This window comes from Reichenbachiella agarivorans (genome assembly GCF_025502585.1).
Lineage (GTDB): Bacteria > Bacteroidota > Bacteroidia > Cytophagales > Cyclobacteriaceae > Reichenbachiella > Reichenbachiella agarivorans.
The window spans coordinates 2,171,201-2,286,543 of the sequence record NZ_CP106679.1; the positions used below are offsets into that span (position 1 = coordinate 2,171,201).

Annotated in this window: 95 protein-coding genes and 1 tRNA gene (1 of these 96 cut by a window edge); 38 read left to right on the forward strand and 58 right to left on the reverse strand. The window is 41.4% G+C overall.

What is annotated here, in order from left to right:
• Window positions 1-122 precede the first annotated feature (122 nt).
• Window positions 123-677 carry a hypothetical protein gene (locus N6H18_RS09020; protein WP_262311510.1) on the forward strand — a complete coding sequence of 185 codons (555 nt, stop codon included), beginning with the start codon at window positions 123-125 and terminating at the stop codon, window positions 675-677.
• Here N6H18_RS09020 and N6H18_RS09025 read toward each other — a convergent pair.
• From N6H18_RS09025 to N6H18_RS09040, 4 genes are all read right to left on the reverse strand, one after another.
• On the reverse strand, window positions 674-1,828 hold the full coding sequence (locus N6H18_RS09025; protein ID WP_262311511.1) for a formimidoylglutamase: 1,155 nt from the start codon (window positions 1,826-1,828) through the stop codon (window positions 674-676). The genes N6H18_RS09020 and N6H18_RS09025 overlap by 4 nt on opposite strands.
• A 93-nt stretch (window positions 1,829-1,921) precedes the next feature.
• On the reverse strand, window positions 1,922-3,229 hold the full coding sequence (gene nqrF / locus N6H18_RS09030) for an NADH:ubiquinone reductase (Na(+)-transporting) subunit F (protein WP_262311512.1): 1,308 nt from the start codon (window positions 3,227-3,229) through the stop codon (window positions 1,922-1,924).
• Window positions 3,230-3,541: 312 nt separating this feature from the next.
• Window positions 3,542-4,609 (reverse strand): Ldh family oxidoreductase, encoded by a 1,068-nt coding sequence (locus N6H18_RS09035; RefSeq protein ID WP_262311513.1) that lies wholly within the window; start codon window positions 4,607-4,609, stop codon window positions 3,542-3,544.
• Between the two features lies 1 nt (window position 4,610).
• Window positions 4,611-5,528 (reverse strand): Ppx/GppA phosphatase family protein, encoded by a 918-nt coding sequence (locus N6H18_RS09040; RefSeq protein ID WP_262311598.1) that lies wholly within the window; start codon window positions 5,526-5,528, stop codon window positions 4,611-4,613.
• Window positions 5,529-5,713: 185 nt separating this feature from the next.
• On the opposite strand from N6H18_RS09040, the gene N6H18_RS09045 reads away from it, so the two are divergent.
• The 3 genes from N6H18_RS09045 to N6H18_RS09055 all read left to right on the forward strand — a co-directional run bounded on the left by N6H18_RS09045 (window position 5,714) and on the right by N6H18_RS09055 (window position 9,027).
• Complete coding sequence (locus N6H18_RS09045; protein WP_262311514.1) at window positions 5,714-7,270, forward strand: acyl-CoA carboxylase subunit beta; 1,557 nt, start codon at window positions 5,714-5,716, stop codon at window positions 7,268-7,270.
• A 3-nt stretch (window positions 7,271-7,273) separates the two neighbouring features.
• Window positions 7,274-8,344, forward strand: coding sequence for a M42 family metallopeptidase (locus N6H18_RS09050; protein ID WP_262311515.1), 1,071 nt, complete (start codon window positions 7,274-7,276; stop codon window positions 8,342-8,344).
• A gap of 344 nt (window positions 8,345-8,688) precedes the next feature.
• The gene (locus tag N6H18_RS09055) at window positions 8,689-9,027 is read left to right on the forward strand and encodes a hypothetical protein (RefSeq protein ID WP_262311516.1); all 339 of its coding nucleotides are present in this window, start codon (window positions 8,689-8,691) and stop codon (window positions 9,025-9,027) included.
• 158 nt (window positions 9,028-9,185) lie between these two features.
• On the opposite strand, the gene lpdA is transcribed toward N6H18_RS09055, so the two are convergent.
• Complete coding sequence (gene lpdA, locus N6H18_RS09060; RefSeq protein ID WP_262311517.1) at window positions 9,186-10,577, reverse strand: dihydrolipoyl dehydrogenase; 1,392 nt, start codon at window positions 10,575-10,577, stop codon at window positions 9,186-9,188.
• Between the two features lie 448 nt (window positions 10,578-11,025).
• Between lpdA and fabG the strand changes: the two genes are divergently transcribed.
• Together fabG and N6H18_RS09070 are read left to right on the forward strand one after the other, a co-directional pair.
• On the forward strand, window positions 11,026-11,772 hold the full coding sequence (fabG, locus tag N6H18_RS09065; RefSeq protein ID WP_262311518.1) for a 3-oxoacyl-[acyl-carrier-protein] reductase: 747 nt from the start codon (window positions 11,026-11,028) through the stop codon (window positions 11,770-11,772).
• Window positions 11,773-11,875: 103 nt separating this feature from the next.
• Window positions 11,876-13,948: a hypothetical protein gene (locus N6H18_RS09070; protein WP_262311519.1), complete on the forward strand. Its 2,073-nt coding sequence runs from the start codon at window positions 11,876-11,878 to the stop codon at window positions 13,946-13,948.
• A gap of 19 nt (window positions 13,949-13,967) precedes the next feature.
• On the opposite strand, the gene N6H18_RS09075 is transcribed toward N6H18_RS09070, so the two are convergent.
• From N6H18_RS09075 to N6H18_RS09085, 3 genes are all read right to left on the reverse strand, one after another.
• Entirely contained in the window at window positions 13,968-16,511 is a 2,544-nt protein-coding gene (locus tag N6H18_RS09075; RefSeq protein WP_262311520.1) for an ATP-dependent Clp protease ATP-binding subunit, read from the reverse strand.
• A 101-nt stretch (window positions 16,512-16,612) separates the two neighbouring features.
• Complete coding sequence (locus N6H18_RS09080; protein WP_262311521.1) at window positions 16,613-17,218, reverse strand: WbqC family protein; 606 nt, start codon at window positions 17,216-17,218, stop codon at window positions 16,613-16,615.
• Window positions 17,215-17,844, reverse strand: a complete 630-nt coding sequence (locus N6H18_RS09085; protein ID WP_262311522.1) for an L-threonylcarbamoyladenylate synthase — start codon at window positions 17,842-17,844, stop codon at window positions 17,215-17,217. The genes N6H18_RS09080 and N6H18_RS09085 overlap by 4 nt, the downstream gene beginning before the upstream one ends.
• A 99-nt stretch (window positions 17,845-17,943) precedes the next feature.
• On the opposite strand from N6H18_RS09085, the gene mltG reads away from it, so the two are divergent.
• Together mltG and N6H18_RS09095 are read left to right on the forward strand one after the other, a co-directional pair.
• A complete protein-coding gene (mltG, locus tag N6H18_RS09090; RefSeq protein WP_262311523.1) occupies window positions 17,944-18,981 on the forward strand; it encodes an endolytic transglycosylase MltG in 1,038 nt (345 codons plus the stop codon).
• On the forward strand, window positions 18,978-19,313 hold the full coding sequence (locus tag N6H18_RS09095; protein WP_262311524.1) for an MGMT family protein: 336 nt from the start codon (window positions 18,978-18,980) through the stop codon (window positions 19,311-19,313). The genes mltG and N6H18_RS09095 overlap by 4 nt, the downstream gene beginning before the upstream one ends.
• A 67-nt stretch (window positions 19,314-19,380) precedes the next feature.
• Here the strand turns inward: N6H18_RS09095 and N6H18_RS09100 are convergent, their stop codons facing one another.
• Complete coding sequence (locus tag N6H18_RS09100; RefSeq protein ID WP_262311525.1) at window positions 19,381-20,811, reverse strand: sodium:solute symporter; 1,431 nt, start codon at window positions 20,809-20,811, stop codon at window positions 19,381-19,383.
• Window positions 20,812-20,931: 120 nt separating this feature from the next.
• Here N6H18_RS09100 and N6H18_RS09105 point away from each other — a divergent pair, with 120 nt between their 5' ends.
• On the forward strand, window positions 20,932-22,053 hold the full coding sequence (locus tag N6H18_RS09105; protein WP_262311526.1) for a fatty acid desaturase family protein: 1,122 nt from the start codon (window positions 20,932-20,934) through the stop codon (window positions 22,051-22,053).
• A 614-nt stretch (window positions 22,054-22,667) separates the two neighbouring features.
• Here N6H18_RS09105 and N6H18_RS09110 read toward each other — a convergent pair.
• The gene (locus N6H18_RS09110) at window positions 22,668-23,852 is read right to left on the reverse strand and encodes an O-succinylhomoserine sulfhydrylase (protein WP_262311527.1); all 1,185 of its coding nucleotides are present in this window, start codon (window positions 23,850-23,852) and stop codon (window positions 22,668-22,670) included.
• Window positions 23,853-23,983: 131 nt separating this feature from the next.
• Between N6H18_RS09110 and N6H18_RS09115 the strand changes: the two genes are divergently transcribed.
• Window positions 23,984-25,003: a homoserine O-acetyltransferase family protein gene (locus N6H18_RS09115; RefSeq protein WP_262311528.1), complete on the forward strand. Its 1,020-nt coding sequence runs from the start codon at window positions 23,984-23,986 to the stop codon at window positions 25,001-25,003.
• A 4-nt stretch (window positions 25,004-25,007) separates the two neighbouring features.
• Here N6H18_RS09115 and N6H18_RS09120 read toward each other — a convergent pair whose 3' ends face one another.
• Window positions 25,008-26,111 carry a hypothetical protein gene (locus tag N6H18_RS09120; RefSeq protein ID WP_262311529.1) on the reverse strand — a complete coding sequence of 368 codons (1,104 nt, stop codon included), beginning with the start codon at window positions 26,109-26,111 and terminating at the stop codon, window positions 25,008-25,010.
• A 268-nt stretch (window positions 26,112-26,379) separates the two neighbouring features.
• On the opposite strand from N6H18_RS09120, the gene N6H18_RS09125 reads away from it, so the two are divergent.
• The 5 genes from N6H18_RS09125 (at window position 26,380) to N6H18_RS09145 (ending at window position 29,705) form a co-directional block, all read left to right on the forward strand.
• Window positions 26,380-27,789 carry an MBL fold metallo-hydrolase gene (locus N6H18_RS09125; protein WP_262311530.1) on the forward strand — a complete coding sequence of 470 codons (1,410 nt, stop codon included), beginning with the start codon at window positions 26,380-26,382 and terminating at the stop codon, window positions 27,787-27,789.
• A gap of 21 nt (window positions 27,790-27,810) precedes the next feature.
• The gene (locus N6H18_RS09130) at window positions 27,811-28,125 is read left to right on the forward strand and encodes a rhodanese-like domain-containing protein (protein WP_262311531.1); all 315 of its coding nucleotides are present in this window, start codon (window positions 27,811-27,813) and stop codon (window positions 28,123-28,125) included.
• A gap of 171 nt (window positions 28,126-28,296) precedes the next feature.
• A complete protein-coding gene (locus N6H18_RS09135; protein ID WP_262311532.1) occupies window positions 28,297-28,617 on the forward strand; it encodes a rhodanese-like domain-containing protein in 321 nt (106 codons plus the stop codon).
• A 95-nt stretch (window positions 28,618-28,712) separates the two neighbouring features.
• Entirely contained in the window at window positions 28,713-29,279 is a 567-nt protein-coding gene (locus N6H18_RS09140; RefSeq protein ID WP_262311533.1) for a YeeE/YedE family protein, read from the forward strand.
• A 12-nt stretch (window positions 29,280-29,291) separates the two neighbouring features.
• Entirely contained in the window at window positions 29,292-29,705 is a 414-nt protein-coding gene (locus tag N6H18_RS09145; RefSeq protein ID WP_262311534.1) for a YeeE/YedE family protein, read from the forward strand.
• Window positions 29,706-29,799: 94 nt separating this feature from the next.
• Here the strand turns inward: N6H18_RS09145 and N6H18_RS09150 are convergent, their stop codons facing one another.
• The 3 genes from N6H18_RS09150 to N6H18_RS09160 all read right to left on the reverse strand — a co-directional run bounded on the left by N6H18_RS09150 (window position 29,800) and on the right by N6H18_RS09160 (window position 34,375).
• Complete coding sequence (locus N6H18_RS09150) at window positions 29,800-31,170, reverse strand: PorP/SprF family type IX secretion system membrane protein (RefSeq protein ID WP_262311535.1); 1,371 nt, start codon at window positions 31,168-31,170, stop codon at window positions 29,800-29,802.
• A 4-nt stretch (window positions 31,171-31,174) separates the two neighbouring features.
• Window positions 31,175-33,724, reverse strand: coding sequence for an HYR domain-containing protein (locus N6H18_RS09155; RefSeq protein WP_262311536.1), 2,550 nt, complete (start codon window positions 33,722-33,724; stop codon window positions 31,175-31,177).
• Window positions 33,725-34,120: 396 nt separating this feature from the next.
• The gene (locus N6H18_RS09160) at window positions 34,121-34,375 is read right to left on the reverse strand and encodes a hypothetical protein (RefSeq protein ID WP_262311537.1); all 255 of its coding nucleotides are present in this window, start codon (window positions 34,373-34,375) and stop codon (window positions 34,121-34,123) included.
• Window positions 34,376-34,504: 129 nt separating this feature from the next.
• On the opposite strand from N6H18_RS09160, the gene N6H18_RS09165 reads away from it, so the two are divergent.
• Window positions 34,505-36,493 carry a tetratricopeptide repeat-containing sensor histidine kinase gene (locus N6H18_RS09165; RefSeq protein WP_262311538.1) on the forward strand — a complete coding sequence of 663 codons (1,989 nt, stop codon included), beginning with the start codon at window positions 34,505-34,507 and terminating at the stop codon, window positions 36,491-36,493.
• A gap of 117 nt (window positions 36,494-36,610) precedes the next feature.
• Here the strand turns inward: N6H18_RS09165 and N6H18_RS09170 are convergent, their stop codons facing one another.
• From N6H18_RS09170 to N6H18_RS09190, 5 genes are all read right to left on the reverse strand, one after another.
• Window positions 36,611-37,585: a sensor histidine kinase gene (locus N6H18_RS09170; RefSeq protein WP_262311539.1), complete on the reverse strand. Its 975-nt coding sequence runs from the start codon at window positions 37,583-37,585 to the stop codon at window positions 36,611-36,613.
• Window positions 37,586-37,731: 146 nt separating this feature from the next.
• Entirely contained in the window at window positions 37,732-38,271 is a 540-nt protein-coding gene (locus N6H18_RS09175; protein WP_262311540.1) for a tellurite resistance TerB family protein, read from the reverse strand.
• A gap of 44 nt (window positions 38,272-38,315) precedes the next feature.
• On the reverse strand, window positions 38,316-41,225 hold the full coding sequence (locus N6H18_RS09180; protein WP_262311541.1) for a caspase family protein: 2,910 nt from the start codon (window positions 41,223-41,225) through the stop codon (window positions 38,316-38,318).
• A 24-nt stretch (window positions 41,226-41,249) separates the two neighbouring features.
• Complete coding sequence (locus N6H18_RS09185) at window positions 41,250-42,776, reverse strand: DUF4384 domain-containing protein (RefSeq protein ID WP_262311542.1); 1,527 nt, start codon at window positions 42,774-42,776, stop codon at window positions 41,250-41,252.
• A 62-nt stretch (window positions 42,777-42,838) separates the two neighbouring features.
• Window positions 42,839-43,495 (reverse strand): hypothetical protein, encoded by a 657-nt coding sequence (locus tag N6H18_RS09190; protein WP_262311543.1) that lies wholly within the window; start codon window positions 43,493-43,495, stop codon window positions 42,839-42,841.
• 174 nt (window positions 43,496-43,669) lie between these two features.
• Between N6H18_RS09190 and N6H18_RS09195 the strand changes: the two genes are divergently transcribed.
• Both N6H18_RS09195 and N6H18_RS09200 read left to right on the forward strand, forming a co-directional pair.
• Window positions 43,670-44,692 (forward strand): RluA family pseudouridine synthase, encoded by a 1,023-nt coding sequence (locus tag N6H18_RS09195; RefSeq protein ID WP_262311544.1) that lies wholly within the window; start codon window positions 43,670-43,672, stop codon window positions 44,690-44,692.
• Complete coding sequence (locus N6H18_RS09200) at window positions 44,692-45,936, forward strand: lysophospholipid acyltransferase family protein (RefSeq protein ID WP_262311545.1); 1,245 nt, start codon at window positions 44,692-44,694, stop codon at window positions 45,934-45,936. Before N6H18_RS09195 ends, N6H18_RS09200 begins: the two co-directional genes overlap by 1 nt.
• Here N6H18_RS09200 and prmC read toward each other — a convergent pair.
• A complete protein-coding gene (gene prmC / locus N6H18_RS09205) occupies window positions 45,929-46,783 on the reverse strand; it encodes a peptide chain release factor N(5)-glutamine methyltransferase (protein ID WP_262311546.1) in 855 nt (284 codons plus the stop codon). The genes N6H18_RS09200 and prmC overlap by 8 nt on opposite strands.
• Window positions 46,784-46,828: 45 nt before the next feature.
• Between prmC and ribD the strand changes: the two genes are divergently transcribed.
• Together ribD and N6H18_RS09215 are read left to right on the forward strand one after the other, a co-directional pair.
• Window positions 46,829-47,851: a bifunctional diaminohydroxyphosphoribosylaminopyrimidine deaminase/5-amino-6-(5-phosphoribosylamino)uracil reductase RibD gene (gene ribD, locus N6H18_RS09210; RefSeq protein WP_262311547.1), complete on the forward strand. Its 1,023-nt coding sequence runs from the start codon at window positions 46,829-46,831 to the stop codon at window positions 47,849-47,851.
• Window positions 47,852-47,956: 105 nt separating this feature from the next.
• Window positions 47,957-48,862, forward strand: coding sequence for a class I SAM-dependent methyltransferase (locus tag N6H18_RS09215; RefSeq protein ID WP_262311548.1), 906 nt, complete (start codon window positions 47,957-47,959; stop codon window positions 48,860-48,862).
• A gap of 333 nt (window positions 48,863-49,195) precedes the next feature.
• Here the strand turns inward: N6H18_RS09215 and N6H18_RS09220 are convergent, their stop codons facing one another.
• The 5 genes from N6H18_RS09220 to N6H18_RS09240 all read right to left on the reverse strand — a co-directional run bounded on the left by N6H18_RS09220 (window position 49,196) and on the right by N6H18_RS09240 (window position 55,479).
• Entirely contained in the window at window positions 49,196-51,280 is a 2,085-nt protein-coding gene (locus tag N6H18_RS09220; protein WP_262311549.1) for a RagB/SusD family nutrient uptake outer membrane protein, read from the reverse strand.
• Between the two features lie 130 nt (window positions 51,281-51,410).
• Window positions 51,411-51,743: a type II toxin-antitoxin system PemK/MazF family toxin gene (locus N6H18_RS09225; RefSeq protein WP_262311550.1), complete on the reverse strand. Its 333-nt coding sequence runs from the start codon at window positions 51,741-51,743 to the stop codon at window positions 51,411-51,413.
• Window positions 51,730-51,978 carry a ribbon-helix-helix domain-containing protein gene (locus N6H18_RS09230; protein WP_262311551.1) on the reverse strand — a complete coding sequence of 83 codons (249 nt, stop codon included), beginning with the start codon at window positions 51,976-51,978 and terminating at the stop codon, window positions 51,730-51,732. The genes N6H18_RS09225 and N6H18_RS09230 overlap by 14 nt, the downstream gene beginning before the upstream one ends.
• A 129-nt stretch (window positions 51,979-52,107) precedes the next feature.
• Entirely contained in the window at window positions 52,108-54,453 is a 2,346-nt protein-coding gene (locus tag N6H18_RS09235; RefSeq protein ID WP_262311552.1) for a ribonucleoside-diphosphate reductase subunit alpha, read from the reverse strand.
• Window positions 54,454-54,486: 33 nt separating this feature from the next.
• A complete protein-coding gene (locus N6H18_RS09240; protein ID WP_262311553.1) occupies window positions 54,487-55,479 on the reverse strand; it encodes a ribonucleoside-diphosphate reductase small subunit in 993 nt (330 codons plus the stop codon).
• Window positions 55,480-55,939: 460 nt separating this feature from the next.
• Between N6H18_RS09240 and rplU the strand changes: the two genes are divergently transcribed.
• Together rplU and rpmA are read left to right on the forward strand one after the other, a co-directional pair.
• Window positions 55,940-56,248: a 50S ribosomal protein L21 gene (gene rplU / locus N6H18_RS09245; RefSeq protein WP_262311554.1), complete on the forward strand. Its 309-nt coding sequence runs from the start codon at window positions 55,940-55,942 to the stop codon at window positions 56,246-56,248.
• Between the two features lie 9 nt (window positions 56,249-56,257).
• Window positions 56,258-56,512 (forward strand): 50S ribosomal protein L27, encoded by a 255-nt coding sequence (gene rpmA, locus N6H18_RS09250; protein WP_262311555.1) that lies wholly within the window; start codon window positions 56,258-56,260, stop codon window positions 56,510-56,512.
• A gap of 85 nt (window positions 56,513-56,597) precedes the next feature.
• On the opposite strand, the gene N6H18_RS09255 is transcribed toward rpmA, so the two are convergent.
• The gene (locus N6H18_RS09255; protein ID WP_262311556.1) at window positions 56,598-57,509 is read right to left on the reverse strand and encodes a hypothetical protein; all 912 of its coding nucleotides are present in this window, start codon (window positions 57,507-57,509) and stop codon (window positions 56,598-56,600) included.
• A 285-nt stretch (window positions 57,510-57,794) separates the two neighbouring features.
• On the opposite strand from N6H18_RS09255, the gene N6H18_RS09260 reads away from it, so the two are divergent.
• Window positions 57,795-58,796 carry a tetratricopeptide repeat protein gene (locus tag N6H18_RS09260; protein WP_262311557.1) on the forward strand — a complete coding sequence of 334 codons (1,002 nt, stop codon included), beginning with the start codon at window positions 57,795-57,797 and terminating at the stop codon, window positions 58,794-58,796.
• 4 nt (window positions 58,797-58,800) lie between these two features.
• Here the strand turns inward: N6H18_RS09260 and N6H18_RS09265 are convergent, their stop codons facing one another.
• The 9 genes from N6H18_RS09265 to rbfA form a co-directional block, all read right to left on the reverse strand.
• On the reverse strand, window positions 58,801-59,892 hold the full coding sequence (locus N6H18_RS09265) for a ferredoxin--NADP reductase (RefSeq protein WP_262311558.1): 1,092 nt from the start codon (window positions 59,890-59,892) through the stop codon (window positions 58,801-58,803).
• Window positions 59,893-60,190: 298 nt separating this feature from the next.
• Entirely contained in the window at window positions 60,191-60,976 is a 786-nt protein-coding gene (locus tag N6H18_RS09270; protein WP_262311559.1) for an inositol monophosphatase family protein, read from the reverse strand.
• On the reverse strand, window positions 60,973-61,650 hold the full coding sequence (gene rsmI / locus N6H18_RS09275) for a 16S rRNA (cytidine(1402)-2'-O)-methyltransferase (protein WP_262311560.1): 678 nt from the start codon (window positions 61,648-61,650) through the stop codon (window positions 60,973-60,975). Before rsmI ends, N6H18_RS09270 begins: the two co-directional genes overlap by 4 nt.
• Window positions 61,651-61,884: a 4a-hydroxytetrahydrobiopterin dehydratase gene (locus N6H18_RS09280; RefSeq protein WP_262311561.1), complete on the reverse strand. Its 234-nt coding sequence runs from the start codon at window positions 61,882-61,884 to the stop codon at window positions 61,651-61,653.
• Window positions 61,885-61,891: 7 nt separating this feature from the next.
• On the reverse strand, window positions 61,892-63,214 hold the full coding sequence (locus N6H18_RS09285) for a TRAP transporter large permease (RefSeq protein WP_262311562.1): 1,323 nt from the start codon (window positions 63,212-63,214) through the stop codon (window positions 61,892-61,894).
• Complete coding sequence (locus N6H18_RS09290; RefSeq protein WP_262311563.1) at window positions 63,211-63,717, reverse strand: TRAP transporter small permease subunit; 507 nt, start codon at window positions 63,715-63,717, stop codon at window positions 63,211-63,213. The genes N6H18_RS09285 and N6H18_RS09290 overlap by 4 nt, the downstream gene beginning before the upstream one ends.
• Before the next feature lie 76 nt (window positions 63,718-63,793).
• A complete protein-coding gene (locus tag N6H18_RS09295) occupies window positions 63,794-64,105 on the reverse strand; it encodes a hypothetical protein (RefSeq protein WP_262311564.1) in 312 nt (103 codons plus the stop codon).
• Window positions 64,106-64,137: 32 nt separating this feature from the next.
• Window positions 64,138-65,364 (reverse strand): ABC transporter permease, encoded by a 1,227-nt coding sequence (locus N6H18_RS09300; RefSeq protein ID WP_262311565.1) that lies wholly within the window; start codon window positions 65,362-65,364, stop codon window positions 64,138-64,140.
• Window positions 65,365-65,742, reverse strand: a complete 378-nt coding sequence (rbfA, locus tag N6H18_RS09305) for a 30S ribosome-binding factor RbfA (RefSeq protein WP_262311566.1) — start codon at window positions 65,740-65,742, stop codon at window positions 65,365-65,367.
• A 93-nt stretch (window positions 65,743-65,835) separates the two neighbouring features.
• Here rbfA and N6H18_RS09310 point away from each other — a divergent pair, with 93 nt between their 5' ends.
• Window positions 65,836-67,251, forward strand: coding sequence for a hypothetical protein (locus tag N6H18_RS09310; protein WP_262311567.1), 1,416 nt, complete (start codon window positions 65,836-65,838; stop codon window positions 67,249-67,251).
• Between the two features lie 609 nt (window positions 67,252-67,860).
• On the opposite strand, the gene rpiB is transcribed toward N6H18_RS09310, so the two are convergent.
• Genes rpiB through glyA form a run of 3 tightly spaced genes read right to left on the reverse strand, consistent with a single transcriptional unit; the run spans window position 67,861 to window position 70,438 of the window.
• Window positions 67,861-68,292 carry a ribose 5-phosphate isomerase B gene (gene rpiB, locus N6H18_RS09315; RefSeq protein WP_262307999.1) on the reverse strand — a complete coding sequence of 144 codons (432 nt, stop codon included), beginning with the start codon at window positions 68,290-68,292 and terminating at the stop codon, window positions 67,861-67,863.
• 10 nt (window positions 68,293-68,302) lie between these two features.
• Window positions 68,303-69,145: a twin-arginine translocase subunit TatC gene (tatC, locus tag N6H18_RS09320; protein ID WP_262308000.1), complete on the reverse strand. Its 843-nt coding sequence runs from the start codon at window positions 69,143-69,145 to the stop codon at window positions 68,303-68,305.
• A gap of 3 nt (window positions 69,146-69,148) precedes the next feature.
• The gene (gene glyA, locus N6H18_RS09325; protein WP_262308001.1) at window positions 69,149-70,438 is read right to left on the reverse strand and encodes a serine hydroxymethyltransferase; all 1,290 of its coding nucleotides are present in this window, start codon (window positions 70,436-70,438) and stop codon (window positions 69,149-69,151) included.
• A gap of 301 nt (window positions 70,439-70,739) precedes the next feature.
• On the opposite strand from glyA, the gene N6H18_RS09330 reads away from it, so the two are divergent.
• Window positions 70,740-73,064 carry a PAS domain-containing sensor histidine kinase gene (locus N6H18_RS09330; RefSeq protein ID WP_262308002.1) on the forward strand — a complete coding sequence of 775 codons (2,325 nt, stop codon included), beginning with the start codon at window positions 70,740-70,742 and terminating at the stop codon, window positions 73,062-73,064.
• Between the two features lie 19 nt (window positions 73,065-73,083).
• Window positions 73,084-73,476 carry a response regulator gene (locus tag N6H18_RS09335; RefSeq protein WP_262308003.1) on the forward strand — a complete coding sequence of 131 codons (393 nt, stop codon included), beginning with the start codon at window positions 73,084-73,086 and terminating at the stop codon, window positions 73,474-73,476.
• A 5-nt stretch (window positions 73,477-73,481) separates the two neighbouring features.
• On the opposite strand, the gene N6H18_RS09340 is transcribed toward N6H18_RS09335, so the two are convergent.
• From N6H18_RS09340 to N6H18_RS09355, 4 genes are read right to left on the reverse strand one after another with little or no spacing between them, the layout of a single operon-like run.
• Window positions 73,482-74,507 carry a nucleoid-associated protein gene (locus N6H18_RS09340; RefSeq protein WP_262308004.1) on the reverse strand — a complete coding sequence of 342 codons (1,026 nt, stop codon included), beginning with the start codon at window positions 74,505-74,507 and terminating at the stop codon, window positions 73,482-73,484.
• A 38-nt stretch (window positions 74,508-74,545) separates the two neighbouring features.
• Entirely contained in the window at window positions 74,546-75,577 is a 1,032-nt protein-coding gene (gene rfbB / locus N6H18_RS09345; RefSeq protein WP_262308005.1) for a dTDP-glucose 4,6-dehydratase, read from the reverse strand.
• On the reverse strand, window positions 75,574-76,587 hold the full coding sequence (gene galE / locus N6H18_RS09350) for a UDP-glucose 4-epimerase GalE (RefSeq protein ID WP_262308006.1): 1,014 nt from the start codon (window positions 76,585-76,587) through the stop codon (window positions 75,574-75,576). Before galE ends, rfbB begins: the two co-directional genes overlap by 4 nt.
• Window positions 76,588-76,589: 2 nt before the next feature.
• Window positions 76,590-77,903: a UDP-glucose dehydrogenase family protein gene (locus tag N6H18_RS09355; RefSeq protein WP_262308007.1), complete on the reverse strand. Its 1,314-nt coding sequence runs from the start codon at window positions 77,901-77,903 to the stop codon at window positions 76,590-76,592.
• A 265-nt stretch (window positions 77,904-78,168) separates the two neighbouring features.
• Here N6H18_RS09355 and N6H18_RS09360 point away from each other — a divergent pair, with 265 nt between their 5' ends.
• The 4 genes from N6H18_RS09360 (at window position 78,169) to hpf (ending at window position 80,828) form a co-directional block, all read left to right on the forward strand.
• Window positions 78,169-79,284 carry an acyl-CoA dehydrogenase family protein gene (locus N6H18_RS09360; protein WP_316044790.1) on the forward strand — a complete coding sequence of 372 codons (1,116 nt, stop codon included), beginning with the start codon at window positions 78,169-78,171 and terminating at the stop codon, window positions 79,282-79,284.
• 82 nt (window positions 79,285-79,366) lie between these two features.
• Window positions 79,367-79,561 carry a 30S ribosomal protein S21 gene (rpsU, locus tag N6H18_RS09365; RefSeq protein WP_262308009.1) on the forward strand — a complete coding sequence of 65 codons (195 nt, stop codon included), beginning with the start codon at window positions 79,367-79,369 and terminating at the stop codon, window positions 79,559-79,561.
• Window positions 79,562-79,625: 64 nt separating this feature from the next.
• Window positions 79,626-80,495, forward strand: a complete 870-nt coding sequence (locus N6H18_RS09370) for a tyrosine-type recombinase/integrase (RefSeq protein WP_262308010.1) — start codon at window positions 79,626-79,628, stop codon at window positions 80,493-80,495.
• 30 nt (window positions 80,496-80,525) lie between these two features.
• Window positions 80,526-80,828, forward strand: a complete 303-nt coding sequence (hpf, locus tag N6H18_RS09375) for a ribosome hibernation-promoting factor, HPF/YfiA family (protein ID WP_262308011.1) — start codon at window positions 80,526-80,528, stop codon at window positions 80,826-80,828.
• Between the two features lie 69 nt (window positions 80,829-80,897).
• Here the strand turns inward: hpf and N6H18_RS09380 are convergent, their stop codons facing one another.
• From N6H18_RS09380 to N6H18_RS09415, 8 genes are all read right to left on the reverse strand, one after another.
• Window positions 80,898-81,710, reverse strand: a complete 813-nt coding sequence (locus N6H18_RS09380; RefSeq protein WP_262308012.1) for a hypothetical protein — start codon at window positions 81,708-81,710, stop codon at window positions 80,898-80,900.
• 7 nt (window positions 81,711-81,717) lie between these two features.
• Window positions 81,718-82,497 carry a hypothetical protein gene (locus N6H18_RS09385; RefSeq protein WP_262308013.1) on the reverse strand — a complete coding sequence of 260 codons (780 nt, stop codon included), beginning with the start codon at window positions 82,495-82,497 and terminating at the stop codon, window positions 81,718-81,720.
• 28 nt (window positions 82,498-82,525) lie between these two features.
• Window positions 82,526-83,566: a hypothetical protein gene (locus N6H18_RS09390; RefSeq protein WP_262308014.1), complete on the reverse strand. Its 1,041-nt coding sequence runs from the start codon at window positions 83,564-83,566 to the stop codon at window positions 82,526-82,528.
• Window positions 83,567-83,659: 93 nt separating this feature from the next.
• The gene (locus N6H18_RS09395) at window positions 83,660-85,036 is read right to left on the reverse strand and encodes a sensor histidine kinase (protein ID WP_262308015.1); all 1,377 of its coding nucleotides are present in this window, start codon (window positions 85,034-85,036) and stop codon (window positions 83,660-83,662) included.
• The gene (locus tag N6H18_RS09400; protein ID WP_262308016.1) at window positions 85,026-86,405 is read right to left on the reverse strand and encodes a sigma-54-dependent transcriptional regulator; all 1,380 of its coding nucleotides are present in this window, start codon (window positions 86,403-86,405) and stop codon (window positions 85,026-85,028) included. The genes N6H18_RS09395 and N6H18_RS09400 overlap by 11 nt, the downstream gene beginning before the upstream one ends.
• A 204-nt stretch (window positions 86,406-86,609) precedes the next feature.
• The gene (locus tag N6H18_RS09405) at window positions 86,610-87,005 is read right to left on the reverse strand and encodes a T9SS type A sorting domain-containing protein (protein ID WP_262308017.1); all 396 of its coding nucleotides are present in this window, start codon (window positions 87,003-87,005) and stop codon (window positions 86,610-86,612) included.
• Between the two features lie 89 nt (window positions 87,006-87,094).
• Entirely contained in the window at window positions 87,095-89,995 is a 2,901-nt protein-coding gene (gene gcvP / locus N6H18_RS09410) for an aminomethyl-transferring glycine dehydrogenase (protein WP_262308018.1), read from the reverse strand.
• A gap of 333 nt (window positions 89,996-90,328) precedes the next feature.
• Window positions 90,329-91,618 carry a DEAD/DEAH box helicase gene (locus N6H18_RS09415; RefSeq protein ID WP_262308019.1) on the reverse strand — a complete coding sequence of 430 codons (1,290 nt, stop codon included), beginning with the start codon at window positions 91,616-91,618 and terminating at the stop codon, window positions 90,329-90,331.
• A 69-nt stretch (window positions 91,619-91,687) separates the two neighbouring features.
• On the opposite strand from N6H18_RS09415, the gene N6H18_RS09420 reads away from it, so the two are divergent.
• Window positions 91,688-93,028, forward strand: coding sequence for a dihydroorotase (locus tag N6H18_RS09420; RefSeq protein WP_262308020.1), 1,341 nt, complete (start codon window positions 91,688-91,690; stop codon window positions 93,026-93,028).
• An 81-nt stretch (window positions 93,029-93,109) separates the two neighbouring features.
• A tRNA-His gene (locus N6H18_RS09425) sits at window positions 93,110-93,183 on the forward strand.
• Window positions 93,184-93,543: 360 nt separating this feature from the next.
• Here the strand turns inward: N6H18_RS09425 and N6H18_RS09430 are convergent.
• From N6H18_RS09430 to N6H18_RS09445, 4 genes are all read right to left on the reverse strand, one after another.
• Window positions 93,544-93,948 (reverse strand): hypothetical protein, encoded by a 405-nt coding sequence (locus tag N6H18_RS09430; protein WP_262308021.1) that lies wholly within the window; start codon window positions 93,946-93,948, stop codon window positions 93,544-93,546.
• Window positions 93,949-94,066: 118 nt separating this feature from the next.
• Window positions 94,067-95,211, reverse strand: a protein-coding gene (locus N6H18_RS09435) for an IS3 family transposase (protein WP_262308022.1) whose coding sequence is annotated in 2 segments (ribosomal slippage) — window positions 94,067-94,950 and window positions 94,950-95,211 — 1,146 coding nt in all. Because the reading frame shifts where the segments join, the coding sequence is not laid out codon by codon here.
• Between the two features lie 326 nt (window positions 95,212-95,537).
• On the reverse strand, window positions 95,538-99,917 hold the full coding sequence (locus N6H18_RS09440; RefSeq protein ID WP_262308023.1) for an AAA domain-containing protein: 4,380 nt from the start codon (window positions 99,915-99,917) through the stop codon (window positions 95,538-95,540).
• 513 nt (window positions 99,918-100,430) lie between these two features.
• Window positions 100,431-102,377, reverse strand: a complete 1,947-nt coding sequence (locus N6H18_RS09445; RefSeq protein WP_262308024.1) for a tetratricopeptide repeat-containing sensor histidine kinase — start codon at window positions 102,375-102,377, stop codon at window positions 100,431-100,433.
• 270 nt (window positions 102,378-102,647) lie between these two features.
• Here N6H18_RS09445 and N6H18_RS09450 point away from each other — a divergent pair, with 270 nt between their 5' ends.
• The 4 genes from N6H18_RS09450 (at window position 102,648) to N6H18_RS09465 (ending at window position 106,679) form a co-directional block, all read left to right on the forward strand.
• On the forward strand, window positions 102,648-103,964 hold the full coding sequence (locus N6H18_RS09450) for a gluconate:H+ symporter (RefSeq protein WP_262308025.1): 1,317 nt from the start codon (window positions 102,648-102,650) through the stop codon (window positions 103,962-103,964).
• Entirely contained in the window at window positions 103,965-104,423 is a 459-nt protein-coding gene (locus N6H18_RS09455; RefSeq protein WP_262308026.1) for a RidA family protein, read from the forward strand.
• A 65-nt stretch (window positions 104,424-104,488) separates the two neighbouring features.
• On the forward strand, window positions 104,489-105,592 hold the full coding sequence (locus tag N6H18_RS09460; protein ID WP_262308027.1) for a D-TA family PLP-dependent enzyme: 1,104 nt from the start codon (window positions 104,489-104,491) through the stop codon (window positions 105,590-105,592).
• 4 nt (window positions 105,593-105,596) lie between these two features.
• Complete coding sequence (locus tag N6H18_RS09465; protein ID WP_262308028.1) at window positions 105,597-106,679, forward strand: dipeptidase; 1,083 nt, start codon at window positions 105,597-105,599, stop codon at window positions 106,677-106,679.
• On the opposite strand, the gene N6H18_RS09470 is transcribed toward N6H18_RS09465, so the two are convergent.
• The 4 genes from N6H18_RS09470 to N6H18_RS09485 form a co-directional block, all read right to left on the reverse strand.
• Entirely contained in the window at window positions 106,676-107,725 is a 1,050-nt protein-coding gene (locus N6H18_RS09470; protein WP_262308029.1) for a polysaccharide deacetylase family protein, read from the reverse strand. The two genes, N6H18_RS09465 and N6H18_RS09470, sit on opposite strands and share 4 nt — an antisense overlap.
• Window positions 107,722-108,936 (reverse strand): glycosyltransferase family 4 protein, encoded by a 1,215-nt coding sequence (locus N6H18_RS09475; RefSeq protein ID WP_262308030.1) that lies wholly within the window; start codon window positions 108,934-108,936, stop codon window positions 107,722-107,724. Before N6H18_RS09475 ends, N6H18_RS09470 begins: the two co-directional genes overlap by 4 nt.
• Before the next feature lie 89 nt (window positions 108,937-109,025).
• Window positions 109,026-109,334: an isoamylase early set domain-containing protein gene (locus N6H18_RS09480; RefSeq protein WP_262308031.1), complete on the reverse strand. Its 309-nt coding sequence runs from the start codon at window positions 109,332-109,334 to the stop codon at window positions 109,026-109,028.
• 12 nt (window positions 109,335-109,346) lie between these two features.
• A complete protein-coding gene (locus N6H18_RS09485) occupies window positions 109,347-111,788 on the reverse strand; it encodes a glycoside hydrolase family 31 protein (protein WP_262308032.1) in 2,442 nt (813 codons plus the stop codon).
• Window positions 111,789-112,142: 354 nt separating this feature from the next.
• On the opposite strand from N6H18_RS09485, the gene N6H18_RS09490 reads away from it, so the two are divergent.
• Both N6H18_RS09490 and N6H18_RS09495 read left to right on the forward strand, forming a co-directional pair.
• Complete coding sequence (locus tag N6H18_RS09490) at window positions 112,143-113,978, forward strand: glycosyltransferase (RefSeq protein ID WP_262308033.1); 1,836 nt, start codon at window positions 112,143-112,145, stop codon at window positions 113,976-113,978.
• A 26-nt stretch (window positions 113,979-114,004) separates the two neighbouring features.
• Window positions 114,005-115,343, forward strand: partial view of a DUF4301 family protein gene (locus N6H18_RS09495; RefSeq protein WP_262308034.1) — the 5' portion only. The gene runs 134 nt beyond the window's last position; only the first 1,339 of its 1,473 coding nucleotides appear in the window; the start codon lies at window positions 114,005-114,007; the stop codon falls past the right edge of the window.

A 115,343-nucleotide genomic window follows, 5' to 3' on the forward strand; every position in this document is an offset into this window, starting at 1 on the left:
TGGGTGTTTTTACCCAGGTAGGGGTAATCCGTAAAGTTTTAATTAAGAAGTAACCTGATTTCTGGGTAATCATTCGTCTTATACCTTTGGTAAAAGTTGAGAATTGCTAATAGCAGAATAAGATGAACCAAAGAACAGAACCATATCAGGAAGAGGAATTAGGAGGGATTGCCTGTAGAATAGCAATGGAGTTTATTGAGCAAGTACTAGAAAGAAGGAGTATAAAACCTGAATTGATACACAAGGCTCAAATTGAGCTAGCCATATTTTTTGACAGAGTGATCATAGAGAGAATGAGTGGTCACTTTTGTGTATCCACTATTCAAAGGGTGTCCAAGCAATATTTGAAACAGCTCAGTCATGAGATGGTCGACAAGAGCATCACCTACCATGATGTCATTAGATTATGCTCGATACGACATGGATTTTATTGCCAAGGTCTCAATGAATCACCCGAAGAAGACTTTTTAAGAACAGTCTCTATGCAGTGGTTTCAATTTCCGATGCAACAGACGGATGGATCAATCAGACCCTTGGAATTTGACTTCACGTATTACTTTTCAGACATTCCGTTGACCTCCGAGGTTTTGTTTGACCTAGGGCCAAAATATGCTGATCGAATAGTTCAAGAATTGAAAGTTATGAAGCCCTCAATGGTGTCTAATGGGCCGTTTTAGATCAATTTAGTAAAAGTCTGAATCCAACGCTCAGGGACATCTCCTTTGGTTGCTTGCTGATAGTCTGCGTGATCACATGGGACAATGTAGCTCCTGTCGTAGACTCCCTTGTGGTTGATATTGGGCACTTCCATCCACCATTTATCGGATAGCCTACTTTTGTAAAATACGATGGTCTCTGGATTGACATCCATGGCTACTACATACTTGACATAGTCATTGGTCTGAAACCCTTTTTCACCTTTTCTGTTTTTGAAACCTTCGATAAAGTACCAAATCATAGTAGCTACTACCATTGCGGTCTGATGGTCATAGCTGTCTTTCTCAGGATTGTACTCATAGATACCAACAGAACTCAGCTTGTCATTCATACCAGCGTACCACATGATTTGACAAGCTTCTTCTCCCGTTAGTCCAAATACTTCAGAGCGATCTCCCCCAGGACAGTATATTTTTTGAATGGCAGACAGGTCGAAAGTGAGCATGTCTGCTTCCCTGATCAGAGGTTCCACTCGTTTGAAATCATCTCTCATCGCACCTAGCCTCAAGCTATGAAAACCCAGCTGTGCCAATACTTTTTCTGCGGTAGGATTGACTAAGTACGACTGATGACCTAATTGAGTATAGTTGAATAGGTAATTGGGTTCGTGGGTGAATATTTGATGGAAATGGTTGAGGTTAGCATCATTGTTCTCCTTTTTGGAGATATCAAATCGAGAATCTACATTGAGGACACTGACCATTTTTTCCTCTTCTTCATAGGAGAGGAATTGCCCAATATCTAGGTCATGTGAACCTCCTATGAGTAGAGGTAGGATTCCTTTAGAGATCAATTTTTGACATACTACTTGAATTCTTTTGTACGTTTCATCCAGTTCTGTTCCATTTCTGAGATTACCTAGATCTATGATGTTGCAGAGCCCTTCCCCTTTTTTTAGTCCGTAGAGTTTTTTGCGGATGAATCTCAATCCTGGATCATTGATCTGCGAACTCCCGCCTGTTTCGTTGATCCCAATGATCGCAATGTCGATCGCATCCAAACTTGGCATTTTGGTTTCGTTGATATATATGGATTGTATGAGGGAGTCACTATCGAAGCTCTCTGGTTTGAGACTCTCGTCGATGGGATTGAAAAACAGTTTTAAATCCATTCAATATCAGGTTAAAAATGATCAGATCAAATCTACAAAAAAAAAGCCCAGACGAGGGTCGTCTGGGCTTTGAAAATATTGTCTGATTTTGGATTATCCTCCGAAATCATCAAATGATACGTTTTCGTCAGGAACACCCCAATCGTCACACATCTTTAATACCGCCTGATTCATCATAGGAGGACCGCAGAAGTAAAACTCGATGTCTTCAGGAGATTCGTGTTTCTTCAATTGCTGCTCAATCACCGCATTATGAACGAATCCTAAGAAACCATCTCCTTCTTTGTCATCCATGTCTTTTTTCTCAATCCAGTTGTCTTCTGGCAATGGATCAGAGAGTACAATTTCGAATTGGAAATTAGGGAATTCTCTCTCTATTTTTCTGAAATCTTCTTCGTAGAATAACTCTCTTTTTGATCTTCCACCGTACCAGTAAGTTACTTTTCTTCCTGTTTTCAAAGTGTGGAATAAGTGGAACAAGTGAGATCTCATGGGAGCCATACCAGCACCACCACCGACATAGATCATCTCAGCTTGTGTTTCCTTGATGAAGAATTCACCATACGGTCCTGAGATAGTTACTTTATCACCTGGTTTTCTAGAGAATACATAAGAAGAACAAATACCAGGATTCACATCCATCCATGCATTTTTTGCTCTGTCCCACGGTGGAGTTGCAATTCTAATTGTCAACATGACGATGTTGCCTTCAGCTGGGTGGTTGGCCATTGAATATGCTCTGAAGATTTCTTCATCATTCTTCATCTTCAAATCCCAAATCCCAAATTTGTCCCAATCTTCTTTGAATTTTTCTGGACCAGCAGGATCGCTTGGATCTGGACTGATATCAATGTCCTTACTGAAATCTACTTCGCATTTTGGAACGTCTACTTGGATATAGCCTCCAGCTTCGAAGTGCAAGGTTTCTCCTGGGGGGAGCCTTACGATGAATGCCTTGATAAAAGTAGCCACGTTGTAGTTGGACACAACTTCACATTCCCATTTTTTGATTCCAAAGATTTCTTCAGGAATTTCGATGGTCATGTCGTTCTTTACTTTCACTTGACAAGCCAATCTTACATGCTCTTTTTGCTCAGTACGGCTCAGGTGACCTACCTCTGTTGGGAGTACGTCTCCACCGCCTTCGATCACTTTGCACTTGCACATGGCGCAAGTACCACCACCGCCGCAGGCAGATGGCAAGAATATTTTTTGACCAGAAAGAGTTGACAAAAGTGTAGAACCCGCTGAGGTAACTACTGGGTTAGACGTGTCACCATTGATGGTGATGTTTACATCGCCCGATTGCACGAGTTTGGACTGTGCAAAAAGTAGAACGAAAACCAATAGTAAAATCACTAATGTGAAGGCTACTATCGAAGTAAATATGATAAAGGACATTTTGTATTAATTAAATTTTCTGTCTCAATTTTTATTGCACAAATATAAATGAATTAATGACGAATAATTGTCAGTTAAAACCTAAAAGTCAGTAGTGAGAAGAGATTATTGGAGGAATATTTTTTGATTGAAACACAAATCATTATGTGTAGATTGTAAAATGTTGAATAGTACTGTTTTTTTGTCACAAAAAGTGATTTCTCCAGTTGTCCGACAGAACCTTGCATCTGGCGACTTACTCGATGAGGTCAAAGCATTTGATGGTAGCTATTAGTCGTGACTGGACTGAAGTAAAAGGATCTCAAATCTACTTTATAATGTCACTCCAAATTTCTCTCCCAATTCCTTCAAATCAGCAATGACTGGTGCTAATAAGGGTATGCCGTTGATTCTGCGATCTGCTTCCATTTCGCGCTCATAGTCACCAGGAATCTGTACCGGGTTATCAGTATCTATAGGTGCCGTTTTTCGGAACCGCTCTACCCAAGTATCCATGTTGCGGAGGAAGTCCTCCTTGGGTCTGAAGGCATCCACTCTCATCGCCCCAAAGAAATGCCCGAGTCCTTCACCAACAGGATCAGCTACTGGATCCATAAAACTCACAAACGGAGGTGCCCAAGGGCCGTAATTCGCTCCTGACAGCACTGCTGAAAATATATCTACGATTGAGCCGAGTATGTAGCCCTTGTGCGAGGCATGCTCTCTGTCTCCGCCTAGTGGGAGCAAAGCACCACCTTCTTTTACACCGTGAGCATTGGTGGTCGGATTTCCGTCTGCATCCTGTACCCAACCTAGTGGTGTGTCCAGATTCTTGCGCTGGAGAATTTCCAGTTTGCCATTGGCAGCTGTAGTAGTTGCCATATCTGCCACGAAGGGCGTTTGATGCAGGGTAGGGATGGCTACTGAGATCGGGTTGGTTCCCAACATTCTTTCCTTCCCAAAAGTCGGTGCGACCAGCGGACTGGCGTTGGTCATGGAGATGCCGATCATGTCTTCTTCCAGAGCCATCATCGAGTGATAGCCCGCTATTCCGTAGTGGTTGGAGTTTTTGACGCTGACCCAGCCGCTGCCTACTTGCTTGGCCTTGTCGATCGCGATCTTCATCGCAATGGGTGCTGAGATCAGACCCAAGGCAGCATCCGCATCTACTGTCGCGGTGGACGGTGTCTCATGCACGATCCGGATGTTGGGCTTGGCGTTGATTCGGTTGACTTCCCACAAGCGTACGTACCCTTTGAGTCTGGCGATTCCGTGAGAATCGACCCCTCTCAGGTCTGCGCTGATAAGTACGTCTGAGGCTTTTTTTGCCAAGTCTTCCTCATGTCCGATGGCGATAAATATCTGAGTAGCGAACTGGTGTAATTGCTCGTAAGTGTACATGTTATGCTTTGTTTTTGTCTGGCAGACCGTGGTACAATACGCCTTCTTTCAAGGCAAAAGGAGAGATTTTTACTTCGTCGAAGTGGCAACTGTTCATGACGTATTGGGTGACAATCGATGCACCTACGATCATGTCCACTCGCATACTAATCATACCTGGGATAGCCAATCTTTCATCTCTTGTTTTGGAGACCAGTGCTTTATTGATGGTCTGTAATTCTGATTTTAGCAGGATAGGGTCATCCATGATGTTTTCAGGATGAATGGCTGTGTGCATATCCCAAAAGGTATCAAACGAACCCGAAGAACCAATCAGGTATTTGGCACCATACTCTTTCGTTTTGGCGACCATCTCTACCAGAGTTTCATCCAAAAAGGATTGCAAAGCCGTGATTTCTGAATTTTGAATTGGGTCTGATTGATGAAACTGGTCGATGATGCGTTGTCCTCCGATCTCATAGCTCTGGAGCCATTTGATTTCGTCGGCATCCGCCAAAATAAATTCAATGCTGCCACCACCTATGTCCATGATCAGGGCAGTTTCTTGGATGTCAATGAATTCCTTCACTCCCTGATAGATGAGAAAGGCCTCTTCTTCTCCTGTCAATACGTTGACATTGATTCCCGTTGTTTCTTTGATTGCCTCGATGAATTCTTGTTTGTTTTCTGCATTTCGTACTGCAGAGGTGGCAGTGGCGATGGTTTCATCTACTTGATACTGGATCAATTTTGACCTGAAATTACTGAGTGTTTCGATGGCTCTATCAATCGCATCATCTGATATGTAGCCTTTGCTGATTCCGTTTTTACCTATCCTGACCGCTACCTTTTCCTTGTGGAGGATTTGATTTTCATCGTTTCGATCCACAATCAATAAATGGAACGTATTCGTCCCGATATCAATGATCCCTACTCTCATATTCTTCAAAATTGCGGCTAATTTATATAGGCTATGCTGAAAAATTCTTGTAGCAGAAAGAAATATACGTTCTGCCTTATATTTTAGCCCGTGGCGTCTGGCTTTAAACCTATAAGGTTTTTAAAGCCTTATAGGTTTTCGGATACTCTACTGCTTATATTTGATTACGCATCAATGCCGATTACATGAGATTAAAGACTGAAAAAGAAAAAATAGCCCTGCTAAAAAAATTCAATCAAGAGGCAGAACAAGGAGGTGGGGAGAGAAGAATTGCCTCACAGCACGACAAAGGAAAACTAACCGCCCGAGAGCGAGTCGAATTGTTATTGGACGAAGGGACCTTTCAGGAAATCGGCAAATTGGTGGTGCATCGTGCGACCAATTTTGGTTTGGACAAGCAGCAGTTTTTGGGTGATGGTGTGGTGACGGGCTATGGCAATGTCAATGGTCGCTTGGTCTATGTGTATAGTCAGGATTTTACCGTCTTTGGTGGATCACTGTCTGAGACACATGCCGAGAAAATCGTCAAAATCATGGATCTGGCGCTGCAAAACGGTGCGCCCATCATCGGGCTCAATGATTCTGGTGGGGCTAGAATCCAGGAAGGAGTCGTGTCACTCGGAGGCTATGCAGATATCTTTTATCGCAATACCCTGGCATCTGGTGTGATCCCTCAGATCTCTGCGATCATGGGACCTTGTGCGGGTGGTGCGGTCTATTCTCCCGCTATTACAGACTTTGTCTTCATGGTAGAGAACACCTCCTACATGTTCGTGACGGGACCCAATGTAGTGAAAACGGTGACGCAGGAACAGGTGACAGCCGAGGAATTGGGTGGTGCATCAGCGCACAGCGTCAAAAGTGGCGTGACACATTTTGCCAGTAGGAATGAGGTCGAATGTATCCGAGACATCAAGAAGATCCTCAGCTACATGCCTCAGAATTGCGAAGACGCACCTGCAGAGGTTAACTATACACCGTCCAACGAGCTGCGTCCCAAACTAGACGAGATCATTCCCGAAAATCCCAACCATCCCTATGACATCAAAGAGGTGATCCGAGAAGTGGTAGATCAAAATGACTTCTTTGAGGTGCATGAGAACTATGCGGACAATATCGTGGTAGGCTTTGCCAGAGTCGCAGGGCGCAGCATCGGGATAGTCGCCAACCAACCTCAGAGTATGGCGGGAGTATTGGACATAGATGCGAGCAAGAAGGCTGCACGTTTTGTCCGTTTTTGCGATTGCTTCAACATTCCTTTGGTGGTGTTTGAGGATGTGCCAGGGTTCTTGCCGGGTACAGATCAAGAGTGGAATGGCATCATCAGCAACGGCGCAAAGCTGCTTTTTGCATTTTGTGAAGCGACTGTGCCACGGATCACGGTGATTACGCGCAAGGCTTATGGTGGTGCCTATGATGTCATGAACTCCAAGCATATCGGCGCAGATTTGAACTTTGCTTGGCCGACTGCTGAGATCGCGGTGATGGGAGCCAAAGGTGCTGCCGAGATTATTTTCAAAGCGGAGATACAAGCGGCAGATGATCCAGAAGCCAAACTCGCGGAGAAAGTAGATGAGTACACAGAGATGTTTGCTCACCCTTATGCTGCTGCTAATCGTGGCTTTATCGATGAGGTGATTTTGCCTAGGAATACACGATTAAAATTGATTGCGGGTCTGCGTATGTTAGAAAATAAAGTGGCTAATTTGCCTAAGAAAAAACACGGAAATATTCCTTTATAAAGTATGAATAAGAGTAGTAAAGAGTTTTTATATAAGTATTTGGACAACCCATCACCTACAGGATTTGAATCCTCTGGACAAAAGATTTGGCTGGATTATGTCAAGGCATACACGGATGAATACATCACGGATACCTATGGTTCTGTGGCTGCCATTATCAATCCAAAGGCTGACTACAAAGTGGTCATCGAGGCACACGCAGATGAGATTTCTTGGTTTGTCAACTATATCACGGACGATGGTTACATCTATGTGATTAGAAATGGTGGCTCGGATCACCAAATCGCTCCATCCATGCGTGTCAACATCTTTACCGACAAGGGAATCGTCAAGGGCGTATTTGGCTGGCCTGCAATCCATGTGCGCAAAGACAAGAATGAAAAGAATCCTGCTTTGGACAACATTTTCATAGATGTGGGCTGTAGTACCAAGGACGAAGTGTTGGAGTTGGGCATCAAAGTGGGTAACGTGATTACCTTCCAAGACGAACTCATGGAGCTGAACGGTAAGTACCTATGTGGGAGAGCCCTAGACAACAGGATAGGCGGATTCATGATTGCTGAGGTGGCTCGCAAACTGCATGAAAACAAAGTTGAGCTGCCTTTTGGACTATATATAGTCAATGCAGTGCAAGAAGAAATCGGATTGAGAGGAGCAGAAATGATGGCTGCAAGGATACAACCCAATGTAGCAGTGATCACCGATGTATGTCACGATACCAACTCACCCATGTATGAGAAGAAACTGGACGGAGATCAAAAAGCAGGAAAAGGCCCTGTGTTGACCTTCGGTCCAGCGGTACAAAACAACCTGCTCAAGATGATCATGGAAGTAGCAGATGGGAAGAAGATTCCCTATCAACGTGCCGCTAGCTCTAGATCGACTGGGACAGATACAGATGCCTTTGCCTACAGTGGTGTCGGCATTGCTTCTGCGCTTATTTCTTTACCGATCAAATACATGCATACGACCGTCGAAACTGCACATTTGGATGATGTCGCCAATGTCATAGAACTGATGTATGAATTTATCATACAACTCAAAGAGGGACATGATTTCAGTTATTTGAAGTAGTATCTTACTATCTGGATGGAAAAAAATGGAAAAAGCCCCGAGTTTCGGGGCTTTTTCTGAATAAGTAGAATCCTCATACTGCGACTCAAACAATTGCTGTTTTGTAACAGTGGGGGCAAACTAATAGATTTTCTAATTATTACTGCTAATCCAAGAAGAATATTTGGATTATCGCAATGATTATTAGTGATTTTTTAATTCTATTCAATATTGTCTGTGTGTACTGATAATGAATGTTGGGTTTTGTTAGAGGATATTCAACGTTCGAGGTAGATTCTTAAAAAAGTCATGGTTTATTAATTTTTTGCCTTTCTTTGTCTGAAATAAAACCAAGGAAACTGAGTATGCCAACGATCAAAATAACCAAAGTTCAGTGTAGTGTCCCCGATGAGATAGACAAGGACGAAATGTATCTCAAACACAGAGGAAAGAAGGTTTGGCCTGTTGGGAATCGCTATTTTAGAATGGATACAGGAGATAAAGTACTGGTAGATCTCTTGCTGGACGTTGAATCAGGATGGGTAGAGGTTGAGCTATGGGATTTTGATTACTTGAGTTTCAATGACCACTTAGGCACTTTCAGATTTAATGTCGATGCTCCCAAAGGAGAATATTCTACGACTATGGATTTGCTAGAGAAGGGTAGTACAGCCAGCTATATCATGCATTGGGAGGTGGTTTGATCTGAGAGTTGAAAAATTGAAAGTTTTAAAGTGATAAAGTTGCGTTTGTAACGTGACAGAAGTAATTGCGAAAACTGGTTAGCGTTGGTGTGTTTATCAACAAAAAAGCCGATCCACATACTGTGCGAATCGGCTTTCTGATTTCTAAGTGCTAGTGATTACAAGTGAATTGCTTCACCGTAAGCGTCTTCTACTGCATCTTTGATGGCTTCTGACATAGTAGGGTGAGGGTGAATTGCTTTCATGATTTCATGCCCCGTTGTTTCCAGTTTTCTAGCGACGACTGCTTCTGCAATCATATCCGTCACACCAGCACCGATCAAGTGACAGCCCAACCATTCGCCATATTTGGCGTCAAAGATCACTTTGACAAACCCTTCTGAGTTTCCTCCTGCTTGTGCTTTTCCTGATGCAGAGAATGGGAATTTACCTACTTTGATTTCGTATCCTGCTTCTTTGGCAGCTTTTTCGGTCATACCGACAGATGCGATCTCTGGTGTACAGTAGGTACACCCAGGGATGTTGCCATAGTCAAGAGGTTCTGGGCTTTCGCCACACATTTTTTCCACACAGATGATCGCTTCGGCCGACGATACGTGAGCCAATGCAGGTCCATGTACAATGTCACCGATGGCATAGATGCCAGGGATGTTAGTTTTGTAGTAATCATCTACGACGATTTTGCCTCTGTCGGTCATTACTCCTACATCTTCCAGCCCGATGCCTTCGATGTTGGTAGATACACCAACTGCTGACAATACAATATCACATTCGATTTGCTCTTCGCCTTTTTTTGTTTTGACAGTTACTTTGCAGCCAGTTCCTTTGGTGTCCACCGAGGTGACTTCTGCTTCTGTCATGATATTCATGCCTTGTTTTTTAAACGATCTCAACAGTTGCTTAGAGATGTCTTCGTCCTCTACAGGTACGATGTTTGGCATGTATTCTACGATTGTTACTTCTGTACCGATTGAGTTGTAGAAATAAGCAAACTCCACGCCAATGGCGCCAGAACCTACGATGACCATTTTCTTAGGCTGCTTTGGTAGAGACATAGCTTCTCTGTAACCAATGATTTTTTTGCCATCGATAGGCAGGTTAGGAAGTTCTCTAGATCGACCTCCCGTCGCTATGATGATATTGTCAGCTGCATAACTTTCAGTTTTCCCATCAGCAGTGACTGTGACGGTTTTGTTGGCTGCAACCTTGCCAAAACCGAGCAATTGATCGATTTTGTTCTTTTTGAGTAGGAACTGAACTCCTTTGCTCATAGTGTCAGCCACTCCACGGCTTCTTTTGATCATTCCACCAAAATCTGCTTTGGAGTCTTTTACAGTGATTCCGTAGTTTTCAGCATGCGAGATGTATTCGAATACGCTTGCGCTTTTCAACAGAGCCTTGGTTGGGATACAACCCCAGTTGAGACAAATGCCTCCGATTTCTGCTTTTTCTACAACTGCTACTTTTTTCCCCAATTGGGAAGCTCTGATAGCCGCAACGTATCCACCAGGACCGCTACCTATCACTATTAAATCATATTTATTTGCCATAATACTTTGTACTGAATAAAGAGTGACCCTGTTTCGTTCAGGCTCTAAAGAGCTGCAAATTTAATCCCTTTGATTGGAGAAAAAAACATTATTGCCATCCATAAAACCTAATGTCTGAGCATTATTACACATCCTTTAATCAAACTGGTATTTTTTAGGTAAAAATCTAATGGATATAGTTAAAGGGTGTATTTTTGAGACAAAATTAGCAACGGAAAACTGTTGCTTAAACAATCAATACAATACACATGGATTTGTGATTGGACTCGATGAGAGATAAAATCATAGAGAGGTATGTGAATTGCGAACAAAAAATACTTGTATATACATGACATGTCCGTCATGACCACTATTCGGATTCACGCATGAATCAAATCATGAACCCGAGTCTGGAATGGATGAAACTTTAGGACATTCCATGTGACCCTTTAAAATTAGTTATACACACATGAAATTATTGGAAGGAAAGACTGCATTAGTGACAGGTGCTTCAAAAGGAATCGGTAGAGCCATCGCGTTGAAATACGCCGAGCAAGGTGCCAACGTAGCATTTACTTATCTATCAAGTGTAGAAAGAGGTGAAGCACTGGTCAAAGAATTGGAAGCATTTGGTGTCAAAGCCAAAGGATACAGATCAGATGCATCTCAGTTTGCAGCGGCAGACGAATTGGTATCTGCTGTCGTAGCAGACTTTGGTCAGTTGGACGTGTTGATCAACAATGCTGGAATAACCAAGGACAACTTGCTGATGAGAATGACCGAGGAAGCTTGGGATGAGGTCATCAATGTCAATTTGAAGTCATGCTTCAACACAGTGAAAGCTGCAACACGAACCTTTATGAAACAAAAGTCAGGTTCAATCATCAATGTTTCATCGGTAGTGGGAGTGAAAGGAAATGCAGGTCAAGCTAATTATTCTGCATCTAAGGCTGGTATCATCGGGTTTACCAAGTCTATAGCACTCGAATTGGGATCAAGAAATATCCGTAGCAACGCCATCGCCCCAGGATTCATCGAAACGGAAATGACCGAAGTGTTAGACGAAAAGGTTGTCCAAGGATGGAGAGACGGTATCCCAATGAAACGTGGCGGACAAGCCTCCGAAGTAGCTGATGCCTGTGTGTTTTTAGGATCTGATATGTCAACTTACATCTCTGGACAGGTATTGAATGTCTGCGGAGCGATGTTGACCTAATATACAATCTGTCAAAGTCTGTCTTGAACTAAAACTATAAGTTGGAGACAGACTTTTTGTCTAACTTCCGATCTCTTCCTACATTGACGAAACCCAAATAACATTGCCCATTATTCAATTCGAATATTCGCTTTGGCTCTTGCCACTTTATTTTTTGGTCTCCTGCGCCATCAGTTATTTGTTGTACTCCAAAAAGGCCCCTTGGAGTCCTATCATCAATAGATCTCTTTTAGTTTCTAGAGTCATCGTACTCACACTAATGTTTGTATTGCTGCTCAATCCCCTGATCAATCAGTATGTGGAACAAGTAGAGAAACCCAAGGTGATCCTTGCGCTCGATAATTCTACTTCGATCTTGAATAATTTAGATTCTACAGAGGTGGATGCAATAGGCCAATCTATCCTTGATCTGGAATCAATTTTGGATAAAAGAGGATACGAAGTAGTCAAAATTGATTTGCAAAAGGAATGGGGATCATGGGATGAAGTGAATTTTGATCAGGTAACTACTGATTTAAATGGTATGTTAAGAGAAGTAGACTCAGATTATGAAAATACAAATCTGGCTGCAGTCTATCTGGTGAGTGATGGGAAATTTAACTTAGGAAGTTCACCACTCTACCAGCCCCATGCATACGTGGTTAATACAATAGGTGTGGGTGATACGATTCAGAAACAGGATCTAGAGATTCGCAATGCTCTTCACAACAAGATAGCTTATCAAGGCAATCGTTTTCCAGTGGTTGTGGAGGTATTCAATTATGGTTTTGCAGGTAAGACCGCCACCGTGCGAATCAAGAAAAACACAAAGACTTTAGTTTCGCATACAGTAGAGTTCAAAGCTAATGAATCGCTCAGTAAAGTGGAGTTCGAATTGGAGGCTACAGAGAATGGTCTGCAAAAGTTTGATATACAGATTGATGCTTTTGAGCAGGAGGTCATTACCGAAAACAACTATCAAAGTATCTATATTGATGTGATTGATGGCAGGCAAAACATCTTGCTACTCGCAGCTGCTCCGCACCCTGATCTCAAAGCGCTGAAATCAGTCATCGAAAGGAATCAGAATTTTGAAGTCAAGGTATTTGTGCCTGGTGTGGCGGAATACCCAGATGAAAAATACGATTTGGTGATTGTTCACAATGCGTATGATCGTTTCAATCTAGTCCAGAAATATGTAGATCAACTCGTGTCGAAGAAGGTGCCAATGTTTTATATTTTGGGTGCTCAGACCAATTTGAGGAACCTAGCACAAAGGACACAACAGGTTTCAATTTCGCAGCTGCGAAATCAAAGAGATCAAGTGGGAGGTCAATTCAATATGGATGCTGAATTGTTTACCATCAATTCAGATTTGAATGAGCGATGGAAAGAATTTTCACCTTTGTCTGTACCCTATGGTGAAGTGACTATTCCACAAAGTGCACGAGTATTGCTCTATCAGCGGGTAGGCTCAGTCATGACTAATAAACCCTTGCTGTTCACGGATGAGGCTGGAGACATGCGAACCGCATATTTACTAGCCGACGGGATTTGGCAATGGAGGCTGCAAGAATATGGGCTGTATGAGAATACCGAGAGTTTTGATGAGTTTTTTTTGAAGCTAGTTCAATACCTCAGTACCAAGATCGACAAAAGGAAATTTAAGTTTTACCCGCTAAGTAATGAGTTTGGGACTAACGAAATAGCACAGTTCCAAGCAGAGCTGTATGACGAAATTTATGATCGGGTCTATGGGGAAGAAATCTCTGTCAAGATCATCGCAGAGGACAAATCTATCAAGCAATATTCATTCACTCCATCCTCACAGTATTCAAGGTTAGAAATCGCCAATCTCACTGCAGGGAAGTACTTCTATGAAGCACAAGTGACTTTGGATAGCAAAACCCTGAAAGCTTCGGGTTCATTTGTGGTCAAGGAGCAACAATTGGAGCAACTCGATCAGGTAGCTGACTTTACCTTGCTGCGTCAACTGGCAGCCAACAACCAAGGTGCATTTTTTACTTTTGACAAGGATGATGAGATTACTCAAAATGTATCAGCATCCTCCTACAAAAGCCTCGTGCATTTCGAGGAAAACATCTATCCCGCCATCAATCTGCTATGGATAATGTTACTTGTCCTGCTGTTGGCTTCTTTGGAATGGGGAATTAGAAAGTATTCAGGAGGGTACTAAAAAAAAGAGTAGGCTTAGCCTACTCTTTTTTCTCTTTCTTAATGTTCTTCTTTTTTTTGACCGATATACTCAGCTGTTCTTCTTTTTCGATATGATCTGCTAGCAAGGTGTCACCTTCTTGCACATCACCAGTGAGAATAAACTCAGCGATTTGATCTTCCAGATATTTCTGGATGGCTCGATTGAGAGGCCTAGCTCCATACGCAGGGTCATAACCTTTGTCTGCAAGGAAATCCTTGGCAGCATCAGTCAATTCTACATTGTAACCTAGATCAATTACTCTGGTGAGTAATTTGTCCAAGGAAATATCTATGATCTTGTGTACATCTTTTCTCTCCAGTGAGTTGAATACGATGACATCATCCAATCTATTCAAGAATTCTGGGGAAAATGCCTTCTTTAATGCACTCTGGATAGTGGTCTTCATGATGTCATCCAAGTTGTCTTGCTTGTTTTTGTTCATGAATCCGATACCCGCACCAAAATCTTTGAGGTCTCTAGCTCCGATGTTAGAAGTCATGATGATGACCGTGTTTCTAAAATCAACTTTACGACCCAGTCCGTCTGTTAAGATACCATCGTCTAGTACCTGAAGGAGAATGTTGAACACATCTGGGTGTGCTTTTTCGATCTCATCCAGCAATACTACGCTGTATGGTTTTCTTCTAACCTTTTCGGTGAGTTGTCCACCTTCTTCGTATCCTACATATCCTGGAGGTGCTCCTACCAATCGTGATACAGAGAATTTCTCCATGTATTCACTCATGTCTATTCTGATCAAGGCATCGTCCTTGTCGAATAGGTATTTAGAAAGCACTTTAGCCAATTCCGTTTTACCAACTCCAGTAGGTCCAAGGAATACAAACGAACCGATAGGTTTGTTTGGGTCTTTGAGTCCTACTCTCGTTCTTTGAATTGCTTTGGTCAACTTGGCAATTACTTCGTCTTGACCAATGACCTGCTCTTGCAAATCACTCTTCATGGTGAGTAATTTTTTGCTTTCCTTCTGAGCAATTCGCTTGACAGGCACTCCTGTCATCATGGCAATTACTTCAGCTACGCTGTCTTCATTGACTGTATAGCGCTGAGATTTTGTTTCCTCATCCCATTTCGCTTTGGCCAATTCAAGTTGCTCGATCAGTTTCTTTTCTTTGTCTCTGAGTTGAGCAGCTTCTTCATATTTTTGACTCTTGACAACTTGGTTTTTTTCAACCTTGATTGCCTCTATAGACTCTTCCAAACTGACGATTTCATCTGGTACATATATGTTATTGATATGTACTCTTGAGCCAGCTTCGTCCATCACATCGATGGCTTTGTCTGGTAGGAATCGGTCACTGATGTATCTATCAGATAGATTTACACATGCCTGAATCGCTTCTTCGGTATAGTTCACATTGTGGTGATCCTCGTACTTGTCTTTGATGTTGTTCAAAATTTGTACAGTCTCACTTTTTGTAGTGGCATCTACCATCACCATTTGGAATCTTCTCGCCAATGCACCGTCTTTTTCGATGTACTGTCTGTATTCGTCCAAGGTGGTTGCCCCGATGCATTGAATTTCTCCTCTGGCAAGGGCTGGTTTGAACATGTTGGACGCATCTAGCGAACCAGAAGCTCCTCCTGCACCTACGATGGTGTGCAACTCGTCAATGAACAGAATCACTTCTGGAGATTTTTCAATCTCGTTCATGACTGCTTTCATTCGTTCTTCGAACTGACCTCTGTATTTTGTACCCGCCACTAGAGAAGCAAGATCCAAGGTTACTACTCGTTTGCCGAACAGCACTCTTGATACTTTCTTCTGAATGATTCTAAGCGCAAGTCCTTCAGCGATCGCTGTTTTACCTACACCCGGCTCACCGATGAGTATTGGGTTGTTTTTCTTTCTTCTACTCAGAATCTGCGCGACTCTTTCGATTTCTTTGTCTCTACCGACGATAGGGTCTAGTTTGTCATTCTCAGCCATTTTGGTCAAATCTCTTCCGAAATTGTCCAAAACAGGAGTTCGTGATTTTTCTCCCCCTTTTCCTGATGGATCTTTGCTAGATGAACCGCTTCCTCCAGCACCAAACAATCTAAAGTCATCCTCTGGTTCGTCCGTATCGGATGATGCCATGGGGTGCTCTGTTTGGTATTCGAGCAATTCTTTGACTACATCATAGGCTACATCGAACTTGTCGAGTATCTGCGTACCTATGTTGTCTTCATCTCTCAAGATGGAGAGCAAAAGATGCTCCGTGCCGATGAGTTGGCTTTTGAATATTTTTGCCTCTAAATAGGTGATTTTTAGTACCTTTTCTGACTGTCTTGTCAGGGGAATATTGGCTAGGTTTTTCACGTTGTTGGTAGCCGACCCTTTAGTAGCTTTTTCAATTGAAGCTCTTAGTTCGTCCAGAGACACCCCTAATTTTTTCAATAAGCTAATCGCAACCCCTTCTCCTTCTCGTATCATACCGAGTATGAGGTGCTCTGTCCCGATGTAATCGTGACCTAATCTGAGGGCTTCTTCCCGACTCGATGAAATTACCTCTTTTACCCGATTCGAAAATTTTGCTTCCATGTGCTACTTCGTTGTAGTAAAAATAATTTTTAATCTAATAAAAACTAAACATTAAGATAAAAACGACTAAATAATTTAATCGTTATAATCAGTCTTTGTTTTTACAAATAATTGTCGGATTCAGGCCCAGTATTGCTGAGCAAATCCAGTACGCTTAAGTTAGCTGCAAATTCTTGACCAAACAGCTGCTGGTACGGGACGGGTTCGTGGATCTGTGACCAAAGATAGTCCTTTTTGGGGTGAATAAGCGATCTCATGTCCTCAAATTGACTTTTTGATGTGCTTTCGTAAGTTTCTGTCAAATTTATTTTCGTGTCAATATGGAGTGCTTTGAGACAGAATGACAGAATTTCCATGTTTAGGTCGAGGAGTCTTGTCTGCTTTTTGAACAGGATGTCGTGTATGTAACCCTCATAATATTCGAAGAAGGGAGATTTGTTATAGGCCGAGGTGAAAGCACGCCAATGGTCATTGAGCCAGCGATGTGTATATTCAATTTGAATATCGGCCATCTTTATCTTTTTGTTACCTCCTTTTACCGGGACAGCCAAAGGCAGTGTGCGGTTCGCATCTAGGATATAGCATCTGTTGCGATAAGTTTGCTTTTCGAAGTATTCTTGGGTTTCTATCCAGATTTCGTCTTTGGACTTGAGCAAAGAAAAGTAAGCGATACAAGGAAAGTATTGACTGTCTACTATAGTCCTCATAGAAAATCCGATAGGTCTCCTAGTCCTTCTCTGATGACATGCGCCTCTCCTTCGGTACAATCCACCACTGTACTGGCGACATTGTTGCCATATCCACCATCGATGACAATGTCTACTTTGTCTCTGTATTTTTCATAGATGAGTTCTGGATCTGTAGAGTATTCCAAAACCTCATCTTCGTCATGAATAGAGGTGGTGATGATAGGATTTTCTAGTACGCGCACGATTTCCCTTGGGATGTTGTTGTCAGGTACACGGATACCGATGGTCTTTTTAGAGGTGTGCAGCATCTTGGGGACTTTGCTGCTGGCATTGAGTATGAAAGTGAAGGGGCCTGGCAATGCCTTCTTCATCAGTTTGAAAGTAGCAGTGTCTAGTGACTTGGTGTATTCCGAGATATGACTCAGGTCATAGCAGATAAATGAGAAGTCCACCGTCTTGGTTTTGATATCTTTGAGTCGCTTGATATTGTCGATGGCTCTGGGGTTGAAAATATCACAACCCATCCCGTAGATCGTATCGGTTGGGTAGATGATAATTCCGCCTCGTCTCAGTACATCGGCGATGTGTTCAATTTTCCTAGGATCAGGATTTTCTTCATATAGCTTGATCAATTCGGTTTTCATAGTGGGCAAAATTAATCAATTGTCTGGTTTTTGAGTGGCTAGATTAATTAATGCCAGATACAGAGCATAAAATGAGTAAATAACTATTTTTGCGACCTTATGAACAAGAAGAAAATTATTTTGGGTGCAGTGATTGTTTCATTTTCAGTCATGCTCTCTTCTTTTGGATTTTATTTCCATCAAGTGGTCTATGCGCCCAATTTCTTGTATGAGAAAAATCCCAAACCCTTGATCATTCCGACGGGTTCTGATTTCAAATATGTACAAACTGAGCTAGCTAAAGGTGGATTCCTAGAAGATGTGATCAGCTTTAGTTTCCTAGCCAAAATATTGGATTACGATGTGAATGTGAAACCGGGTCTCTACCTGATAGAGCCAGACATGAGTAACCTGCAAGTGATCAGAATGCTAAGGTCAGGTAGTCAAACAGCAGTCAATGTGACATTCAACAATGTACGCTTGATTCCTGATTTGGTAGAAAAGATCACCAAGAATCTAGAGATGTCAGAGTTGGATTTTGAAGCGGTATTGAGGAATGATTCATTGATAGGGGCTTATGGATTTGATAGTTTGACCATTATTTCGATGTTTATTCCTAATACTTATCAGGCCTATTGGAATGTAAAGCCCGAAGCTTTATTTCTCAAAATGAATAAAGAATACGAGAAGTTCTGGACAGAGGAAAGAAAGGCCAAAGCCAAAGAAATGGGATTAAACCAAATTCAAGTTTCGGTCTTGGCATCTATCGTGCAATCAGAAACGATTATGTCTGATGAACGTCCAATTGTAGCGGGACTCTATCTGAACAGGTTGGAAAGAGGAATTCCCTTGCAAGCTGATCCAACATTGGTGTTTGCGGCGCAGGATTTTGAGATCAAAAGAGTGTTGACCAAGCACACGCAGATCGATTCGCCATTCAATACCTACAAATATCAGGGCTTGCCTCCAGGGCCGATCAACATGCCAAGCATCAGTTCGCTAGATGCTGTGCTCAATTATCAAGAGCATAATTTTATTTACATGTGTGCCAAAGAGGACTTTTCAGGCTACCACAATTTTGCCACGAACCTGATCGATCACAACCGCAATGCGGTGCGGTATCAGCAGGCATTGAATCTAGCCGGACTCTACAAGTGACCAAGAAATATAGCTTTTTCGAGGATGTGTATGCGGTAGTCAAGTTGATACCGACTGGTAGAGCGACGAGCTATGGGCTGATCGCCAACTATCTCGGGACAAAGATGAGCGCACGGATGGTGGGTTGGGCTATGAATGCAGCGCATGGTTTGCCAGATGTGCCTGCTCACCGTGTGGTGAATAGAAATGGTCTCCTTACTGGCAAGGCTCACTTTGCCACACCGATGCTGATGCAAGAATTGCTAGAAGCGGAGGGCTTGAAAATCGTGGATGATAAGATTCAAGATTTTGCAAATGTCGTTTGGGATCCCATCAAGGAACTGGATGTTTAGATGACCGCTATCCGCTGCACGACAAACGCGAAAAAGCAGTCAGCGTATGGCGGAAAGCGAAAAACGGTCAACGCTCCCTGATCAGCCAGAGGCCAATGAAACTAATCAACCCATTGATCAATAATAGTTCAAATCCAAATTGATAGCCTCCGAGCCACTCCACAGAATTGGCATTGACTAGATAAGTAAGAATTGGTGCCGCGACGCAAACGATGGGAGCGAAACCGTCTTTGATTTTTAGTTTCGTAAACAATCCAAAAGAATACAAACCTAAAAGTGGACCATAGGTGTATCCTGCTACTTTGAATACTTGGTTGATGACGCTATCGTCATTGATGGCTTTGAAAATCAGGATGACCAAAAAGATCAACAAGGAGAAGCCTACGTGAATCCATCTCCGTTGTTTGTCACTAGAATCATTGGGGCTCTTACCCAAAAAGTCAATGTAGAATGAAGTGGTCAGCGCAGTAAGCGCTGAGTCTGCACTGGAATAAGCCGCGGCAGTCACTCCTAGCAAGAAGATGATTCCTCCTAAAACACCTAGGTGATTGATGGCTATGTAGGGGAATAATCCATCGGTGGTCTGGGTCAGATCAATGTTTTTCATCTCTACATAGTGATAGAGTATGGTGCCTAAACCGAGGAAGAACAGATTCACAAAGACCAGAATGATCGTAAACCAAAACATGTTTTTTTGTGCGTCTTGGAGGGAGCGACAGGTGAGGTTTTTTTGCATCATGTCTTGATCCAATCCTGTCATGACGATGGCAATGAACGCTCCTGCAAAAAACTGCTTGAAGAAGTTGCGAGGTGACAGCCAATCCCATACAAAGATCTTTGAATTAGGACTAGTCACTATTACATCCATGAGTTGCCCAGGGCTGTAGATCAGTTCGTCGCTGATGATCCAGATGCTGATGCCTACTGCGAGGAGCATAAACAAGGTTTGCAGTGTATCGGTCCATACGATGGTCTTGATGCCGCCCTTGAAAGTGTAAAGCCAGATCAGCGCAATGGTCACAAACACAGATACAGAAAACGGAATGTGGAAGGTGTCAAAAAACGCGACCTGGAGTACGGTTGCGACGAGAAATAATCGGAATGATGCCCCGATGACTCGAGAAAGAAGGAAAAAGAATGCACCAGTCTTATAAGAACTTTTACCAAAGCGAGTATCCAGATACTGGTAAATCGATACCAAATTCATTTTGTAGTATAGAGGCAGTAGCACAGTACCGATCACCAAGTAGCCCACGGTATAGCCCAACACAATTTGAAAATAGGACCATTGACTGCTGCCAACTTCTCCAGGGACGGAAATGAAGGTCACACCTGAGAGGGAAGCCCCAATCATTCCAAAGGCAACTAGATACCATGGCGACTGTCTGTTGCCAGTGAAAAAAGAGGCCGAGTCATTGTCTCGGCTAGTCATTTTAGCAATTAACATCAGCGCAGAAAAATATCCTGAGATAACAAGAAAGACCAGTATGGGACTCATAAAAGTGTGTTTTGGACTGTGAGCAAACATATAGTATTTGGCTGATCTGTGGAGGATCGGTAACGAAGAATTCATTTTGCTACCTAGTATCTCAAGGTTTTAAAAACTATTTTTGCGGATATGCAAGAAACGCCAAGCGCGGAGAAGATCATTTTTGACTACAATGATGCTGACTCTAAGAGGTTTGTACAGACCTTGAATAAAAAAGTAAATGAATACTTTCAATCCAAGGGGATTTCCAAGCACGGAAATGCAGGCCTGTATTTCAAGACAGTATTTATGCTGGCGATGTTTTTTGCTCCTTACTTTTATATCGTTCTGGCAGAGCCGCAGGGTCTATTGGCTATTTTGGTGCTGATGATCATGGGGGCTGGCATGGCGGGGATCGGTCTATCTATCATGCACGATGCAGTGCATGGCGCGTATTCTTCTAACCGTACGGTCAACAAGATTTTGGGCTACACTCTCAATGCAGTAGGAGGGAACGCCATCAACTGGCGGATTCAGCACAATATCAAGCATCATACTTATACAAACATCGAAGATCACGATGAGGACATTGATCCCAAGGCTATTCTACGGTTTTCTCCAGGCACACCATTGAAGCCCATTCACAAGTACCAATACCTATATGCATGGTTTTTTTATGGTCTGGGCACGTTCTTTTGGGTGACGTTCAAGGATTTTGCAAAAATCACGAGATACAACAAAGAGGGCATTCTTGCCAAAACCACCAAGAGTGTGGCAGGTGAGTATGTGATCTTGATCGTAACCAAGATCGTCTATTATGCCTATGCTATAGGCGTTCCGATTTATTTCACTTCCTATACTGGCTGGCAGATCTTCGGAGGATTTATGCTGATGCACTTCGTGGCTGGGATGGGTTTGGCAGTGATTTTCCAACCAGCACACTTGATGAACGAAGTAGTATTCCCCGCACCAGACGAAAATGGTAAGATGGAGTACTCATGGATCGTACATCAACTGTATACCACTGTGAACTTCGGGAACAATAATCCATTTTTGGGATGGTATGCTGGGGGATTGAACTTTCAAATTGAGCATCATTTGTTCCCTCACATTTGCCATATCCACTACAAGGGATTGTCCAAAATCGTGAAAGAGACAGCTGCGGAGTTTAATTATCCATACTATACAGAGCCGACTTTTAGATCTGCGCTCATCGCTCATGGTCGCAAACTCAAAGAGCTAGGCAGACCACCAGTTGCCTCTGTAGCCTAATGATAGCATGAAAAAACATTTTTTCGCCTTTCCTAGGATTCAGGAAGCGTGAAAAAACTTTTTTCCACCATTCCTAGCGTTCGTGAAGCATGAAAAAACATTTTTTCGCCTTTCCTAGCGTTCGTGAAGCATGAAAAAACATTTTTCCACCATTCCTAGTGTTCAGGAAGCGTGAAAAAACTTTTTTTCAGCCTTTTTGTGGTGTATTGGGTACTTGTGCGGATGTATTGCGATTTCGATCTTTAGAGATGCTAGGCATTTCAAATGCCCAATCAATGCGAACGCATCACAGCTGCGCCAGAGCGGGTGTGATTCTGCTTTACTTATTTGACACAGTATAATTTTAATTTTTCACAGTGCTATTGCAATAGGGGTGAGTGAGTTGATCATTTCCAAAATTTGATTTCTACTTTTTGGTGGCCAATATGGGCATAAACTTCGTTGCTGTGCCCTTTGGGTTTCGCAAACAGTTTTCTGCCAAAAATGGAAAGTTTACTTGTCCCTCTATCAAAGCTAACATCTCAACTTCGTATTTGATCAATAGTATATGGCATTATTGGCCTGATCTTATAAATATAACAAGATCTAGGTAGATGATTTTCTAGGTGAAAAACTTATTTCTTAGCCTTTGCCATCGCTTGATCGATGTCTTCGATGATGTCCTCGATGTGCTCTAGCCCTACAGATACCCTGATCAGATTGGCAGTGATGCCAGTGGCTTCTCGTTCGTCATCGGTGAGTTTGGCGTGGGTGGTAGAGGCAGGATGCGTGACGATGGTTCTGGTGTCTCCTAGGTTCGCACTGAGTGAGCACATTTCTACTCCCTCCAAGAATGTCTTCCCAGCCTCCAAGCCTCCTTTGATCCCAAAGGAAACCATACCGCCACCAGAGCTCATTTGCTTTTTGGCAATCTCGTGCTGTGGATGTGAAGGGAGGAACGGATAGCGTACCCATTCTACCTGAGGATGTGCTTCTAGATACTTGGCGAGTGCCAAGGCATTGTCACAGTGACGATCCATACGGACAGCCAATGTCTCCAAGCTTTTGGACAGTATCCAAGCATTGAATGGTGACAAAGAAGGGCCCGTACTTCTGGAGAAAGTGAAAATCTCTGCGATGAGATCTTTTCGTCCAAGTACCAAACCACCCATGACACGACCTTGTCCGTCGATGTATTTGGTCGCTGAGTGGATCACCAAATCAGCACCAAACTCTATCGGGCGCTGGATATATGGAGTGGCAAAGCAATTGTCCACCACCAAAATCAAATTGTGCTTTTTGCAAAATGCATTGGCAAAATCTAGGTCAATCAACTCAATTCCAGGATTGGTTGGGGTCTCTAGGTAGAGCAATTTGGAGTTGGATTTGACAGCATTGTCCCAGCTCGCCGTGTCATTCAAATCCACATAATCACTGCCTATGTTGTACTTGGGCAAGAATTTGCTGATGATGGTATGGGTAGAGCCAAAAATAGATCGCACCGACAACATGTGGTCGCCTGCAGATAGCAAAGTCATGAAGGTAGTGAAGATCGCAGACATCCCTGTGGCTGTCGCAAAACCCGCTTCAGCCTTCTCCAAAGCGCACATCTTGTCTATGAGTTCGCTGGTGTTGGGATTGGTGAATCTGCTGTAGGTATTTCTATCTATTTCACTCGCAAAAGTCGCGCGCATTTCTTCCACGTCATCAAACACAAAGCTGGAGGTCAAGTACATAGGATTGGAGTGTTCCTTTTCCTGTGTGGTCTCTATCTGTATGCGGATGGCATCTGTTTCGAAATGTCTGCTTTTCTTACTCATGTTACTTCTCAATTCGCGATTCTGGGGCTCTGTGCAGAGCAGGTTGCAAATATGGCTTTTTCTTCCTTGAATTTGAAGTAAGAGGACTGACTATTATCGTACATTTGTTAGGTTTGCGGTCGCGTAAATTTATGAGTGAAAACCCTGAAATACTGAAGATTGAAAAAGCCTTCCCATTGGAGATGGGGGGTGAGTTGCCCGAATTGGAAATTGCTTACCATACGTGGGGACAACTCAATGAGAAGAAGGACAACGTAGTCTGGGTATTTCATGCATTGACAGCCAACTCCAATCTGGCGGACTGGTGGGGTGACATCCTATGTGATGAATCTGCACTGAGTCCCAACAAGTATTTCATCGTTTGTGCCAATATCTTGGGGTCGCCGTATGGCACCAGTAGCCCTTTGACGATCAACCCTAAGACAGGAGAAAGATATTATTCGGATTTCCCGATGTACACGATCAGAGACATGGTTGCGGCTCATAAGATATTGAGAGATCATTTGGGGATTGAAAAAATTGCCATAGGTCTCGGAGGATCCATGGGAGGATTTCAAGCCTATGAATGGGTGGCTCAAGAGCCTGCTTTGTTCGAAAAGCTCATTTTGGTCGTAACTGGCCCGAGAGAATTGCCTTGGCGATTGGCAGTGCACGCTTCACAACGGATCGCTATCGAGGCGGATCCTACTTGGCGAGATCGTGATATGAGAGCAGGAGAACATGGAGTGGCAGCAGCCAGAGCCATTGGGATGTTGTCTTACAGGAATCACACGATCTTCAACCAAACGCAGGCTGATTCAGAATCTAAAACCGAGGGTTTCAGAGCTGATTCTTACATGCGCTATCAAGGTAAGAAATTGATTGATCGCAAATTTCAGGGCTACCTGCTGTGGTTGATGACCAAAGGAATGGATACGCATGATATCGGTAGAAATCGTGGTGGAGTAGAGGCTGTTTTGAAGACTATTCAAGCAGAAGTGCTACAAATCTCCATCGACTCTGATCTACTCTTCCCCGCTGACGAACAGCAGTGGATTTCTACTCACATACCCAATGTGACCTATCGCGAAATCAACTCTCTCTACGGACATGATGGATTCTTGACCGAGTTTGGCAAGATCAACAAGCTCATGTTGGAGTTTTTAAGATAGAATTCTACCTCTTGATAAATCTTAGGGTTTGACTATTTCTAGAAGATGTCAATTGAATGATGTAAATAGATGGTAGTAGCCTGTCCAATTGATTATCAATCTGTTTTTTTATGTCATCTAATTTGGCAGGTACATTGGTAGAGATGTAGGAATGTCCAGAGATATCCACCAGTTTCATGGTAAATTCTTCTTGATCAGGGCCAACAAAATTTAAAGTATTGTCAACATAGGTTGGGTAAATACTTACTTCTGGAGAAAGGTATGACTGAACCAATATGATGTGGCTGTATTCAACAGTTCCATCATAATCATACTGCTTCAATCTGTACATTGCTGGTGATGCCAGTTCATAATCAATGAATGAGTAATCTTGTTTGTGATTGATAGTTCCTCCTCCACTGACATAGCCAATTGTTTCAAATGTTTTCCCATTTGTACTTTTTTCTATCTCAAAGCCATCATTATTGGTCTCAGTAAGTGTAGTCCACTTGAGGAGTATGTTATCTCCCATGATAGTGCCTGTAAACGAAGATAGTTCTACAGGCAAGGTGCTACATGGCCCACCATCGCAATTGACCGAACCAGTGAACCCAGTGTCATCTGTACCATTGTTCGTCGCTGTGTTTGTTATATTAAGACTGCCATTGCCTGTCAATACTCCGTAGGGTCCAGCTGTCATTGTATTACCTATGTTAACAGTGCCATTGATATTCAAGGTTGAAGTTGCGCCAACAGTTCCTAAAAAAAGATTTTCTTCGATTGACAATAGAGCGCCTGCTTCAACTGTGACAGTAGCACCAAAATTAATTGAAAAACTACCTGAGTTGATAATTAACTCTCCATCAGGAGCAGTCCCGTCCCCTTGAATAATAATAGAAGAACCAAATTGGGTAAATGACACACCCGTTACATTGATGGTCAGAGACCCAGATTCAGTAATGACAATGGAGGAACTAGATATAGGATCAGCAGCAGTGATGACACAGTCATCTGTAATAGTGAAACTCCCACCTGCTAAGTTAGACCCATTACTATCTGGGCACTGAGCATAAGAAAGAAAGGGAAAAACAACCAATATAAGAAGAAAACTGATCTTCAAATCATTCATAAGTTAGGGTGTAAAAGTGGGTGGAACTGGCTGTACAATACAAATCTAACGAGCTCTCTTGACAATTAGTGTAAATATTTTAGAGACATTATGTAGAGAGCAATTATTCATAAAATAGCTATAATCCTTCTCTCTTTTATGCAATTTGGATGGGCTATTCTAGTAAAAGGGTATGTTTTTTTGCTTTTTGTACGGGGCTGTAACTTATGTTACAATCCAAAAAAGACGCAACGCGTACATTTGTAATAAGATTTAAAGTTATTGACCCATGAAGATAGAACAGATATACACAGGTTGCTTGGCACAAGGAGCCTATTGCATAGAGAGTGAAGGCGAAGCAGCCATCATTGATCCGCTGAGAGAAGTACAGTCTTATATCAACAAGGCTGAAAGCGATCATGCCAAAATCAAATTCGTATTTGAGACGCATTTTCATGCTGATTTTGTGTCTGGACATGTGGATTTGGCGGAGAAGACAGGAGCCAAGATCGTATTCGGTCCTCATGCGGACACTACGTTTGAGAGTTATTCAGGCAAGGATGGGGAAATTTTTGAGATTGGAAAAGTGAAGATCAAACTCCTACACACGCCTGGACACACGATGGAGAGTAGCACTTATCTATTGTACGATGAGGACGGAAAGGAGCATGCCATATTTTCAGGAGATACCTTGTTCATTGGAGACGTAGGGAGACCTGATTTGGCCATTAAGAGCGATTTGACTAAAGAGGACTTGGCAGGGTATCTATTCGACAGTTTGAGAAGTAAGATCATGACGTTACCAGATGACGTGATCGTCTATCCTGCTCATGGAGCAGGTTCTGCTTGTGGCAAGAACATGTCGAAAGAAACTTGGGATACTTTGGGACACCAAAAGGAGGTGAATTATGCACTGAGAGCAGATATGACTCGTGAGGAATTCATCAAAGAGGTTACTTCAGGAATCTTGCCAGCTCCTCAATACTTTGCTCAAAATGCCATAATGAACAAATCCGGTTATGATAGCATCGACGAGGTGATGGCCAAAGGGAATGTTGCTTTGGATGTGGAGACTTTTGAAGCGATGGCCAATCATGAAGGCGCGTTGGTTTTGGACACGCGAAGCAAGACTGATTTTGTGGAATCACACATTCCTAATTCTATTTTCATTGGGATCGATGGCAGCTTCGCACCATGGGTTGGGGCATTGATTACGGATTTGAAACAAGCCATAGTCTTTGTTGCTGATGAGGGCCGCGAGGAGGAAGTACTCACAAGGCTATCTCGTGTGGGATATGACAACACGCTTGGCTATCTCCAAGGAGGGATCGAGGCATGGAAGCAAGCTGGAAAAGAAACTGATAGCATCGAATCCATCACTGCAGAGGAACTGGAGCAGCGAATGGTGACAGAGTCTATGACAGTCATGGATGCACGCAAACCTGGTGAGTATGCTTCTGAGCATGTGGATGGAGCTCTGTCTTTTCCATTGGATTTTATCAACGAACACATGGATGAGCTCAACAAGGATGAAAAGTATTACGTTCACTGTGCGAGCGGGTATCGATCTGTCATTGCTTCGTCGATTTTGAAATCCCGTGGATTTCACAACATTGCAGATGTGGCGGGTGGATTTAAGGCGATTCAGGAGACAGGAATCAAAAAGTCAGATTATGTTTGCCCCACAACCTTAAAGTAGGATCAATTAAATATCACTTATATGTATCAGAATATTGACGAAATAGACTTTGCAGAAAAATTTGCCGCAGATGACAATGCTGTTTTGTTGGATGTAAGGACGCAACAAGAATGGGATGCGGGCTATATCGAAGGGGCTATTATGTTGGACTTTTTCAATCCAGAATTCCCTAAAGAAGTGGAAAAATTGGACAAAACTAAAAACTACTACATCTACTGTCGCAGTGGCAACCGTAGCGGTCAGGCCTGTGGTTTGATGGAAGGCATGGGATTTACAGGTGAGCTGTACAATCTCGAAGGAGGTATCCTAGGCTGGACTGGTGATTTGGAGCACTAGGATTCAAGATTTAGAGTTTAAGACCCAAGACTTTAGTTATACCTAATTTCTTGGGTTTATTGTTTTTAGACCTTTGTACTTTTAGGAAGAATAACATGCTAGGGTAACAATTGTTACAATATCCTCTATCGAGAGTACTTACTTTTGTCTTGTATTAAACACAAATCGAAAATGGGATTGTTAGAACTGTTTGGTTTTGGAAAAAAGAGAAAGGCACAAATGATAGAAGCAATTAAAAAGGGTGCTGTGATCGTCGATGTACGTTCACCAGCAGAATACATGGGAGGTCATGTCGATGGGGCTAAAAATTACCCGTTGGATAGCATAGACAAAAGATTCGCAGAATTGAAAGCAACAGGTAAGCCAGTGGTGTTTTGCTGTGCCAGTGGTATGAGAAGCGGAATGGCAACCAACCAAGCCAAATCTGCAGGCATAGAAGCATACAATGGAGGTGGCTGGATGTCACTCAATGGCGTGATGCAACAGATATAATGGGAGAAAATGAAGTGACAAAAAATCCATTTGAAACTATTCAAATGGATTTTTTGTCTAATTACAGAATTGTGAATTAGAGAAAAATTAAGCTTATGATAGAGTGGATGAGTCAACCATGGCCTTGGTATGTAGGGGGGCCTTTGATTGCAGTGGTGATGATTACCCTGCTGTTTTTTGGAAAGCGTTTTGGGATTTCCAGTAACCTGGAAACGATGTGTTCCATGGTTGGTGCAGGTAGATGGGTGGATTACTTTAATGTCAATTGGAAGGATAAGATTTGGAATCTGGTGTTCGTATTGGGGACGCTGATTGGTGGATACATTGCCCATACTTTTTTGAACAATGGTGACGCAGTTGCGATTTCTCAATCGACGATAGAGAATTTGCAATCCTTTTCTATTCAGAATCCCGGTGCGCAGTATTTACCAGCAGAGTTATTTTCCTTGTCAGCACTGTTGACAATCAAGGGATGGATTATGCTGGTCGGAGGAGGTCTCTTGGTAGGTTTTGGGACGCGCTATGCTGGAGGCTGTACTTCTGGTCATGCGATCACTGGACTCAGTAATCTGGAATTGCCTTCATTGATAGCCGTCGTTGGTTTCTTCATTGGTGGATTGATCATGACGCATTTGATCTTACCGTATTTACTTACCCTTTAATCTTAGCATCAGATGAAATTTATAAAATATCTATTGACGGGAATTGTATTTGGAATCATCTTGAGTAAGGCGGAGGTCATCTCATGGTACAGAATTTACGAGATGTTTCGATTTGAATCCTTCCACATGTTTGGGGTCATCGGATCGGCAGTTGTTGTTGGTGCTATTTTGCTCCTAATGATCAAAAAGGTAGGCGCAAAAGACATCGATGGACAGTTGATGCAACTGAAACCCAAAGAGAATGGCTTCAAGGCCTTGTTGTTTGGGGGTGTTATATTCGGTCTTGGTTGGGCAATGACGGGCGCTTGCCCAGGTCCTATGTTCATTATAGTAGGCTATGGTACACCAGTATTCTTGGTGGTGATTTTGAGTGCTACATTAGGAGCCTTTCTTTACGGTGCTTTGAGGAAGTACTTGCCGCATTGATGTAAGCGTGCATGTTCTCCTGTTTTCGGAGAATCTAGTACAAATTGGGTAGCTGCTCTACTCGGACAGCTTTTCAAATTTTATAGTACTACTTTTACTCAGTTTGGAACATGATCTGCACACATCTATTGTCTTCGTCCTCTTCTGACAAAGGCTCCGTTTCTCCTTTTCCAACAGTCGAGATACGATTTGTATTGATACCTGTTTTGATGAGTTCATTTGCCACTGCACTGGCTCTTGCTTCGGAGATTTGCTGGTTAAATTCTTCTATACCAGGAGCGCTGGCATGTCCCACTATCGTGACGTTGAGTTTCTTGTGGGCTTTCAGAATCTCAGATACCTTGGTAATGACCTTGTATTGATTTCCCGAAATGACCGAGTCTTCAGATGCTTGTGCAAACCGGATGATGAGGTCTTTTTGTGTGAAAACAGCATTGAGTGAATCGGGTAGTGTCTCTATTATTTCTTGTTCGTACGATTCTGTGACGAGTTCTTTTGGTGTCTGCATAGGCTCGGTCGGAGTAGACCAGACAACAGGTGCTGGTTGCACGTTGGGTACGTATGACTGATTGTCTGCAGGTCTGTTTTTGCTACGACATAGTTTGATCCCGAGCATGATGCCGTGTGAGCCTCCCAGAGATTGGGTTTTGGTAGATACCTCGTAGTTGTATGCGACGATGAATCGATCATTGATTTGTAGATCAGCCATTGCAGCGATTCCATACCTGGTTTTGTAGATAGCGCCCAGTCCTAGGATGTCATGCAATACAACTCTGCCACCAATATCTAGCTGGTCAGTTTGCGCATCATAATTTCGATAGAGGAGAAACCCTTCGAGCTGCCAATTAGGTCCGCTTACGAGATCATAGGCCGCATAGGCATTGAATTGTTCACTTTGTGCAAAGTTTAGCTCTGATTTCCTAGAAAACGTCTGAGGTATCGCTACTCCCAGTGTGAGTCTTCGGGAGGTAAACATCAATCCTAGACCGTTGGACAGACTTGATTGGGGTTGATTTTGTCCGATCAATAATTCGTCGGTGTAGTCACTGGCTATGACTTCATCCATGTTGAACCGCTGTTGGTCGATACCTAAGGAAAAGGCTGCATGCAGAGTGCTCTCCTTTGAGATTTTCAAGTGATAGGCATAGCTGATGTTTCCTGAAAATTGTGAAACTATGCCCAAATCCGAGTAGCGTATGGCAGTACCCAAGCCATGAGAAGGCGTCAGGCTTCCATAGAGACTCAGTTGCTGCGTGCTAGGAGAGTCATCCACTCCGGTAGCCTGTACTCTGCGATTCACGAACCCGTAGAGGCAGTTGTTCAACCCTGCTGCGGCAGGATTGATGAGGAAGGGGTTCTGATTGTATAGACTGAATGGTGATATCTGCTGAGCCGAAGTAAATTGGCTGCAGAGAGTCATACTGGCTATAAGAATGATTCGGAGGTAGTTTGTTTTGGTGTTCATTCTATTATTTCATCAGGGTGATTTTTCCTTTTTTTGTATTTTGGTCGGGGCAAGATAGGGTGTAGTAATACACGCCTTGCGGTAGGGATCTGCCATGATCGGTTCCATTCCAGTCGTTGTTGTAGCCAGTGGATTGATAGATTACATTTCCCTTGCTGTTGTAGATCTTGATTGTACAAACCTCTAGTAGCCAATTCCCTTTGATCTCCCAGAAGTCATTTTTGCCATCTCCATTGGGGCTGATGAAATTGTTGATTTCTATTTGGTCATTGACAGTGATGGTGATCTCATCACTTGCCGAGCATCCTGTCTCACTGGTGGCTAACAGCATATAAGTAGTCGTTTGGGTAGGTCGAGCAACGGTGGTCATACTGGATGGATCGTCGAGTCCATCGGAAGGAGACCATTCGAAGCTATTCGCTTCGCTGGCAGTGGGACTGAGGGTATATGAGAAGCCTGCATCGATGGTGGCGTCTGCTCCAGCATCTACCTCGACGACCGGATGTCTTGTGATGGTGAAAGCGCAAGTGGCCGTGTTTCCGCTATCGTCGGTGACGAGGTATTCATTGGTGGTCACACCTACTGGAAATGATGATCCACTGGCTAGACCTGCTGTTTGAGTCACCGTCAGTGTTGTACAATTGTCAGTAGCAGTGGGCTCTTCAAAGGAGATGATTTCCTCGCAGCTTTCTACATTATGAGGGCAAGTGATGGTTGGTTTGATTTTGTCCTCAAGGATGACGCTGAAAGAGCAGACCTCCGTATTACCACTCGCATCTGTGGCAGTGAGTGTGATCAGTTGTGTAGCAGTGATCAATGTGCCCATTGATGGAGACTGGGAGACAATAGCCGTTCCGCAATTGTCATTCGCAGTAGCCAATGAGGTGTAATCCAATAGCGTGTACTCACAATTGGTGTTAATACTGACCGTTTGATTCGCAGGACACATGATCGTAGGTTTCGTGTTGTCCTCTGGGATAAGGTTGAAGGTGCAAGTCTCAGTGTTGCCATTGCCATCTGTTGCTGTGAGTGTGATCTCTTGGATAGCATTAATCATTGTACCAATCGCTGGGGATTGTGTGACTGTGGTCGTACCACAGTTGTCACTGGCTGTTGCTAGTGATGTAAAGTCTATCAAAGTGTACTCACAGCTCGTATCGAAACTCACATTCTGATCCGAAGGACATGTGATCATAGGTTTCGTGTCATCTGCTGGAATTACATTGAAGGTACAAGTCTCTGTGTTGCCTGCATCATCTGTAGCCGTCAGTGTGATAACTTGGCTTGCCGTGATCACTGTCCCAACTGCTGGGGATTGTGTGACTGTGGCAGTTCCACAGTTGTCAGCGGCGGTTGCTAAAGTCGTGTAATCCAATAGCGTGTACTCACAGCTCGTGTCGAAACTCACATTTTGATCTGCAGGGCACGTGATCGTAGGTTTCGTGTTGTCGGCTGGTGTCACACTAAACGTGCAATTTTTTGTGTTTCCATCCCCATCATTGGCAGTAAGTGTGACGATTTGAGTAGCGGACAAAACAGATCCTGGAGCAGGAGATTGTGTAATGGTAGGCGTACTACAGTTGTCACTGGCGACCGCCAAACTTCTATAGTCAGGCAAAGTATATTGACAACTGGCGTTAAAATCTATCGTCTGATTGGCTGGACAGGTAATGGTCGGTTCATCATCTACAATGACTACAGATTGGGTTTTGAACTGAGAACATGTTCCTCCAGTCGTGTACCTAACAGTATAGGTGCCACCGCTGCTAGCCGACAAATCTATTTTACCCGTAGAACTATTGATAGAAAGACCCGAAGGAGAACTGGTAAATGTACCTCCTGCGTCCCCTGATATAGTAGGCGTGGGATCAGGTAAATTAGAACAATAGCTGCTGCTACCGTAACTAAAAGAAGGATCTCTAACTACCCCCAGTTTTGCTATTATTTTCAGATCTATATCGCTACTGTAAACACTAAGTAATATTTCATTTCCATATTGGGTTGTTGTAATGCTATTGGATCCATCTCCATTGCCCTGTCCTTTAGCACTAGCTTGGACAACCAGTTGATCGCTGGCATCCCCAGGGTGCATCACTACGCCAACATAAAATATACTGGTGGTAGGAACTGGCAAAGAAGGCAGCTTAATCCAAAACTCTCTAAAATTATGCACTACCCCTAACGAAGTAGGCGAAAGACCTGTTACACCCCCGACCTGAGTGCCTGGTCTGCCTGACCCATTGTCATCATAAACCATCACATCAATCCTGAGATTATCATTGTCATCCGAAAGAAACCCAAGACCTAATAAAACAGCTCCTACTGAGCTCGTACCAGGACTAGGACTCGTAAAGCCTTCAAAGATTGTTTTTGCGTCTGTTGGGTTTGTAGAGTTCGATGGATCTGGTACACCTGTAAGTCTACCTGATCCATAATTAAAAACAGTTGTGGTTGGAGAGGGGGTTTCCCACTCATAGGATAGCGTATCACATTCTTGCGCATTGGATAGGGTGAATGTCAACAAGGTAAGAGCAACGAGTAGTATCTTTTTCATCTATGTATAGGTAATAATTAGAGGATAATTTTTACTTGATTAGTTAGCATGAAAAGCGACTTGAACACATCGACTGGCCTTCTTCTCGTAACGGAGGATTGATGAAGTGATCTGTAAATGAAAAGGTTTGTGGCTCACATACTGAACTAGAAGATGAGGCAAAATCGGTCATGATACTTTGTGCTAGGGTGATGTCTGGAAGCAAGGCCAAAACAACAAATGAAAGATGAAGAGGGATTAGAAAGCTATGGTTTTTTCTCATGAATTCGCTGGCCTGATTTAAAAATGTAAAGATGGGCATGGCAGGTCGGCGAGACAATACGAGGCACTACGTATATCCATACGTGTTACCTCGTATTGTTGGAGATTTCTTGATTTTATTGGCGTTCAGCTACTCTAAAATGTATAGTCCCCTGCAATCTGCAGCAAGGTTGCTAGCATGATATCAAGCATCCATACGTACCAATTGTAAGCATCATGGATCGAAAACCTCTTGATTACTGCATTTTCAAGTCCAAATGACCAACATGATTGATACAGGAAGATAAATGGAGGTCTGTCATCTTGAGTAGAATGATCGCTCAGTTCAATGATCAACGGAATATAGGTTGCCGAGATGCTTGGCAAGCAAAGTGCAAAAAGTGCTTTCATGATTTGGACACTATAATTAATTCCTTTAGTACATGTTTTTCATATTTTATCCTGAACTTGGTCGCATTGATCAATTACAATAATGCTATAGTTGTGCAGCGAGTATTCTTTTTAGTGATTTTTTCTTTTTTGATAATATTTAAGGGTTATGGAAATCACAAATATGATTCACTCCTAGAGGTGATCGAAAAACAACAGACCTGGGAGTCCAAGGTTTCATTGTATGATACACTGAAACAATGGATTTATCCTGAGAAATTGGAGATCTATCAGAAATATATTTCTCGGATTATCCAAAATACCGAAGCAGAAAAAAAGTATGACTTTGCCGCAAAGTATGCGATATCTCTGGCTAGGACATATTATTCGGAGGTATTCATCCCTGATTCTGCATTTGTAATCCTTCATAGAGCACTTAACTGGGACGATCAGTTGTCATCATCTACTAGGGCAGCACTATTGATCCAGCTGGGGCATGTCTATGAGTTTACAAACGCATATGATAGTTCGCTACAAGAATATAAGAAAGCCATTCATATATATGAAACTCTTAATGATTCATCTCAGAGGGAATTTGGAGAAGCCTACTTATTTGCGGCTGCCAGATATATGCAAAAAGGTGATTTTATCAAATCAGGTGAATTGTTGGAAAATGCGCGTACGATATTTACTCATAACTATGATACCGCTAGCCTAATCAAAACCATCAATGAGACTGCTATACTGTATGGGATGAACGGGTTTGCAGAAAAGGCCATTGAGCAACGAAAAAAAATCATCCAATTGAGTAATTCAAGTACAGAGATTGGAATGATTCTGGTGAATTACATGAACTACGCCACTGAAGCACGTAAATTGAATAATGATAGTCTAGGGATTCGTTTATTAAAAAAAGTGGTCTCTCTTGGCGAACCAAAGCCAGACTTAAGGTATTCAGCTTACAGTAAGCTCACAGTTGCATATACCAAAATCAACCGCTGTGATTCTGCCCTACATTATTTTCAGCGAATGCAAGCTGAACGAGACAAGTTTAAGGAATCCAAATGGCTGGATGAGCTTTATTTATGGGCTCAAGTCTATTCCCTGTATTGTCAAAACAGGTACGACGAGACAATTACCTTAACTAAACAATTGATCCATCAATGCCTAACTCAAAAGAAGTTTGAAGAGGTGATGGAAATGGAGAATTTGACGTATAAATGCTATTTGGCAAAAGGCGATTTTGAAAATGCTTATACTCACCTACAGTCTTCTATTCATATCAAAGACTCCATATTCAGTGTTGGCAAGTCCAATGCACTGCTATACATGGAGACATTGTATGAAAAAGAGCACAGGGAGAGACAGATCTCTGATCAGGAAAATGAAATCAAAATGCTTGCAACATCTAATTTGTTTAAAACCCGATTGAGTTGGTCTATCGGAATCGGTCTGTTGATGTTTTTTGCAGGGATCTATTTTTATCGATCTTCTAGATTTGCCATTCAAGCGAAAGAGTTGGAAACCATCTATTCGCGCCAACTGCTAGTCGCTCATGAGGATGAGAGAAGAAGAATTTCTCAAGATCTACATGATTCTGTCGGCCAGAGTCTTATGTTGATCAAAAACAAGGTGGCCTTGAATCAAGATGAAAATACGGAAAACATGGTGGCCAGGGCTCTGGAGGAGGTTAGATCGATCTCAAAGGCACTGCACCCTGCCGTATTAGAGAACTTGGGTCTCACCGCTGGGATACAAAAACTGGTAAAGGATGCTGATGAGTATTCAGATATATTCTTTTCTGAGGAGATAGATGCCATAGATGGTTTTTTTGATAAGCCAAAGGAATTGCAGATCTATAGGATTATTCAGGAGTGTTTGAATAATATACTGAAGCATTCGATGGCAGAATCCGCCGCTGTAATGGTCAAAGACGAACTAGCTCGTGTAGTGATTCAGATAAAGGATTATGGAATAGGTTTTGATTTGATAGAGAATGCGGGTGTCATTACTAGTTTGGGAATGAAGACACTCAAGGAAAGGACACAACTTCTAGGAGGGAAATTGATGGTGGAGTCGGTGAAAGGCAAAGGGACAACCATCACGCTGCATGTTGCAAAACAGAAAGACAATGCTTGATTCAAGAGTCGCATGAATAGCGGTCGCAGATAATCATGACTTGTTGTTGCATGGGAAGATAGAGAAAAGATGGGCAGAAACTGGCCATCAAGGAGTCTGTTTCTGTAAAAGCGGTAATTATGCTTTGGAATGAATAGGCAGTGTCAAAGTGAAGGTAGTACCAATCTCTGGTACACTGTCTACATGTATACTTCCTCCATTACCTTCTACTTGACTTTTGACCAAATACAAACCTATCCCAGAACCTCTGGCGCTTTCTTTTTCATGTAATCTCTCAAATACCTGAAACAGCTTTTCGCCATGAACTTCCAGATTGATTCCTATCCCATTGTCAATGAATACAATTTTAATATTGTCTTTCACCATCTCACTTCTAATATTAATGAGTGGAGTTCGGTCTTTGTGGCTATACTTGATAGCATTGGTGATCAGGTTTTTGAATATACTATCTAAATCGTACTTAGAGATGTAGATATGTCTGGATGCAGAAAAGTCATAAGAAAGAGTGGTTTGAGACTCTTCTATTTCTATTTTCAATTCTTCTTCTAGACCTTTTAAAGTTTTATGAAGGTCACAATTGCTTTTTTCTCTGATGCCAGATTTTTCTTGACGCAGTAGTTCTGAAAAATCTTGAAAAGTTTCTACCCAGCTATTAGTAGCTTGGTACAATCTCTCAATGAAGTCCTTTTTTTCTAATTCGGTAAAGTCATCTCTTTTTAGCAAATGGATGAGGCCTTTGATGTTTGTAGCAGGACCTTTTAGATCATGTGTTATTTTGTAAGTGAAATTGTCAAGAGAATGGTTGATTTTCAATAAGTGATTATTGATGTTGTTTTTTTTCTGATGAGATTGCCCAAGTTTATAACCCGCAAATCCTAACACCAAAGGAGCAGTATCCACCACATAGTGGATTACATTGATGTGATGAATATAGATGAAACCTTCCCAATTCATAGGGATGTGGTTCAACAGGCAGTCAAGAATCAAAGCAAATATGGGAAAGATCAAACCAAATATGACACCTGCTAAAGTGAATTTGATGACTGTCCCGAGTCTGTTTAAGTAATTCAAATCGGAGTGTTGTTTAATCATCGAACGATAACTAGCAGGTAGTAATCATTCAACTCATCAAAAACGCTACCATTACATGTATTATTACTTGGATATAAAAATATTCATTGCAAGTAAAAGGACTTCTCCACAACGAGAAGTTCTTTTACTTTTAGTCTTGAGAACAGCTATTCAATTTTGGTGGATGCAGTTATGTCTTTCACATCACTGATGTCAAAAACAGGCATTTCTGTTAGTTTGACATAGTTGGCATAGAGTTCTTTGAAGTAGATTTCAGTGAATTTATCTTGATCAACAAAGTCAGGCCCTATTTTCGGAAAGGCGGTTAGTATTTTTTCATTAGAAACATTGAGTAGGACTCGCAGGATTTTTAGAAAGTTGATCTCTTCTTGGGTGATTTTGTCATCTGCTTGTACGGTTCTAATAGCTGCATCTATCAATTGCAACTCCTGATCGTCAGTCATGCTGACACGTTTCACCCTTTTAAAATAGTCGTCAAAGAAGTCAATGCCTCTTCGGTTTACATGGTCAATTAACTCTGCGAGTTCATCTTCAATATTCAGCGATCCGAAGAAGTGCTTTTCGCTAGCTTTCTGTCTTATGAAATCCAATTCATCTTGAGCAATGTGCGTATCACATATCATAAAGGCAAAGACAGTTCTAAGGAGTAATCTTTGGTATTCGGTAGGGAGTGCTTGATCGGTCATACTATTGGTTATTAATGTGCCTTTAATTTACTAAATGTTGGGTACTAATTGATCTCAGCCAATGATAATTTGCTGATGGAGCTTGGTTTTTGAGTGGTTGGATGCTGACGTCCACCTGTGAGTTCTTGTACTCTCTCAGACAAGTAGTAGTCCAATTCTCTTAGGTGGACTACTCCATCTGGTTTGATATCGGCTTTACCGTCGTTTATACCTTCCAAGATAGATAGAGTGAAAGCGCCGTGTCCCCAATCTGGGTGCTCTAGAGAGTACTCATAGCCAGTGGCGGCAGCCATGATCACCACACCGTACTCTTTACCTGCTAGCTGTCTTACAGCTTCTGTGTTACTTAATTTCTTTTGGCCAATATTGTTACCGAGTTGTCCACTGTGGCAGGTGTCTATGAATAATACCACTTTGGCGGACATATTTCCGACTAAATCGGAAAAGTCTCTCCAATCGATACAGGATATGCGAGGATTGTTGGCATCCCCATCATGTGGTATGATGTAAAAGTTGTCGTCGACATTCATGCCGTGAGAAGCGATGAAAATGATTACAAAGTCGTCTACAGTGGTGTAAGTCTCTAGGCGTTGAAAGGTATTCAATATCTTGGCTCTGGTGGCATCCTTGTTGGTGAGTTTGATGCTTGTGACCGAATTATACATTTTTCCTTTTTGAGCTTTGAACATTTCGTCTATCGCATTGGCATCATCATCTGCATACCTGAGGTCATAGCTAGCATTAGCAAATTCGGAAACACCGATAGATACCATGTAGAGATTGCTTTTTGTTATTTTTTTATTGATTGGATCCAATGTGACTTTGCTTCTTTCTGTACTTGCTGTTGTTTGTACAGATTTGGATTGGATCGTTTCGTTTTTGAAAGTAACAGCCATCTCTGTGGAAACGATTTTGGAGGTTTTGTCTGCTGCAAAGACACTGAAAGCATATTCTCCATTGCTTCCCTCTGGCATTTTCACTTCCAAGGATACCTTTTCTGCCTGTCCATTTCCTGAAATTTTTAATTCTGATTTGGAAATGATAGGTCGACCATTGACCAATAGTTTGATTTGTGTGACGGGGTCTTGTGATGTTATCTGGAAGTTGATGGTTGCCTCTACGCCATTTACTACAGTCCCTGGTTTAGTCAACCATGCGATTGTCGGAGGAGTGATTTTTTCTTCAGGTTTGGCATTCAACGACAGAGCTTCAGCTACTTTTTCATAGGATTTGAGACGAAGCGTTTCTTTGATTACATCTGGTCTGTGATAAAACTTGCTGAATGCAGAGACATCATGGAATTCGGCGAGTTTGTTACGCCCTTTGTTGATATGCCAGCCGATGTATTTTTCACCACCCGCAGATGCTTCGTAGAATCCTTGTGGAGTCCATATCACCCATTCATTATCTACTGAGATAAATAGGGTGAATAGGTTTTCTCCTGTTACATTGTTCCATATTTTGATGGTTTGGTCATTGCTTCCAGATACAACAAGTCCCTGCTGTGCAAAATCTGATACTGCCCAAACTTCTCCTTCGTGACCCATGTAGTTACCCAGTTTTTCGCCAGAGAGGGTGTATTTGCTGAGTGTATAAGATGAACCGATCACCACAGCTTGACCATCGTTGATGAAGGAGTAAGATCTGACAGTTCCGTCCTTCAATTCATCTGTGGCAATGATATTCTCTCCGAATTTTATTGAATTGGAGGATTCTTTGGAGAGATATAGGCCTTTGTATTGTATGGTGGCAGTATGGAAATTATCTACCGATTCTATGCTTCTCATTAGCAGAAGTTGGTTGAGATCGAAAGCTTTTTCCAAGACCACATCGTCCAAATTTCCTGTTGGATTACTTTGACTGAAACCAATGGTTTTCAATTTTTCATCCACACCTACTCCGAAGACACTCTTTCCTGAGCCCACTAGGTTTCTAACTAGTTTCCCACTTTTTGCCTCCCAAATGAGAATGTTTTTGTCGTCTCCTCCCGCAGAAGCGATATAGATGCCTGTTGCTTCATCAAAGCTTTCAAAGGGAGCGGTTGTGATTGAGCTTACTGCATTGGTATGGTAGTCGAATCTTGAAATAATGGATTCATCACTCAGTTTGAATACTATACCTACACGACCCATGGCAGTGAGGTATTGATTGTCTGGAGAGATCTCTAATACATTGATGGCACCAGGCAACTGCGCCAAAGTGCCGTTGAATTTGCCGTTTAGTGTCCATTTTACAATTTGTCCATCTTCTCCCGCAGAGAGTAGCTGGTAATCACCATATTTGACTTTTCGGACTGATTTTTCGTGGATTTTGAATTTGCTAGGATTGGTTCCTGTGATGGTCCAAGTTTTTACATATCCTTGATTGTCTCCAACCGCGATATACTTGCCGTCTCGGCTGATATCAATGGTGTTAATTACATTGTCAATGTTAGGTATGGTGGTGAGAACACTAGCCAAGCGACCGTTCTGAATGGACGAAATGTCCCACACAATGATAGATTGATCTGCCGATGCACTTACCAATTTGCTTCCGTCTTGCGAAATAACCATGTCTAACACTACATTTTGGTGTCCTTTTAGACTAGTCAGTAATCTATTGTTGGCTAAATCGATAACTCGGATTTCGCCTATCGACTCCTTGTCACCTTCTTGATTGTCAAAATACCCTCCTAGGAAGAGGAACTTCTTGTCTTTGGATAGAGCGGAGGCATAGATTTTTCCGTTGACCCCATCCTGTCTTTCGAACCTGTATGTTTGATGCAACGAACCATCTGCTACATCCCACACTCTGACTGTTTTGTCTTCAGAAATCGAAAGTAATTTTTTACCATGGTCTATGAAGGATAGACCATGAATGAGACCTGAATGTCCTTGGTTGTCAATGATTAATTTTTGCGCATGAGTACTATATGCTATAAGGAGAATTGATAGGACTAGAGTTGTAACTCTCATAATAGGTTAAAGATTAGGATGCTTTTAGTTACTCAGAGTTGTGATCATTAGTCGTTTTTCTGCTTTCAAGGTTTCGGAGTTTTCAGATTTTTTGAACCCTCGAGTTTTTTGAATAATTGCTTCGTTGTTTTCGATGATGAAGTCATAACCATACTCTTTTCTAGTTTGCAGTGGTTCAAATGGTATGCTTTGGGCATTGAGTTGAAGAGTTTCAAATCCGAAAGGTTCTGTGCATTCAAAACTATCGGGCAATTCGTAGGCTTTGTTGACATACTCTCTACTGATGTAGTAATCATTGAGCAAGAGAACCTTACTGCCATCAGCCAAATGATAAATGAAGCGTAGATAGCACTCTCTATTGGCCTTTACGAACAGTTTCATTTCCTCACCGTTGGTGAAAATGAGGTTGTCGGTGCCTTTGTTAGTAAACACATCAAGGATCAACCCCCCACCTGTGATTTCATTTTGAGCAAACTGCTGCATGGATACCATGGCTTCTTGATAATTCTCAGGTTTGTAACTGATTTGATTGATATCCAAGGTGCTTTTGGGTAAAAAGCAATCTGCGCTGGCAATAGCTACCGAGCTAGTTTGGTTTCGCAGGATGGTGCTGATTTTGATTCTATCAGATTCTTCCCAGTAGTTTCCATTGAGGATATAAGCATCCTGATCAGTGCTGCCTGTACTAGCTACCCTGAAACCCAATTGAGTCAGTTTTTGTTCCAAACTGGTCTTCATTCTTCTAGAAAAGGAACTAGACATGGGAGTGTCTTGGTAGGTGAAATTGTTGACTCGCAGAGGTGTTTCCTTATTGTCTTCTAATTGACTGTTGAGCGCATAGGCGATGAAAAAAGCAGCATCATCCAGTTGGAATTGATCTGTGTTTCTTACAGCTCGGAGTTCATTGTCAATGTTGATTTTAAAGGTATTGACCTCATCTCTTTTGATAGCGGGATGGTTGTAATTCTCAGTGAGGGTGATCAACATTGTAGAACTTTGTTCTATGTTTTTGATCGAAGTTTGGAGTTGGTACAGTGTTTTGATTGCTCTTTCATTATCAGCTGCTGCAATTTGATTTTTGACGATTTGGTACTGTGTATGTACATAATCTAGGTCTCTAGCGATCTCATGGCTATAATAGTTGATAACATCTTGTTTTTTGGCATAAGAGAATGCGTAAGCAATTTTCTTTTTGGAATCGTAGTAGGTTTCGGTTTTGAGACCTGCTATAGTGGCATTGCTGACGGAGGTGCTTTTCTTTTTGAATTCTTCGTGGGTGTCGGCATTGACATTGTGTATGTTGAGTGTGCTGATACTTTTGATATCGACGAGGATACTTTCAGATAATTGATCTCTGCTGTAGTTTTTGAGTCTGAAAAGCAAATCTTCTTGAGACTCTTGGCTGTAGTGATTTTCTGATAAGAAGCCAACCAAATATTCCGTCTCTGGGTAATTGATGGTCCTACTCATATGATTGGTCCAAGAGGGCGCTTGACCAAGAACAGGGATGAAAGGAGTAAGGAGTAATAGAAAGAGGAGACCTTTATTCATTTTCAAATGCATTAAAAGTATGGGGAAGACGACCCTTCCCCATTATATTAAATAATCCTTTTTTAGAAGTTCATCAATTTGTCGAGTTTTTCTCTCGCTACATTTGTTTTGTCTTCTAATTCTTGTTTGATCACATCTTTGGCAGCATTTTTAGCCAATTCTTGGCTGTATGCTATTCTGATTTGGCATTCATAGTTTTTACCTTCTTTTCTATATAGCTCAGTAAGTGGGATCACGCGAGCCAATTTTTGAGCAATGATCTCAGTAGAGGCAGACACAGTTTGTTGGATAGTTGCTGCATCCTCTGCAGTCAGCTGCTCTGTAGCGATATTGGTCTCGATGATGGAAGCAATAGTTGAGCTGATTCTACCAGCTAAGTCTTGTTTTGCAATGGTCGAGGCTTGAAGTTTTGCTGCTGATTGAGTGCCTGCCAGTGAAGTTCCTGATCCAACAAAATACTCTGGATACCCTTCGTCATCTACCTGTGCTTCTTTCATCCAAGCAGTTTCGATTTGTTTGTCCAAAGGAAGTGTCCCTGGCTGTGTAAACCAACCGTCCTTTTCGATTTGCTTAGCTTCTTTTCTTGCTTCTTTGATAGCCTTGTCATTAAGTTCCTTCTTCAAGGCTTTTACATCTTTTTTGTCTTGCTGTGCCTGAGCAGAAAATGCAAAAAATAGAGCGATCAAAACTCCTAAAGCATATAGATTTCTAGTTTTCATGTTTATTGATTTTTATTGGATTTTTTAAACGACTCAATTTATGCACTAGAAGCTGAATTTTGAAAAATTATTCGATGAATAAAGTTCTCTAAACGTTCGCTATCTAGTGTGGTTCGAGGAATTAGTAATGTCAATCAAGGTAATTAAAATAATCAAAGACTAAATTTGCGGACAATGGAAGAAACGTACCTAGAGGAGGAAGAATTATTTGAGCATTACCGGATCATCGCTGACCCCAAGCAGGAGTTGTTGCGAATTGACAAATTCCTGATGGATCGCTTGCCAAATGTCACTCGCAACAAAGTGCAGGAGGGAATCAAAGATGGATCGGTCAAGGTCAATGACCTCATCGTCAAACCCAACTATAAGATACGTCCTGGTGACGTAGTAGTGGTAGCACTATCCGAACCACCAAAGGATACAGATATTATTCCTGAGGAAATACCGCTTAATATCGTCTATGAAGATGATGACTTGCTGGTGGTCAACAAAGAGGCTGGTATGGTCGTACACCCAGCCTATCAAAATTGGTCTGGTACGCTAGTTCATGCACTTACTTGGCACTTTCAGAACCTGCCCACCATGCCCAACAATGACGGTAGGCCAGGATTGGTTCACCGCATAGACAAAGATACTTCTGGACTGTTGGTGATTGCCAAAACAGAAAAGGCGATGACCAGTCTGGCCAAGCAGTTTTTTGATCACAGTATAGAGCGTACCTATTATGCGTTGGTATGGGGAGAGCCTACCGAGGAAAAGGGAACTATCAACGTAAATCTCGGAAGAAGTCTAAAGGACAGAAGAATCACAGCCCCATTTCCTGAAGGGGATTTTGGTAGGACGGCGATTACTCATTACGAAGTGATCAAATCTTTGAGATATGTTTCTCTCTTGAAATGCAACCTAGAGACTGGACGTACACATCAGATCAGAGCGCATCTCAAATATATTGGGCATCCATTGTTCAATGACGCGACGTATGGTGGAGACAAGATATTGAAGGGGACTACTTTTACCAAGTATAAACAATTTGTCGATAATTGCTTTAAAATGATACCAAGACAGGCTTTGCATGCCAAATCACTCGGTTTTGTACATCCGTCTACTAATAAATTTGTTCAGTTTGATTCAGAATTACCTTCTGATTTTCAATCGGTGATTGAAAAATGGGAGAATTATGTTAATACTATTGATTGATGCAACTCATACGATTCATTTGGTACTATTCCTTTTGGTTGTTCGTCCGTACCGCTCTTCACTTTTACTATAAGAAAATCAAAGTTGTAGGATATGAAAATGTCCCTAAAGGTGTGCCAGTGATATTTGGTGCCAATCACCAAAACGCTTTGGTTGATCCACTGTTGATGACCACTCATGTGTATCAGATGACGCATTATTTGGTGAGGGCGGATGTTTTTAAGAATCCTTTCGTTAAACGATTTTTGAATTCACTCAATCTCATGCCAGTATATCGGGCGAGAGATGGGGTCAATTCTGTCAAGGAGAATCAAAGGATTTTTCAAGCCTGTTTTGATGCCTTTAAGGCCAAAGAATCGTTGATGCTTTTTCCGGAGGGAACTCATGACAGCAGGTATGTAGTCAAACCGATGAAGAAAGGCATAGCGAGAATTGCCCTAGGAGGGTTGGCTCAGGCTGATGCACCGACGGAGTTGTACATCGTGCCGATTGGGCTTACATATTCTGGACAGTCTCAATTTAGGTCATCCGTCGTATTGCATTATGGCGATCCGATCAAAGTAGAGCCAAAACCCGAAACGCCTGAAAACATTGACGCTCTCAAAGATCAATTTGAATCTTCATTGAGTGATTTTCATGCTGCCTTGCCTGAGGATGGGTATGCTTATTTGGAGAAAGTATTCTTCCATGACCAAAGCCCTAAAAAGCTGATCTTAGATTATCAAAATATCAATCAACAAGCCAGAACCATTCAATTAAAGGCCACAGAGACAGAGAAGCAGGAGATTCTTGATTTGGGTAAACAATTGGAGAAAGGAGGATTGAATTTTCCGTTTGAGAAGAGAGAGCAACCGTTTTGGACGGCTCTTTTAGCGATGGTATTGAGCCCATTGGCTGCTGTTGGATTTGTGCTAAATTTCCCTATCATATTTATTCCCTGGAAGATCATGCGCGGAATCAAGGACAAGGTGTTTACTGACACAATTTATTTTGGGATTGGTCTAGTATTAGCACCGTTGATGTGGTGGAGTTATACCGTCTTGGCATATGCCCAAACAGGGTCATGGCGGGTGAGTGTCGTGGTGTTGTTTGTCGTTCCTGCTACTCTGTTAGCTTATGGCCGCTTTGACAAAGCCATGTATGTTTACTCACAAAACAGGAAACTTGCTAAATCAGTTGAACTTCGAAATCTCTATGGTCAGTTTGTACAAAAGGTGACACATTTGAAGAGCTATATCAAATGAGTTCTCCAGAGACGAATCTGTCTTTGCCGTTGATGTCTTGGTGTATCTGTACTTGACCATAGCCTGAGGTTGACAATAATTCTGCTACTTCAGTGCCGAATTTTTCGTTGATTTCGAAGAAAAGACAACCACCTCTTTTTAACGTACTTTTGGATCGTACAGCAATCGCTTCATAAAAAACGAGCGGGTGATTATCCTCTACGAACAGCGCCAAATGTGGCTCGTGATCCAAGACATTGGAGGTCATTTGTTGCTTTTCTCTATCTAAGACATAGGGAGGATTACTGATGATGATGTCCAAGTCCTTTTCATCCAAATCCTGATTGAGGATGTCTAATTGCCTGAAATCTATTTTGCAGCCCAATAAATCTGCATTTTTTTTTGCTACCTCCAGAGCAGGAATACTAATATCATAAGCGATTACTAGGCTGGTATTGATCTCTATGTATAGACTACAAGGAATACAGCCAGACCCAGTACCTATATCGGCTATTTTGACGTTTTTCCAGTTCTTATATTCTTTGATGATTTGGATCAGCGATTCTGTCTCTTGTCTCGGGATCAATACATTTTCGTTGACATAAAATTTTCGACCATAAAAATCTGCTTCTTCAAGAATATACTGGATGGGTTCTTGTTTTTGAAGTCTGGAGATCACTTGATGCAAATGTTCGACTTTGTTTTCCTCTACAGTTGATTCTTGATTGAGGATTAAGTCAGTTTGATTCCAATCAAAGATCTTTTCTAAGGCAATTTTACTGAGAGCTTCTGCTTCTTGCTGACCAAAAATAGGATAGAGTGTTGAAACCACGGATTGATGTGTCTCACGAGGAAAGATTACCTTCATGTGACAAAAATATGGAAAGAAAAGTATCTTTAAGCGATGATTGAAATGTCTGACCGAGAATTTATGCAGCGTGCTTTTGACCTAGCACTAAAGGGGCTAGGCCATGTGAGTCCCAATCCTGTAGTAGGCTGTGTGATTGTGCATGAGGGGCGCATCATAGGCGAAGGCTGGCATCAAAAATACGGAAAAGCACACGCAGAAGTCAATGCTATCAAGAGTGTAGAGGATCAATCACTGTTACCTAAGAGCACGGTCTATGTGACACTAGAACCTTGTGCGCATCATGGTAAAACACCCCCTTGTGTAGACCTTCTTGTCAAACATAAAGTCAAAAAAGTCATCATCGCCAACGAAGACCCTTTTCCATTGGTGAATGGAGGAGGAATTGCGAGATTGAAACAGGCAGGTATTGAAGTAGAGGTAGGCTTACTGGCAGATGTGGGACTAGAGTTGAATAGACGTTTTTTCAAGGCCATCACGACCAATCTGCCCTATGTGATTTTGAAATGGGCGCAAACAGCAAATGGCTTTGTGGCTAGAGAAAATTTTGATTCCAAATGGATCAGTAATGACTCTTCTAGGAAATTGGTCCATAAATGGAGAGCCGAGGAAGACGCCATTTTAGTGGGGAAGAATACCGTGAAGTTTGACAATCCAACCCTGAATGTCCGAGATTGGGAAGGAACCGATCCTTTGCGGGTGTACATCGACCGAAACCTGGAATTGGTGGATGAATACAATATCAAGGATGGTTCTATACCTACCATATGCTACAATACGATTCGGTCATCACACGATGGTCATCTGGAGTTTGTAAAGATTGAGGAAGATAGCTTTGTATTGGGCATCCTAATGGACTTGTATCAGCACAATATCCAATCAGTAATCATAGAAGGAGGGAGCACTGTGTTACGTGAGTTTATCCAAGCCAAACTTTGGGATGAAGCGAGAGTATTTGTTTCTCAAAAAACTTTTGAATCAGGCATATCTGCACCACGATTGATAGGCAATCAAATAGACTCGCAGGAGCTCGAAGGAGATGAATTGACCATTTTTCGTCCATATTAATACTAGGTTAATTAATCACAATTGTCTTTGGCTGGTTGGGTATTATACTATCTTACAGCTGAAGCAATGGCGATGTAGCCGTTGCACTACGCAAAAAACTAAAACATGGCGCAACAAGAAGACCTAGACTTTACTTACACCACCATCGACAAGATATTTCGTCTGAGCATGGGCGAAACGGGAGATTACAGTGGTGCCAAATACGATGGAGACTTCTCCATGTCACTTGAAGAAGCTCAAAAGGCCAAGCATAAGTTTATTGCGGATAGTTTAAATATTAAGGAGGGTAGCAAGGTCTTGGATATGGCCTGTGGCTGGGCACCATTCACCCGCTACATCGTCAAGGAAAGAGGAGCAACCAGTTTGGGGCTCACCCTTTCTCAAGGACAGGCTGATGCTTGCCAGAAGAATGGGTTCAATGTCATCGTAAGAGATTGTAGAACGGTCACTCCGGCTGACTATGGGACTTTTGATGCGATCACCTGTATTGGTGGATTGGAGCATTTTTGCTCAGTAGAAGAGTGGAGAGCGGGAAAGCAAGAAGAAGTCTATAAGAATTTCTTCAAAGTCCTTTATGATTTATTGCCTGTAGGGGGACGATACTATATGCAGACGATGACTTTTAGCAAAAACATGCTCCCTTTTGAGGAAATTGATATCAATGCTGAAAAGGGGTCAGCTTCACACGTGTTGGCTTTGATGATTAAGGAGTTTCCAGGTTCATGGTTGCCATACGGTCCAGAGATGGTAATAGATTGTGCCAAGCCACATTTCAAATTGATCTCACAAAGCAGTGGCCGATTGGATTACATCGAGACGATTGGTCAATGGAGAAAGAAATTCAGAAAGTTCAACTTAAAGAAATATTGGCTGTACCTATCATTAGTTCCAAAGCTATTGACCAACAAGGAATTTAGGCACCAGGTAGCTGTATTCAAAGTAAGTCCCAACCGTGTGTGCTTCGAACAGGAAATCATGGATCACTACCGATTGGTTTTTGAGAAGATTTAATTCTAAATCTGCTGTTGACTAGCTCTTGTGATACTGTTTTTCCTTTTTTCGAATAGGTGTATAAAAAATGCTCAGCACTTCTGCTGAGCATTTTTTATGTAAACACTGTCTCTAGTTGTTAACCTAAATTATTCAATTCAAGGATCTGCCTGCCGAACAGGCATGTTAAACGTTAATTGACAATAAGTTATTAAGCTTGATCAATAGGTTATCTCATATCCGCGGCTACTGTAAAGAAGCCATTTTGGCTGTAGTACAATCCAACCATTTTTACAGGTAATGATAACCCTAATAACTTATTAACTTTTGCATTTGCTCAATCAAAATGCAGGTTTAATATCCAGTATTTTGATTGAGACCTGGGTATAGATCTACATCTCTTTGGTATTTAGGAAACAAATAGTCTTTAGCTTCCCAAGCTTGTGTCTCCAATCCATTTGGTCCAAAAGACTCAGACATCAAGTCTCTTCGGATGATATCATACCATCTTTTGAACTCAAAGGCCAGTTCTAATCGGCGTTCCTCAAGGATGTTTTCAAGAGTAACATCTGCAATAGTCCAATCAGCAGGTACAGTTCGTGGTGTTCCATCTGCTGCTCTCGCTCTTGCTCTGATCTGGTTGACATAACCCATCGCTTCACTTGCGTTTCCCAGCTCCAAAGCAGCTTCTGCAGCGATTAGCAGTACTTCTGCATACCTCATGGCTACATAGTTCGTTTCAGAATCTCTAAAGTTAGGTCCAGCTGGAGCTCCAGTGAGTGCTGTCGCACGGAAATATTTAGCTATATGGGGACGTGCCACATTTTGAGAGATATTACCCCATTGAGTAAAATCATAATCTTCATCTCCCAGATAGGTAATGACTGTATCCAAGCTCACAGCTTTTCTGTAATCATTTGGCCAAGTATTATAAACTTTTATACTTGGTACCAATACACTCCACCCAAAAGAAGTATTGTATGTATTTTCAAATCGCTCATCACCTCTTGGACCAGTAACAGCAGTAATTTGATCAGTAGAGATAAGGGATCCTCCTAACTCCCCTGAAATGCCATTGGCATCATTGCCAGTGTTATTCATCTCAAACAAAATTTCACTCCCTCCATCTGTTTGGCCAAATAAATTGGCAAAATCAGATTCTAGGTTATAGCCACCATTGTCGATTACATTTTTAGCCTCATCATAGGCATTTTGCCAATCACCTCGTGTGAGATAGACGGATGCTAAAAATCCAGAAGCAGTACCTTGGCTTGGTCGGGTTTTATTGGACAGCATGCTAGGTAGCCATGTTTTGGCAAACGTGAAATCTGCTATTATACTGGCATAGACCTCGTCTACAGAAGATTCTGTAACTACAAAAGTATCTTCTTGCCCAGCTGGAGCAGTCAAGGTCAACGGAATCTTACCAAATAACCTTACAAAATGATAATGCATCAAACCTCTCAAGAAACGAGCCTCAGCAACAACCTCATTAATTTTTTCTTGACTAGACCCTGTTACATTTTTCCCCCCATCATTGATGATTGTATTCACAGAATCAATTAAATAATAGCCTTTAGGCCAAAAAATATCGACCAAAAGATTATCTTCACCCATTCTCATCCCATCACATGCTTTTCGATATGATGCTGTACTAGGATCACCAATAGCAACCATATCGCTCCTGATCATGAGTGCAAGAGTTAATTTGCGCCCATATAGATTCTCATGCGCTAAAATCTTAAAATTCCAATCAACGACAGCCTCCAGTTCTTCTATTGTAGAAAATTGAATCTCAATAACCTCCACTTCTTTAGTGATCTCATGGCTCTCATTGTGGGCATTATAGGTCGTCAAGGTTACGACATATTTTCCTGATGATGGAAAATCAAAAACTGGATTTTGTTCTGTAGACACGTCTGTATCTATATCAGCAATCCCAAAATCCCATTCCCACTTTACAGCAGTTCCTCCAGTACTTTCATCTGTAAAGGTTACAGTCTGATATGTAGAACTAGAAGTCCCTCCTGCAAATGAAAAGTCAGCAATAGGGTGATCTATTTCTTGGGCAATTATAATCTCTTTGGTTATTTCATCCTCTTCGCCCTCATCATTAGTGACACGCAGAGTTACCTTATACACGCCGTCTGATTCAGGAAAGTCATAATTAGGATTTTGTTCAGTCGATATATCGGTCTGTATATTGGGTACACCAAAATCCCAAGTCCAAGCAACTGCTTTGCCACCTGTACTCTCATCAATGAATGAAGCTTTAAAATAGTCAGAAGAGGTTGTGCCGGTTTGGTATGAGAATGCTGCGATAGGCTCTGCAGTAGTATTCTTGCTAGAATCATCATCCCCACACGACGAGAGATAGAAAGCGGTCAAACCCATCATTAAAAAGAAGTTGTACTTCCTAATGAGGTAATAAATTTTCATAGTAATCATAACAGCTTATAATAGTTGATTGAAAAAATAAGTATAGTTCAAATAGTCTGATAATATAGGGAATAAACACGTATAATAATCCATCAAAATGGCATATATGTTGGATTATTTTTAATTACAATCAATACCTCAATATATCGTCTAATCCCTGTTTCAACTCCTGCAATTGATCTTTGTTGATGTCACCAATTTTATGTTGCAGTCTTTCTTTGGAGACAGATCGAATATGAAAGAGGAGGACTTCCGAAGGTTCCTTTAAATTGTTGATATTGTTGGGAGTAAGTACGATGTTTCCTTTGTAGTTCTTAATCTTGGTCGTGAGAGGACAGACAATCACTACATTGAGATACTTGTTGAGTAAATCCCCACTGAGTATTACAGCGGGTCTTCTTCCAGATTGTTCACTTCCCTTTACTGGATTGAGATACAGCTCCCATATTTCACCTTGTTTCATCCGTATCGCTTACTTGTGTCATGTATTCTGCCATGCCTTCTTCAGCAATCATCATGATGTCTTGATCGTTACCTGCCAGCTTATAGGAAGAGACATATTCTGCACGGTTTAATTGATCGAGATAAATATTCAATGCCTTTTCGATCAATTTGTTTTTAGGCATTTTGAGTTTGGCAGCCGTGTCATTGAGACGCTGTAGCAATTGATCAGGAAGAGAAGAGGTGAATGTCGTCATGATTTTGTTTATTTACAATATGTAAATATAAAATATATTTTCGATATAAAAATGTTATTTAGCAATGGGTATAAAAAAAGCCTTGACTCTTTCGAATCAAGGCTTTTGTGGTAGTTTATGAGTTTGTAATTAGCTTCCGCATCCTACGCATTCGAAGTTAGAGTTTGCTTCTCCTTCTTTGTCGTTGGCAGGGATTGCCACTACTTCTTTTTCTTTAGTTACCGTGAATTTGATGGCATCAGTTGCAGCTTTAGTTCTCAAGTAGTACATACCAGTTTTGAGGCCTTTTTCCCATGCATAGAAGTGCATAGAAGTCATTTTACCAAAGTTTGGTTCTTGTAAGTGAATGTTCAAACTCTGACTTTGACAAATAAAGGCACCACGATCTGCAGACATATCTATGATAGCTTTTTGAGAGATTTCCCACACAGTCTTGTAGATGTCTTTGATTTTTTGTGGAATCTCAGCGATACTTTGTACTGAGCCATTGGCAGCCATGATTCTGTTTTTCATGCTGTCATTCCATAGACCTAACTCGATCAAGTCACTCATCAAGTGTTTGTTTACCACAGCAAACTCCCCTGACAATACCCTTCTCAAGTACATGTTTGACGTATAAGGCTCAAAACACTCATTGTTTCCAAGAATCTGAGAGGTAGATGCGGTAGGCATAGGAGCCAATAGCAGAGAGTTTCTTACACCATGCTTTTTCACTTCCTGCTTCAAGCTTGTCCAGTCCCATCTGTTGGTAGGAGTGACATTCCACATATCAAATTGGAAAATACCTTTTGATACAGGAGATCCTTTGAATGTTTCATAAGCACCATCTACTTTGGCTAAATCTTTAGATGCAGTCATGGCTGCAAAGTAGATTGTTTCGAATATCTCACTGTTCAATCTTCTCGCTTCTGGAGAATCAAATGACATTCTCAACTTGATGAAGGTATCCGCCAAACCTTGTACACCTATTCCTATAGGTCGGTGTCTCATGTTTGAGTTTTTAGCTTCAGGTACTGGGTAGTAATTGACATCAATTACTTTGTTCAAGTTTTTGGTGATCACATAGGTGATGTCATACAGCTTTTGATGATCAAACTCGCCTTCTGAGTTGATGTACATTGGTAGCGCAATAGACGCTAGGTTACAAACCGCCACTTCGTCTGGAGAAGTGTACTCGATGATCTCAGTACATAGGTTACTAGATTTAATAGTACCTAGGTTTTTCTGATTTGATTTTTTGTTGGCAGCATCCTTAAACAACATGTAAGGAGTACCAGTTTCTATCTGAGACTCTAGGATTTCGAACCATAGGTCTTGTGCCTTGATGGTTTTTCTTCCTTTGCCTTCTGATTCGTATTTGGTGTATAGTTTCTCGAACTCATCTCCATAAGTATCTGCGAGACCTGGACATTCGTGAGGGCACATCAGTGTCCAATCTCCATTTTCCTTTACTCTCTGCATGAATAAGTCTGGAGTCCAAAGTGCATAGAACAAATCTCTAGCTCTTAACTCTTCCTTGCCGTGGTTCTTTTTTAAATCCAAGAATTCGAAAATATCAGCATGCCATGGTTCCAAGTATATAGCGAAACTTCCTTTTCTCTTTCCCCCACCTTGGTCTACATATCTAGCTGTCATATCAAAGTTTCTTAGCATCGGTACGATACCATTTGATACGCCGTTGGTGCCTTTGATATAAGATCCCGTCGCTCTTACATTGTGAATGCTCAATCCAATTCCCCCTGCTGATTGAGATATTTTTGCCGTTTGTTTCAGTGTATCATAGATACCATCAATACTATCATCTTTCATCGTTAGCAAAAAGCAAGATGACAATTGAGGTTTTGGTGTTCCTGCGTTGAACAGGGTAGGTGTAGCGTGCGTGAACCACTTTTCAGAAAGAAGGTTATACGTTTCTATCGCCGACTGTATATCTTCTTTGTGAATACCTACTGCTACTCTCATGAGCATGTGTTGTGGTCTTTCTACAATGTGACCATCCAGTTTCATGAGGTAAGATCTCTCCAGAGTCTTGAATCCAAAATAATCGTACCCGAAATCTCTATCATAAATGATAGAGGAATCTAGCAACGCTGCGTTTTCTTTGATGATACCATATACATCCTTGGCCAAGAGAGACGCATTTTCTCCAGTTTTAGGGTCTATATAAGTATAGAGTCTTTTCATGGTGTTTGAAAAAGACTTGCTTGTTGTCTTGTGTAGGTTAGATATAGCGATTCTGGCAGCAAGCTTGGCGAAATCCGGGTGGATAGTCGTCATAGATGCAGCAGTTTCGGCAGCTAGGTTGTCTAACTCTACGGTGGTTACTCCGTCATAGATACCATTGATCACCTTTTTGGCGATATCAATAGGCTCAATGAATGAGGTGTTGAGGCCGTAGCATAATTTTTCAATTCTTGCCGTCACCTTGTCGAATTTCACGGATTCGCGGCGACCATCTCTTTTAAGTACTAACATAGGGCGATAGGGAAAAGGGGTTAACTAATTTTATTAAAAGTCCTCGTCTAAGCTGAACTTAGGCGAATCATCATTGTTTTCACTGTTCATTACACCAGCTTTCTGGTATTCTGCTACTCTTTTTTCAAAGAAGTTGGTTTTACCCTGAAGTGAGATCATTTCCATGAAATCAAATGGGTTACTCGCATTGTATATTTTGGGGCAGTTCAGCTCCAAAAGAAGCCTGTCTGCTACAAATTCGATGTATTCACACATCAAATCTGCATTCATACCGATCAGCTTCACAGGAATCGCGTCTGTGACAAATTCCTTTTCTATTTCTACAGCATCTCCGATGATCTGTTGAACTGTTTCGATAGATAGCTTATTTACCAAATGGTCATTGTATAGTAAACAAGCAAAATCACAGTGCAATCCTTCGTCTCTTGAGATCAATTCATTAGAAAAAGTAAGACCAGGCATCAAGCCTCTCTTCTTTAACCAGAAAATAGAACAAAAACTACCAGAGAAGAATATGCCCTCTACGGCAGCAAATGCAATGAGTCTTTCGGCAAACGATCCATTGTCGATCCATCTCAATGCCCAATCTGCTTTCTTCTTTACGCACGGTATAGTGTCGACAGCATGAAAGAGTTTATCTTTCTCCTTATTGTCTTTTACGTAAGTATCTATTAATAAAGAGTAAGTTTCTGAATGAATGTTCTCAATGGCTATTTGAAAGCCGTAAAAAAACTTGGCTTCAGTGTACTGTACTTCGGATACGAAATTCTCCGCGAGATTCTCGTTGACTATACCATCACTGGCTGCAAAGAAAGCTAAAACATGAGTAATAAAGTGCCTTTCTCCGTCAGTTAAATTTCTCCAATCTTTTAAATCTTGACTGAGGTCGATTTCTTCTGCAGTCCAGAAGCTAGCCTCGGCTTTCTTGTAGTATTGCCAGATGTCATTTTTCTCTATTGGAAACAAGACAAATCTGTCTTTGTTTTCTCTTAGGATTGGTTCGATTTCAGTGTTTGGATTTGTCATTATCTATTTTCTTGCAATCATTTTGTTGGTTCTCCAGATACTTTGTCCAGTAGATAAAAATACAAAACAAACCACTGCCGACTGCTGGACAAGTCGAAAGTAATCATTTGGTAGTGTAGTATTTTCTATTGGATTACTTGATTCAGTAGGTATGAGTAGTCCTTTGAACAAGTAGTACAAATATGAAAAAAACCACTCAAAAAATCAATTTCAAAAAGTACGTAGTGGGCTTAAGGTAGACTAGTTCTAAATTGTCGTTTAACTTGCTGAAATACAAACTAATATTAGTGATTAATGAATTAGAACTTCATCTTATATGGAGCGTTTTGGAGGGTGAAAAAAGGATAAAAAAATTTATTTTTTTTATCCACATAGAAATGCAAGTAGAATGGTTTGATAAAAGATATTAAAATGTTAGTTTTGCAGTCCGAATTTTTATAAGGTATATTTTAATAATATTATGTACGCAATAGTAGATATAGCAGGAAAGCAGTTCAAAGTAACGCAAGACCAGTTCGTTTATACTCCAAGGTTGGAGGGCGAAGAGGGCGCTTCCGTAGAGTTTGACAATGTGTTGTTGGTGGAAGCCGATGGCAAAGTCAACGTAGGTACTCCAAGCATCAAGGGGGCCAAAGTAACAGGTAAGATTCTTTCTCATTTGAAAGACGACAAAGTGCTCGTTTTCAAAAAGAAAAGAAGAAAAGGTTACAAAAAGAAGAATGGTCACAGACAGGCCATGACAAAAGTTTTGATTGAGACGATTAAATAATAAAATACCATGGCACATAAGAAAGGAGCAGGTAGTTCTAAAAACGGAAGAGAGTCGCATAGTAAACGACTAGGTGTAAAAATCTTTGGAGGTGAAAAAATCATAGCTGGTAACATCATCATCAGACAAAGAGGAACAAAACATCATCCTGGCGTGAATGTAGGTATCGGTAAAGATCACACATTGTTCGCATTGACTGATGGTGTAGTAGAATTTAAAAAAGGAAGACAAAACAGATCTTACGTATCTGTGGTTTCTTTGTAAGAGATATTCAAGTTTGTTCTTGAAAAAAGGCCGATCAATACATTGATCGGCCTTTTCTCGTTGTATTAAAAAATGTTGACATTGTCTATTCTTCCAATTTTTTGAAACTGAATTCTCTGAGGAACTTTTGAGCCTCGTGGAGGTTTTGGAATTCGTAATTTTTTATTTCCCCTTCGTTGCTGTGTAGTGCTACTTTTACAAGTATTACTTTTTTGGCACCAGTCAAATCTATGAATTGTGTTTTTTCGGTCACATGAAAATCATCTTCGTTTTTCTCAGTAGATAATTTGACAGTTTTTCGTTTGATGCGTTTACAGTAGGAGCATTTGTAGTGTTTGATCAACTCCCCTTCGTGATCTGCACTGGCTTCTTTGGAGATTTCTTCCTTCTCTAGTTTGAGAGTTTGGAATCCACAGCGATCACATTCCAAAGCACTGAGTCGTCCTTCATATTTTTCTATACGCGTGTCACCTGTCTCTGTATCTATCCATACATCGTAATCCACCGAGAAGACATCCTCTTCTGCTTGCATTCCTTCATCCAGATAGGCATCTTCCTCTTCTTCACTGAGGAGTTTCATTTCATTCCCATTTTTGGAATTTACTCTAGGTGTGTATCTGTAGATTTTTAGTTTTTTGGCTTGCACACTTGGGTAATAGTAGGTGAGCATCAACTTGGCGACATAGGCGTACAATACACCAAAACACATGGAAATGAAAAGTCGGATAAAGAACCAAACAAAACTGAGCAATACAGTCTCTTGCTTGTAAGTGTTGCATATAAAAAAGACACCTATCCCGATTGCGATATGAGTTGCGAATAGGTATTTGTATTCATACTTACTGACAAAATCATATTTCGCTTTCAGTTCTGATTTGCTGGCAAGCCTTATTCTATAAAAAGTATATATAAGGACACCTAGTACAACCGCCGAAGGTGCGAGTACGTACATGGTACTTTGCCATTCTGTTATAAAATTGACTAATTCTTCACTCATGCTTGATGTATTTAAAAGTTGATGGTATTCTTTACTAGCAGTAATTTCTAATAAATATATCAGAGAATGCGTTATTGTATAGTCAATGTGGAGAAAAAGTAACGGAAGTATATGATAAAGGCACGCTTTTTGAAAAGTTGGTCATGATTAGGCTGGGTTAGACCTTTGGAATAATTCATAATCACTTAGATTTGAATAAGGATAAGTCACCTGATCAACTCATTTCTTTTCGTTGGGATAATTTATGGTAGGTACATTATTGAAATAATGCAATTGGAATTTTAAATGAACAAAGCTTCTCTTTTTTTTGTGATAGGTATGATGATCCTACAGTCTTGTCTCAAGATAGAAAGTACCAATAGCCATGATCGGATGGAAGACCTGCAAGATCAAACCGTAGTAGTAGTAGAAGCTGAAAAACAAGAACCTAAGAAATTTACGTCTCTTTTGGGAGCGACTTTGGAAATCCCCACATTGGATAAATGGATCAAGATAAAAAGAGAAAATCAATTGGAGGATGCCTACAATGATTACTTGACCTATCCTGATAGTCTGGAAGTGATCAATTGGTACGGGAGAAGGTTGTCGTATCTATATCAGTACAATGAATCTATCGATGTCTATACCAAAGGAATTGAGAAGTTTCCAGAATCATACGAATTGTATCGCCATAGAGGACATCGCTATTTGACTATTCGACAAATAGACAAGGCCATCATGGATTTGGAAAAGGCCGCTTTTTACATCAGGAATGTGCCGACCATTATGGAAATAGATGGCATACCCAATGATCGTAATATCCCAAGGAGCTCAGTACAGTTCAATATATGGTATCACCTCGGGTTGGCATACTATATCCAAGGTAACTTTGACAAGGCTGTTTCATCATACAAGAAATGTATTGCCATAGCTGATAACCATGACATGCTCGTGTCTGTGACGCATTGGCTCTATATGACCTATCGGAAGATCGGGAATATAGATGCTGCAGAAAATCTTTTGCTTCCTATCAAAAAAAGAATGAATGTCATCGAAAACTATCAATATCACCGCTTGTTGCTGATGTACAAGGGACTATTGGATTGTGAGGATTTGTACGACATCACATCTACAGATGATACAATCAATCAATTGACGTTGGGTTATGGTGTGGGTAACTGGTATTACTACAATGGTAAAACAGATGAAGCATTGAAGGTATTCAATAAGATGATGGGAAGCCCATATTGGCAAGCATTCGGCTACCTAGCTGCCGAAATGGAACTTGCCAATCGCTTTGACAATTGAGTACTTAGCCTATCTCGACTTCTAGGTCATTTGATTTGGCGTGACTGACACATAGGAGTACATAACCTTGGTTTTTCTCATCTTCGGTCAGTCCATCTGCATTGCCAGTATCTATGTCTCCTTTGATTCGTTTGGCTCTGCAGGCGGTGCAAAGCCCACTCTGACATGAGTATGGCATGTCTATACCATCATCAAGACCGGCTTCAAGAATCGTTTTGCTAGCAGGTACGGTCAACTGATACTCTGTGCCATCAAGTCGAATCAATACTTGCTTGTCAGACGAATCGCTGCTAGTGTCGGCTGGTGCAACAGTAGGTGTAAAACTCTCCTTATGAATACTTTCCTTTGGTATGTTGAGTGATTCCAAAGTCCCTATGACGATGTTCATCATTGGCTCAGGACCACAGGTCATATATTTGACTTGTGAATAGTTGGTATCTTTGGTTTTTTCTAAAATCTCTTTGATACTGTCTATAGTCATATAGCCAGTATAGCCTTTCCAATCATTAATTGGGTTTTCCAGATAGTGGATTACCTCTAGTTTATCAGGGTGAGCAGATTGAAGTTCTTCTAGTTTGGATTTGAAAATGATAGATTCCAAATCTCTGTTGGCATAGACCAAGGTTACTTTGCTATTTGGTTCTACTTTCAGAATTGTTTTGGTGATAGACATCAATGGAGTGATTCCACTTCCTCCCCCGAATAAGTAAACATGTTTTTTGGCTTCTGGTTTGATTTCTAAAACAAACGAACCCATAGGAGCCATTACCTCGATGTTGTCTCCTGCTTGGAGTGACTCACAGACGTAATTGGACATTTGTCCATCTACGACTCTTTTGACAGTTACAGTAGGTAACTCAGAAAAAGCTGAACTGCTTGACAAGGAATAAGCTCTTCTTATTTTTTTGCCATTGATGGTAGAGATCAAAGTTAAGTACTGACCAGGCTGGTATTGGATAGCACCAGTTGCAGGCTCTTCGAATACGATACTAACGGCATCTTTGGTTTCCCTGACAATCTCCTTGATTTGAAGATGTAGGTTGGTCGAATCTATAGATCCCTTGTTATCTTTTTTCTTTTTGAATAAGCCAAACATATATTGTTGTTATTTATCTACTTGGGCGCAAAAGTAAGAACTAGGTTCGATTATATAAAGGCTAATTTGAAAAACAGGTGTTTTACTATCTCAAGTGATTGTATAAGCACTCATTTGTGAAGTATCTCATGGATTCCATGTAATCAAGATGTTCGTTCATTCTGTGTGACTTCACATTTGTCACAGCCACTTGCACAGCCCTTATTTTGATTGGATCGGAAGAAGAACTTCTTGATGAGAAACCAAAGAGCCAAACCGAAAAGTAAAATTATAATGAGTTCTTGTATCATCTGGAGAGTTACCAATGTCTATTAATAACGTCCAAAAACTCGTCATGGATGCCGCATGCAGCTACTATTTCTCTCTTGAATAGAAAATCATCTCCTCCAGAAAAATTGGTCACTTTGCCTCCTGCTTCTTTTACGATCAAAGCTCCAGCAGCTACATCATAAGAATTGAGATTGTACTCAAAGAAACCTTCGTATCTGCCAATGGCTGTATATACTAGGTCTATTGCCGCACTCCCCATCCTGCGCAATCCGTGCGAGTTTTGCATCAAGTGCATCAGGATGCTGATGTATTTGTCCATCTTCTCAAAATTGTAGTAAGGAAATCCTGTAGCGATGAGGCTGTCAGCCACTCGATGAGTAGAAGATACGACGATTTTTTCATGGTTGCGGAAAGCACCACCTCCTTGATAGGCATGATAACAATCACCTTGACCTATGTCATACACGACCCCTATCAGCAACTCTTCGCCTCTTGCCAAAGCAATGCTGGTCGAATAACAGGGCAGACCATGGATAAAGTTGGTGGTACCGTCGAGCGGGTCTATGATCCATTTCAATTCTTCGTCTCCTTCTTCGACTGTATTTTCTTCGGTAATGAATCCCGCTTCTGGTAGAATCTCCTTCAAAGCAGTGACGATCAGTTTCTCTGCTTCTTTGTCTACATAGGAGACCAGATCGTTTTTGCCTTTCTCTTCTACTTTGGCGTACTCGAAATTCTCACCTTCTTTTTTGATGAAAGCTCCCACTACAATGGACAGTTTGATTACTTCTTCGGTGATATTTTTTAAATTCATTTTCCTGCAATTACAATAACGATCTCACCTTTGATTGTTTTTTCACTGAAGTAGGTAGTGATTTCCTCCAATGTTCCTCTGGCAGTTTCTTCGTGTATTTTGGTCAGTTCTCGGCTGACAGATGCTTGTCGGTCTGCTCCGAAGCATTCTGCGAATTGCCCTAAGGCTTTGAGCAATCTGTGAGGAGATTCATAGAAGACCATGGTTCTGGTTTCGTCTTTGAGCCCCTCTAGTCGGGTTTGGCGACCTTTCTTTTGGGGCAGAAAGCCTTCGAAGACGAAGCGGTCAGATGGGAGTCCTGAGTTGACCAATGCTGGTACAAAGGCTGTCGGACCAGGCAGGCATTCTATCTTGATGTCTCGCTTGATGCACTCACGGACGAGTAAAAAACCTGGGTCACTGATCGCAGGCGTACCCGCATCAGATACCATGGCCATTTTTTGACCCTGCAACATGCTCTCTGCCAATTGCTCGACGGCTTTGTGCTCGTTGAAGATATGGTAGCTTTTGAGTGGCTTTTTGATCTCAAAATGTTTCAAAAGGATGCCCGTGGTGCGTGTGTCTTCTGCAAGGATGACGTCCACAGTCTTCAATGTCTCCAATGCACGCAATGTGATGTCTTGCAGGTTACCGATAGGAGTGGGGACTAAATATAAGGAAGAGTCTAATGTCATTTAATTAGCGAATTGATCGATGGCTTGCGCCAATGCTTTGTCTTTGTCTGTGATGATGTCACCCGCATCGTGTGTACATAGTTGGATGACGACTTTGTTGTACACATTGGACCATTCTGGATGGTGATCCATTTTTTCTGCAACGATAGCGACTTTGGTCATGAAGCCAAACGCCTCTATGAAGTTTTTGAATTTAAATGTCTTGACGAGTTTGTTGTTTTCTTCTGTCCACATGAGTTTTTTATTTATTGTTGAGATTGGGTAGGAATGATACGATTTCAGGGAAAACGATCACCATCACCAATAAAACTACTTGAATAATCACAAAAGGAATGATGCCTCGGTACAATTGGCTGGTTTTGATTTCGGGAGGGGCAACACCTTTCAGATAAAATAACGAGAATCCGAAGGGTGGGGTTAGGAAGGAGGTCTGCAGATTGAGTGCAATCAAAATACCAATCCATACCAAATCAATACCCATGACCGAAAAGATGGGAGCTGCGACAGGGACAATGATGAAGATGATTTCGATGAAGTCAATAAAGAAGCCTGCGACAAATACTACTAACAAGACCACCACAAGGAACATGTTGGGAGATAAGTTGGCTTGGGTGATGGCATCTGCCAAAATTTTGTCTCCTCCCATCGCTCTGAATACCAGCGAAAAAGATGACGCTCCGATCAGGATCATGAAAACCATACAGGTCAGGAAGGTTGTTTCCTTCATGACATTCTTGAGGATGCCAAAGCTCAGTTTCTTTTGAAAGGCAGTCAACCCAATTGCCCCAATAGCTCCTACAGCTGCCGCCTCGGTAGGAGAAGCGACACCCATGAAAATAGAACCTAGTACGAGTGAGATGAGTGAAAAGGGTAGTACAAATGCGTGGACGATTCTTTTGGCACTCCCAGTTCGCCAAAAAACGTCACTTTCTTCTTGAGTGATGGCAGGAGCTACAGAAGGCTTGAAGTGTGCTACTATCAGGATGTACAAAACATACATCACGACCAGTAACAGCCCAGGTATCAGTGCTGCGGTGAACAAATCCCCAACAGACACATTGAGTACGCTACCTAAAAGAACCAATACAACCGATGGTGGGATGATCTGACCTAGTGTGCCTGCTGAGGCAATCGTACCAGTCGCCAGCTCTGGAGAGTAGCCTTTTTTGAGCATCGTGGGTAGGCTGATGAGCCCCATGGTGATGACAGTGGCTCCTACGATTCCTGTCGATGCTGCAAGCATGCCCCCTACGATCACCACTGAGATGGCTAAGCCTCCTCTCAATTTACCGAATAGGTGAGACATGGTTTCTAGGAGGCTTTCGGCCAATCCCGACTTTTCCAGCATGATCCCCATGAAGACAAAGAGCGGAACTGCTACCAACACGAAATTGTGCATCGTTCCAAAAATCCTGAGTGATAGCAAGTAGAAGAAATCTACGTCATAGATAATGAGTCCAGCGATCACCGATAATCCTCCCAGCGTAAACGCCACGGGATAGCCGAAAAGAATTAAAATAAATACTAAAGCAAAAAGCAATAGAGGTAGGTAGTCTAAAATCATTGAGTAGGTTTTGAAATTAGGATTGAGAAAGAGCTGCATAAGATGGATATACCCTGTAGCAACAGTAATCCGGCTCCTATAGGAATGGTGGCTTTGACCAAGAATCGATGGGGGAGACCGCCAGGTTCAGGGCTGGATTCCTGGACGTGCCAAGCATCAGCCACGAAGGACAGGGAAGTGTAAAATACAACCAGACAAAAAGGAACCAGAAATATCAGCGTCCCAAAGAAGTTGACCCACGCTTTGTTTTTTGCTGAAAAGCGTGAGTAAAACAGGTCAACCCTGACATGTTTGTCGTGTTTGAGAGTGTAAGCGCTGCCTAGTAGGAAGAGTACGGCAAACAGATGCCATTCCAGTTCTTGGTTGGCGGAGCTCGTCCAGTTGAGGGCGTATCTCAGCACGACATCTATCCCGATGAGGATGACCAAAATCAGGCTCAGATAGGAAACAGCCTGTCCTGTTTTTTCGGTGAACCGATCTATAATAGCAACCACTGTCTTCATGCTGGAAATTTAGGTAGATTATCACAAAAGCTAGTGGCTTAATTAAAGCAAAAGTGTGTTCGTTTTTTAAGTTCTGTTAGATTGGTACATCGGCAATGACTCCCGAACTATTGACTAGGATCACGGATTCATTAACTATCACTCCTGAACTATTGACTAGGATCACGGATTCATTGACTATCACTCCCGAACTATTGACTAGGATCACGGATTCATTGACTATCACTCCTGAACCATTGACTAGGATCGCGGATTCATTGACTATCACTCCTGAACTATTGACTAGGATCACGGATTCATTGACTATCGCTCCTGAACTATTGACTAGGATCACGGATTCATTGACTATCACTCCTGAACTATTGACTAGGATCACGGATTCATTCAAGTGGAATTGTAGCCTTGTGACAATACAAGAATCTACTTGATTCTTAGGAACTGAGATTGGTTGGCAGCTCTCAAGGAAGGTTGGATGGAGGCTAAGAATGTGATGAGAATGATACTCAGTGCACTAAAAATGAAATCACTAGCAATGATTTTGACTGGATAAGCCAGTACTATTGCACTTTCTACTCCCATGGTGACCAGGCCGAAGGTATCTTGAAGCCAAACTACCACAAACCCCACCAAAAGGCCACTTCCAGCTCCCAAAAAAGCTATAATGGCTCCTTCGATCAAGAATATTTTTCGGATCATTGTGCTGTTGGCTCCCATGGCCAAGAGGAGGCTGATGTCTGCTTTTTTTTCTGTCACCAGCATGGAGAGGGAGAAGAAAATATTGATGGAGGCGATTGCGACGACTAGTGTCAGCGTGATAAATACGAATAGTTTTTCGATTTGTAAGGTTTTGTAAAGGTCTTCGTGTTGCTGGTCAGCGTTTTTTACGATGTAATCAGTACCGAGACTTTCTTGCAAGTCATTTTGGATTCTAGTCACTTGACTAGGGTCATCAATTGATATTTCAAGAGCAGTTCTTTTTCCTTTATAATCCAATAATTGTTCTGCAAAAGCCAGCGGGACGAAAATGTAATTGTCGTCATAGTATTGCTCTAGTGCGAAAAAACCTCCAGGAGCGATGATCGATCTGGAATAATAACTAGAAGGATTGAGGCTGCCAGGTTGTACATTTTTGGGATAGTACAGTTCCAGAAAGGTGAATTCATTTCGGATAGATATGCCCATCCTGAACTGGATGCCTCGACCTACGATGGCTTGTGGCCTGCTGTCTTGCTCAAAGGTTAGTTCTCCTTGTGTGATGGCATCTTTCATTCTACCTTCCTCGATGAAGTTGTCGCTCAGTCCTTTGAGTTTGATGATCATCTGAGAGTCATTGTATTTGAGGAGCGCGTTGTCTTCTATGACTTCTGTGATTCCTGATACACCATTGGTAGAGTTGATTTTGAATTTGAGGTCATCAGTGAGCTCAAATGATTTCCCTTGCGCAAGGGTGACTTGTATCGCTGCATCAAACTCCCCGTAGATGGATCGCAGCAAGCCTTCCATTCCGTTGAAGACTGAGAGGACGATGATGAGTGCTGCTGTACCTATCGACACCACCAGCATGGAGATGATGGCGATGATGTTGATAAAATTTTTCTTCTTTTTGGAGAAAAAGTATCGTCGAGATATGAACAGCGGTAGCCTCATTTACTCTTCTGAATCTTCTTTGTCTTCCTTTGGGATATTTAATTTGGATAGGATGCTCTCGATGTGTTGTGCTTGTTCTTGCGTTTCGTCCAATACAAAATGCAATTCTGGTACGATTCTCACTTGTTTTCCGATTCTCAGTCCTAGTGCTTTTCGGATTTCTGGTTTTTTTTCAGCCATCAGTTCCATGAATTGCTGCTGATTTTCGACCATCATCAGTCCTATATATACCTTGGCAAAACTCAGGTCAGGACTGACCTGAACCTCGGTAATGGTAATAAATGCTTTGCCAAACCAGTGTCTAGCATCTCTTTGGAATATATCGCTTAGGTCTTTTTGAATTAACCCTGCATATTTTAATTGTCGTGTACTGCTCATATTTTCCTGCAAATATCCCTATTAATTTAAATTATATTCAATAAAACGGTATTTTCGTTTTTCGATTGACGACAGAAGTAAACCTCTACACAATTGCTCTCTTACTTTAAGGCCAATGATCCATACAGACTGCTCGGTGCATTCTTGTTATTAATCATCATCCGTGTCTCCATTTTGGTGAGTGGAGTTCCACTTATCATTCCTGAACTCAAATGGCTCCTCATTGGCGAACGGTTGGGGAGTGGAGATATGGTTATGTACCGTGATGTGTGGGACTATTCAGCTCCGCTGTCTGTCATGGTGTACAAGTGGCTGGATATTCTGTTTGGTAAATCACGACTGACCTATCAGATTGTGTCTCTGCTCATAGTCGGCTTTCAGGCGGCACTTTTCAATCAACTCATGTTGAAGAACAAGGCATACAACACGAGCTCATATGTGCCTGCATTGATTTATATATTGATGATCAATATGTTTTTCGATTTCCTCACTTTGTCACCGGTGTTGATGAGTATGACATTTATCCTACTGGCATTGAACAACCTATTCAAAAGAATGGACAATCAAACGCAGGATGAGTTGTTCATTTTTACGGGAGTTTACTTGGGGATCGCTACCTTATTTTATCTTCCGTCCATATTTTATGTAGTGGTGACATTGTTGTCTTTGCTTTTGTACACTGGATCGATCTTTCGTAGGATTGCATTGTTGATCTATGGGATGCTGATTGTTTTCGTTTTGGCAGGGCTTTATTTCTATTGGAATGATAGTTTCCTTATTTACAACCATCATTTGTTCAAATCGCTTTGGATTGTCAATACCTACAAATTCATAGATGGGCAAAGTATGCTACTGATGATGCTAGTACCTACTGTGATTTTGGTGGTGAGTGTGTACAAGACTTTGAAGCTGGGACGTTTTGTGAATTTTCAAAGCAAGATTCAGAGTGTCATGCTTATGTTCATCATCTCAGGGATTTTGGCATTTTGGATGATCAAAGAAAGGACAACCTATCAGCTCATTTATTTTGTTCCTTCGTTGGCTTTTTTTGTGGCTCATTATTTATTGGTGATTCGAAATTGGATTTTAGCAGAAGCGAATTTTATATTGATATTCACCTTGATTATTTTGAATCATTTGTTTCCTCTCAAGGGCTGGTTGTTTGTCAACAAGCTTGTGTCTTTGGATAATTTGATCGTGGTGCAGAGTGAGTATGCTGCAATAACTGAAGATAAAAACATATTGGTAATCGGAGAGGGGATTCATCATTACCAAAATGCTCACTTGGTGACGCCTTATTTGGATTGGCAGCTCTCCAAAATATTGTTTTCGCATTTAAACTACTACGACAACACTGCGGAGGTCTTTCAGAGCATAAACAAAGAGCTGCCAGAAGTAATCATTGATGAACAGAATATCGTGCCTGAGTTGTTTGGGATGATGCCGACTATCGAATCAAAATACCTCCCTCATGTTCGATTTAAAGGGGTTTATTTATTGAAGGATTAAAACCTAGGTAAAGTATCAATGTTTGGGTTAGCAGGATATTGACTATTTCTTAGAACGTGAAATTTTCTCAGGGTCTTGACTTGTATGAAAAATATCGGTGATGATTACTGTTGCCCTGACAGGGTGGTATTCGTAAATGACTTTATAGTTTGCAATTTTGAGATTTCTGGAATCTTGCCCTATTTCTACCAGCAGAGGTTCTTGCTGTCCTGATTCTGGAAAAACCGTAATTGATCGACTTTATCAAATATGGAGTTGATTAATTTGATAGCTGGGCGGTTGTTTTTTTCTTGGAACGAAATGTAATCATATATTTTATCCAGACACGTCAAAACCTGAGTTCGATTATGTAAAGAAGGCTGTTGATTTACAATAGGACAAAACAAAATGACATTTGATAAAAAGTGCAGAAAAACTCTTCCAGGGCTCTCTCTCCAGCTCATAGACAAAGCGAATTATATGCTAATCCCTTCAAAAAAGCCCTTGAAGGGATATTCAAAATCGAATTCAGTTTCAAAGCAAATGGCGTGACGTAAAAAGCAAGACCTATAAAAAGCAAGAAGGCGCAACATTCGTTGCGCCTTCTTGCTAAAATATCAGTCGGAACTCTTAGTTGCAGCTAATCTTGTCCACTCTGGTTTGGTGTCTGCCACCTTCAAACTCGGTAGTTAGGAATTTGTCCACCATAGCGATAGATTTTTCTAGACTCACAAATCTAGCTGGTAAGCAGATGATGTTGGCGTCATTGTGTAGTCGGATGAGTTCTGCTACTTCTACCTCCCAGCATAGCCCTGCTCTGATTCCTTGATGTTTATTGGCAGTGATAGCTACCCCATTGGCACTGCCACAGATCAAGATACCAAAATCTGTTTTCTTCTCTTCAATAGATTGTGCTAGTGGGTGCACATGATCTGGATAGTCAACAGAGCTAGGAGAGTGTGGGCCAAAATCCTCAACCTCATACCCTTGCGCTTGTAGATGTTTCACTATTTCGTTTTTGTATTCAAATCCGGCATGATCACCGCCTATTCCTATTTTCATGTTCTTGATTTTAATCTACTAGTAATTCTTTTTGTCTTTTTTTGTAGGCTCTTTTGGATACCATGATACTGATTTGATACAATCCTATCAATGGAATCGCGATCAAAACTTGGCTGAATGGATCTGGAGGAGTCAACAATGCACCCAAAAAGAAAATCGCTACTATGCCATGTCTACGATAGGCTACCATGAGTTGAGGTGTGATGATTCCTGCTTTGGTAAGGAATAAAATCACCATGGGCAATTGAAACAAGAGTCCACAGGCTAATACCAAGGTCGTCACCGTAGATACATAGGATACGATATCAAATTCATTGAGGATCGTTGGGTCCAATTGGTAGTTGGCGAGGAAGTTGATACTCAATGGGGTCAATATCAAGTAGCCAAACAGAATGCCGATCAGGAACAATACGCTGACCCAAAAAACCGCACCATTGGCGACTTTTCTCTCATTGACATAGAGACCTGGGCTGACGAACCGCCATATTTCCCAAAATACATAAGGAAAGGCTACTGCAATCCCTACTGCAAAAGACGAAGCAATGTGCATCGTAAACTGACCCGTCATCTGCCTGCTTTGGATGATAAAAGGAAGCGTATCGATACAGAGTGCCTGAGTATCCAGTAGATTGGATAATTGGCACAACCATTGGTAAGTCCAAAAATCAGTTTTGGAAGGCCCAAGTATAATCATCCCAAAGACTATTTCTTTGGATAGAAAGGCTACTATAGTAAAAACAGCAATCGCTACAAATGCTCTGATGATATGCCATCTCAGCTCTTCCAAATGGTCGAGAAAAGTCATTTCTTCTTGACCATCTGGATGGATTTGATCCATTGGGAGTTTCTTCATTGTTTATACCAAGGAAGCAATGTGTGTATAGAGAGGAAAGTCTTTCATCCAACCGTGTACATCATTTCTTACTTCTTTGATTTTGGCTTCATTGTCAAGATTCATAAGAACAGAATCAATCAACTCAACTACACGGTCCATGTCAGCTTCTTTCATGTTGCGTGAAGTGATAGCTGCAGTACCTACTCTGATGCCTGAAGTGACGAATGGAGAGCGCTCATCAAATGGAACCATATTCTTGTTGACAGTAATTTCTGCCTGAACCAGACCGTTTTCAGCATCTTTACCTGTGATTCCTTTTGATCCAAGATCGATGAGCATCAAGTGATTGTCTGTGCCTCCAGAGATCAAATTATAGCCTCTCTTGACGAAAGACTCAGCCATCACAGCTGCATTTTTCTTCACTTGGAGGACATATTGCATGTATTCGTCAGATAATGCCTCACCAAAAGCAATCGCTTTGGCAGCTATAATGTGTTCCAATGGCCCCCCTTGAGTACCTGGGAATACGCCTGAATCAAGTACTGAAGACATCATTCTAGCGGCACCTTTTGGAGTAGTCAGTCCCCATGGGTTTTCAAAATCTTCTCCCATCAAAATCATTCCGCCTCTTGGACCTCTGAGCGTCTTGTGAGTTGTAGTTGTCACGATGTGGCAATGTGGCATAGGATCATTGAGCAAACCTCTGGCGATCAAACCCGCAGGGTGAGAGATATCTGCTAGTAACAATGCATCTACAGAATCAGCAATTTCTCTGAATCTAGCGTAATCCCAATCTCTAGAGTAAGCAGAGGCACCACAGATGATGAGTTTTGGTTTGATGGCTTTGGCCTTTTCTGCAACCTTGTCCATGTCAATCAAACCAGTTTCTTTTTCTACACCGTAGAAATTAGCATCGAAATACTTACCCGAAATATTCACAGGGGAACCGTGAGATAAGTGACCACCGTGTGATAGATCAAATCCTAATACCGTATCACCAGGCTGCAAGCATGCTAAGAAAACTGCCGCATTGGCTTGTGCACCGGAGTGAGGTTGTACATTGACCCAACTCGCCCCAAAAAGTTCTTTGGCTCTGTCTCTGGCTACGTCTTCGATTTGATCTACTACTTCACAACCGCCATAGTATCTTTTGCCTGGAAGTCCCTCGGCGTATTTGTTGGTTAAGACTGTACCAGCAGCTTCCATAACTTGGGCTGATACAAAGTTCTCAGAAGCAATTAGTTCGATTCCACTTTCTTGTCTTTCTCTTTCTTTTTCGATGAGGTTGAATACGTCAAGGTCTCTCTGCATGATATTATGATTTCGATGAGGCGCAAATTTAGAAGAAGCCCTCTTATTAAGCAAAGAATTGTGCTGTAGGGATGGTGAAAACGCAGAAGAAATATTTCATCCGAAAATTGTGAATCTAGGATTTATGGAGTAGTCTTATGGTTCAATTCGAAAAGGTCGCAGCAGTATAAAACCTATTTGAGAAAAAGTTGATCAGCTATGATTTCTCTCTCTTTATTATCTGATAATATTTTACTTCTATAAGGCATTGGTTTGATGCAATGATTTGGACATGACACCCACAGAAGCAAAATATGGTTTATTGAAAATCGTAAAGGATCCCATCCTACGAATCGATCGATTTGGGTGGGTCAAAGAGTGTCATTATCACCCCACGAGTGATCCAGCATTGATAGCTATTGGTTTTGAGCAAAGAAATATCAGAGATTTTGATTTTCTATTTGATTTGATTCGCTCCGTCGAGCTGTGTTTGCAGACTCAAGAGTCTCAATCTGCCTACTTTACGCTGAACTATCAAAGAGAGAGAAAACACTATGAGGTGTTGATAGAGCCAGATGACGAAGATGAGGTTCTGGCAATTGTCAAAGAAATCACCAAAAAGAAACAACGAGAAAATGAGCTACTGGAGTATTATAATTTACTTCAGAGTATCTATGAGGGAACCTCATCCTCTACGGGCCGAGATTATTTGGATCAATTGACTTACCAATTGTCCAAGGCGATGAAGGCAGATTATACAGCAGTGTGTGTGGTCGATCCTAGAAAGGATGTATTGGAGACAGTGTCAATTAGTTTCAAAGGGAAAAAAGTAGAAAACACTACTTGGAAGATCAACGGTTCTCCTTATGAAGAGGTAATTGCCAATAGTTATCTCGAAATCAAACAGGGATTTAAAAATCGATTTTCAAGGTTTGAATTGAACTACCATCATCTCTTCAATGGGTTTATAGGTGTGCCGCTGTTTTACAACCAGATATACAGTAAGCCAATTGGTTTTATGTTTGCGCTGTATGAACTTCCATTGTTTGAAGGGATTCACAATGAAAAAATCCTCCAGATTTTTTCATCTAGAGCAGCTGCTGAGTTGGAGAGGATAGAGAACCAGCGAAAAATTGAATACAGCGAGGAACGTTTCAAGGCACTCTACAACAATACACCAGCTTATTTTAGTTCGACCAACAAATCGGGCGTGGTGATTGAGGTAGGAGATTACTTTTTAGAAAAAACAGGTTATAGTAGAGGTGATGTAATCGGTAAATGGTCAATTGATTTTTTGACGCCAGCATCCAAAAAATATGCAATCAGAAAAGTGATGCCTAAATTCCTTAAAAAGGGTTATTGTAAGGATGTTGCTTTAGAATTTGTGAAGAAGAACGGTGATATCATGGAAGTGATGTTGTCGGCCACCTTGATCAAGGATCAAGCAGGCAAGTTTGTCAAAACCATCATGAACCTCAATGACGTGACCTTGCTGAGGAAAATTGAGAGGGAGTTGAGGGAAAGTGAAGAGAGGGTCATTCAAGCAGCCAATCGATTCCAGCTTTTATTTGACAACTCGCCAGTGGGGATCATTATTCATACAGCAGGGGTCATCAGACATGTCAATAGCGAGACCATCAGGTTGGCAAGGGGCAACAGTATTTATGACTTCATAGGCAAGACAGCTATGAGTTTTGTACATCCCGAATCGAAATCTGCCGCACAGGCACGAATAGATAAGATATATGAGACAAAAAAGGCTCATAGAAATGAGCAAAAATTCCTTTGTGTGGATGGCTCTGTGATAGAGGTGGAGGCCATGGGTACACTGATAGAATATGAAGGCGAACCCTCTGTGCAAATTGCTTTTTATGATATTTCAGACAGGAAAAATGCCGAACGAAGAATTTTGGAACGTGATAAGGAGCTTAAGACGCTGAACGAAAATTTGGCACGTCAAAATAACCAGTTGGAAGAGTTTGCCCACATTGCGTCGCACAATTTGAGAGCACCAATCACGAATATGCTGTCCTTGATCAAAATCAGAGAAGCGGATTCCTCAGAAGCAACTCAGCAGTTTGTTTGGGATAATTTGGGAAAGACAGTAAGAAATTTGGATGAAACAATCATTGAACTCAATGATGTAGTAAAGACTTCTTGGGAGTTGGATAAACAAAGAAAGACTTTGCGTTTTCAAGATGTATTAGAAAAAATTCTTAACAGCATTGTTGATCAAATAGCTAAGGCAGATGCAGAATTTGATGTTAAATTTGAAATGTCAACTGTTTTTTACCCTAAGATTTATTTGGAGAGCATCATTCAAAACCTGGTAACCAACGCTATTAAATACAAAAAGCCTCATGAAAGAGCGATGATCTATTTGAGAAGCTGGGAAAAAAATGGAAGAGGATATTTCTCCATAGAAGACAATGGTATGGGGATAAATTTAGAGAAGTATGGAAGCAGGCTTTTTGGACTGAGAAAGACTTTTCACTCTAATCATGATGCTAGGGGAGTGGGGCTTTTTATTACCAAAGCACAGATCGAATCGCTGGGTGGAAGTATTTTCGTAGAGAGCACCGAAGGAGTAGGAACGAAGTTTATTGTTGATTTTGGCACATTAAAGTTGATAAGTACAGACCATTAATTTATATTAGAATCACATTATGGGTAAGATAAAAAAGGTAGCAGTAATTGATGATGATCAGGTGTTTCAATTGATCATCAAAAAGCAAATCGAAATGAAGAATTTTGATTGCGAAATACTCAATTTTTATAATGGACAAGAGGCTTTTGATTTTTTCAAAGCCAACGTGGGGGAGGATGATAAATTACCTGATTTAGTCATGCTGGATGTGAATATGCCTGTGAAGAATGGCTGGGACTTTTTGCAGGATTATCAAACCCTACCTGTTGAGATGAGAAAGAAAATCAGCCTGTATATGGTGACGTCTTCGGTGATTCAATCAGATATTGACAAGGCCAATGACAATGAAAATATCATTTCATTTGTGAGTAAGCCCATCACCAACGATAAACTAGAAGAGATTTTTACCTAAGTTGACTAGCTCTCTTCGCTGAAATAGAGTGTGTAATAATTTAATTTCTTGTCTGGATCAAATCCCCTGATGATTTGGTCTTTGTTGCCATGGACATAGATGTGGAAATTTTTATCCAGCTTGATGATCGATCGAATAAACCTTTTGGTGTTTTTGATGGCTGGTTTAGAGATGTCAAATTGGTCTACATATAAATCAGGATTTTCTTCCTGCTTTCTTTCCTGAAAGTTTTCAAACTGATCGATCAACTCAGGGCTTTGAAGTACCTTCTCACCAAAATCCTGTTTGTTGAAAAATGGGTTTTGCTTCAGATAATCAATAGATTGATTGACAAAGGCCAATTTTTCAGGCTTCTCATCATGCTGGAAGGTGCCTTGAGCAAACTCCTGTAGGTTGTTGATCAAATTCTGAGTCTGAAAATAATCATCTCTGGTTTTTTCAATCCCCAAAAAGTCTTTTTGCCAATATTGTGCGCTGTTGCTTTTGTTGGTGATATCAACGTGGAGCACTTGGTAGCCATTTTCTTTGTCCGTGTTGAATATCAATACACCTTTGTCTAGTTTATTGATGCTTATTCCTTCATCTGAGATGATGTTGAAATCATTGCCTTGTCCTAGTATTTTGATGTAAGTTTCTTTGTTCTCGACCTTGAACATCCCGATCACTTCTGTGACTTCATCATCCATTACACAGTCTTCAAAATGGCACACCAAGAAATCACCTTCTTTGATATTTTGATTCTGAGATAGGCGAGCCAGTAGAGTTGCCATCTCTACGGATTGATCAAACAAGCTGTCTGGTTGTTCAAAAATCTGATTGACTATTTGGTAGACTTGATGATCATGCTCTTCATTTTCCAAATCAAAATGATACCGTTCTTCTTCTTTAAAAGATTTGAAAAAGTACTTGACCAGTAATTGATTCAAATCCTCATCCAAAGACTCAATTTTACCTGGGGAGGTAATTAATCCTTCGTCAGCAATTTTGTGAATGACGAGTTGGTTGAGTACGACTTCTGAGGAGATGACCATGATTTCACAATTTAATTTGCGAAGATAATCTATGGAGATTACTTTCTGTATGCTCCTGATTTGATGTTTGCGAGCCACTGGCTATTGGCCAAGTACCAATCCACTGTCAAGGCTAAGCCTTCTTCAAATTGAACAGATGGTTTCCAGTCCAACTCTTTGGATATTTTGGTAGAGTCTATGGCATATCTCAGATCATGACCAGCTCGATCAGTTACATAGGTAATGAGCTTTTCGGAAGTCCCTGCGGGTTTTCCCAATTTTTGATCCATGACTTTGCAAAGCAATTTTACGAGATCGATATTTTTCCATTCATTGAATCCCCCGATGTTGTAGGTATCACCCAATTTGCCTTTGTGAAAGACAGCGTCGATAGCAGTCACGTGATCGACTACAAAAAGCCAGTCTCTCACATTGACTCCTGCGCCATAGATTGGGAGAGGCTTCTCTTCCAAAATGTTTTGTATGCACACTGGAATCAACTTTTCAGGAAATTGGTTGGGACCATAATTGTTCGAGCAGTTGGAAACTACCACTGGCAATTTATAGGTGTTTTGATAGGCTCGGACAAAGTGATCCGAACTTGCTTTAGAGGCTGAATAGGGTGATTGTGGGTCGTATGGTGTAGTTTCCAAGAAGAATTCACCATCTTCTAATGAGCCATATACTTCGTCGGTAGATACGTGGTAAAACAACTTGTCTGTGAAGTCTCCTTTCCAATGATTTTTGGCAGCATTGAGTAAGTTGACCGTGCCAATTACGTTGGTATGTACAAATGCCAAAGGGTCTTCGATAGAGCGGTCTACATGAGATTCAGCAGCGAGGTGAATCACCGAATTGATATTTTCTTCTTTAAAAATGCGATCTATATGATTCGCATCACAAATATCTCCTTGAATGAACTTGTAGTTAGGAGCAGAAATATCTATTAAGTTTTCTTTATTGCCTGCATAGGTCAACATATCTAGGTTGACAATGTTGTACTGTGGGTATTTGTTGACAAAATACCTCACTACATGCGAACCAATAAAACCCGCACCTCCAGTTATTAAAATATTCTTTTTTGCACTCATCGTTCTAATGTTTTTTGCCAATTCCATGAATCTATCAATGCATCTTCCATGGTTAACTCACTTTCCCAGTTCAAGAGTTGTTTTGCTTTGGTAGCATTGGCATAAACTGCTTCCACATCACCAGCTCTTTTTGGTCCTATTTCGTAATTTAAATTCACGCCCGTAGCTTGTTCAAAAGTCTGTACAAGCTGAAGAACACTGTATCCCACACCTGTTCCTATGTTGATTGCTGTACATGTGGGTTGTGTTTGTTTAAACAGGTATTCAAAGGCTTTGACATGGGCTTTGGCCAAATCTACTACATGGATATAATCTCGAATGCAGCTACCATCTACTGTGTTATAGTCGTTTCCAAATACAGTTAACTTCTCGCGGAGACCACATGCAGTTTGTGTGATGAATGGAACCAAATTGCCAGGTACGCCAAGGGGTAGTTCTCCAATCAAAGAAGAAGAGTGAGCGCCTATTGGATTAAAGTATCTCAATAAGATGCTTTTATAATTTTTTTGAGATTTAATAAAGTCCTGAATTATAGTTTCACAAAAGATCTTAGTGGATCCATATGGAGACTCAGCTTGCTTTATTGCTGCATTTTCGTCAACAGGTAACATGTCGGGTTCTCCATACACGGTACAGGATGATGAAAACACGAGGTTTTGGCAATTATACTTATTAGAAACTTCTAATACGGACAGTAAACTATTGATATTGTTATTGTAGTATTTCAATGGAGCTGATACTGATTCTCCTACTGCTTTGTTCGCAGCAAAATGAATGACTCCCTCGATTTTATGTTCTTGAAATACTTGTTCAAGAACATCCTTATTCGCACAGTCTGCTTGGTAGAACGGGAACTTTGCGCCTGTAATTTCCTCAAGACGATCCTTGATCCAGATTTCTGAATTGTCAAGATTGTCTATAATAATAGGTTGTAGGCCAGCTTGAATGAGTTCCACGCAGGTATGGGATCCTATATATCCCATACCTCCGGTCACTAATATATTCTTCATGTTTAGTTTTTGACGGTTGCTCTTCCTATACTATAGTAGGTGAAGCCATTTTCTGCCATGGTTTCAGTATTGTATAGATTACGACCATCAAAGATCACATTGTCCTTGAGCGAGGATTTGAGTCTGTCAAACTCAGGAGTTCTGAATACTGGCCATTCTGTCATGATTAATAGAGCGTCTGCACCTTCTGCTGCATCGTATTCATCTTTGCAGAATTCGATACTATCACCAAACTGCTCTTTTACGTTCTCCATGGCTTCTGGATCGTAAGTTTTTATTTTTACACCTGCCTCTAATAGTATCTTGATATTGATCAACGCTGGTGCCTCACGTATGTCATCCGTATATGGTTTGAATGCCAATCCCCAAATGGCGAATGTTTTGCCCTTAAGGTTGTCTCCATAATGCTCTTTCAATCTGTCAATCAATTTGGTTTTCTGTGTCTCGTTTTTAGACATTACCGCATTGAGTATTTCGAAGTTGTAGTTGACTTCTCTGGCTGATTTAGCCAAGGCTTGTACGTCTTTAGGGAAACAGCTGCCACCATATCCAATGCCTGCAAAAAGGAATCTTTTCCCAATTCTGGAGTCAGTACCTACACCTTTTCTCACCATATCTACATCCGCACCTACTAGTTCGCACATGTTGGCGATCTCGTTCATGAATGTGATTTTAGTTGCTAGGAATGAATTGGCTGCATATTTTGTTAATTCTGCAGATTTTTCATCCATGGTTATGATTGGGTTTCCTTGACGTACCAATGGTGCATATAGCTCTTCCATGATTTTTTTAGCCTTCTCAGACCTGGTTCCAATGACCACTCTGTCTGGCTTCATGAAGTCATCTACAGCCACACCTTCTCTAAGGAACTCTGGGTTTGAAACTACGCTAAACTCTACTTTGGCATGTTCTGCAATCTTTGCAGTGACTCGGTCTGCTGTTCCGACAGGGACAGTGCTTTTGTCTACTATGACAGTGTATTGCTCCAAAAGTGGACCCAATTCTTCAGCAACTCCCAATATGTATCTTAAATCAGCACTCCCATCTTCTCCGGGAGGTGTAGGTAGGGCAAGAAATATAATTTTAGCACCTTTGATGCCTTCTTTCAAGTTAGTAGTAAAATCTAATCTGCCTTGTTTGATATTTCGTTCAAACAAAACATCTAGACCAGGCTCATATATTGGCATGATCTTGTTTTTTAGTTTCTCTACTTTTTTTACATCAATATCAATGCAAGTGACGTGGTTACCAGTTTCTGCGAAACATGTGCCAGTAACGAGTCCAACGTATCCTGTTCCTACTACAGCTATTTTCATAATTTAAAGTTAGTTCAATTTAATGGTGCAAATCTAAGACTTATGGCGATAACGAAGGGGCTTTTTTAATGAAAAGTAGACAAGATGATTTGAAGATAGAAATAGCAAGAAATATCTAATAAGGATGTTGTTTTAGTTAAAAAATTATGTCTTATTTAAAGTGCGAATTGTTAAAAACAATTTTACATTATCAATTGATAATCAACATTATAAAATGATAGATAATAGCGAAAATACGCCAAAGGTTGTTGCTGAAAATTGTCTTATGATCTCTGAAATGATCAAAGACTTTTGTGAGCGCGAAATTGCACCTAATATGATGGATTGGGACGAGACCCAAAAATTTCCTGTAGAGGTGTTTAGGAAAATGGGGAAGTTAGGGTTGATGGGTGTCTTGGTTCCTGATGAGTATGGAGGGTCAGGATTCGGTTACCATGAGTATGTGACGGTAGTTTCTGAAATAGCTAAAGTTGATGGGTCTATTGGTCTTTCAGTTGCAGCACATAACTCACTCTGTACGGGTCACATACTACAGTTTGGCTCGGAAGAACAAAAAAAACGTTGGCTACCGAAATTGGCCACAGGTCAATGGATCGGTGCTTGGGGACTGACCGAACCTAATACAGGGTCAGATGCTGGCAATATGATGACAGTCGCCAAGCCAGATGGGGATCATTGGGTGATCAATGGGACAAAAAATTTCATTACACATGGTTTGAGTGGAGATGTAGCGGTTGTCATGACCAGAACTGGGGATCCAGGGGATTCACATGGCATGACGGCATTTGTGGTAGAGCGCGGCACTCCTGGATTCTCAGGAGGTAAGAAGGAAAACAAGCTAGGGATGCGAGCTTCCGAAACGGCAGAGATGATATTTGAAGATTGTCGAGTATCAAAGGAGAATATTTTGGGTGAAGTTGGAGAAGGTTTTGTACAAGCACTTAAAATATTAGATGGAGGCAGGATTTCGATCGCAGCTTTGGGTCTAGGTATTGCTCAAGGTGCATTGGACGCTGCAATTGTATATGCGCAGGAGAGAAAGCAGTTCAATCAAGAGATAGCCAAGTTTCAAGGGATATCTTTCAAAATAGCGGACATGGTTACTCAGGTCAAGGCATCACGGTTGCTGATCAAAGAAGCCGCAGAACTCAAAAATCAAGGGAAAAATGTAAATCAAGAGTCTGCCATGGCAAAACTTCATTCATCAGAAACGGCAGTTTCGGTAGCCAATGATGCGGTGCAAATATTTGGAGGATATGGATATGTGAAGGATTATCCAGTGGAAAAATTTTATAGAGACGCCAAGTTGTGTACGATAGGAGAAGGGACTTCTGAGATACAAAAACTGGTAATTTCTCGCACTTTGTTTGATAGGTTGTAATTAAAAATGAAATTAACCGCGCAAGCTTTGGTATTTTCTTCTATGCTACATAAATTTGCGCTCCCTTTGAAAATAAGAAATTATGTTAATTATAAACGTTAAAGAAAACGAATCAATAGACAAGGCTCTTAAGAGATTCAAAAAGAAGTTTGAAAAAACTGGTGTTTTGAAAGAATTGAGATCAAGAGGTCATTTTGAAAAACCATCAATTACGAGAAGAACTCAATTGATTAGAGCTGCTTACAAGCAGAAAATGTTTGCAGAAGAAAACTACTAAGACTAGTAGTTATTCTCAGTGGTTTTTGATAAGTTAGTATTACCTTAAAGTTAAGGTAATACTAATGATAGAACCCTTTACAAAATACCTTCTCAACGAGAAAAGATACAGTAAGCATACTGTACAATCCTATGAAATTGATCTTCTTCAATTTCAAAGTTTCCTTGAAAATTGTGACGAAAGTATCACTACTGCCAATAGCAAGAATTTGCGAGCTTGGGTGGTGTCTTTAATTGAGGCTAAAATTAGCTCACGGTCTGTCAATAGGAAGATTGCGTCTTTGCGGTCATTCTACAAGTTTTTATTGAAGAGAGAATTGGTGTCTGAGAACCCAGCAACCAAATTAAAACCTCTCAAAACCCCCAAAGCACTTCCTGAATTTGTTCAAAAATCTGACATGGACATCCTTCTCGACCATGTTGAGTTTGGAGATGATTTTGCAGGAATTAGAGATAAAGTAACCATTGATTTGCTCTACGGTACAGGTATGCGTCTGTCCGAATTGATCAATCTAAAAATCTCAGATATTGATTTTTATGGGGGTACTATCAAGGTGCTGGGCAAAAGAAATAAAGAGAGACTAATTCCTTTGTCTAAAGACAACATCACTTTGCTGAGGTCGTATATTAAGACTAAGGAAGATGCCAGTTATCATAGTCATTTTTTGATATTGACGGATGCAGGTAGTCAGGCCTATCCCATGATGATCAATAGGTTGGTGAAAAAATATCTAAACCACATATCAAAAGTATATAAGAAAAGCCCACATGTATTGCGACATACGTTTGCGACACATTTATTAGATAATGGTGCAGATCTTAATGCTGTCAAGGAGTTACTAGGACATGCTAGCCTTGCTGCCACACAGGTCTACACACACAACTCTTTGGAGAAGCTCAAATCAACCTTCGATTTGGCACATCCAAAGGCATAAAATAATTGTTTAATTTTAAATTTTAATCTTATGAAGTTACAAATGCATTCCATTCATTTTGACGCGGATCAAAAATTGGTAAATTTCATCCAAAAGAAGGCAGACAAACTTGAAACATTTTATGATCGAATAGTCGATGGTGAAGTGATCTTAAAAGTGGAGAACGATGATTCGAGGGAGAATAAGATTATTGAAATAAAACTGAATATACCAGGAGCTCAGTTATTTGCGAAAAAGCAATCAAAGTCATTTGAGGCTGGTACTGATGATGCAATTGAGTCATTGAGAAGACAGCTTAAAAAGAGAAAAGAAAAGATGGCTGCTCAATTTTAAGATAGAATAAGGTACAAAAAAACCTGATAGCGAGAGTTATCAGGTTTTTTTGTGCCTATACTAATATGGTTACTTTTCGAATTGCTTTTGCATATTGATGGTTTTTCTGGCGTAACCACTAGGGATACTAAACTGCGACTCATCAATTGGAGATTCAGTGATGCTTTGTACCAATGTCTCACTGTTGGCCTCACCTCCATCGTATGAGATGGTACGTACAGGTAATCCTGTTTTGAGAATTGGACTATTTTCATCAAAACTAATGGCTGACATGGACTGGTTAGTAGGTAGCATAGATGCGACTTCTTGCAAGTTTTCTTTGAAGAAGTCTACTAGGCTTTTCATCACTGAGAATTTACTCTCATCGATACCAATACTTTGAAACGAAGCGATGTTCAACTCAAGGATCTTTTCGTTATCAGCAGTGCCGTTGTATTTTTTTGTGTCCCAATTACTCACTTTTGCGTCCCCTATGAGAGAGTAGTCAATGGGACTTTCGGCATTGGGGTTTAATATTTTGTCAAGTTTCTTTTGTTGATCTTCTGGCATTTGTGAAGAGAATTGTTTCATCATTTGCACAATCATTTTTAACTGTTCTTTGAGCTGTCTAAGCGTAGGTTCATCAAATTGATAATACTCCTTTTTTCGATTGTCAATGAAGGTGAAAATCTCTTTCTCCGCATCGAAAATCATGCTACTGTTGTCATTGCCCGAATTTTCTATTTTGAGCATGCTGGAAGTAAGATATAACTTCGAAGTAGTCACTTGATTGGATGATAAATCCTTTGATTTGGAAATAATCAATACTCCATCTGTAGCATAGCTATTGATGCTGTTTGTGAATATAGTAAGGATGAACAGTACTTTGAATATTGCTTTCATACTTGTTTTAGTCAATTTGTAGTGTGTTAAAAGTGTTTGTTGGAACAGTGGACAATACCTCAATATTAGACAATTGCTTGTCTCCTCTTGTATTGGATAATAGAATTTCTCCTTGCTTCTGGTAATCAGCCCAGGTAGTTGTATATGTAGGTTCAGTGTAGCTTCCGTCTGGGTAAAAGGCCCATTGAGATACCAGGTTCGTTCCTGCATCTACCCAAATATCATAAACATTCCCTAAGGTTTCGCTAGTGTTTTCAAATACCAATTGGAGTTTTTGAACATCACGTCCGTCTGAGGTTGTGTCTTCACCTAAGTAGTACAGAGTCACTCCGTTGTCTTTTAATTTGTAAGGCATAATTAACCAATATGAATCGTTGATCCAGATGTCTTTGGCAATGCTCAAATACTTTGCCAAGCTATCCGATTCAGTCATTACTTGACCATCTTTATAAATTTTACCAGTCAAATCATTGATATTGACTAAATATACATCTTCATTGTCGAGAAAATCAATTCTAACGTCTCCATTGTGTTTATCCCAAGTCAGCGTTCTGTTGTCAAAATGAGTCCACTTGAGATATTGGGTTTTGTCCCACGCTTTGCGGCCACCCATGGCAGCCATGACTTTGTCAGCGACAAATATGGCTATTGGGTCAGATCCTTCAATATTGAAACCCGGCATTGGTTCGTTGATGTCCTCAATGGCTGTTGATGTTTCGACATTGTTCTTGGGTTGAGAACATGCCCAACATAGGATAAGTATGAGAACAGTGTATCGTTGTATCATCAATTTGGTGTTTGATTCCCGAAAGATATCATAAATTGTACAAATCTGGTTTTTTGATAAGCATCCATAAGCTGACTTTTACAATTTCCCCCATGTTTTTACATTTCATGAACTTCTTTTCGTTGTAAAATTCTGCCAAATCATTCTTGAGAGAAAGAACATTTTCTGGTAGGGAGATGGTGTCTTTCATCATCACGCGTAGCAAATCAGCGACGCGATGACGCTCTACTCTGAGTCGGTTGGTGATCAGTGCTCTTTCTTCTTTTTGGTATTGGCGCACTGTTTCTGGAGTCATGTGTTTGAGACCCATTTCAATCAATGCATTGTTTTGTTTGAAGTATTGAGGAAGGTAAATGCTGCGTCGGCCTTCGTAAGATTGTTGATCAAAATCGATCGCTCTCAAGCGGTAGGATACCTCTTCGAAATCTGGTGTAATGTTGACTACAAAATTGCTCGAATGCATGTCACCTAGCAATTGTACAAAACATCGTTCGTTGAATTTTACAAATTCCTTGGCAAGTCTGATTTGATTGATGCCTTTATCTTGTAGGTGGCTTTTTATGAATTGATCACCTGGTATTCCTGCTATGTGCTCTTCTATCAAGGTATGTTTGTATGCGCCATAGCTGATTCTGTTGGGCGACAAAAGGTGTTCTAATTCTAGACCATAAATCCTAGAAGCGTCAGCATTTTTGACATAGAAATAATCGAAGTTGTCATTGATTTGATTGACAATTCGGATGCGAAATGGTTTGGTGTTTCCGTATTGGCAGATGTCCACTCTGTCAATAACCAAGTGATCCATGACGCTCAAGTCACCATCAGATTTGAGTACAGAGTATATTTTTTTAAGGTTGTAGTAGATGGATTGCATATCCGATTGAGGATAAAAAACCGTCTCCCATAGCGTGTCTTTACCAGTCTTGTCATAGAGAGGTATGGCATTGTCGTAACGTAAGAGGTCTGTGTACTCGATGGGTACATTGATTGCTCTTTGGTACTTTTGCAAATACCGTAGGAGGTCAGGACTCACCTTGAATGCTATCTTTTTCTTACTGATTATTGCCATGAGTGAAATTGAGCTAGAAGTTCAATCAGATTGAGACTTATTATATTCCTATGCAATAGCTAATATAACACCTTCACAGCGCAATGAGATGGACTAGTCTTTGAATACCAAAGAAAATTCAGTGCCTTGGTCTATGATGCTGCTGACAGTAATATTGCCATTATGTTTTCTCATGATTTGTTTGGAAAGACTGAGACCTATGCCTGATCCAGATTTTTTGGTGGTGAAAAATGGGATAAATATTTTATTGATAGCTTCTCCTTCGATCCCTGTGCCATTGTCTCGGATGGATATAAATGTCTGCTTGTACTCGTTGTATCCTACTCGGATGTGAATTTCTTTTTTCTTATTGTTTTCTGGGTTTTCTTCCAATGCTTGCATGGCATTTGTCAGCAGGTTGATAATTACTTGTTCTATTTGCTCACGATCTGCAGAGATGCAGATATCTGCAGGCTGTATCTCAGTAGAGACAATGATGTTTTGATCCTGAATGTCACGGCGCAGGAGTGTCAAAATGGTTTGAAAAAGCTCAGTGATTGAAATCGATGATCTTTTTGGAATAGGGATTCTGGTTAGATTTCTAAAGTCACTGACGAATTTGATAAGACTTTCGCTTCGTCTATGTATGGTTTGAACCGCCATGTGAAAATCTTGAATGTCGTCCTTTGATATTTCTTTGACATTGAAATTCTCATCAATGACCTGTTCTAGGTTGGATTCTACGGTAGCTGCCAAGGAAGAGATTGGGGTGACTGAATTCATGATCTCGTGAGTTAAAACCCGAATCAGGTTTTGCCAGGCATCCATTTCCTTTTCATCTAGTTCACTTTTGATATTTTGTATGGAGACCAACTTGAACTCTTCGTCTCTTCTGACAAGTTGAATCGCATAGACTGATAGCTGGATTTCCTCTCCTTTTTTGTTGATTTTAATCAAATCTCTCCCTCCTGTTTGGAGGTCTTTGAGACTGTTGACCAACTCCGGGTTCAAATCTGATAGGTCATCTATGTTGCGTACTTGATCCATGTCCAGCAGAGACTTGGCTGCCGCATTGATAATCTGAATTTTGCCCTCTTTGTTGAACGTAATGATGCCAATACCGACATGCTGAACAATGGTTCTGAGGTACTGGTATTGTGCTTCCTTTTCTGTGCGAATCTCTCTGAATTTTTTGATCACCATATTGAATCTATCATATAGGTCATCCTGAGAAGTACCCGTACGTTTCGTTGTATAGGTTTGAGTAAAATCGTCGTATTTGATAGAATCCAAGAAATGAACAAACTCCACATTTGATTTGTCCAAATACTTGATCAAAGCATAGCCTTGAGAGACAAATGCGATGAGCAACAATATCTTGGTGAGCGAGTAGGAGTCCGAATAGAATGCGTTGACGAGTAAAATACTGGTCAACAGTACGAGCCCCACCCTGATGGCGATAGAGGTTTTGAAGTTGCTATTAAAGCCCATGCTTTTCTAATCTTCTGTAGAGAGAGGCTCTGGTTAGTCCAAGTTCTTTGGCTGCTTGAGAGATGTTGCCTTGGTTTCTATCTATGGCTTTTTGAATAATGTTTTTTTCCACTTCGTCCAAATTGAATGTTTCTTCCAAAGACAGATTCTGATCTTCATTTTTGTGATTTAGGAAGAAAAAATCTTCTGGAACCAAGGTGTTTTCATCGCTCATGATAACGGCACGCTCTATGGCATGTTGTAGCTCACGAATGTTTCCAGGCCAGTGGTACTTTTGAAGTTTTTTGGTGGCATTTGAAGAGATTTTCTTCCCACCTTTTCGGTACTTTTTGCTATATATCTTGATGAAGTGATCTGCTAATAATGGGATGTCTTCGAGTCTCTCTCGCAATGAAGGCAATCTGATTTCAACTGTGTTGATTCGGTAGAGCAGGTCCTGTCTAAATGAGGAATCTTCAACCATATCATAGAGAGGCATATTGGTGGCACAAATCAGCCTGATATCCACATCTATGGTCTTGTTCGATCCTATAGGGGTGACTTGTCTGTTTTGTAGTACGGTTAGAAGCTTGGATTGCAGTGGAAGACTAAGGTTTCCGATTTCGTCTAGGAATAGAGTCCCCTTGTTGGCAATTTCAAATCGACCTTTTCGGTCATCTTTGGCGTCTGTAAAGGAACCTTTCTTATGACCAAACAATTCACTTTCGAACAGAGTCTCTGTAATGGCTCCCATATCCACTCCGACGAAAACATTGTCTCTCCTCATGGATTTCATGTAGATGGCCCGTGAGATTAACTCTTTTCCTGTTCCGTTTTCACCTAGGATGAGGATGTTGGCATCTGTTTGTGCTACTTTATCAATGATTCTGAAGACGTTTTTGATGGCTTCACTTTCTCCAATGATATCTTTGAAGGGTTGATTGATTTCTTCCTCCAATTGTTTTTTGGCTATTTTTAGTTGATCAACCTCTTTGTAGGATCGCTTAAGCCTCACGGCAGAGGTTAAAGTAGCCAGTAGCTTTTCGTTTTGCCATGGTTTGAGTACAAAATCGGTAGCACCTTCTTTGAGTGCCTTGACAGCCATCTCTACGTCTCCAAACGCAGTAATGAGAATAACTACAGCTTTGGGATCACGCTCCAAAATCTGATCTAACCAGTAAAACCCTTCTTTGCCACTTGTGATGTCTTTGCTGAAATTCATGTCTAGCAGTATGACATCATAAGTGTCATTGTTCATCAAGAAGGGGATCTTTTTAGGATTCTTTTCGATGATTACTTCTTGTGCGTGTTTTTTGAGCAGCATTTTGGCTGCAAACAATACATCTTCGTCATCATCTATGATCAGGATTTTACCAAGTTCTTTTTCCATGTTATTATTTTTAATCCAAGTGTCCAGAATTTGTGCCAAAGTGGTGAAACGTCCATAGAGAGGTGTATGGCCGTTTTGTCTCCGATGAAAAGTGTTGGACTATCCAATATCGGACAAAAAACTGTCTCAAAATCGGACATAATTTAATCTGAATTGGGCAATTCAGAACGTGTTTGAGATGAAAAGATTGAAAAGGGGTAGAGTTTAGAAATTTACTCTCTTGATTAGGTTTTGTTCCCCAGACTCTACTTTTACAACATAGATTTTCCCATTGTTGTTGTTGTTGAGGTTGTACTCAATTTCGGAATTGATGGTGTACTTTTTTTCCTCGGTCAATACCAAATTGCCAATGATGTCATAAATTTTGATATTGACATAATCAGAGGGTTGATTGACGAATATGAGTTTTATTTTTCCGTTTTCGAGTGCTTCTACGTTGTAGTCGAGGCGGTTGGGAGAAAGGCTTTTTTTATAGTTGATGCGGTTTTCTATGTTTCTAGAATAGTCTAGGGCATTTTCTTTTTCATTGACCACCTGCTGTGCCAGGGGCACAAATGACAGTGCAAAAAGTAAGATGATCAGTGAGTAATATTTTTTCATAGTGATGATTGAGTTGAATCAAGACAAGCAATATCCATTCCAACTCTTGGTGAAGAAATGAAATAATGCTTGTCTTGGTTGCCTGTGGTTTAGCTAATTTCTGCCAATTCGTAGGCTTCTGTTGGGATGCAGCTACAGTAGAGATTTCTATCTCCATATGCATTGTCGATCCGGCCAACCGAGGGCCAAAACTTGTTGGTACGAAGATACTCTATAGGATATACGGCATCTTTTCGGCTATAACCGTGATTCCAATCATCAGCCAGTGTGTGATCTGCTGTGTGAGGTGCATTTTTCAGGACATTGTCTGTCTTGTCAGCGACTCCATTTTCAATCATCCTGATCTCTTCTCTGATACTGAGCAGTGCATCACAGAATCTATCCAATTCTTCCTTAGACTCACTTTCTGTAGGCTCGATCATCAAAGTACCAGCCACAGGGAATGAAACAGTAGGGGCATGGAATCCATAGTCCATCAATCTTTTGGCGATGTCTTCTACTTCAACCCCAGCATCTTTGAACGATCTACAGTCCACGATCATTTCGTGCGCGCAACGGCCATTTTTACCACTATAGAGGATTTTGAATTCGGTTTCTAAACGAGCCTTGATATAGTTGGCATTTAAAATGGCTAGTTTGGTAGCGTTTTCTAAACCATCCGCACCCATCATGGCAATGTATCCATAAGAAATAGCTAGCACACCCGCACTACCAAATGGCGCACTGGAGACGGCTGTGATAGCCTGATCCGCTGCCATGTGTATCAATGGGTTGCCAGGAAGGAAGGGTGCCAAATGCTCTGCAACACCTATTGGGCCAATACCTGGTCCGCCACCACCATGAGGGATGGCAAAGGTTTTGTGAAGATTGAGGTGACAAACGTCTGCTCCGATGATGCCTGGGCTGGTCAAGCCAACCTGTGCATTCATGTTGGCGCCATCCATGTAGACTTGTCCACCATTTGCATGAATGATTTCACAAATTTCTACAACACTTTCTTCAAAGACCCCATGTGTAGAGGGGTAAGTGATCATGAGCGAAGACAATCTGTCTTTGTACTGTTCGGCTTTTTGCTTGAGGTCTTGCACATCAATATTGCCATTGTCGTCACATCTGACGATGATGACTTCAGTGCCTGCCATTACAGCACTGGCTGGATTGGTGCCGTGTGCTGAGGATGGGATGATTGTAATGTCTCTGTGTCCTTGACCGATAGATTCTTGATAGGCTCGAATCACCAACAGACCTGCGTACTCACCTTGCGCGCCAGAGTTGGGTTGCAATGAGACAGTATGAAAGTCTGTGATTTCGGAAAGCCATTTGGTCAAATCATCAATGATGTTGGAATATCCGCGTGTCTGAAAAGAAGGTGCAAATGGGTGAATCATGGCAAATTCAGGCCAAGTGATCGGCACCATTTCCGAAGTAGCGTTCAATTTCATCGTACAGGATCCCAATGAGATCATAGAATGAGCCAACGACAAATCTTTGTTTTCTAGATGCTTCAAATAGCGAAGCATTTCATGTTCAGATCTGTATTTGTGGAAGACTTCATGTGTCAAATATGCTGAGGTTCTCTTGAAAATGCTGTTGAACTGAATTTCAACATGATCTGCTGCTTGCAGCACCTCTTCTGGATTCACAGTGGTGTTGCTGAACTTTTGAAAAACGGCAATGATGTCTAGCAGGTCATTGGGCGTGTGTGTCTCATCAAAAGCGATGACAATGTGATTCTCAACAAAGTAATTGAAGTTGATTTTTTTAGCTTCTGCTTCAATCTTTATTTTTTCGATCAGTCCAGGGTCTACTTCGATGCTGAGCGTGTCAAAGTAGGTTTCATTGTTTTGAGTATAGCCTAGCTTTTGGATGTATTTATCTGCCAACTGAGCCAGACCGTGTACTCTTTTGGAGATGCGCTGTAAGCCTTCTGGCCCATGGTAGACGGCATATGCTCCCGCCATGACTCCTAATAGCACCTGAGCAGTACAGATATTGGAAGTTGCTTTTTCTCTTCTGATGTGCTGCTCTCTAGTTTGCAACGCCATTCTGTAGGCTTTCTTGCCATGTCTGTCAACCGATACTCCGATGATTCTGCCTGGCAGCTGTCTCTTAAACTCCTCCCTAGTGGCGAAGAAAGCTGCGTGAGGGCCTCCAAATCCCATAGGAACACCGAATCTTTGTGTGGTTCCCACGACAACATCGGCTCCCCATTCTCCAGGAGGTGTGAGGAGTGTCAAGCTAAGTAAATCTGTCGCAGCTACTATTTTGAGATCATTTTCTTGTGCAGTAGCGAATAGCTTGGAGTAGTCTTGGACATTTCCATTGGCATTGGGGTACTGCACCATCAGTCCGTAATATTCTGGTGAAGAGAGGTCAAGGGTACTGTAATCACCTATTTCCAATTCTATCCCTAGTGGTGTAGCCCGTGTTTTGAGTACGTCTAGGGTCTGTGGCAATACATTGCTGTCTACAAAATACTTGTTTGCATTCTTTTTTTCCTTCTTGCGGAGCGCAAAGAGCATCGTCATGGCTTCTGCGGCAGCCGTTCCTTCGTCCAGCAAGGAAGCATTGGCGATTTCCATGCCGGTGAGTTCACTCACCATAGTTTGAAAATTGATTAGTGCTTCCAGTCTACCTTGAGCGATCTCTGCTTGGTAAGGGGTGTATGCAGTGTACCATCCTGGATTTTCTAGGATGTTTCGTTGGATGACAGCTGGAGTGACACAACCATAGTATCCCAAACCGATGAATGACTTGAATACTTTGTTTTGATTGGCGATCTCTTTCATCGCATGAAAGTAGCTGAATTCGTCTAGGGCAGCAGGCAGTTTTAATTTACCTTTTCGTCGGATATTTTGGGGTACAGTCTCGTCGATCAACTGATCTAACGAAGCAACACCAATCGTTTGGATCATGGCTTCAATATCCTCGGAAGAGGGGCCGTTGTGACGGTTTTGGAAGTGTGTCCTTTCGTTCAAATTCGCTATCATTCTGGGTATGGGCTTATATTTTCCAAATATTATAATGGCGGCAAATTTAGACTTAAAAAGACGAATTACGAGATTCGTAATTGACTAAATCTATTAATTTTTTTGTCGGAAAGTTGTAGAGAAATGTAGTATGAGAGGGGAGTGGGAGTCGATACTTGTGGGATTAGATACCGTTGTATCTATTCCCCACAAGATCTTTTCAACCAGCTATGGAAAGAAAGACTTTTAATCCATCTTTCTGATACAATTATAACTTCTTTGATTGAGCTCTTGAACTAAATTGGATGAAGAACGGGTAATTTTCGATGAACGAGAGGATTTCATAGACGAACGCTATTTTCGTTTACTTTGCTTTTTCTTCGCAGTGGGAATTCTCTGTTTTTTGTCATGAAATGCCCCCTTATATTCTGGGTCATCTTTCTTTTTGAGGAAGTCCAGTTCTCGCAACATTACTTGTTGCTCGACAAAAGGCGTCTTTTCGATGGTCACCTCTGGTGGGACAGGGACAACTTCTATGGATCTACCAATCAACTGTTCTATTTTGTCAATGTGGTATTTCTCTGCTTGGTTACAAAAGGTCAATGCAATTCCCTTGTTGTTGGCTCGTCCTGTTCTACCGATTCTGTGGACATAGTCTTCATATATCAATGGTACATCAAAATTGATCACATGAGATACGAGTGATACGTCTAGTCCTCTAGCTGCCACGTCTGTTGCTACCAAGATTCTTGTTTCGCCTTCTTTGAACGAGTCAATAGAATTCAATCGCGTGTTTTGTGCCTTGTTGCCGTGGATTACCTTGACAGACTTGGTGATTTTTCTTTCTATGAACTTATAGATATTGTCCGCATTGGTTTTCGTCTTGACAAAAATAATGACCCGACTAAAATCTTCATTCTCGAACAGGTGATCCAGCATGTTGATCTTGGACTTGAAGTTGGGGAGATAGTAGAGTGCCTGATCTATGGTATCGACTGTGGAGGACTGAGGTGATACTTCTACTTTTTCTGGGAATTCTAGGAATTCCTCAGACAACTTGATCACACTTTCGGGCATGGTCGCTGAGAAGAGGAGATTTTGCCTCTTGACAGGGATTATTTCCAAGATTTGACGAATCTGTGGCATGAAACCCATATCCATCATTTTGTCAGCCTCATCGATGATCAGCGTTTTGATTTCTTTGGTTTTGAAAACTTGCTTTCTGTATAGATCCATGAACCTGCCTGGCGTAGCAACGATCAAGTCCATGCCGTTTTCAAACGCTTCGATCTGAACTTTGGCACCTGTCCCTCCATAGATCGCTGTATGCCTGATCTCCATGTAGGTGGCGTATTTTTTGACATTTTCTTCAATCTGAATGGCTAACTCACGGGTTGGAGCTAGGATCATTGCTCTAGGAGCATCTCCTTGTGCATACTTGAGTTTCATGAGTAGAGGCAATACGAATGCAGCAGTTTTGCCAGTACCTGTTTGAGCAATACCCATGATGTCATGTCCAGCCAAAACGAGGGGGATTGCTTTCTGCTGAATCGGTGTGGGATGTTCGTACCCTGCGTCCTTGATGGCATTTAGTATCTGCTTGTTCAACTTGAAATCGGAAAAACTTTCTACGTTATTAGCCATGAATAATTTTTTAGATGCCTGATGCGCTTATTTTTGCTTTGCAATTTATGAAATAAAAAGGTTGAAATAATGGCGAAGTATACACTGATTAAAAATGCTAAGGTGGTCAATGAAGGTGAAATCATGGCTTATGATGTACTGATCAAAGATCAAATGATAGAGAAAGTAGATGTAGGACTGAGTCATGAAACGGCCACTGTCATCGATGCGGAGGGTAAATTCTTGTTGCCTGGCGTGATAGATGACCAGGTACATTTCAGAGAACCTGGCTTGACCCACAAGGCAGAAATCTATACGGAAAGCAAAGCTGCTGTCGCTGGAGGGATTACGTCGTTTATGGAGATGCCCAATACAGTGCCGAATACGCTCACACAGGAGTTGCTACAGGACAAGTATGATATTGCGAGTCGCAAATCGCTGGCAAACTATTCTTTCTTCATGGGGGCATCCAATGACAACATAGAGGAGGTACTCAAAACCAATAAGCATGATGTCTGTGGTGTCAAGGTCTTTATGGGATCATCGACGGGCAATATGTTGGTAGATGACGAGGGGACGCTCAACAACCTGTTTTCACGGGTGGATATGTTGATCGCGGCGCATTGTGAGGATGAAGCAACCATCAAGCGAAACATGGAGATTTTCATGGAGCGATACGATGGTGAGATTCCTTTTACCGCTCATCCGCTGATTCGTAGTGAGGAGGCTTGTTATATTTCTTCTTCCAAAGCAGTGGCATTGGCCAAGAAGAACAAGACCAAATTTCACGTCCTACACATCTCTACTGCCAAAGAGACCGATCTGTTTGACAACAGTATTCCGCTCAAGGACAAGTTGATTACATCTGAGGCGTGCATACATCACATGTGGTTTTCGGATGATGATTATTTGACCAAAGGGGGTGATATCAAGTGGAATCCTGCGGTGAAGACTGCATATGATCGTGATACGGTATTTCAAGCCATGTTGGATGATAAGATAGATGTGATAGCTACTGACCATGCTCCCCATACACTCGAAGAGAAGGCCAACGGATACAGCAGTTGCCCATCTGGAGGGCCATTGGTGCAGCATGCACTGCCTGCCATGATGGAGCACTACCTCAATGGCAAGATTTCAATTGAAAGAATAGTGGAGAAGATGTGTCACAATCCTGCAATATTGTTTGAGATCGAAAAAAGGGGATATATCAGGGAAGGATATTATGCTGATTTGGTTTTGGTGGATACCTCGGACAAGTGGCGCGTAGAACGCTCCAATATCTTGTCCAAATGTGGCTGGAGCCCGTTTGAGGGACAATCCTTCCGGTCCAAAATTAGCCATACTTTTGTTTCGGGTCACTTGGCATATGAGGCTGGTAAGTTTGACGAATCCACTTGTGGAGAGCGACTTAAATTTATTAGAAAATAAATCAGAAAATAAAATGGAAATTAGTTTTGAAATGTAGTCAGCACTTTTCTATTTTTGCACTCCCATTTACAGGGATATACGGTGGTTGTAGCTCAGCTGGTTAGAGTATTGGTTTGTGGTACCAAGGGTCGCCGGTTCGAACCCGGTCATCCACCCATTAGAACAGCAACTTTGAAAAAGGTTGCTGTTTTTTTATGCCCAATTTTTTTTGGAGGGTTCAGTGAGGGTGGTTTTTGAAAAGGGAATTGAAGTTTTGATAACTGAAGATGTTTTAACCAAGCATGTGAATTGCATCTGCTTTATCTGAGCGTAGGGAGAATATTGAATTTTTATGAGTCTATCGCCCAGCTATGATGAGTGAGGATTAGAAATCACTAACCTCTCGTCTCCCACATAGCCCTGTCTGCCGACAGGCAGGCACGCCTTGATTTAAATTTAAAACTTGTGGCGGACTTTCCAATCCCCACGAAAATATTCTGACCGATGGAACCCCATTCATTCATTCATAGCGTTTGTTAGCGAGCTGTTTTTCTAAGCATTTCGATTTTTAAATTTGGTTGAATCAAGAGTTCCTCTTTCCATAATCCATCAATCTCAAATTCAGGCATGCTCTCTTTGTTCGGGTTCATGATATTAATCGTTATATTGTTGCCGTTGTACCAAGGCATGGCGATTGTGTCTTGTTCGACTTCTCCTCCAGTGTAATAGTTCGGATAAGTTCGGAAGTCCTGAATGCAGTAATCTGAGTCTAAAGTTGATACTACTAGAGTTCGGTAGTTGGAGTATTTGATGTTAAACAGCAGCAAAAATCCTTCATGGATTCTCTGCAAATACTGCAATGAAATTAGATCAATATTTTGTTCTTTCGTTGATAGTATATCGAGCGGAACATTTCCTTCTGTTAAGGTTCCTCCCTCCATTTCAATCGAAGTGTAGAAGCCACTGTACTGTTCCAGATCTGCCTTTAGGCAACCTCGATCTTCGATTCCATTGGTAAATAAAACAATCGTTAAAATTCCGATTGTAAGCTTCCCATTTTTAGGACAGCTGTAATTTATAATTATTGTCTAATACTTCAACCTTCAGAGAGTCCAAGAGGGTACCCTCTTGGACTCTCTGAAGGTTTTCTCCGAACATTTTTGGAGTAATCCTACCAAGGCTATCATGCGGGCGATGGTTATTGTAATCTTCCATCCACTTATCTACTTCTTCTCTGGCCTGGTCGATGTGCTCAAATACAAACGCATCAAACACGCCCCGGCGCAGAGAGCCATTGAACCTTTCGATGTAAGCATTCTGCGTGGGCTTGCCTGGTTGGATGTAACAAAACTCAATTTCTTGCGCATAACTCCATGTTTGGGTCATTAAGGCTATGAATTCTGGCCCATTATCCATCCTGATGCGCTTTGGTTTTCCTCTCCTATTGATCAGGTGGTTCAGTACCCAGATCACTCGACTGCTTTTTAGTGAAAAATCTACTTCTATATGCAATGCCTCTCTGTTTGCATCATCCATTACGTTGAAACTTCTGATTTTTCGACCATTTACCAATCTATCCTGCATAAAGTCTATTGACCATGTATGATTAAGGTGATTCGGAGCCTCAAGATGCTGCTTGGACCTAGCGGGGAGACGTTTCTTCTTCTTGACCCTTAAGGATAGCCCCAGAGCTTTGTAAACCCTATATACCCTTTTATGATTCCAATGCTTGCCCTCTAGTCTAAGGCGGCCATAAGCCTTCCAAAAACCTTCTCTGGGAAATTGTGCAGCCTTATCATTCAAAGCCACTTCAATCGGGGTGTCATCCTTTTGGGGTTTATAATACATCACCGACCTAGACACATCCATTACACGGCACGCCCTGTTGATACCGTATTTAGGCAGCTCTTTACTAATCCTACGCTTATCACAGGGCTTTAGAGCTTTTTTTCTATGATCTCTTTGGCCATCTGGTGATCCAATGCCAGCTCAGCATACATACGCTTTAGTTTGGCATTCTCCTCCTCCAGAGCCTTCAAACGCTTCAGGTCTGAGGCTTCCATGCCGCCATACTTCTTGCGCCAATTATATAGCGTGCCTTGGCTTATACCATGATGGCGGCATACCTCTTGTGCCGATTTACCTTGTTCAAATTCCTTGAGAATCTTAACGATTTGCTGGGGACTAAATGTACTCTTCTTCATTTCTACAGTTTAAATCTATTCATTTTTAAACTGTCCTGTTTTTGGGGAAGCTTACAATTTCATGCTTCTAAATGCTCTCTAACGTCTATGTATGGTGAGTGCGCTCACACTCTCCAATATCACTAAAGTATCGAATTGCAGAGAAAGTTGAAAGAAGCTTGAAAGCGCATTCACTATACATTTTGTTAGGTTTTCGTGTTTTTCGTTCTGGGTAGTTCTTCTCGGTTTACCACAGTGCGTTGGCTCAGACACACTTATTGACAAGCTTTGGATTGCGCGGTGGCTTTGAGCGGCTTGGCAATGTGTGTGGCTGTTGAGCGTTGGCATTAGTTCTTTACTTCAATTATTTCCACAAAATTGTCAAGATTACCAACCTTTACAATGTTACCAACGGAATGTCCAAGAATTGATACGGCTAATGGTGATTTCATACTGATTTTTTGAATTCCATTAGATAATTCATTCTTGTTAGCTGTCTCAACGATATGTACTTTAATATCCTTGCCGTTGTTCATATATTTTACCTTGACTTTACTTCCTAAGTTGATTTCATCTTTAAAAAGCTTGGCTTGTTTTTCTTCTTTCTTTTCAATGGTTTTTATTGTCGCAACTTCATTGTCTGTGTCGGTAATTGTTGATTGAGCAACATAATTTTCAACCATTTGAAACTCGTCTGTGAATGCAAATGATGTTTTAGAATGGTCAGCTAAATTATAGTCGTTTCTTGACTCAACATTTCTGATAAATTCAATTAAACGCTTGGTTTCCTTTTGAGGATTTCTCCACCAATTTGTACTCCAAATTCTATGAAATACAAAACCGTGGCTTTCAAGAATTTTTTGTCTGTGTCGGTCGTGTAAATATGCTTCTCTACTTGAATGATACTTTGCACCATCACATTCAATCGCAATCTTAGGCACTCCTGCAATTTTCGGGTCGTAAACAATATCAATTCGGAACTCAGAAACCTTCATTTGCGGAATTAGTTTTGATTCGTCCACTTCATCAACTAAACGCTGATAAACTTCTTCTTCAAAAGGTGATTCTAACTCTCCAAAATTGCCGACATTGAAAGAGGTGCTTTTTGTAGAATTTTCGCTAAGTGCAGTTAGGACTCCTATTCTTGAATCATTATTGCCTTCACTGACAGCTTTACTGTATGCTAAGTATGCGAAGAAAACTGCTCTCTTGTTGTTCGACCCCTCAGTTATTAAAAAGTCTTTGTAATTCATAAATGCCATTTCTGGTACGGATGAACAGACGTAAACTTTATACTTTGCTCTTGTGATAATTACGTTTAAAAGCTTGTAGCCTTTGGAATGATTAATCGGGCCAAAGCGCTGTGCAAATTTCTCGTCTTTTCCTGGGCCGTAAGTAGTTGATAGAATAATAACATCTCGTTCATCTCCTTGAATATTTTCCAAATTCTTGATGAACATTCCGTTTTCTTCTAATTCTTGAATTTTAGCATTGAACTCTTCAAACTTTGAGAATTTTTGCCTTTCTAATATTTTGCTCTTTATGTGATTTCGTTGAGCAATATTAAACGTTGCGATTCCAACCGTTGGATATTCTCCATTTGGTAGTCGATTTATATTGTTCTCAAGTATTGATAAAACCATTTCAGTTTCTGCATCATTGATGTGGTCTGAAAAGGTTCCATTTACTTGAATATACTTTATTGGCGTATAATCAAATGTATTAGGTAGTGGCTTAAGTCTTTGATTATAAAAGGCGTAGTTTGAAAAATCTATGAGATAGGGATGCCTTGACCTATAATGAAAATCAAGGTGTCGCTTCTCAAAGTTGAGTTCTGAACCAAAGTCTAAAAGGGATTCACAGGATAAAAGAATGTTATCTCTGTCTACTACAATTTCATCTTCTTCATCAATGTCGTCTTCGTCTTCAATTGTACCATCAAAGACTTTACTAAAGTAATTTGAAGGTGGCATTTGGTGTTCATCACCTGCAATTATTATCTGCTTTCCTTTCAAAATTGCTGGCAAGTTGTCTTCTAAACGTAATTGACTGGCTTCATCAAACATTACAATGTCAAAATATCCATTCATCCCTTTGAATAGGTTACTTGCGACATCAGGCGAGGTTAGAATTATTGGGAAAAAGGTCGTGAACAAATCAGCGTCATATTGTACTATTTGGCGTAATGAAAGACGCTTAAATCGGTTGCTACTTCGCTTATTGTACAAATTTTCAACTGAGAGATTCGAGTTTCGCTGTTCAAAATCTCTTGTTGTGTCAATTTGCTTTGAGAACCAAAATTCACGGATATATTTCAATTGCTCTTTCTCTAAACCACCCAAAGTGCCATTTAGCTCTATATGTTCAGAGTCATTTGTCGGCAAATGAACGTTTGCGGAATTTATGAGCATTGAGTTTAGATAATGAACTAGAAAGGACTTTCGCCAATCCTTTTTAACCTTCAATTCATTAACAAGAAGTTTAGCTTCATTAGACAGACCATTATAAAATTGAAACCATTTAAATTCTGTGGTAAAAATGTCATTTTCATTGTTGAAATAATTATTCTTCTCTTGAATGATTTTCTCAACAGCCTTAATGAAACCCTTGAATTCATTGGCTTGAATTTTATGAGCTGTCCAACTATCTGACTTAATTTTCTCGCTAAGTCGAGAGCAATAGTCTTTCAGTGATATTAAAGTTTCTGTCTGATATTCTGGTGTTGAAAACCCTAATACATCAATGGAATCATATTCATTCTCAATTTTGGATTGAAAATCGGAGCTAGTCTGCTCTATTAGATTGTTGGCTTCATCAATCCTTTTCAGATTACTTTTAATGGATTGAGAAATTTGAAAATCTTTAAGGTCAGCACATTTTGAATAATGGTTTGTAAGACTTGTAAAAAGGCTTTGGATTTCCTTTTGGTCTTGAACGACCTTCTTTTTTGGTTGAGAGAAGATTGTTAAGGCTTTGTACAGTAATCCATTAGTTTTTTCTTCATTAAGAAAATCCGGATTCGCTTTGTGTTCTGCATAAATGGCATTAATCGAATTTTGAATCTGTTTTCCGCTTTGGATTTGCTCAGAAAGCTCCGTTTTTCTTAGTTTAAAATACTCGCTTTTATATTTTGATTCGAGCTCACAGACCTTTTGAAGAGACTTTTCGTATTCTTCAAATGAATCGTTGATTCCTTGCTCAATAACATACGGATTGTCTCCAACTAATTTTTTTGAGTTTAGAAATGAAGCCGAATCATACGTTTGATAATTTGAATAGAGACTTTGGCCTTTCTGGACTATTTCTAAAAGTCCGTTTAATTCTTGTGAATTATACTTGAATTGAGATTTGTCAATGTTTAAAGTATGGTTTTCATCAGTCCCATTAAGTTCGGATAGCAACGTTCCGACTATATCAGTCCAAGATTTATTGCCTAGAATTTTCTCATCAAGCTTTTTATGCTTTCCATTAATTGATTCAATTAAAGTTTTGGCCTTTTTTATAAGATTGTCAAGTGATTCTTTGGAATATGTGTAACGGTATCTTCGATATGACGAATTATCAACTCTGTCTCTGACGGAATCAACGACTGTTTTACGGTCTTTAACTATATCTCGAATAAGAACACAGTGATAGTTTAAGCCTTTGTCAATTAGTGCATTATGTAAAACTTCTAAAGCCGTTCTCTTTTCACAAACAACTATTGTTTTTCTGTGATTCTCTAATGCGTTGATTAGAATTGCCGATAAGGTCTGACTTTTGCCTGTCCCTGGAGGACCTTGAATCAATATATTTCTCGTTGCTTCTAGGGAATGTAGGATGCCTTGTTGTGATGGGTCTGTTTCTACTGATGAAATGGGTTGAAAAGTATGATTTTCTAAATCGTCAAGGTCAATAGATAAACCTTCCAAATCCATTAACTTACCATAGTCGTTTATGATATTTTGTTTTTGAACTTCAAATATTGAGAACAAACCCCCAAAGTCAATTAGCGCATTAGTGGAATTTATAGGAAGTTTTTCGTAATGATTTTTGTCGCCAATTGAAACCACATTATCAAGTTTCTTGATAAATGCATCTTTGATGTCGGAAGAAACGGAAGTATTGATTTCCTTAATGAGTTTTACACAAATTTCGAGCAGTTCATCCTTTGTGATAAGCCCATCATCTAACATTTCGCTTGGAATCTGCTCAATCTCAATGTTTGAATCCGATTGTAAATGATTGATTAAAACTTCATTCAAATAAATCGGGTCGTCTTCATTTCTGTTAATTTCCCAAGTATTGAATTCTTTGGTTCTTTTTATTCGTAACGACCAAATTAGAATAGGTGCAACCGTGAGTTTGTTGTCTGATTGGTCTCGTCTGACAAGAATTGGAAAACCGAATCCAAAGGTGTTGATTCCTTTTTCTGATTCAATCGCTTCTGTCTGATTTATTAAATTTTCAAAGGATTTTGTGATTCTGACTAATTGCGTTTGGTCTTCTTCAAAAAGTGTATTTAAGTCTGGAACATTGTCCTTCCAACTAATTCTGAACTTTAGCGGTTGTTCTGAAAGTAATGCGTTTATGAAATTGTCAGGAAGATTCTTGTCAATATTAGAAAGTCTGTTTAGGTCAAACTTGTATCTTGAATTTGCAGGTATGGCATTTAGGTGCACGCCCCTGCGATTACCTATTTTCAGTCTCCTTTGAAGTTCATTTAATAATTTTTCTGTCAATTCCATTATTCTTCCTTAGTGCGTTTGCCAAAATTCAAGCTCTTTTGGTTTTTTAGCGTTGGCTTTGCGTGTTGGCAAAAACCAAATGTGCCTGAATGTGCGGTTGGTTTTCTACGTCACGGCATGAAACCTAACATTTGAGTATGCGGACAAAAGTTCCGCATACTTGCCCTATGGCATGAGTAAATCTAAGTTCTTTAATTTGTCGATAAGGTAGCTTTCTTCACTCATGCCTCCTACCAAAATTAACACCTCAACCTCATATTTGACCAAAAGATGGAATGCTTTGTAGTATTCATCAATGAAATATACCCAAATCTAGGGAGATGATTTGGGTGGTTAAGAAGACGTTCCCCTGACTAACCGTTACCACAGCTCCATGGTAACGTTATCTCGACCTAATTGTAACGTTACCTCAGCCTCCTTGTAACGTTACCTCGGACTTCTGGTAACGTTACCTCCATGCCACGGTAACGCTACCGTGAACCCTCTTCTATTATTATGCCGATATCCGAAGGTTTAGGGGTTGTTTACTGGCTCAAGTGTGTTTTTAGGTATGCACAGTGTGAAGGTGTTGCCTTTGCGATTGGGTCTGGTGTCTAGGTCTATGTCTCCACCGATGAGGCTGGCTCTGGCACTCATGTTTTTCCAGCCATAGCCATGGCCCAGTAGTAGCTGAGATGCATCGAACCCCATGCCATTGTCCTCTATCATCAGTAGACTTTCATCCTCATCTTGTATGATCTGTATGGTCACTTCTGTGGCATCAGCGTATTTTAGGATGTTGTTGAGCCATTCTTGACAGATTCGGTACACAGAGATAGAAAAGTCGCCTGAGGGATAGGTTTCACTGCCATCTGTGATCAGTTCAATCTGTGTCTTGCCAACGGCATTGATGCGGTCTGTCAATTCTCGAATCGCAGCGACCAGACCTGCAGATTGCAACGATTGTGGCATCAGGTCAAAGCAAACATTCTTGAGCTCCTTGTACATATCAGAGAGGGTGTCAGAGCAGAGGGCATAGCTTTCGTCTCGCTCATTGGGAAGTAAATCTGGTTGTGCTTGGAGCTTCCCGATGGACAAGTTGACCACCGAGATGAGTTGGCCCAAGTTGTCGTGGAGGTCTTTGGCAAAGCGACTTCTTTCTTTCTCTTGTGATTGAATGGAAGCAGCGAGCGAAGCTTTTTTGATTCTCAGGTCTGCTGCGGTAGCCAATATTTTTTGTTTTTTGATCAAACTACTTCTGATAAAATAGGCTAGGATCACCAAAAGTATGGATAGCAAACCTAGGGCAGTGATCAGGATGGTCTTTTGTTCGTTTTGTGCGGTCTGGAGTTCTATCTCTTGTTTTTGCAAGCGGATGGTGGATTCTTTCTCCTTGACCTGAAACTGTATTTCTAGATTGGCAATTTGTTTGGCTTTGGTCTGGTTGAGCAGACTATCTGCGATGTGGTTGTATGCTTTGAGTGTGGATAGCGAAAGCGCAAGTTTGCCTTGTTTTTCCTGAATGATTTGAAGTGATTCGAGGGCATCTTTCAGACTGGGCAACAGTTGGTGTTGGGTAGATAACTCTCTCGCCTCCGTAGCGTAATCCAAGGCTTCCATTAATTTATTTTGTTGACTAGATAAGTTGGCCAAGTTGACGAGCGTGTTGACTAGGCTCTCATGGTCCTCTACCAACCTGCTGAATCTTGCGGCCTCTTGGTAGTATTCTCTGGCTTTGTCGTATTGATGAATATCCTCCATCACCAAGCCCAGATTGGAAAAGGAAATAGACAGGGAGTTCCAGTCTTCTTGTGCCTGAAAGACCAAGATGCTTCTTTCCAATACTTGGATGGCCTCTGGATAGCGCTGTAGGTGATAATACAGTCCTCCGATCGTCTGATCAGATTGTGCTATGAAGGAACTGTCTGCAATTTCAATTCTAATTTCTTTGGCTTTGAGGGCATATTCCAGGCTTTTTTCATACTCCTGCATGTCCAAATAGACCAAGGCGATGTTGTGTTGGGGATTGGAGATAGCGTACAGGTTGTCGCTGTATTTTGCTTGGTCAAGGGACAAATGGTAGGATTGGATGGCTGCTTCAAAACTGCCAATGCGTTGGTTGATCAGGCCGAGTAGGTTGTAGATGCTGGCTTGGCCGTAGTGGTTGTCGATGGATTGGTATTGTGTCAATGCTTGTTGACTGAGTGTGATTGCATCAGGATATTCGCTCAGCAGGTAGTAGATCATGGCCTTGTAATACAACACATCGGCTGTCAACTGCACTGAGGAAAGCTGTGTAGACAATCGCTCTGCCGAGTCCAATGCCTGCATGGCCTTCCTAGGTTCGGAGAACTTCAAGCTCCAGGCCAGAGATTGCAAGGATCGGATGGTCAGCGAGTCCTTGTTGATCGTGGGTTCTGAGTGTGCAGCGATGGAGAAACTAAGAATAAGGAGTATCAGGAAAGAGCGATGATAGGGCATGAATCGTTTTGGTTAAATCAAGGAATGCACTTGGGTTGGTCATGATTCCATCAGTTATCCAATATTGAGTATTTATTAGCTGAAATGCCAATTTTGGGAGCAACAATTGGAAGAGAAGAAAGGGATGGAAATGGACTTGTTCTTTCTTTGATCCAACTATTCAGGGGGGCTTTTGTCCCAATTGTGATTGGTAATCTGCCGTTCGGCTAATTTATTTCACCATCTGTGTGTAATTTTTGAACTTTCATTCACCATCTAAAAAGCATTATTATGCCACTAGTCATTGCGCTGCTTGGAATCGTAGCTCTTTTATTGTTAATTATTTTTTTGCGACTCAATGCCTTTATTGCTTTTGTCATCGTGTCCTTATTGGTGGGGTTGTTTCAAGGAATGCCTCTTGATGAAGTCGCCTCGTCTATTCAAAATGGGATTGGAGGGACCTTAGGGTTTTTGATTATCATCTTAGGGTTTGGTGCGATGCTGGGCAAGTTGGTGGCGGACAGTGGCGCAGCACAGCGGATCACCTCATCTTTGGTCAGTTTCTTTGGGACTAAAAATATTCAGTGGGCGGTGGTTCTTACGGGATTCATTGTAGGTATCCCTATGTTCTACTCGGTTGGGTTTGTGATTTTGGTACCGTTGGTATTTGCTGTGGCACATACGACCAAGCTGCCTTTGTTGTATGTGGGTTTGCCGATGTTGGCATCTCTGTCTGTGACACATGGTTATTTGCCACCGCATCCAGCACCCTCGGCGATCGCAGTGATGTTTGAGGCAGATTTGGGACTCACCCTGCTGTATGGAATTGTTGCGGCCATACCTGCGATTATTTTGGCTGGACCTTTGTTTTCGAGGACACTCAAACACATCAACCCAAAACCACCCAAAGACCTTTTCAATACTGAGGTCATTCCTGAGGAGAAGCTCCCCAGTCTATTCGTCAGTATCACTACTGCGTTGTTTCCTTTGATTTTGATTGGCTCATCGGCCATCATTCAGATTGTAGCGACACCTGATAGCTGGATTTACATATGGTCGGGCTATTGGGGCAATCCTCTCTTGGCGATGCTCTTGTCGGTATTGGTGGCGATCTATACGCTGGGGATACAGCGAGGCAAAGACATGACGCAGGTGATGGACAGTCTAGTACAGGCGGTCTCTGGGATCACGATGATTCTTTTGATCATCGGAGGTGCGGGGGCTTTGAAGCAGGTGTTGACTGATAGTGGGGTGAGTGACTACATTGGAGGATTGCTCAAGGAATCTACCCTGTCCCCTCTGCTGTTGGCTTGGTGCATCGCTGCTGCGATTAGAGTCTGTGTAGGTTCGGCGACTGTAGCTGGCTTGACTACCGCTGGGATTTTGTTGCCCGTGCTGAGTCAGTCTGGTGTATCGGGTGAACTGATGGTTTTAGCAATTGGTTCGGGTAGCTTGATGTTTTCTCATGTCAATGACAGTGGCTTTTGGATGTTCAAAGAATACTTTAATTTGACCATCAAAGAAACCCTATCTACTTGGACGGTCATGGAAACAATCGTATCAGTGACAGGATTGGTTAGTGTATTGATTTTACAAAACCTTATATAAATGGATTTAGTCAAAAGAATCAAAGAATTGAATTTGGAATTGCCACCTGCACCTCCCCCAGGTGGAGTCTATCGCCCCCTTGTTGTCGTGGGTAAGATGCTGTACGTGTCAGGCCATGGACCGGTGAAGATGGATGCCAGCTTGATCAAGGGCAAAGTAGGTTCTGTTTTAGACAAGGATGAAGCCAAATTGGCTGCCAGACAAGTCGGTTTGACCATGCTTTCTACACTGATCAAGCACCTTGATAGTCAATATGAAATCAAAAGGATGGTAAAAGTGCTAGGCATGGTCAATAGTGAACCGGACTTCTTTGATCAGCCCTACGTGATGAATGGTTTTTCGGAGTTGATGGCTGAGGTATTTGGAGAAGAAAATGGCCTAGGCGCACGTAGTGCAGTGGGTATGATCCTGCCAGGCAATATTCCAGTGGAAGTTGAGGCTATCTTCGAACTTTATTAACTTTTCATTTTCAACCTGTCTATCAACGAGCCGATTTTGAACTTTAAACTTTTAACTTTCAACTTATGACTCAAACCATGAACTGGTACGAAATTGAAGATCAAAGCGAGCTCAGTACGCCAGCGTTGGTCATCTATCCAGATAGAATCAAGCAAAATATCGAAACCATGATCGCCATCGCAGGTGGAGTGGAGCGATTGAGACCGCATGTGAAAACCCACAAGATGACCGAAATCATCCATTTGCAGATGGATTATGGCATTAGAAAATTCAAATGTGCTACGCTGGTAGAGGCTGAAATGTGCGCACAATGTGGTGCCCAAGATGTATTGATGGCCTATCAAATGGTGGGAACCAATGTTGGTTTGTATCTTGATATGATCGAGCGATATCCTGCGACTCGGTTTTCTTCCTTGATAGACAATGAGTACAGCTGGCAGGAATTATCTGCCTCGGCAGACAAGCGTGGTAGGGTGGTAGATGTCTACATGGACATCAACAGCGGGATGAATCGCACAGGCATTCTATTGGGAGCAGGAGCAATGAATTTGTATCAGAGAATGACAAACGATCCGCAAGTGCATATCAAGGGATTGCATGTCTATGATGGGCACATTCACGACTCAGATTTGAACATGAGGACACAGAGATGCAAAAAGGAGTTTGCCAAGGTGGAGCAGTTTGTCACAGAAATGAAAGCCTTGGGTATGGATTTACCAATAGTAGTGGCTGGAGGTTCGCCTTCCTTTCCGATCCATGCACAGTCAGCCGATCGAGAATTGAGTCCGGGGACGACTTTGTTATGGGATAGCGGATATGGTCAGTCATTTGCAGACATGGAATTCTTGCCTGCTGCAGTGTTGGTGACACGGGTGATCAGCCAACCTACTGTTGCCAGCGCATGTTTGGATTTGGGACATAAATCTGTGGCTTCTGAAATGCCCCACCCAAGGGTTCTACTTTTGGGTCTCCCTAAATATGAAGCGCTCAATCATAGTGAAGAGCACTTGGTGATCTCAAACGAGTCAATCCATCTGCGAATGGGACAATTGTGCTATGCAGTGCCACAGCATATTTGCCCAACTGTAGCACTGCATGAGCAGGTATATGTAGTAGAAAATCACCGTGTAACAGGCCAATGGAAAGTAGCGGCTAGAAAAAGATATTGATAGTATGAATGACGAAAAAAGACCTTTGATAGTGGATGCGCATCTGGATCTGTCGATGAATGCCATCGAGTGGAATCGGGATTTGCGATGGACTGTGACCCAAGTCAGAGAGCGTGAGCGAGGACTACAAGACAAGCCAGATCGTGGCAAAGGAACCGTGACCTTGCCATCCATGCGTGAGGGAAATGTAGGGTTGTGTGTGGCTACCTTGATCGCTCGCTATGTCAAGCAGGGAAGCAAACTCCCTGGATGGCATTCGCCTGAGCAGGCATGGGCACAGACACAAGGTCAATTGTCGTGGTACCGTGCCATGGAGGAGGTTGGGCAGATGACTCAGATCAAGGATTTGAAAAGTTTGAATACGCATCTGGCTCTGTGGGAGAATCCTCCTGTGAATGCACCTATTGGGTATGTGTTGAGCTTGGAAGGGGCGGATTCTATCTGTACGATAGGGCACTTGGAGCGAGCATATGAGCAGGGTCTGCGTGCCATAGGGCCTGCGCATTATGGTCCAGGTACCTATGCACAAGGCACGGATGCGACTGGAGGTATTGGGGCGAAGGGCAAGGAATTGCTGAAGGAAATAGAACGTCTCGGGATTATATTGGATGCAACTCATCTCTGTGACGATAGTTTCTGGGAAGCGATGGGTGTTTACAATGGACCAGTTTGGGCGAGTCACAACAATTGTCGCTCACTGGTGCCGCACAATCGCCAGTTTTCGGACGAACAAATCAAAGAGCTGATCAGTCGGGGTGCAGTGATTGGTGCTGCACTGGACGCATGGATGATGGTGCCGAATTGGGTCAGAGGCAAATCCACACCAGTAGAGATGAATGTCTCATTGGAAACGATGGTAGATCATATAGATCACATCTGTCAGTTGGCGGGCAATTCGGAGCATGCAGCGATTGGTACAGACCTAGATGGAGCTTTTGGGACTGAGCAGGGACCTAAGGATTTGGATACGATTGCTGACCTACAAAAGCTACCAGAGATATTGAAATCCAGAGGATACACAGCTCAGGATGTGCTCAATATCACCAGTGCCAACTGGATTCGGTTTTTGAGAAAGACCTGGAGTTAGGGCTTTTGCAATCGGATTTCTAGGTCATTGAGGATGTTCATAAAATGATTGTAAAAGTCGTAGGGGAGATGATTTCTATGTTCATCTTTAGACATCTGTATGATGTACTCAATGTTGCCGAGTTGTGACCAAACTTGCTTTAATTTCTTGTCTTTTGACAATTGGACAGCACTTTCGAGTTGATAATACTGCTTCAAAGTACGGCTTTGCAGGGCATTGGAGTGAATGGATTCCAAAGACATATGATGAGTGCCAGATATGACAGGTGACTTGATGTTGTAGGCAGAGGTTTTGCTGGACTGACTGATCTGCTCAGCCAATGAACGAAGTGCAGCTTTGTTTCGCGCCTTGAAGATAATGGATTTGATTCCGCCCAATTGTTTGATCAGATGTGCGTCGAATTGCAAGAAGTGATTGTTTCTGTCGGGATCAGAAAAAAGAGCAGTTCCTTCGTCTGTGTCTAACAGAAATATTTTTTGCTTGGGATGGTTGGCCGCATGAAATATGCGCTGATTTTTATCCTTGCCTAGATACCATTCGATGGTTCCAGCAAAGGTTCCTTTGAAGCCTTTTTTATCCAATATCTCTGTGATTTCTGTGCAGTAGATATTTTCTGTATTGTAGAAGTATTTGGCTTTGGTAGCAAATAAAGTCTTGAGTAATTTGATATGAGCGTCTATTTCCTCTAGGAAATGAGATTCTGAATAAATGGACGAAGCGCTGTTGTGATAGGTTCCTGCCAAAAGTGTCAAAAATCCAGAATCCACCACTGTTTTAAGTTTTTGCAGCATGATCAAATCATGCTGCTGGAGCATTTCTAAAAAATCACCTGAGAAATAAATAGCAAGAGGTGTTTCTTGAGATTCACACAGAGAGATAACCTGAGTCAGCTCCTCTTTGATGGTGTTTTCGTACCAGATAGCAAAGGTTTCCTCGGTTTTGATCGTATTGAAGTAAGGCTTGTTTTGACCTATGTCAAAGAGAGAAAACGCTGCAAGGACAGGGGCAAAATCAAAGGTCAATATGAGGGATAGTTCTTTGTTCATTCGGTAGCTGACTCAATGATAGTGAAAATTTTCTGGTTTGTTTTCTCCCAAGAGAGATCTCCAAGCAGGGCATGATTTTCACTGGCAATATGATGTGCTACTTTTTCATTTTTCAACAGAGATACGATTTGTTTGGCAAATTTTTCTGGGTTGTCAAACTCAGCGGTGAGCGCACTGGTCAAGACCTCTGCAGCTCCAGAGTTGTTGGATAGTACCATCGGTACCTTGGCTCCTGCTGCCTCCAGTGCTGTAAGCCCGAACGGTTCAGATACCGAAGGCATGCAGTAGACATCAGCCATGGCGTAGGTTTTGAGCAAGTCAGGTTCTTTGAGGTAGCCAGTGATATGAAACCTGTTGGCTACCGTGGAGTGTGCGCCAGCTTCTATGAGTGACTTGTACAAGTCACCTTCGCCTGCCATGATAAAGCGACTCTCTGGATACATGGCGTACACATGTTCAGCTATTTCTAGGAATTTGGTCGGGCCTTTTTGTCCCGTCAAGCGTCCTACGAATAGCACGATTTTCTCTTTGAATGGGCTTTGGTATTGTGGGTATTCTTTGGGCTTGTAGCCATTGTGGGCGACTTCTATTTTGTTGGAGTCTATGCCGTAGATTGTTTGGATGATTCCTTTGGAATAGTTGCTTACGCAAATGATTTTGTCTGCAATGAGGAAAGCCTCTTTTTCCAAATCAAAAACCCAGGAATTGGAAGTGCCAATGTTGCGGTCATAGTCCAGTGAGTGTACGTGGAGTACCAGAGGTTTCTTTAGTTTGGTCTTGATATCGATAGCCGCTCTAAACGTGATCCAATCATGCGCATAGATGATATCAAAATCTACTTTTTGTGCTGCGGATGCTATTTGTTTGGAAAAATCGATGAGCTGATTGTGCAGCGCATGATCTTTTTGTTTTGCCTTGGGACTTGCTACATCAGCCGTATTGGCGTAGGGAGAAATACTCGTCTCTATGTTGATTTTGGACATTTCGGTGATCACACTGAAATCATCAAAGTCTCCCAGATTTACTTTTTGTTTAGACAGAGAAATGTTGTTGCCGATGGCGTCCAAAGCTTCCATGTCATCTGGTTGGATGATGGTGAGTACGGATCTCATCGCTAGGAATTGCGCGATTTCGTGGGCAGCGATACCGAGTCCACTGTTTTTGGAGACGGGTTCACCCGGTCCCAACATGAGTATTTTTAACTTTTTCATAACAGGTCGATTGGCTTTTGTATAGATTGTTAAGTACTGCTGATGTTTTCAATTTGGGGCAACTATGTCATATCTATTGTGAAGTTTGTTCACAACGAAATGATGCAGTTGCTTTCGTTGGATAGATGGTTGTCTACATATCCATCGGCTTCATCGTCGTTCATCCATATTTCACCATCTATCAAATATCGAAATTGATACTGAGTGTTTTTGGGTAGCTCCATGACCAATTTAAAATCTCCACTTTTGGTTTTTTCGAGAGGAAGAGAGTTTAAATCCCAATCATTGAAGCTACCAGATAGCGAAATGTTACTTGCATCTTTGGCTACTTGCTTTTTTACCGTCCATGTGACTTTGCAGACGTCTTTTGATTTGAAAAATTGTTTTTTAATACTCATGGTTACAATGGTTTAGTGTATTAAGATTTCATTGAAATTTTTGGGTAGTTTCACTTGCATTACAGCGCCCATCATTTCTACTTCCTTGATCATTTCAACGCCATCAACTAGTATAGAGCTGGGTTTTTCTTCTAGTCCGTGGAATTTAGCTAGATAATTATTGTATTCTGTCGCAAATTGACCAACGCATTCTTGTCTGATATTCCATTTGAGGACGGTAGTCTCCGAATGAAATGTTTTGACAGAATACTGACCTTCTTTGTATTCATAGCCATCGCCCTTGTCCTCATAGAGCTGCGAAGTGGTCACAGTAAAGGGTTTATAAAAGTTGAGAGTCAGTTCCTCTACTATAATCTCTCCGACATATTGCATTTTGGGTTGCTCTGGTATCATCGCACCTGCTCTGACGAACAACGGGATTTTATCCAAAGGGGCATCCACTTTCAATTCTCTTTGACCTTCTTCGACCATACCCGTCCAGTAGTTGTACCAAATCCCCTTGGGCAAGTACATCAGTCTGCTCACTGCCTTTTCTTCTGATATTGGGCAAATGATCAGGTGCTCACCCAGCATGAATTCTTCTTCACGATAAAAAGTCTCGGGATCTATATGTGCCTCCATATGCAAGGACCGGATCATAGGCGTCCCTTGGGTGCTGTACTGCCAGAATGTGGTGTAGATATAAGGCAGTATTTTGTACCGTAGGTTGATGAATTCTCTGACGATATCGACATAGATTTGATCAAATTTCCACGGTTCCTTGTCTCCATGATCTCCCGAGGAGTGCGTTCTAAAGAATGGATGGAATACTGCCATTTGAATCCATCTCGTAAATAGTTCTCCATTAGGGGAGCCGATAAATCCTCCGACATCTGACCCAGCAAATGAAACTCCAGAGGCAGCGAGTCGTTGGCACTGGATGTTGGCCAACTTGAGTTGCTCCCAACTGGCAGAGTTGTCTCCAGTCCAAACCGAAGCATATCGTTGAATACCAGCATAAGCAGATCGTGTGATCGTGAAGGCACGTTTGTTTTCTAGGAATCTTTGTTGTCCCTCACAGGTAGCCTGTGCCATCAGTGAGCCATAGACATTGTGTGCCTTGCGGTGACTACATGGATGACCGTCAAAATCGAATCGCACGTCATTGGGGAAGGTGCCGTCTTCGAATGTGGCAGGTTCGTTCATGTCGTTCCAGACCCCGTCTACGCCATCTGATACGAGTCCTTCGTAGAGTGACCCCCACCATTTTCTGGTGCGCTTGCTTGTGAAATCAGGGAAGTGACATGGACCAGGCCAAACGCTGGCTTTGAGCAAAGCACCGTCCATTCTCTTGCAGAAATGGTTGCCTCTTCTGCCTTGTTCGTAGACTCTGTATTTTTTATCTATTTTGATTCCTGGATCGATGATTACGACGGTTTTGAATCCATCTTTTTTCAGATCGGATATCATTTTTTGTGGTTTAGGAAACTTCTGTTTGTCCCAGGTGAAGCATCTGAATCCATTCATGTAGTCAATGTCCAAATGGATGACGTCACAAGGGATTTCTCGGCTTCTAAATTCCTCAGCCAATTTTCTCACAACAGATTCTGGGTAGTAGCTCCATTTGCTTTGGTGGTAGCCTAGTGCCCATTTGGGGGGCAATTGAGGTCGCCCTGTGAGCCAGGTATATTTTCTAGCCACATCTACCAGTTTGGGGCCATAGATGAAATAAAATCGCATTTCACCACCTTGCGCCCAAAAGCTGCAGGCATTGCCTCTTTCCTTACCAAAATCAAAGTAACTCCTAAAGGTGTTGTCCATGAAGACGCCATAGCCAGTCTGGCTGTGTTGCCCCATGTAGAAGGGGATGTTTTTATAAACAGGATCTGTGTCATTGCCATAGCCATAGCAATCCGTCCCCCAGAGTTCTCTTTTGGTACCGATGAGGTTGAGTCTTCCGGTTTTGTCGCCAAGCCCGTAGAATTTTTCTCCCTTGTGGAGCACCTTGGTGCTGATATTGATGGTGCCTCCATGGTATTTATGGTCTTGCCAGTGGTAGCCTTTTTCATCTTGAAAAACCACTGTACCTTCGTTATTTAGAATCTTGCAGGATAAGTCTTCCTTGCTGATATAGCAGCGGAGTAGGGCGGTTTTTAGTACAAAGCTCGCTTTGAGCTCTTCAAATTTATAATCTGTGGTAGGTGCTCTGAAGGCTGGGTCTATGGCATAGGAGAAGTCGTCTTCGAAGTATCCGTCATTGCCATGCCTGAATTTGATGATGTCTTCACTGATAATGGTGACCTCCAGTGAAGCATTTTCACCATGTATGATGAAGGAATTTTTTCTCTTCTCCCATGAGACATACTTTCCTGAATAAAACTCTTCGACATCTTTGCCCTGAAAGTTTTCGATGTAGTTGCCAGAAAAATCCTTTGATTCATTGGTGGCTGTAGTATCTCCTGTTATTCCTTCCATTTTCTTAATGTTTAACTAAAACAAATATACCTTTTCTGCTTGTCCTAGGTTATCAATGATCGTGTTTGGCCATTATTTCTATGTGAAATTTTCACTTCTCACAATATGACCATGAGCTTCTATCAAAATTCATCAATAATCTAATTTTCGCACTATAAGATTAGAAAAATAATAATGTAATTGTTGGTGTCTTGCTGGATAAAAAGGCATCGTACTGCTTTTTTGTTTATAAAAGTCTGCGATTTGTTATGAAAATCGCAAATTGACTTGACAGGGAAAAAAATATGAGATAAAAATCAAGTGTACGTGCCAAGACTTATTAACTTTCCCACACTCAACAGTAGAAGTATAAGCGTGGGAAAGAAAAAAACCAAAGAACTAAACTTAGAAACTAGGGTACTAGCTGAGGTAGCCTGGGAGGTATGTAATCAAGTAGGAGGTATCTATACTGTGATTCGCTCCAAGGCACCAGTCATGGTAAAAAAATGGGACAAGAATTACCTGCTACTTGGCCCCAATATTCACCCCAATGTCAGTGCCGATTTTGAGCCTATATTGGACGCTGACAATGCCATCGCACAGGTGGTCCGCGATTTGCGAGCGATGGGCTGGGATGTGCAGTTTGGTACTTGGTTGGTTTCGGGTAGACCGCAGACGGTTTTGTTCAATCCCCACAGCGTCATGGGACAGCTGGGCAATATAAAATACTATTATTGGCAGAATCATCACATCGAATTTGCCAATTATGATCCACTCATGGATCAGGTTATGGCCTTTGGGTTTATGGTTCATGAGTTTTTGTCTCGATTTGCACGGGTATGTTTGGATCAAAATCAAGAGCTTTTAGCGCATTTTCACGAGTGGATGGCAGGTACAGCGATACCTGATATAAGACGCGAGCAAATTCCCATCAAAACAATTTTTACGACTCATGCTACCTTGCTGGGGAGGTATTTGGCCATGAATGATCCTTATTTTTATGATCATTTGCCTTTTATGAATTGGGAAACGGAGGCCAAGAATTTTAATGTGGATACCATCGCAAGGATTGAGAGAGCCTGTGCTCATGGCGCCAATGTGTTGACGACTGTCAGCGAAGTGACCGCCAAAGAATGCGTGCATCTCCTAGGTAGAAGCCCAGACGCGATCCTTCCCAATGGACTGAATATTGAGCGATTCTCTGTATTGCATGAGGTACAAAACCTACACCACAAGTACAAAGATCAAATCAACAATTTTGTGATGGGACATTTTTTTCAGTCCTATACTTTTGATCTGGACAAGGTCATGTATTTCTTTACTTCTGGTCGGTTTGAGTTCAAAAACAAGGGGTATGATTTGACATTGGAGGCGCTTGCTAGGCTCAATCATAAGATGAAGGAACAAAACATCGATATGACTGTTGTGATGTTTTTTGTGACCAAGCAGCCATTTTATAGCATCAATCAAGAAGTACTGACTTCACGTGCGATGTTGGAAGAAATAGAAAACAACTGTGAGTCAATCATGGAGCAGGTCAAGGATAGACTTTTTCATGCGGCGGCTACCAATTCAGATCACCGCTTACCCGAACTCAATGAGTTGGTTGATGATTATTGGAGGTTGAGATACCGCAGAACCATCCAGTCATGGAAATCGGACAAATTGCCGAGTGTCGTGACGCACAACCTGATGGATGATGCCAATGACCAGATTTTGACATTTTTGCGACAGGCTAATTTGTTGAACTATCGCACCGACAAGGTCAAGATTGTCTATCACCCAGACTTTATCTCCTCCACCAACCCTTTATTTGGGATGGAATATGGTCAGTTTGTACGAGGGTGTCATTTGGGTATTTTCCCAAGTTATTATGAGCCTTGGGGCTATACTCCTGTGGAGTGTTTGGCACGAGGTGTGTCCGCTGTGACTTCAGATTTGTCTGGTTTTGGAGATTATGTCAAGAAACTACCTATGGGGAATGAAGAGCATGGTATATACATGATAGAGCGAGAGAATCAGGATTATCACTCTGCTGCAGAGCAGCTCTCAGAAAAGCTACTAGAATATGTGAAATCCAGTAGAAAGAAAAGAATCCAAACTAGAAACAAGGCTGAAGATCTATCGGAGGAGTTTGATTGGAAAAATCTAGTCAAACACTACGATGAAGCCTATGATCTGGCTTGTCAAAAATTTCCAATAGAAAAATAATATCTAACCAAGTATAATAGTACAGCATGTTTAGCGAAAAGGATAAAAAATATATCAAGGAGAGAGGAAGCGAACTGTCTCTAGTAGAAGAACAAATTGGCAATTTCAAAAGTGGGTTTCCGTACCTGGATATTCAGCGTGCAGCTTCGATAGGAGACGGGATCATCAAATTGTCCGAGCAGGATATTGCTGATTTGATCCAAGATTTTGAATCCAAAATGGGCACTAAGAAAATTTTGAAATTCGTCCCTGCCTCTGGTGCAGCCACGCGGATGTTCAAAGACTTATTTGCTTATTTGGATGACCATGACATGACTGGCAACAAGGCAGTGCAACAGTTTGTGAAGGGGCTGAAGGATTTTGCGTTTTATGAAGAACTGAAGGGACAAATTGCTGATTTTGATACTGCGACTCCAGATCAAATCGTGAGTGAATTGTTGTCCGATGAGGGCATGAGTTATGGTTCTTTACCTAAAGCACTGTTGAGTTTTCATAACTATGAAGCTGGCCCGAGGACTCCACTAGAAGAACATCTCGTAGAAGGGGTACATTATGCCAAGTCCGCAGATGGTACGGTTCACTTGCATTTTACGGTGTCTCCTCAGCACTTGGACAAGTTCAGAACTTTGGTAGCTGAGGTGCAGTCGGGTTATGAAGAGAGCTATGGTGTAAAGTTTGATTTATCTTTTTCCCAACAAAAGGAATCTACAGACACCATTGCAGTGGATATGAACAATGAGCCTTTTCGTGAGGATGACGGTGCAATACTATTTAGGCCAGCAGGGCACGGAGCATTGCTGGAGAATCTCAACGATCTCGATGCAGATGTGATATTTATCAAAAACATTGACAATGTTGTGCCCGATAGACTCAAGGCAGAAACCTATACCTACAAAAAGGCATTGGCGGGACTGCTGATCAATTACCAAACGGAGGTATTCTCGATATTAGAAAATGGAATCAGTGATCCAGACGCAGTAGCGGAAGATTTGGCCAAGAAGTATTTTCTGACAGTAAGCGCAGACTTTGCTACCCTATCCAAAGCACAAAAAACGGCTCAACTAGTGGAGAAGTTGAATAGACCTATCAGAATATGTGGGATGGTGAAAAATACAGGCGAACCAGGCGGAGGACCATTTTGGGTAAAGGAGGCAGATGGTAGTGCCTCTTTACAGATTGCAGAGACCGCTCAGATTGATTTGGACGATGTAGAAAAGGCAAGCTTGTTGAAGAATTCGACGCATTTCAATCCAGTGGATTTGATCTGTGCTCCCAAAAACTATCAAGGCAAGAAATTTGACTTGTTGCAATACCGAGATGATGACACGGGTTTTATCAGTGAAAAATCGAAGAACGGAAAAGATC

Coding starts and splice junctions, on each gene's coding strand:
- N6H18_RS09020 (WP_262311510.1), top strand. CDS start 123: ATGAACCAAAGAACAGAACCATATCAGGAAGAGGAATTAGGAGGGATT.
- N6H18_RS09025 (WP_262311511.1), bottom strand. CDS start 1,828: ATGGATTTAAAACTGTTTTTCAATCCCATCGACGAGAGTCTCAAACCA.
- nqrF (WP_262311512.1), bottom strand. CDS start 3,229: ATGTCCTTTATCATATTTACTTCGATAGTAGCCTTCACATTAGTGATT.
- N6H18_RS09035 (WP_262311513.1), bottom strand. CDS start 4,609: ATGTACACTTACGAGCAATTACACCAGTTCGCTACTCAGATATTTATC.
- N6H18_RS09040 (WP_262311598.1), bottom strand. CDS start 5,528: ATGAGAGTAGGGATCATTGATATCGGGACGAATACGTTCCATTTATTG.
- N6H18_RS09045 (WP_262311514.1), top strand. CDS start 5,714: ATGAGATTAAAGACTGAAAAAGAAAAAATAGCCCTGCTAAAAAAATTC.
- N6H18_RS09050 (WP_262311515.1), top strand. CDS start 7,274: ATGAATAAGAGTAGTAAAGAGTTTTTATATAAGTATTTGGACAACCCA.
- N6H18_RS09055 (WP_262311516.1), top strand. CDS start 8,689: ATGCCAACGATCAAAATAACCAAAGTTCAGTGTAGTGTCCCCGATGAG.
- lpdA (WP_262311517.1), bottom strand. CDS start 10,577: ATGGCAAATAAATATGATTTAATAGTGATAGGTAGCGGTCCTGGTGGA.
- fabG (WP_262311518.1), top strand. CDS start 11,026: ATGAAATTATTGGAAGGAAAGACTGCATTAGTGACAGGTGCTTCAAAA.
- N6H18_RS09075 (WP_262311520.1), bottom strand. CDS start 16,511: ATGGAAGCAAAATTTTCGAATCGGGTAAAAGAGGTAATTTCATCGAGT.
- N6H18_RS09080 (WP_262311521.1), bottom strand. CDS start 17,218: ATGAGGACTATAGTAGACAGTCAATACTTTCCTTGTATCGCTTACTTT.
- N6H18_RS09085 (WP_262311522.1), bottom strand. CDS start 17,844: ATGAAAACCGAATTGATCAAGCTATATGAAGAAAATCCTGATCCTAGG.
- mltG (WP_262311523.1), top strand. CDS start 17,944: ATGAACAAGAAGAAAATTATTTTGGGTGCAGTGATTGTTTCATTTTCA.
- N6H18_RS09100 (WP_262311525.1), bottom strand. CDS start 20,811: ATGAGTCCCATACTGGTCTTTCTTGTTATCTCAGGATATTTTTCTGCG.
- N6H18_RS09105 (WP_262311526.1), top strand. CDS start 20,932: ATGCAAGAAACGCCAAGCGCGGAGAAGATCATTTTTGACTACAATGAT.
- N6H18_RS09110 (WP_262311527.1), bottom strand. CDS start 23,852: ATGAGTAAGAAAAGCAGACATTTCGAAACAGATGCCATCCGCATACAG.
- N6H18_RS09115 (WP_262311528.1), top strand. CDS start 23,984: ATGAGTGAAAACCCTGAAATACTGAAGATTGAAAAAGCCTTCCCATTG.
- N6H18_RS09120 (WP_262311529.1), bottom strand. CDS start 26,111: ATGAATGATTTGAAGATCAGTTTTCTTCTTATATTGGTTGTTTTTCCC.
- N6H18_RS09125 (WP_262311530.1), top strand. CDS start 26,380: ATGAAGATAGAACAGATATACACAGGTTGCTTGGCACAAGGAGCCTAT.
- N6H18_RS09130 (WP_262311531.1), top strand. CDS start 27,811: ATGTATCAGAATATTGACGAAATAGACTTTGCAGAAAAATTTGCCGCA.
- N6H18_RS09135 (WP_262311532.1), top strand. CDS start 28,297: ATGGGATTGTTAGAACTGTTTGGTTTTGGAAAAAAGAGAAAGGCACAA.
- N6H18_RS09140 (WP_262311533.1), top strand. CDS start 28,713: ATGATAGAGTGGATGAGTCAACCATGGCCTTGGTATGTAGGGGGGCCT.
- N6H18_RS09145 (WP_262311534.1), top strand. CDS start 29,292: ATGAAATTTATAAAATATCTATTGACGGGAATTGTATTTGGAATCATC.
- N6H18_RS09150 (WP_262311535.1), bottom strand. CDS start 31,170: ATGAACACCAAAACAAACTACCTCCGAATCATTCTTATAGCCAGTATG.
- N6H18_RS09155 (WP_262311536.1), bottom strand. CDS start 33,724: ATGAAAAAGATACTACTCGTTGCTCTTACCTTGTTGACATTCACCCTA.
- N6H18_RS09160 (WP_262311537.1), bottom strand. CDS start 34,375: ATGAAAGCACTTTTTGCACTTTGCTTGCCAAGCATCTCGGCAACCTAT.
- N6H18_RS09170 (WP_262311539.1), bottom strand. CDS start 37,585: ATGATTAAACAACACTCCGATTTGAATTACTTAAACAGACTCGGGACA.
- N6H18_RS09175 (WP_262311540.1), bottom strand. CDS start 38,271: ATGACCGATCAAGCACTCCCTACCGAATACCAAAGATTACTCCTTAGA.
- N6H18_RS09180 (WP_262311541.1), bottom strand. CDS start 41,225: ATGAGAGTTACAACTCTAGTCCTATCAATTCTCCTTATAGCATATAGT.
- N6H18_RS09185 (WP_262311542.1), bottom strand. CDS start 42,776: ATGAATAAAGGTCTCCTCTTTCTATTACTCCTTACTCCTTTCATCCCT.
- N6H18_RS09190 (WP_262311543.1), bottom strand. CDS start 43,495: ATGAAAACTAGAAATCTATATGCTTTAGGAGTTTTGATCGCTCTATTT.
- N6H18_RS09195 (WP_262311544.1), top strand. CDS start 43,670: ATGGAAGAAACGTACCTAGAGGAGGAAGAATTATTTGAGCATTACCGG.
- N6H18_RS09200 (WP_262311545.1), top strand. CDS start 44,692: ATGCAACTCATACGATTCATTTGGTACTATTCCTTTTGGTTGTTCGTC.
- prmC (WP_262311546.1), bottom strand. CDS start 46,783: ATGAAGGTAATCTTTCCTCGTGAGACACATCAATCCGTGGTTTCAACA.
- ribD (WP_262311547.1), top strand. CDS start 46,829: ATGTCTGACCGAGAATTTATGCAGCGTGCTTTTGACCTAGCACTAAAG.
- N6H18_RS09215 (WP_262311548.1), top strand. CDS start 47,957: ATGGCGCAACAAGAAGACCTAGACTTTACTTACACCACCATCGACAAG.
- N6H18_RS09220 (WP_262311549.1), bottom strand. CDS start 51,280: ATGAAAATTTATTACCTCATTAGGAAGTACAACTTCTTTTTAATGATG.
- N6H18_RS09225 (WP_262311550.1), bottom strand. CDS start 51,743: ATGAAACAAGGTGAAATATGGGAGCTGTATCTCAATCCAGTAAAGGGA.
- N6H18_RS09230 (WP_262311551.1), bottom strand. CDS start 51,978: ATGACGACATTCACCTCTTCTCTTCCTGATCAATTGCTACAGCGTCTC.
- N6H18_RS09235 (WP_262311552.1), bottom strand. CDS start 54,453: ATGTTAGTACTTAAAAGAGATGGTCGCCGCGAATCCGTGAAATTCGAC.
- N6H18_RS09240 (WP_262311553.1), bottom strand. CDS start 55,479: ATGACAAATCCAAACACTGAAATCGAACCAATCCTAAGAGAAAACAAA.
- rplU (WP_262311554.1), top strand. CDS start 55,940: ATGTACGCAATAGTAGATATAGCAGGAAAGCAGTTCAAAGTAACGCAA.
- rpmA (WP_262311555.1), top strand. CDS start 56,258: ATGGCACATAAGAAAGGAGCAGGTAGTTCTAAAAACGGAAGAGAGTCG.
- N6H18_RS09255 (WP_262311556.1), bottom strand. CDS start 57,509: ATGAGTGAAGAATTAGTCAATTTTATAACAGAATGGCAAAGTACCATG.
- N6H18_RS09260 (WP_262311557.1), top strand. CDS start 57,795: ATGAACAAAGCTTCTCTTTTTTTTGTGATAGGTATGATGATCCTACAG.
- N6H18_RS09265 (WP_262311558.1), bottom strand. CDS start 59,892: ATGTTTGGCTTATTCAAAAAGAAAAAAGATAACAAGGGATCTATAGAT.
- N6H18_RS09270 (WP_262311559.1), bottom strand. CDS start 60,976: ATGAATTTAAAAAATATCACCGAAGAAGTAATCAAACTGTCCATTGTA.
- rsmI (WP_262311560.1), bottom strand. CDS start 61,650: ATGACATTAGACTCTTCCTTATATTTAGTCCCCACTCCTATCGGTAAC.
- N6H18_RS09280 (WP_262311561.1), bottom strand. CDS start 61,884: ATGTGGACAGAAGAAAACAACAAACTCGTCAAGACATTTAAATTCAAA.
- N6H18_RS09285 (WP_262311562.1), bottom strand. CDS start 63,214: ATGATTTTAGACTACCTACCTCTATTGCTTTTTGCTTTAGTATTTATT.
- N6H18_RS09290 (WP_262311563.1), bottom strand. CDS start 63,717: ATGAAGACAGTGGTTGCTATTATAGATCGGTTCACCGAAAAAACAGGA.
- N6H18_RS09300 (WP_262311565.1), bottom strand. CDS start 65,364: ATGAGGCTACCGCTGTTCATATCTCGACGATACTTTTTCTCCAAAAAG.
- rbfA (WP_262311566.1), bottom strand. CDS start 65,742: ATGAGCAGTACACGACAATTAAAATATGCAGGGTTAATTCAAAAAGAC.
- rpiB (WP_262307999.1), bottom strand. CDS start 68,292: ATGAAAATAGGAATAGGCGGTGATCATGCCGGATTTGAATACAAAAAC.
- tatC (WP_262308000.1), bottom strand. CDS start 69,145: ATGAAGAAACTCCCAATGGATCAAATCCATCCAGATGGTCAAGAAGAA.
- glyA (WP_262308001.1), bottom strand. CDS start 70,438: ATGCAGAGAGACCTTGACGTATTCAACCTCATCGAAAAAGAAAGAGAA.
- N6H18_RS09335 (WP_262308003.1), top strand. CDS start 73,084: ATGGGTAAGATAAAAAAGGTAGCAGTAATTGATGATGATCAGGTGTTT.
- N6H18_RS09340 (WP_262308004.1), bottom strand. CDS start 74,507: ATGGTCATCTCCTCAGAAGTCGTACTCAACCAACTCGTCATTCACAAA.
- rfbB (WP_262308005.1), bottom strand. CDS start 75,577: ATGAGTGCAAAAAAGAATATTTTAATAACTGGAGGTGCGGGTTTTATT.
- galE (WP_262308006.1), bottom strand. CDS start 76,587: ATGAAGAATATATTAGTGACCGGAGGTATGGGATATATAGGATCCCAT.
- N6H18_RS09355 (WP_262308007.1), bottom strand. CDS start 77,903: ATGAAAATAGCTGTAGTAGGAACAGGATACGTTGGACTCGTTACTGGC.
- N6H18_RS09360 (WP_316044790.1), top strand. CDS start 78,169: ATGATCTCTGAAATGATCAAAGACTTTTGTGAGCGCGAAATTGCACCT.
- rpsU (WP_262308009.1), top strand. CDS start 79,367: ATGTTAATTATAAACGTTAAAGAAAACGAATCAATAGACAAGGCTCTT.
- N6H18_RS09370 (WP_262308010.1), top strand. CDS start 79,626: ATGATAGAACCCTTTACAAAATACCTTCTCAACGAGAAAAGATACAGT.
- hpf (WP_262308011.1), top strand. CDS start 80,526: ATGAAGTTACAAATGCATTCCATTCATTTTGACGCGGATCAAAAATTG.
- N6H18_RS09380 (WP_262308012.1), bottom strand. CDS start 81,710: ATGAAAGCAATATTCAAAGTACTGTTCATCCTTACTATATTCACAAAC.
- N6H18_RS09385 (WP_262308013.1), bottom strand. CDS start 82,497: ATGATACAACGATACACTGTTCTCATACTTATCCTATGTTGGGCATGT.
- N6H18_RS09390 (WP_262308014.1), bottom strand. CDS start 83,566: ATGGCAATAATCAGTAAGAAAAAGATAGCATTCAAGGTGAGTCCTGAC.
- N6H18_RS09395 (WP_262308015.1), bottom strand. CDS start 85,036: ATGGGCTTTAATAGCAACTTCAAAACCTCTATCGCCATCAGGGTGGGG.
- N6H18_RS09400 (WP_262308016.1), bottom strand. CDS start 86,405: ATGGAAAAAGAACTTGGTAAAATCCTGATCATAGATGATGACGAAGAT.
- N6H18_RS09405 (WP_262308017.1), bottom strand. CDS start 87,005: ATGAAAAAATATTACTCACTGATCATCTTACTTTTTGCACTGTCATTT.
- gcvP (WP_262308018.1), bottom strand. CDS start 89,995: ATGATAGCGAATTTGAACGAAAGGACACACTTCCAAAACCGTCACAAC.
- N6H18_RS09415 (WP_262308019.1), bottom strand. CDS start 91,618: ATGGCTAATAACGTAGAAAGTTTTTCCGATTTCAAGTTGAACAAGCAG.
- N6H18_RS09420 (WP_262308020.1), top strand. CDS start 91,688: ATGGCGAAGTATACACTGATTAAAAATGCTAAGGTGGTCAATGAAGGT.
- N6H18_RS09430 (WP_262308021.1), bottom strand. CDS start 93,948: ATGGAGGGAGGAACCTTAACAGAAGGAAATGTTCCGCTCGATATACTA.
- N6H18_RS09440 (WP_262308023.1), bottom strand. CDS start 99,917: ATGGAATTGACAGAAAAATTATTAAATGAACTTCAAAGGAGACTGAAA.
- N6H18_RS09445 (WP_262308024.1), bottom strand. CDS start 102,377: ATGCCCTATCATCGCTCTTTCCTGATACTCCTTATTCTTAGTTTCTCC.
- N6H18_RS09450 (WP_262308025.1), top strand. CDS start 102,648: ATGCCACTAGTCATTGCGCTGCTTGGAATCGTAGCTCTTTTATTGTTA.
- N6H18_RS09455 (WP_262308026.1), top strand. CDS start 103,965: ATGGATTTAGTCAAAAGAATCAAAGAATTGAATTTGGAATTGCCACCT.
- N6H18_RS09460 (WP_262308027.1), top strand. CDS start 104,489: ATGACTCAAACCATGAACTGGTACGAAATTGAAGATCAAAGCGAGCTC.
- N6H18_RS09465 (WP_262308028.1), top strand. CDS start 105,597: ATGAATGACGAAAAAAGACCTTTGATAGTGGATGCGCATCTGGATCTG.
- N6H18_RS09470 (WP_262308029.1), bottom strand. CDS start 107,725: ATGAACAAAGAACTATCCCTCATATTGACCTTTGATTTTGCCCCTGTC.
- N6H18_RS09475 (WP_262308030.1), bottom strand. CDS start 108,936: ATGAAAAAGTTAAAAATACTCATGTTGGGACCGGGTGAACCCGTCTCC.
- N6H18_RS09480 (WP_262308031.1), bottom strand. CDS start 109,334: ATGAGTATTAAAAAACAATTTTTCAAATCAAAAGACGTCTGCAAAGTC.
- N6H18_RS09485 (WP_262308032.1), bottom strand. CDS start 111,788: ATGGAAGGAATAACAGGAGATACTACAGCCACCAATGAATCAAAGGAT.